Source organism: Pseudomonas sp. B35(2017) (assembly GCF_002113645.1).
GTDB classification, from domain to species: Bacteria; Pseudomonadota; Gammaproteobacteria; order Pseudomonadales; family Pseudomonadaceae; genus Aquipseudomonas; species Aquipseudomonas ekonensis.
Map to the genome: position 1 here is coordinate 173,015 of NZ_NEIZ01000005.1, position 110,215 is coordinate 283,229.

A 110,215-nucleotide genomic window follows, 5' to 3' on the forward strand; every position below is an offset into this window, starting at 1 on the left:
GGCCCTGCAGCGAACCGTTGAGGCCGGCGGTGTAGTCCGGCACCGGCTCATCGATGCTGGTGGAGTCGTTCGGGTCGAACCCGGCCATGCCCTGCAGCAGGATCGCGCAGTCTTCGGCGGTGCGGGCCAGCGGGCCGCCCTGGTCGAGGCTCGACGCGTAGGCGATCATGCCCCAGCGCGAAACGCGGCCGTAGGTCGGCTTCAGGCCGGTCAGGTTGGTGAACGCGGCAGGCTGGCGGATCGAGCCGCCGGTGTCGGTGGCGGTGGCGGCCGGCAGCAGGCGCGCGGCCACGGCGGCGGCGGAACCGCCGGACGAACCGCCCGGCACGTGTTCCAGGTTCCACGGGTTCTTCACCGGGCCGTACCAGCTCGACTCGTTGGCCGAACCCATGGCGAATTCGTCCATGTTGGTCTTGCCCAGGGTCACGGTGCCGGCGGCGGCCAGCTTGGCGACCACGGTGGCGTCGTACGGGGCCTTGAAGTTGTCGAGCATCTTCGAGCCGCAGCTGGTGCGGATGCCCTGGGTGCAGAACAGATCCTTGTGGGCGATCGGCGCGCCGAGCAGGGCGCCGCTCTCACCGTTGGCGCGGCGGGCGTCGGCGGCTTTCGCCTGGCCCAGCGCCAGCTCTTCGGTGAGGCTGATGAAACTGTTGATCTGAGGGTCGAGCTGGGCGATGCGCGCCAGCAGGGCCTTGGTCAGCTCTTCGGAGGAAAACTTCTTGTCGGCCAGACCGCGGGCGATCTCGGCCAGAGTCATGTGATGCATTGCAGGCTCTTTCCCTTTAGTCGATGACTTTCGGAACCAGGTACAGGCCGTTTTCGACCGCTGGTGCGATGGACTGATAGGCCTCGCGGTGATTGCTTTCGGTGACGACGTCGGCGCGCAGGCGCTGGCTGGCTTCCAGCGGGTGGGCCAGCGGCTCGATGCCGTCGGTGTCGACGGCCTGCATTTCGTCGACCAGCCCCAGGATGCTGTTGAGGGCCGAGGTGATGTGCGGAAGATCGGCTTCATTGAGGCCCAGGCAGGCCAGATGAGCGATTTTTTCCACGTCGGAGCGTTCTAGCGCCATCGGGATTCTCCAGTGGAAAACAGGACGGACGGCGTCCCTGTGTTAGATTGTCGGAACACTACCGCACTTCTACGGTCATAAGGCCGCGATTGTGGGGCTTGGTGCGCAGAAAAGCGGCCAATTTAACATATTGGCGCCTTGCCCAAAATCCCTGTCGTTGTTAGAGTTTGCCGCACTTTTTTACCCACGCGTTGCCTAGGGTCCCTTTCCCATGTTCAAGAAACTGCGTGGCATGTTTTCCAGCGATCTTTCCATTGACCTGGGCACTGCCAACACCCTTATTTACGTGCGCGAGCGCGGTATCGTCCTGAACGAGCCATCGGTTGTGGCCATCCGGACACACGGTAACCAGAAAAGTGTCGTGGCTGTCGGCACCGAAGCCAAGCGCATGCTCGGCCGTACGCCGGGCAACATTGCCGCCATTCGTCCGATGAAGGACGGCGTGATCGCCGACTTCAGCGTCTGCGAAAAGATGCTGCAATACTTTATCAACAAGGTTCACGAAAACAGCTTCCTGCAGCCCAGCCCTCGCGTGCTGATCTGCGTTCCGTGCAAGTCCACCCAGGTCGAGCGTCGTGCCATCCGTGAATCGGCCCTCGGCGCCGGTGCCCGCGAAGTGTTCCTGATCGAAGAGCCGATGGCCGCTGCCATCGGTGCCGGCCTGCCGGTCGAAGAGGCCCGCGGCTCGATGGTCGTCGACATCGGCGGCGGCACCACCGAGATCGCGCTGATCTCCCTGAACGGTGTGGTCTACGCCGAATCCGTCCGCGTCGGCGGCGACCGCTTCGACGAAGCGATCATCACCTACGTTCGCCGCAACTACGGCAGCCTGATCGGCGAATCCACCGCCGAGCGCATCAAGCAGGAAATCGGCACCGCCTATCCGGGCGGCGAAGTCCGTGAAGTCGACGTCCGCGGCCGTAACCTGGCCGAAGGCGTTCCACGCGCATTCACCCTGAACTCCAACGAAGTGCTGGAGGCTCTGCAGGAGTCGCTGGCGACCATCGTTCAGGCCGTGAAAAGCGCCCTGGAGCAATCGCCTCCGGAGCTGGCTTCCGACATCGCCGAGCGTGGCCTGGTGCTGACCGGCGGCGGCGCGCTGCTGCGAGACCTGGACAAGCTGCTGGCCCAGGAAACCGGTCTGCCGGTGATCGTCGCCGAAGACCCGCTGACCTGCGTTGCCCGTGGCGGTGGCCGTGCTTTGGAAATGATGGACAAGCACACCATGGATCTGCTCTCCAGCGAATAAGTCGCCGGGCGCAATACGTGGGTGAACGCACAGGCAGCACTTTGCAGTGCTGCCTGTCGGCGTTTATCTTCTGTCAGTTTTCATCCAGGCCGGTTTGAAGCCGTATGAATAAACAGAACATCTGTCCGGAAGGAGCGGCCTATTAAACCGCTTTTCGCCAAGGGCCCCTCATTGGGCGTGCGCCTGCTGGTGCTGGCCGTGCTGTCGGTCGCGCTGATGGTGGTCGATGCCCGCTTCAGTCTGCTCAAGCCTGCGCGCAGCCAGATGTCGCTGGTGCTGATGGACGCCTACTGGATCACCGACCTGCCCGGACGGCTCTGGGACGGTGTCGCCAGCCAGTTCGGCAGCCGCACCGAGCTGATCGCCGACAACGAAAAACTCAAGACCGAGAACCTGCTGCTGCAGGGCCGCCTGCAGAAGCTGGCCGCCCTCACCGAGCAGAACGTGCGCCTGCGCGAGTTGCTGAACTCGTCCGCGCTGGTCAACGAGAAGGTCGAGGTCGCCGAACTGATCGGCATGGACCCGAACCCGTTCACCCACCGCATCATCATCAACAAGGGCGAGCGCGACGGCGTGGTGCTCGGCCAGCCGGTGCTCGACGCCCGCGGCCTGATGGGCCAGGTGGTCGAACTGATGCCGTACACCTCCCGCGTGCTGCTGCTGACCGACTCCACCCATAGCATCCCGGTGCAGGTGAACCGCAACGGCCTGCGGGCCATCGCCAGCGGCACCGGCAACCCGGAACGCCTGGAACTGCGCCACGTGGCCGACACCGCCGACATCAAGGAAGGCGACCTGCTGGTCAGCTCCGGCCTGGGCCAGCGTTTCCCGGCCGGTTACCCGGTGGCGACGGTCAAGGAAGTGATCCACGATTCCGGCCAGCCGTTCGCCATCGTTCGTGCCGTGCCGACCGCCGCCCTGAACCGCAGCCGCTACATGCTGTTGGTGTTCAGCGACAACCGCACCGCCGAAGAGCGCGCGAACGACGCGGCCCAGGCCCAGGAAAACCTCGACGCCCTGGGCGGCGGCCCGGTGATTCCGGCGACCGTGCCCAAGCCGGTCACGGTGCCTGCCGCGACTCCGGCGGCCACGAGCCCGGCCGCTGCGGCCCCTGCTGCCGCGACCCCGGCCAAGCCTGCGGCCGGCAAGCCGCCGGCGTCCGCCCCGGCCGCCGCGAAACCGCCAGCCGCCACCGCCGCCAAGCCACCGGCAGCCCAGCCTGCTGCGCGACCGGCGGCCAAACCGCCGGCCGCTGCGCCAGCCACCACCGGGAGACAGGAATAATGGTCGGGGCTACCGCTTCCCGTAACGGCTGGATGGTCTGGCTGACGTTCTTCATCGGCATGCTGCTCAGCGTGTCGCCGTTGCCGCAGTTCATGGAAATCCTGCGCCCGCTGTGGCTGGCCCTGCTGCTGGCGTTCTGGGCGCTGGCCTTGCCGCAGAAGGTCGGCATGGTCACCGCGTTTTGCCTGGGGTTGGCCGAGGACGTGCTGTACGGCACGCTGCTGGGGCAGAATGCCTTGATCCTGACCCTGATCACGTTCCTGGTGCTGTCGTTGCAGCAGCGCCTGCGGATGTTCCCGATGTGGCAGCAAAGCCTGGTGATCCTGGTGATCTTCGGTCTCGCGCAACTGGTTCAGCTGTGGCTCAGCGCCTTGACCGGCAACCGTCAGCCGACGCTGGCGCTGGTGCTGCCGGCGTTGGTCAGCGCGTTGCTCTGGCCTTGGGTCAGCTTCGCTTTGCGTGGCTTGCGCCGCCGCTACAAAATCAATTGATCTGCCCAGGCATGCGCCCGTGACGGCGCCTTGCCTCGCCAAACGGAAATGGCATGTGCGAGGCAGGGCACCCAACAGGGAGATGTCTTGATGAAGCCGCTTTACCTCGCCTCCGGCTCACCGCGCCGGCGTGAACTGCTCACGCAGATCGGCGTGCCGTTCACCGCCGTCAGCGCGGACATCGACGAAACCCCGTCACCCCATGAAACCCCGTCCGCCTATGTCGAGCGCCTGGCCCGCGGCAAGGCCGAGGCCGGCCGCCGCGCCGTCGGCTCCCGCGACGGGGGCTGCGTGCTGGGGGCCGACACCGCCGTGGTGCTGGACGGCAAAATTCTCGGCAAACCGGTGGACGAAGCCGATGCATGCGCCATGCTGATGATGTTGTCCGGCAGGGAGCATGAAGTGCTGACGGCGATCGCCTTGGTCGAGGACGGCCGCTGCGAGTCGCGGGTGGTGCGCAGCCGGGTGCGTTTCCGCCCGATCGGCCAAGCGGAGGCCGTCGCCTACTGGGCCAGCGGCGAACCCCGGGACAAGGCCGGCGGTTACGGCATCCAGGGCCTCGGCGCGGTGTTCGTGGCGGGCCTGGACGGCAGCTATTCGGCGGTCGTCGGTTTGCCGTTGTGCGAAACCGCAGAACTGCTGGGCCATTTCGGCATACCCTGTTGGCAAACCCTGAACGCGCAGTGAGCGCCGTGCGGATCAAGATGCGGCCATTACCGTGAACACGCCTGAACGAGACCCTGCCATGAGTGAAGAGATCCTGATCAACATCACGCCGATGGAATCGCGCGTGGCGGTGGTCGAAAACGGTGTGCTGCAAGAAGTGCATGTCGAGCGCACGCAAAAACGCGGGATCGTCGGCAACATCTACAAAGGCAAGGTCGTGCGCGTGCTGCCGGGCATGCAGGCGGCGTTCGTCGACATCGGCCTGGACCGCGCCGCGTTCATCCATGCCTCGGAAATCTCCCTGCGCGAAGGGCCGGCGGTGGAGAGCATCGGCGCCCTGGTGCACGAAGGCCAGAGCCTGGTGGTGCAGGTGACCAAGGATCCCATCGGCTCGAAGGGCGCGCGCCTGACCACCCAGCTGTCGATCCCGTCGCGCTACCTGGTCTACATGCCGCGCACCGCCCACGTCGGCATTTCCCTGAAGATCGAGGACGAAGCCGAGCGCGAACGCCTCAAGCAGGTGGTCAGCGACTGCGTGGCCAAGGAAGACATCAAGGAAGCCGGCGGCTTCATCCTGCGCACCGCCGCCGAAGGCGCCGGGGCCGACGAGATCCTGATGGACATCCGTTACCTGCGCAGGCTCTGGGATCAGATCAGCGCCCAGATCAAGACCATCGGCGCGCCGAACGTGATCTACGAGGATCTCGGCCTGGCCCTGCGCACGCTGCGTGACCTGGTCAGCCCGAAGATCGAGAAGATCCGCATCGACTCCCGGGAGACCTTCCAGAAAACCACGCAGTTCGTCGCCGAACTGATGCCGGAGATCGCCGACCGCCTGGAGCATTACCCGGGCGAGCGGCCGATCTTCGACCTGTACGGTGTTGAGGACGAGATCCAGAAGGCCCTGGAGCGTAAGGTGCCGCTCAAGTCCGGCGGCTATCTGGTGGTGGATCCGGCGGAAGCCATGACCACCATCGACGTGAACACCGGGGCTTTCGTCGGCCACCGCAACCTTGAAGAGACCATCTTCAAGACCAACCTCGAAGCCGCCACCGCGATCGCCCGGCAACTGCGCCTGCGCAACCTGGGCGGGATCATCATCATCGACTTCATCGACATGGAAGACGAAGAGCACCAGCGCCAGGTGCTGCGCACCCTGGAGAAACAGCTGGAGCGCGACCACGCCAAGACCAACATCATCGGCATCACCGAACTGGGCCTGGTGCAGATGACCCGCAAGCGCACCCGCGAGAGCCTTGAGCAGGTGCTGTGCGAGCCGTGCAGCAGTTGCCAGGGGCGCGGCAAGCTGAAGACCCCGGAAACCATCTGTTACGAGATTTTCCGTGAGATCCTGCGCGAGGCCCGGGCCTATCAGGCCGAGGGCTACCGCGTGCTGGCGAACCAGAAAGTGGTGGATCGGCTGCTCGACGAAGAGTCCGGCAACGTCGCCGAGCTTGAAGCGTTCATTGGCCGCACCATACGCTTTCAGGTAGAAACCATGTATTCCCAGGAACAATATGACGTGGTGCTGCTCTGATCCCCTGCGTCGCCTTTGTCCTGAAACGGCTGGCCTCAGCTTTTCGCAGTTTTTTTGCCATGGGAGCCAACTGACATGGAGCGTCTGACCCGCATTCTGGCCGCACTCACCCGCTGGGGGTTGGGCCTGTGCGCGCTGGCACTGGTGTTGATGGCGTTGTACGTCAGCCTCGGCCGGGAACTGGCGCCGCTGGTGGCCGAGTACCGCGCCGACGTCGAGCAGAAGGCCGGCGCCGCCCTCGGCATGCCGCTGCAGATCGGCGAGCTTGAAGGTGACTGGAGCGGATTCGCGCCGATCCTGCTGGCCCACGACGTGACGGTCGGCGAGGGCGCCAACACCCTGCGCCTGGACCGGGTGCGTGCGGTGCCGGACCTGTGGGCCAGCCTGTTGGCCCGGGAAGTGCGCATCGCCCACCTCGAACTCAACGGCCTGAAGATCAGCCTCAAGGAAGGCGAAGACGGCCAATGGGCACTGGAAGGGTTGCCGGTCAAGCAGGACCGGCCGCTGGATCCGCAGCAGCTGTTCGACCGCATGCAGATCGTGCAGCAACTGTCCGTGCTCGACAGCCAGGTGACCTTGCAGCCGCTCGATCATGCGCCGCTGACCTTCACCTACGTCGGCCTCAACCTCAAGACCGGCGCCGTCCGCCAGCGGCTGGACGTGCGTCTGACCCTGCCCGACGGCCAGCCGGTGGCCACCAGCCTGCGTACGCGGATCCGCGCCGGCCAGTGGCAGGACAGCGCCGTGGAAGGCTACCTGAGCCTGCCGCAGAGCGACTGGGCCAAATGGCTGCCCGAGCGCCTGACCCAGCAGTGGAACTTCTCCGAGATCAAGGCCGGCGGCGAACTGTGGGTCGACTGGCGCGAAGGCACGCTGCAGAGCGCCGCCCTGCGTCTGAACGCGCCGCAGCTGACCGGCGCCTATGCCGAGCGCAAGCCGATCCGGATCGACAACCTGGCCCTCAACGCTTACTACGAGCGCAACCGCGACGGCGCCACCGTCACCCTCGATTCCCTGGCGATGAACTTCGGCGAGACCCGCTGGGAATCCCGGGTGCAGATCAAGCAGACCGCCGCCAGCGACAAGGCCGAAGAGCTGTGGCACCTGCAGGCCGACCGGATCGACCTGACGCCGATCACGCCGTTGCTCAATGCCTTGGGGCCGTTGCCGCAAGGGTTCGCCACGGTGGTCGAGCGCCTGAAGGTGACCGGCGGACTGCGCAACGTGCTGCTGGATGTGCGCCCCAACGCCACCGACGACTCACGGTTCAGCTTCGCCGCCAACCTCGACCGGGTCGGCTTCGACGCCTACCACGGCGCCCCGGCGGCGCGGAACGTCAGCGGCAGCCTCAGCGGCAACTTGGGCGGCGGCGAGCTGCGGATGGACAGCAAGGACTTTGTCCTGCACCTGGACCCGATCTTCGCCAAGCCGTGGCAGTATATCCAGGCCAATGCCCGCTTGACCTGGAAGCTCGACAAGGAAGGCTTCACCCTGATCGCGCCGTACCTGAAGGTGCTCGGCGAAGAGGGCAAGATCGCCGGCGACTTCCTGATCCGCCTGCATTTCGACCACGACCAGGAAGACTACATGGACTTGCGCGTCGGCCTGGTGGACGGCGACGGACGCTACACCGCCAAGTACCTGCCGCAGGTCCTGAACCCCGCCGTCGACGAATGGCTGCGCACCGCGATCCTCAAGGGTGCGGTGGACCAGGGCTTCTTCCAGTACCAAGGTTCGCTGAACAAGGGCGCGGCCGACGCGGACCGCAGCATCAGCCTGTTCTTCAAGGTGCATGACGCCGAACTCGCGTTCCAGCCGGGCTGGCCCCATGTGAGCAAGGTCAACGGCGACGTGTTCATCGAAGACAGCGGCATCCGGATCGTGGCGCAGAAGGGCCAGTTGCTCGACACCCAGGTCAGCGACGTGTTCGTCAACATACCCCACGCGCCGGAAGGCGAACACAGCCATTTGCTCCTCGACGGCGCGTTCGCCGGCGGACTGGGCGACGGTCTGAAGATCCTTCAGGAAGCGCCGATCGGCACCGCCGAGACCTTCGCGGGATGGGAGGGCGAGGGCGAACTGACCGGCAAGCTGAAGCTGGACGTGCCGCTGGACAAGGGCGATGCGCCGAAGATCCTCGTCGACTTCAAGCCGGCCAACGCGCGGCTGAAGCTGGCCGAGCCCAAGCTTGAGCTGACCCAGCTCAAGGGCGATTTCCGGTTCGACAGCGCCAAGGGCCTGAGCGGGCAGAACATCGCGGCACGGGCGTTCGACAAACCGGTGACCGCGCAGATCTTCGCCGACGGCGGCCCGGGCCGGCTCAAGACCCGCGTGGCCGCCTCCGGACAGGTCGAGGTGAAGAAACTCACCGACTGGCTCGGCGTGACCCAGCCGCTGCCGGTGTCCGGCACGGTTCCCTATCAGTTGCAGGTGAACCTGGACGGCGCCGACAGCCAGTTGATTGTCAGCTCCAGCCTCAAGGGCGTGGCGGTGGATCTGCCGGCGCCGTTCGGCCTGCCGGCCAGCACCGGACGCGACACGGTGTTCCGCATGACCCTGCAAGGGCCGGAGCGGCGCTACTGGGTCAATTACGATCAGTTGGCCAATTTCACCTTCGCGGCGCCGCCGGGCAATTTCGCCGACGGCCGCGGTGAACTGTTCCTCGGCGCGGGCGAGGCGGTGCTGCCCGGCGGCAAGGGCCTGCGGGTGCGCGGCGTGCTGTCGGAGCTGGACGTCAAGCCGTGGCAGGACCTGGTGGACAAGTACGCCGGCAAGGATCCGGGCGGCAGCGCCAGGCAACTGCTGAGCAGCGCCGACTTCAAGGTCGACAGGCTCACGGCGTTCGGCACCACGCTGGATCAGGCGTCGGTGCAGCTCAATCGCAAGGCGGGCGCCTGGGCGCTGGCGCTGGACAGCCGGCAGGCCAAGGGCACGGTCGCGATTCCCGACGCCAACGGCGCGCCGATCGCGGTGAACCTGCAATACGTGCGCCTGCCGGCGCCGGATCCGGCGGTGCAGGCTGACGAGAACGCGCCCGATCCTCTGGCCTCGGTCGATCCGAGCAAGATTCCGGCGCTGGACATCACCGTCAACCAGCTGTTCCAGGGCCAGGACCTGGTGGGCGGCTGGTCGCTCAAAGTGCGGCCGACCGCCAAGGGCATCGCCCTGAGCAACCTGGACCTGGGCCTCAAGGGCATCCTGCTGCAGGGCAGCGGCGGCTGGGAAGGCACGCCGGGCAACACGAACAGTTGGTACAAGGGCCGGATCGGCGGCAAAAACCTCGCCGACGTGCTCAAGGGCTGGGGGTTCGCGCCGAGCGTGACCAGCGAAGAGTTCCACATGGACGTCGACGGCCGCTGGCCGGGTTCGCCGGCGTGGCTGGCGACCAAGCGCTTCTCCGGCACCCTCGATGCGTCGCTGAACAAGGGCCAGTTCGTCGAGGTGGAAGGGGGCGCCCAGGCGCTGCGGGTGTTCGGCCTGCTCAACTTCAACTCCATCGGCCGGCGCCTGCGCCTGGACTTCTCCGACCTGTTCGGCAAAGGCCTGAGCTATGACCGGGTCAAGGGCCTGCTGGTGGCGACCAACGGCGTCTACGTGACCCGCGAACCGATCCTGCTGACCGGGCCGTCGAGCAACATTGAGCTCAACGGCACCCTGGACCTGGTCGGCGACCAGGTGGACGCCCGGCTGCTGGTGACCTTGCCGGTGACCAACAACCTGCCGATCGCGGCGCTGATCGTGGGGGCGCCGGCGGTCGGCGGTGCGCTGTTTCTGATCGACAAGCTGATCGGCGACCGCGTGGCGCGGTTCGCCAGCGTCAAGTACACGGTCAAGGGGCCGTGGAAAGAGCCGAAAATCACCTTCGACAAGCCCTTTTGAACAGCCAGGCCCGGCACCGATGGAGTAGCATGGCCGCAAACCTCTTGCGGAGTGCGCCATGTCTTTAGCGGTGATTCAAATGGTCAGCCAGAGCGATGTGCCGGCCAACCTGCGCGATGCCCGGCGCCTGCTTGAGCAGGCGGCCGAAGCGGGCGCGAAGCTGGCGGTGCTGCCGGAGAACTTCGCCGCCATGGGCCGTCGCGACATCGCCGACATCGGCCGTGCCGAAGCGCTGGGCGAGGGGCCGATCCTGCCGTGGTTGAAACAGACCGCGCGCGACCTCAGGTTATGGATCGTGGCCGGCACGTTGCCGCTGCCACCGGTGGGCCAGCCTGCGGCGAAGTCCCATGCCTGCTCGCTGTTGGTCGATGACCAGGGCGAAATCGTTGCGCGGTACGACAAGCTGCACCTGTTCGATGTCGATGTGGCGGACAATCGCGGCCGTTACCGCGAATCCGATGACTATGCTTATGGCAGCGGCGTGGTGGTGGCGGACACGCCGGTGGGCCGGCTGGGGCTGACGGTGTGCTACGACCTGCGCTTCCCGGAGCTCTACAGCGAACTGCGGGCCGCCGGCGCCGAGCTGATCACCGCGCCGTCGGCCTTCACGGCGGTGACCGGCGCCGCGCACTGGGATGTGCTGATCCGCGCACGGGCCATCGAGACCCAGTGCTATGTGCTGGCGGCGGCCCAGGGCGGGATGCATCCGGGCCCGCGCGAGACTTTCGGCCACGCAGCCATCATCGACCCGTGGGGCCGCGTGCTGGCGCAACAGGACACCGGCGAGGCCGTGCTGCTGGCCGAGCGCGACAGCAGCGAACAGGCGTCCATCCGGGCGCGGATGCCGGTGGCCACTCACCGGCGGTTTTTCTCGCAGGGCGCGCAGCGGCCTGCCTCAGAACACGAATTTAAGGCGTAGAACCTATGAGCGAGTTGTTGTCCTCAGTCAGTGACCACCTGTTGGCGCCCGGCGGCGTGACCATCGAGAGCCTGCAAGGCGTGCTCGGTGACCTGGCCGGCCCCGGCATCGATGCCGCCGACCTGTACTTCCAGGGGCAGATTTCCGAGTCCTGGTCGCTGGAAGACGGCATCGTCAAGGAAGGCAGCTTCAACCTCGACCAGGGCGTCGGCGTACGGGCGCAGTCCGGCGAGAAGACCGGCTTCGCCTACAGCAACGCCATCACCCTGGAAGCGCTGGGCGCGGCGGCCCGTGCGGCCCGCTCGATCTCCCGCGCCGGTCAGGACGGCAAGGTGCAGGCGTTCACCACCCAGGACGTCGCGCAGCTGTACGCGCCGGACAATCCGCTGGAAGTGCTGAGCCGCGCCGAGAAGGTCGACCTGCTCAAGCGCATCGACGTCGCCACCCGCGCCCTCGACCCGCGCATCCAGCAGGTCAGCGTGAGCATGGCCGGCGTCTGGGAGCGGATCCTGGTGGCGTCCACCGACGGCGGGCTGGCGGCGGACGTGCGGCCGCTGGTGCGCTTCAACGTCAGCGTGATCGTCGAGCAGAACGGTCGCCGCGAACGCGGTGGCCATGGCGGCGGCGGGCGTACCGACTACCGCTATTTCCTCGCCGAAGACCGTGCCATGGGCTACGCCCGTGAGGCCCTGCGCCAGGCGCTGGTCAACCTGGAAGCGATTCCGGCGCCGGCCGGCACGTTGCCGGTGGTGTTGGGTTCGGGCTGGTCCGGCGTGCTGCTGCACGAAGCGGTCGGCCATGGCCTGGAAGGCGACTTCAACCGCAAGGGCAGTTCGGCCTACAGCGGCCGGATGGGCGAAATGGTCGCCTCCAAACTCTGCACCATCGTCGATGACGGCACCTTGAGCGGTCGCCGCGGTTCCCTGAGCGTCGACGACGAAGGCACCCCGACCGAGTGCACCACCCTGATCGAGAACGGCGTGCTCAAGGGCTACATGCAGGACAAGCTCAACGCCCGCCTGATGGGCGTGGCCCGTACCGGCAACGGCCGGCGCGAGTCCTACGCGCACCTGCCGATGCCGCGGATGACCAACACCTACATGCTGGGCGGCGAAAGCGATCCGGCGGAAATCATCGCCTCGGTGAAGAAGGGCATCTACTGCGCCAACCTCGGCGGCGGCCAGGTAGACATCACCAGCGGCAAGTTCGTGTTCTCCACCAGCGAGGCGTACCTGATCGAGGACGGCAAGATCACCGCACCGGTCAAGGGCGCCACCCTGATCGGCAACGGCCCGGAGGCCATGAGCCGGGTGTCGATGGTCGGCAACGACCTGGCGCTGGACAGCGGCGTGGGCACCTGCGGCAAGGACGGGCAATCGGTGCCGGTGGGCGTGGGCCAGCCGACGCTGAAGATCGACGCGATCACCGTGGGCGGCACAGGCGCATAAGAAGGGATGGAGCGACGGGTGGCGCCTTGGGCGGCCACCCGGTGACGATGATCAACGCAGGCCGCGTTGGGTCTCGTCCAGCTCTCGGATGTACTTGAAGATTTTACGGCTGGAGGCCGGCGGCTTGTTGCGCGCCACCTCGTGTTGGGCCTGACGGATCAGGGAGCGCAGTTGCTGACGGTCGGTCTCCGGGTATTCGGCGACGAACTTCTCCAGCACCGCGTCGTCACCGCCGATCAGGCGGTCGCGCCAGCGTTCGAGGTTGTGGAAACGCTCGTTGTACTGGCGGGTGGAGGCGTCGAGCTGGTCGAGCAGCACCAGGATGGCGTCGGTGTCCTGGTCGCGCATCAGCTTGCCGATGAACTGCAGGTGCCGTTTGCGTGCGATGTGCGCCACGTGCTTGGGCGCATCGGCCAGGGCCCGGCGCAACGGGTCGGTCAACGGCAGTTTGGCCAGCAAGTCGGGCTTGAGGGTCGTGAGGCGCTCGCCGAGGTCAACCAGAGCATGCAGCTCGCGTTTGACCTGGGATTTGCTTTTTTCTCCCGTATCGAGGGAGTCGTCGTAAGAATCAACCATGGTGGCAGTCCGCAAAGAAACGCCGCCATGATAACCAGTCGGGGGCCGCTTGTCCGGCCCGGTCGCTCGATGGCCCCAGCCGAAAGCAGAATTTGAGTGGAGATGAGCATGAGTGCAGTTGAAAGCGTCGGCCCGCAGGCATTGCCGGCCCTGCAGGAACAGGTCGAGCAGATCATCGCCGAAGCCAAGCGCCAAGGGGCCAGCGCCTGCGAAGTGGCGGTGTCGCTTGAGCAGGGGCTGTCGACGTCGGTGCGTCAGCGCGAAGTCGAGACGGTCGAGTTCAACCGCGACCAGGGCTTCGGCATCACCTTGTATGTCGGCCAGCGCAAAGGTTCGGCCAGCACCTCGGCGACCGGGCCTGACGCGATCCGCGAAACCGTCGCCGCCGCGCTGGCCATCGCCAAGCACACCTCCGAGGACGAAGCCTCCGGCCTGGCCGACGCCGCGCTGATGGCCAGGGACGTCCAGGATTTCGACCTGTTCCACGCCTGGGACATCACCCCCGAGCAGGCCATCGAGAAAGCCTTGATCTGCGAGGCGGCGGCGTTCGACGCCGATGCGCGGATCAGGAACGCCGACGGCACGACGCTGAGCACCCATCAGGGCTGCCGCGTCTACGGCAACAGCCACGGCTTCGTCGGCGGCTACGCCTCGACCCGGCACAGCCTCAGCTGTGTGATGATCGCCGAGGCCGACGGCCAGATGCAGCGCGACTACTGGTATGACGTGAACCGTCAGGGCAGTCTGCTGGCGGATCCGGTGAGCATCGGCCAGCGGGCCGCACAGCGGGCGGCGAGCCGTCTGGGCGCACGTCCCGTGCCGACCTGCGAAGTGCCGGTGCTGTTTTCGGCCGAACTGGCTGGCGGGCTGTTCGGCAGTTTCCTGTCGGCGGTGTCCGGCGGCAGCCTGTACCGCAAGGCGTCGTTCCTTGAAGGCACGCTGGGGCAGCAGCTGTTTCCGGAGTGGCTGACCATCGATGAGCGCCCGCACCTGATGCGCGCCATGGGCAGTGCGGCCTACGATGGCGACGGTCTGGCGACCTACGCCAAGCCGTTCGTCGAAAAGGGTGAGCTGGTGTCGTACATCCTCGGCACCTATTCCGGCCGCAAGCTCGGCATGCCGAGCACCGCCAACGCCGGCGGCGTGCACAACCTGTTCGTCACCCATGGCGACGAGGATCAGGCGGCGCTGCTGCGGCGCATGGGCCGGGGCCTGCTGGTCACCGAACTGATGGGCCACGGCCTGAACATGGTCACCGGCGACTACTCGCGCGGAGCGGCGGGGTACTGGGTCGAGAACGGCGAAATCCAGTTCGCGGTGCAGGAAGTGACCATCGCCGGCAACCTGCGCGACATGTTCAAGCAGATTGTCGCGGTGGGCAACGATCTGGAACTTCGCAGCAATATCCGCACAGGATCGGTGCTGATCGAGCGGATGACCGTCGCGGGCAGCTAAGCTCGACCGTTGCGCAAAAAGGCGCGTCACCCCAGCGGGTGGCGCGCCTTTTTTGTGTCCTGCAATACCGGGTCTCCGGGGAAGCGCCTGCATTGACGCCATCGCCAGCAGGGCTGGCTCCCACCGTTTTTGCCTGAATCAGCAAAATTTGGGCGCTCTTGTTTTGGTTCTCATTATCAACTAATAATAAATCTCATTATCGGATGAGCCAGGAATCATGAGTTCTGCCTTGCACGAGCAGCCTTACCTCGAAAGCTGGCGCTGGATGAGCCGCCAGATCCGCTGTGCGATGGATCCGGACGAGCCGCGCCTGATCGAACATTACCTCGCCGAGGGCCGCTACCTGGCCTGCTGCACGACGACGTCGCCCTGGACGATCGCCGAAACCGCTTTCCGTCTGCTGATGGACACCGCCAACGACATCGCCTTGCCGTGGCATTGGCGCAGCCTGTGCCTCGACCAGGCCTGGCGCCCCCTGCGTGAGATGGAGCGCCTCTCGCTGTGCAAATGCCGGCTCAAGCGCTGGCAAAGCTTCACCTGGCAACTGGCGACCTGCGAGTTGCTTCCCTCGATTCCCCTCATTGAACTAGTCCAAGGATTCACCGATGACCAAGACACGTATTGAGCGCGACAGCATGGGCGAACTGCAGGTGCCGGCGGACGCGCTCTACGGCGCGCAGACCCAGCGGGCGGTGGATAACTTCCCGATCAGCGGCAAGCCGATGCCCACCCAGTTCGTCCGTGCGCTGATCCTGGCCAAGGCCGCCGCCGCCCGGGCCAATGTCGAACTCAACCAGCTCAGCGCCGCTCAAGGCAAGGCCATCAGTGATGCCGCCCAAGGCTTGCTCGAAGGCGACTTCATGCAGCATTTCCCGGTGGATGTCTTCCAGACCGGCTCCGGCACCAGTTCCAACATGAACGCCAACGAAGTGATCGCAACCCTGGCCAGCCGTCTGCTGGGCGAGCCGGTCAACCCGAACGATCACGTCAATTGCGGCCAGAGCAGCAACGACATCATCCCGACCACCATCCACGTCAGCGCCGCCCTGGCCCTGCACGAGCAACTGCTGCCGGCGCTGCTGCACCTGGTGCAGGTGATCGAGCACAAGGCCGTTCAGGTCCATCACCACGTGAAAACCGGCCGCACGCACCTGATGGATGCCATGCCCGTGCGCATGAGTCAGGTGCTCAACGGCTGGGCGCAGCAGCTCAAGGCCAACGTCGGCCATCTGCAGGACCTGTTGCCGAGCCTGCAGTCCCTGGCCCAGGGCGGCACGGCGGTCGGCACCGGGATCAACGCGCATCCGGAGTTCGCCGGGCGTTTCAGCCGTCACCTGAGCCAGCTCACCCACGTGCAGTTCACGCCGGGCAAGGATCTGTTTGCGCTGATCGGCTCGCAGGACACCGCCGTCGCCGTCTCCGGCCAGTTGAAGGCCACCGCCGTGTCGCTGATGAAAATCGCCAACGACCTGCGCTGGATGAACTCGGGCCCCTTGGCCGGCCTGGGTGAGATCGAGCTGGAAGGCTTGCAGCCGGGCTCGTCGATCATGCCCGGCAAGGTCAATCCGGTGATTCCGGAAGCCACCGCCATGGTCGCCGCGCAAGTGATCGGCAATGACGCGGCCATCACCGTCGCCGGCCAGTCGGGCAATTTCGAGCTGAACGTGATGCTGCCGATCATCGCCCAGAACCTGCTCGGCAGCATCGAACTGCTGGCCAACGCCAGTCGGCTGCTGGGCGACAAAGCCATCGCCAGCTTCAAGGTCAACGAGTCGCGCCTCAAGGAAGCGCTCTCGCGCAACCCGATCCTGGTGACCGCGCTCAACCCGATCATCGGTTACCAGAAGGCCGCCGAAATCGCCAAGCAGGCCTACAAGCAGGGCCGCGCGGTGATCGACGTCGCGCTGGAGCACACCGACCTGTCGCGCAGCGAACTGGAAGCGTTGCTAAACCCCGAAAAACTCACCGCCGGCGGCGTGTAAGCGCCGCACCGCTTTGGAGGTTCACCATGGAGCACTGGAAACGCACGATCGAACGGGCCAATCGCTGCTTCATGCTGGGCGAACTGATCGATGCCCGCGAAGCCTACCTGCAAGCCCTGGCCCTGGCTCAGGTGCTGTTCGAGCGCTGGGCGGACGCCGACGAAGCGGTGGCGGCCTGTGTCATCTCGCACCACAACCTGGCGGATCTGCACCTGCGCCTGAACCAGCCGGAGGAGAGCGCCGAATACCTGTGCGCCATCCATCAGCGGCTGCTGCAGGCCATGCAGGACGAACGCCTGCGCCCGGCCCTGCGCGAAGCGGCGCTGCGCCAGAGCAGCAAGACCTATGTCGAGCTGCTCAATTTCATCAGCGAGCACGGCGAATACCCGCGCACCCAGCGCCTACTGCATCCGGACGCCGGCAATGCGCGCCGGCCGTCGGTTTCACATCACCATGGAGTCCATTGAAATGGCTTTTACCCTGCCTGCCTTGCCTTACGCCTACGACGCGCTTGAGCCGCACATCGACGCGCAGACCATGGAGATCCACTACACCAAGCATCACCAGACCTACATCAACAACCTCAACGCCGCCGTCGAGGGCACGGAATACGCCGGGTGGCCGGTGGAACGGCTGGTCGCCAGCGTCCGGCAACTGCCGGAAAGCCTGCGGGCGGCGGTGATCAACCAGGGCGGCGGCCACGCCAACCATTCGCTGTTCTGGGAAGTGATGGTGCCCGACGGCGGCGGTGCGCCGGACGGCGCGCTGGCCGAGGCCATCGACGAGCAACTGGGCGGCCTCGACGCGTTCAAGGAAGCATTCACCAAAGCGGCGTTGACCCGTTTCGGCAGCGGCTGGGCCTGGCTCAGCGTCACCCCGGAGAAAAAACTGCTGGTGGAGAGCAGCGGCAACCAGGACAGCCCGTTGATGAACGGCAACACGCCGATCCTCGGCCTCGACGTCTGGGAACACGCCTACTACCTGCGCTACCAGAACCGCCGGCCGGAATACATCAGTGCGTTCTACAACGTGATCAATTGGCCGGAAGTCGCTGCGCGCTATCAGGCGGCGCTGGCTTGAGTCCCCGATAAAAACCATTCAAGGCTGACTATGGGCACTGGAACACTGGCGATCGGCGGCGGGCGGATGTTCCGTTACGCGTTCGGCTCGCTGCTGCTGTTGGCGGGCATGACCTTGCTGGTCGCCCACGGGCTGGAATGGCTGGATCTTGAGCCGAGACTGTCGCGGGCGTTGAAGGGCGGGGCGGTCTGCGCCCTCGGCACGGCGCTGGGGGCCGTGCCGGTGCTGGTGATCCGGCGCATGCCGCAGGCGCTTAGCGATTCTTTGCTGGGGTTCGGCGCCGGCGTGATGCTGGCGGCGACGGCGTTTTCGCTGATCGTGCCGGGCATCGCCGCCGCCGAGGACCTGGGCATGACGCCGTGGGGCGCCAGCGGCCTGATCTGCCTGGGCATCCTGTCCGGTGCGTTCGGGCTGTACCTGGTGGATCGCCGGGTTTCCGGCGCGACCCCGGAAATGCTCGTCGGCACCGTCGAACACCCGGTGATCCCGCCGCGCATCTGGCTGTTCGTGTTCGCCATCATCGCCCACAACATCCCGGAAGGCATGGCCGTCGGCGTGTCGGCCGGCGGCGGCATGCCGGACGCGGACAGCCTGGCCATGGGCATTGCCTTGCAGGATGTGCCGGAAGGGCTGGTGATCGCCTTGGTGCTGGCCGGGGCGGGGATGTCGCGCATGAAGGCGTTCCTGATCGGTGCCGCCTCAGGGCTGGTGGAGCCGGTGTTTGCGCTGCTGTGCGCGTGGCTGGTCAGCCTTGCGCAGGTGCTGTTGCCGTTGGGGCTGGCGTTGGCCGCAGGGGCGATGCTGCTGGTGGTGACCCACGAAGTGATTCCGGAGTCGCGGCGCAACGGCCATGACAAGCTGGCCAGCCTGGGATTGCTGGTGGGCTTCTGTCTGATGATGGTGATGGATACGGCGTTGGGGTGAATCTCAGGAGGGCGCCTTCGCTCCCTCCTGACGAATACGGTCTCAGCCGCCTTCGTCGAAATAGTTGTTGATCAGCGCCACCAGCGCATCCATGGCTTCTTTCTCTTGATGCCCTTCGGTGCTCAGGTGGATCTTGGTGCCCTTGCCGGCGGCCAGCATCATCATGGCCATGATGCTCTTGCCGTCCACCGTGGTTTCCGGCGTGCGGCCGACCCTGATCGTGCAATCCGGGAACTGGCCGGCGACACCGACGAACTTGGCCGATGCCCGGGCATGCAGACCCAGTTTGTTGATGATTTCGATTTCCAGAGCAGGCATCGCGGTGTGGATCCTTTAGGTGAGGTCGCGGTGGCGGACCTGGACGTTCTTCAGGGTTTTCTGCAGTGCCTGGCCCAGGCGCTCGGTCAGGTAGACGGAGCGGTGGTGCCCGCCGGTGCAGCCGATGGCAATGGTGACGTAGGCGCGGTTGCTGGCGGCAAAGCGTGGCAGCCACTTGAGCAGGTAGGCGTAGATGTCCTGGAACATCTCCTCGACCTCCGGCTGCGCCGCGAGGTATTCGGCCACCGGCTCGTCCAGGCCGGACTGTGCGCGCAGTTCGGGCTTCCAGTACGGATTGGGCAGGCAGCGTACATCGAACACCAGGTCGGCATCCACCGGCATGCCGCGTTTGAAACCGAACGACTCCACCAGGAACGCCGTACCGGGCTCCGGCTGGTTCAGCAGGCGCAGCTTGATGGTGTCACGCAGCTGGTACAGGTTCAGGCTGGTGGTGTTGACCTTAAGGTCCGCCAGGTCGGCGATGGGGCCGAGCAAGGCCGTTTCGTCTTCGATGGCTTCGGCCAGCGAACGGTTGGCGCTGCTCAGCGGGTGGCGCCGGCGGGTTTCCGAGAAGCGCTTGAGCAGGGTTTCCTCGTCGGCGTCCAGGTAGAGGACGTCGCACTGGATATGCCGGCTGCGGACTTCTTCGAGCAGTTCGGGAAAACGCGACAGGTGGCTCGGCAGGTTGCGCGCATCGATGGAGACGGCGACCAGCGGCTGCGACAGTTCGGTATGGATCAACGCACGCTCGGCCAGATCCGGCAGCAGGCCGGCCGGCAGGTTGTCGATGCAGTAGTAGCCGTTGTCCTCCAGGACATCCAGTGCGGTGCTTTTACCCGAGCCGGAACGGCCGCTGACGATGATCAGACGCATGGTTACTGCCCGTTCTGCTCGTTCAGGACAACCTGATACAAGTCTTCGTTGCTGGCGGCGCGACGCAGTTTTTCGCGTACTTCCTTGCGGTCGAGCATGCTGGCGATCTGGCGCAGCAGCTCCAGGTGCGCATCGGTGGCGGCTTCCGGAACCAGCAGGACGAACAGCAGGTCGACCGGGGCGCCGTCGATGGCGTCGAAATCGATGGGGGCTTCAAGGTGCATCAGCGCGCTGATGGGCGACTCGCAACCCTTGAGGCGGCAGTGCGGAATGGCGATGCCGTTGCCGAAGCCGGTGGAACCGAGCTTCTCACGGGCGACCAGTGCCTCGAAGACATCTTGCATCTCCAGATCCGGCACTTCCCGGGCGATCAGGTTGGCAATTTGTTCGAGGGCTTTCTTTTTGCTGCCGCCCGGCACGTTCACGAGGGAACGGCCGGGGGTCAGGATACTTTCAAGTCGGATCATGGAGTGGGGGGTTATCGACCGGTAGCGCCCTGAAGGACTTTCTGGGTCTTTTCCTTATGCGTTTTGAGTTGGCGATCCAGTTTGTCGGTCAGGAGGTCAATGGCTGCGTACATGTCGTCATGTTCGGCATTGGCCACCACTTCCTTACCCGGCACATGCAGCGTGGCTTCGATTTTCTGTTTGAGCTTCTCGACGGTCATGATCACCTGAACGTTGGTGATCTTGTCGAAATGTCCCTCGATCTTCTTGAGCTTGGACTCGACGTACTCGCGCAGAGGGGCGGTCACTTCCAGTTGGTGTCCACTGATGTTGACTTGCATACAGCTTCTCCTTCGTTGCCAGTGCATAAAGCGGCAGGCGGGATAGCCTGCCACTGGAACGCTGTAACGTGGCTTACATCAACCGCTTGCGTTCGCTCGAAGGCGCGATCCCGAGGGATTCGCGGTACTTGGCGACGGTGCGGCGAGCCACCTGAATGCCTTGTGCCTCCAGTAAACCAGCGATCTTGCTGTCGCTCAACGGCTTTTTCTGATTTTCCGCGGCAACCAGTTTCTTGATGATCGCGCGGATCGCCGTGGATGAGCATTCGCCGCCTTCGGAGGTGCTGACGTGGCTGGAGAAAAAGTATTTCAGCTCATAAATGCCCCGGGGGGTATGCATGAACTTTTGCGTGGTCACCCGGGAAATCGTCGACTCGTGCATGCCCACCGCTTCGGCGATGTCGTGCAGCACCAGGGGTTTCATGGCTTCGTCGCCGTACTCCAGGAAGCCGCGCTGATGCTCGACGATCTGGGTCGCCACTTTCATCAGGGTCTCGTTGCGGCTCTGCAGGCTCTTGATGAACCAGCGCGCCTCCTGCAACTGGTTGCGCATGAAAGTGTTGTCGGCGCTGGTGTCGGCGCGGCGCACGAAGCCGGCGTACTGGGCGTTGACCCGCAGGCGCGGCACGGATTCCTGGTTCAGCTCGACCAGCCAGCGTTCGTTGTCCTTGCGCACGATGACGTCCGGCACCACGTACTCGGCCTCGGACGACTCGATCTGCGAGCCCGGACGCGGATTGAGGCTCTGCACCAGCTCGATGACCTGGCGCAGTTCGTCTTCCTTGAGCTTCATGCGCCGCATCAGCTGGCTGTAGTCGCGGCTGCCGAGCAGGTCGATGAAGTCGGTGACCAGGCGCTTGGCCTCTGTCAGCCACGGGGTCTTGGCCGGCAGTTGGCGCAATTGCAGCAGCAGGCATTCGCCGAGGTTGCGGGCACCGATGCCCGCCGGTTCGAACTGCTGGATGCGGTGCAGGACGGCTTCGATCTCGTCGAGCTCGATGTCCAGCTCCGGATCGAACGCGTCGAGGATTTCTTCGAGGGATTCGTCGAGGTAGCCCTGATTGTTGATGCAGTCGATCAGGGTGACGGCGATCAGACGGTCGGTGTCCGACATCGGCGCCAGGTTGAGCTGCCACAGCAGGTGGCTTTGCAGGCTCTCGCCGGCGGAGGTGCGGGTGGTGAAGTCCCACTCGTCGTCATCGTTGCCGGGCAGGCTGCTGGCGCTGGTCTGGTAGACGTCTTCCCAGGCGGTGTCGACCGGCAGTTCGTTGGGGATGCGCTCGCTCCATTCGCCGTCCTCGAGGCTGTCCACCGTCGGCGCCGCCTCTTGGTAGGCCGGTTCCTGGATCTCGGTGTTGGGCTTCTGTTCGGCGTTGTCGGCCATGGGGTCGGAACTGTCGAAGTCGTCGCCGTCTTCCTGGCGTTCGAGCATCGGGTTGGATTCCAGGGCCTCCTGGATCTCCTGCTGCAGGTCCAGGGTCGACAATTGGAGCAGACGGATGGCCTGTTGCAGCTGCGGCGTCATCGTCAGCTGCTGGCCCATTCTCAAGACTAGCGATGGTTTCATGGCAGGGGCTTAACACCTTATTTGCCGGCGCACATGCGCCATCCACTACAGGGCGCCGAAGCGCCAAACTTAAGCAAATTATATGCCTGAAACTGAAGTGTTTGCCTAGAGCGCTGTAACAATTAAAGCGCATAAAACCGCGCTTGAATTGATGCAGCGCAGGGGCGGCAGGGCGGCGACCTCAGCGCTTACAGGCGGAACTCGTGGCCCAGGTACACTTCCTTCACCAGGTCGTTGGCGAGGATGGTGTCCGAGTCGCCTTCGGCGATCAGTTGGCCGTCGTTGACGATGTAGGCCGTTTCGCAGATGTCCAGGGTCTCGCGGACGTTGTGGTCGGTGATCAGCACGCCGATGCCCTTCGCCTTGAGGTGGTGGATGATCTGCTTGATGTCGCCCACCGAGATCGGGTCCACGCCGGCGAACGGTTCGTCGAGGAGGATGAATTTCGGTGCGGTGGCCAGGGCCCGGGCGATCTCCACGCGACGGCGCTCGCCGCCGGACAGGCTCATGCCGAGGTTGTCGCGGATGTGGCTGATGTGGAACTCCTGCAGCAGGCTTTCCAGTTCCTTGCGCCGGCCGGCCTTGTCGAGCTCCTTGCGGGTCTCGAGGATGGCCATGATGTTGTCGGCCACCGACAGTTTGCGGAAGATCGACGCTTCCTGCGGGAGATAGCCGATGCCGGCCTTGGCGCGGCCGTGCATCGGCTGGTGGCTGACGTCCAGGTCGTCGATCAGGACGCGGCCCTGGTCGGCCTGCACCAGGCCGACGATCATGTAGAAGCAGGTGGTCTTGCCGGCGCCGTTGGGGCCGAGCAGGCCCACGATCTGACCGCTGTCGATGGACAGGCTGACGTCGCGCACGACCTGGCGGCTCTTGTAGCTCTTGGCCAGATGCTGGGCTTTCAGGGTTGCCATTACTGGGCCTTCTGTCCGTCGGTTTTCTGTTTCGGCTGGATCACCATGTCGATCCGCGGACGCGACTCGGTCACCTTGTTGCCGGTGGCGCGACCGGCGCTGGCCAGCTTCTTCACCGTGTCGTAGACGATCTTCTCGCCCTGGGTGGTGTTGCCGTCCTTGTCGATGACCTTGGCGCGGTCGATCAGCACGACGCGGTTCTGCTGCGCGTGGTACTGGATGGTCACGCCGTAGCCCTGGACAGGCTTGGTGTCGCCCTGGGTCTGCAGCTGCTCGAAGTAGGCCAGGTTGCCCACCGAGGTCACGACGTCGATGTCGCCGCTGGTGGCGCGGGTGATGGTCACGGTGTTGCCTTTCACGATCATGGAGCCCTGGGTGATGATCACATCGCCCTTGTAGGTCGCCACGCCGTTCTTGTCGTCGATCTGGGCGTCGTCGGCCTGGATGCGGATCGGCTGCTGGCTATCGTTCGGCAGGGCCCAGGCGCTCGCGCTTCCCAGTGCTGCGCCCAGACTGAGCAAAATAGGGAGGGTTTTAACGAGCCTCATACTGTCCTCTTACGTTCGATAGCAGGTGGATCCTGCTGTCTTTCAGGTACGCTTTCATTCCTTTGCCGGTCGATACGCCGCCAGCGCCGTCAATTCTAACGGGTTGCTCGGTCTGCGCATATTGCTGCTGCGGGAACACTGTCATGCGGGTGGTGGTGATCAGGGTGTCGCGGTTCTTCTCGTCGGTGCGCTTGATGCGCACCGAATCGATCAGTTCGACTTCGGTGCCGCCGGGGTTCACTTCGCCGCGTTCGCTGGTGACGTGCCACGGGTATTCGGTGCCGCGGAACATGTTCAGGTCGGGCTTGGTGACCAGGGTGATGTCGGTGGCCTTGACGTGCTCGGCCTTCTGCGACGTCATTTCGTACTGCACCTTGCCGTCTTCCAGGTACTGCAGCGTGTGGGTGTTGGTCGCGTACCAGTCGATCGGGCTTTCCTGGGCCGAGACCGCCGGCTTGTCGAGGAAACGCTCCGGGCTGATGTTCCAGTAGCCGACCGCGCCGAAGATCGCCGCGATGCAGCAGAACAGCAAGATATTGCGAAACTTTTTGCTAAACATGGTCTGGCTCACAGATATGCGGCGTTGGCGGCATCGAGGCGGCCCTGGGCGCGCAGGATCAATTCGCAGAATTCCCGCGCAGCGCCTTCGCCGCCGCGGGCCTGGGTGACGCCATGGGCATGCTCGCGCACGAACGCGGCGGCGTTGGCCACGGCCATGCCGAGCCCGACGCGGCGGATCACCGGCAGGTCGGGCAGGTCGTCGCCCAGGTAGGCGACCTCTTCATAGCTTAGGCCCAGTTGCTCCAGAAGGCCGTCGAGCACCACGAGTTTGTCCTCGCGGCCCTGGAACAGGTGCGGGATGCCCAGGTTCTTGGCCCGGCGCTCGACCACCGGGGTCTTGCGGCCGCTGATGATCGCGGTCTGGACGCCGGCGTTCATCAGCATCTTGATGCCTTGGCCGTCCAGGGTGTTGAAGGTCTTGAATTCGCTGCCGTCTTCGAGGAAGTACAGGCGGCCGTCGGTGAGGACGCCGTCGACGTCGAACACTGCCAGCTTGATCGGTTTGCCGCGTTGCAGCAGGTCGTTGCTCATTTACATGACTCCTGCGCGCAGCAGGTCGGACAGGTTGAAGGCGCCGACCGGGCGATCCTCCGCGTCCACGACCACCAACGCGTTGATTCGGTTGTCTTCCATGATCTTCAGGGCCTCGGCGGCGAGCATCTCGGCGCGGGCGGTCTTACCGTGCACGGTCATCACCTGGTCGATGATGGCGCTGTGCACGTCGATGTTGCGGTCCAGGGTGCGGCGCAGGTCGCCGTCGGTGAAGATCCCGGCCAGCTTGCCGTCGGCCTCGAGGACGGCGGTCATGCCCAGCCCCTTGCGGCTCATTTCCAGCAGGGCATCCTTGAGCAGGGTGCCGCGCTGCACCTGCGGCAGTTCATTGCCGGCGTGCATGACGTTTTCCACCTTCAACAGCAGGCGACGGCCCAGGGCGCCGCCCGGGTGGGAGAACGCGAAGTCTTCGGCGGTGAAGCCGCGGGCCTCCAGCAGCGCCACCGCCAGGGCGTCGCCCATGACCAGCGCGGCGGTGGTCGAGGAGGTCGGCGCCAGGTTCAGCGGGCAGGCTTCGTGCTCCACCTGCACGTTCAGGTTGACTTCGGCGGCCTTGGCCAGCGGCGACTGAGGATTGCCGGTCACGCTGATCAGCTGGATGCCCAGGCGCTTGATCAACGGCAGCAGGGTGACGATCTCGTTGGTCGAGCCGGAGTTGGACAGGGCCAGGATCACGTCTTCGCGGGTGATCATGCCCATGTCGCCGTGGCTGGCTTCGGCCGGATGGACGAAAAAGGCCGGGGTGCCGGTGCTGGCGAGGGTCGCGGCGATCTTGTTGCCGATGTGCCCGGACTTGCCCATGCCGACCACGACCACACGGCCCTTGCTGGCCAGGATCATCTCGCAGGCGCGCACGAAATCGGCGTCGATGTGGGCCATCAGGCCTTGCACGGCCTGCGCTTCGAGGCGGACGGTGCGTTGTGCCGATTGGATCAGGTCGCTGGATTGGCTCATGTCAGAAATCGTATAGCCCGATGAAAAGGCGGCGATTATAGCGGTTCTGTCGAAAAGCCTCACGCAAGTTCGTCGCGCGTTGCCCTTCGCGGCGGCCGAAACCGTGTGGACGGTGAGGGCAGAGCCCTTCGGCGGGCAAAAAGCGGGGTGGTCGAGACCTTGGGCGCTTGCCCATTGCAATGATATAGTTCGCCGCCAGTTCGGCCTGCCCGGGACGCTTGTGCTTTATTCACCAAGCCTGGCGTCCGAGTGAGAGGCTGCATCGCAAGGAGTTTAGATGAGTGCCGATAACGCCTACGCGGTCGAGCTGAAGGGAGTCTCCTTCAAGCGCGGTGCGCGGAGCATTTTCAATAACGTCGATATCCGCATCCCCCGCGGCAAGGTCACCGGCATCATGGGACCTTCCGGGTGCGGCAAGACCACGCTGCTGCGCCTGATGGGCGCCCAGCTGCGCCCGTCCAAGGGCGAGGTGTGGGTCAACGGCCAGAACCTGCCGAAGCTTTCGCGCAGCGATCTGTTCGATGCCCGCAAGCACATGGGCGTGCTGTTCCAGAGCGGCGCGCTGTTCACCGACCTCGACGTGTTCGAGAACGTCGCCTTCCCGCTGCGCGTCCACACCGACCTTCCGGAAGAGATGATCCGCGACATCGTGCTGCTCAAGCTGCAGGCGGTGGGGCTGCGCGGGGCCATCGAGCTGATGCCTGACGAGCTGTCCGGCGGCATGAAGCGCCGGGTCGCCCTGGCGCGCGCAATCGCCCTGGATCCGCAGATCCTGATGTACGACGAGCCTTTCGTCGGCCAGGACCCGATCGCCATGGGCGTGCTGGTGCGCCTGATCCGCCTGCTCAACGACGCGCTCGGCATCACCAGCATCGTGGTTTCCCACGACCTGGCCGAGACCGCGAGTATCGCCGACTACATCTATGTGGTGGGCGACGGGCAGGTGCTGGGGCAGGGCACGCCGAAGGAACTGATGGGCTCGGACGATCCGCGCATCCGTCAATTCATGACCGGCGAACCCGACGGCCCGGTTCCGTACCACTTTCCAGCGCCGGATTACCGCGCCGATCTTCTGGGGAAGCGACGCTGATGCGCAGAATTACATTGATGGAGCGCGTGCGCCGCTTCGGTCAGGCCGGCATCGACACCGTCGCGGTGTTCGGCCGTTCGACCCTGTTCCTGTTTCATGCCCTGCTGGGCCGCGGCGGCATCGGCAGCGGCTTCGGCCTGCTGGTCAAGCAGCTGCATTCGGTCGGCGTGATGTCGCTGGTGATCATCGTGGTCTCCGGCATCTTCATCGGCATGGTGCTGGCGCTGCAGGGGTTCAACATCCTGTCCAGCTACGGTTCGGAGCAGGCGGTGGGGCAGATGGTGGCCCTGACGCTGCTGCGCGAGCTGGGGCCGGTGGTGACCGCGCTGCTGTTCGCCGGGCGCGCCGGTTCGGCGCTGACGGCGGAGATCGGCAACATGAAGTCCACCGAACAGCTCTCAAGCCTTGAGATGATCGGCGTCGACCCGCTCAAGTACATCATCGCCCCGCGTCTGTGGGCCGGTTTCATTTCCCTGCCGGTGCTGGCGATGATCTTCAGCGTGGTGGGCATCTGGGGCGGCTCGTGGGTGGCGGTCGACTGGCTGGGGGTCTATGAAGGTTCCTACTGGTCGAACATGCAGAACAGCGTCAGCTTCGGCGACGACGTGCTCAACGGCATCATCAAGAGCGCGGTCTTCGCCTTCGTCGTGACCTGGATCGCCGTATTTCAAGGCTATGACTGCGAACCCACTTCCGAGGGGATCAGCCGTGCCACCACCAAGACCGTGGTATATGCCTCGCTGGCAGTGCTCGGCCTGGACTTTATTCTGACCGCTTTGATGTTTGGAGATTTCTGATGCAAAACCGCACCCTGGAAATCGGTGTCGGCCTGTTCCTGCTGGCAGGGATCCTGGCTTTGCTGCTGCTTGCGTTGCGGGTCAGCGGCCTGTCTCCGACCTCGTCCACCGATACCTACAAGCTTTATGCCTACTTCGACAACATCGCCGGCCTGACGGTCCGGGCGAAAGTGACCATGGCCGGCGTGACCATCGGCAAGGTCACGGCGATCGACCTGGACCGCGACAGCTTCACCGGCCGGGTGACCCTGCAGGTGGACAAAAGCGTCGACAACCTGCCGACCGACTCCACAGCATCTATCCTGACGGCTGGACTGCTGGGCGAGAAGTACATCGGCATCAGCGTGGGCGGGGAAGACACCCGGCTCAAGGATGGCGGGACCATTCACGACACCCAGTCGTCGCTGGTGCTGGAGGATCTGATCGGTAAATTCCTGCTCAATACCGTTAGCAAAGACGCCAAATGAGGAGCTTTCGAATGATCTCTACCTTGCGACGTGGCCTGTTGGTGTTGCTCGCAGCGCTGCCTCTGGCGGCCAACGCCGTGGCGGCGCCTTCGGCGCATGACCTGGTCCAGGACACCACCAACCGGATGCTGGCCGACCTTGCCGCCAACAAAGAGAAGTACAAGCAGGATCCGGCCGACTTCTATGCCGCGCTCAACAGCATCGTCGGCCCGGTCGTGGACGCCGAAGGCATCTCCAAGAGCATCATGACGGTCAAGTACTCGCGCAAGGCCACGCCGGCGCAGATGAAGACCTTCGAGGAGAACTTCAAGCGCGGCCTGTTCCAGTTCTACGGCAACGCCTTGCTGGAGTACAACAACCAGGGCATCACCGTCGATCCGGCCAAGGACGAATCGGGCGACCGCACCAGCGTCGGCATGACCGTCAAGGGCAGCAACGGCGCGATCTACCCGGTCTCCTACACGCTTGAGAAAATCAACGGCGAGTGGAAGCTGCGCAACGTGATCATCAACGGCATCAACATCGGCAAGCTGTTCCGCGACCAGTTCGCCGACGCCATGCAACGCAACGGCAACGACCTGGACAAGACCATCAACGGCTGGGCCGGCGAAGTGGCCAAGGCCAAGCAGAACGCCGAACAGCAAGAGAAGCCAGCGCAATGACCGAGTCGGCCGTTCGTCTGGACCAGGCCAGTGAGCTGCAGCTCAGCGGCGTGCTGGACTACCGCACCGGCCCCGCGCTGCGCGAGCAGGGCCGGGCGCTGATCAAGTCCTGCACGGCGCCGGCGCTGGTGATCGACTGCTCCGAAGTGGAGAAGTCCAGCAGCGTCGGCCTTTCGTTGCTGCTGTGCTTCATCCGCGATGCGAAGGCCGCCGGCAAGGCGGTCAGCATCCGGGCGATGCCCGAAGACATGCGCGAAATCGCCCAGGTCAGCGAGCTGACCGAGCTGTTGGCGCAACCCTGAACCCGCATCGACGAGAAAGCCCCCCGTCAGAGTCCTGCGCCGCGGGGTTCGCAGGCGCGGGGCTTTTTTGTATGATGTCCGACCCGCGCGCACAGGGCGCCGATTGAGGTTGAGCATGCAGGCCGTAGAAGTGAAGAGCTTCCTTGAAGGAAAGCTGCCAGGAACGCAGGTGGAAGTCGAAGGCGAAGGCTGCAACTTCCAGTTGAACGTGATTAGCGATGAACTGGCGGCATTGAGTCCGGTCAAGCGTCAGCAGAGCATCTATGCCCATTTGAACCCATGGATCGCCGATGGCAGCATCCACGCGGTCACTATGAAATTTTTCAGCAGCGCGGCCTGGGCCGAGCGCACCTGAGCCTTAGGGCGTCGAGATTCTTATGGATAAATTGATTATTACCGGCGGCGCACGCCTTGACGGCGAGATCCGGATCTCCGGGGCGAAGAACTCCGCCCTGCCGATCCTGGCCGCCACCCTGCTGTGCGACGGCCCGGTCACCGTGGGCAACCTGCCGCACCTGCACGACATCACCACCATGATCGAGCTGTTCGGCCGCATGGGCATCGAGCCTGTGATCGACGAAAAGCTGAGCGTGGAAATCGACCCGCGCACCATCAAGACCCTGATCGCCCCGTACGAGCTGGTCAAGACCATGCGTGCGTCGATCCTGGTGCTGGGCCCGATGGTCGCCCGTTTCGGTGAAGCCGAAGTCGCGCTGCCGGGCGGTTGCGCCATCGGTTCGCGTCCGGTCGACCTGCACATCCGCGGCCTGGAGGCCATGGGCGCGGTCATCGACGTCGAAGGCGGCTACATCAAGGCCAAAGCGCCTGAAGGCGGCCTGCGCGGCGCGCACTTCTTCTTCGACACCGTCAGCGTGACCGGCACCGAGAACATCATGATGGCCGCTGCCCTGGCCAAGGGCCGCAGCGTGCTGCAGAACGCCGCCCGCGAACCTGAAGTGGTGGACCTGGCGAACTTCCTGAACGCCATGGGCGCCAAGGTTTCCGGCGCCGGCACCGACACCATCACCATCGATGGCGTCGAGCGCCTGGCCCCGACCTTCTACAAGGTCATGCCTGACCGCATCGAGACCGGCACCTACCTGGTGGCCGCCGCCGTCACCGGCGGGCGCGTGAAGGTCAAGGACACCGATCCGACCATCCTCGAAGCCGTCCTGGAAAAACTGCGCGAGTCCGGCGCCGAGATCACCAGCGGCGAAGACTGGATCGAGCTGAACATGCACGGCAAGCGGCCGAAGGCGGTCAACGTGCGCACTGCGCCGTACCCGGCATTCCCGACCGACATGCAGGCGCAGTTCATCTCGCTCAACGCCATCGCCGAAGGCACAGGCGCCGTGATCGAGACGATCTTCGAAAACCGTTTCATGCACGTGTACGAACTGCACCGCATGGGCGCCAAGATCCAGGTCGAAGGCAACACCGCCATCGTGACCGGCACCGAGATCCTCAAGGGCGCACCGGTCATGGCGACCGACCTGCGGGCCTCGGCCAGCCTGGTGATCTCGGCCCTGGTGGCCGACGGCGACACCCTGATCGACCGCATCTACCACATCGACCGTGGCTACGAGTGCATCGAAGAGAAACTGCAGATGCTGGGCGCCAAGATCCGCCGCGTTCCGGGCTAGTCCTGCATCCGGACACAGGGAGGTGTCCACCGAGTTCGTTTTTGGTCGAGGGCTGCCGTTCCGTTCGGGACAAGCCCTCGATGTGTGTCCGGCGCCGATCGCGTCCGGGCATGAGTACCTTGATAAGGACTGACGCTACCCATGTTGACCATCGCACTGTCCAAGGGCCGCATCCTTGACGACACCCTGCCGCTTCTGGCCGAAGCGGGCATCGTGCCGACCGAGAATCCGGACAAGAGCCGCAAGCTGATCATCCCCACGACCCAGGAAGACGTCCGTCTGCTGATCGTGCGCGCCACCGACGTGCCGACCTATGTCGAGCATGGCGCGGCCGACCTCGGTGTGGCCGGCAAGGACGTGCTGATGGAATACAGCGGCCAGGGCCTGTACGAGCCGCTGGACCTGCAGATCGCCCAATGCAAGCTGATGACCGCCGGCAAGGTCGGCGCCGCCGAACCCAAGGGCCGCCTGCGGGTGGCGACCAAGTTCGTCAACGTCGCCAAGCGCTACTACGCCGAGCAGGGCCGTCAGGTCGACATCATCAAGCTGTACGGCTCGATGGAGCTGGCGCCGCTGATCGGTCTGGCGGACAAGATCATCGACGTGGTCGACACCGGCAACACCCTGCGCGCCAACGGCCTGGAGCCCCAGGAACTGATCGCCACGATCAGCTCGCGCCTGGTGGTCAACAAGGCTTCGATGAAGATGCAACACGCCCGGATCCAGGCGTTGATCGATACCCTGCGCAAGGCAGTGGAATCGCGACACCGCGGCTGATGTACCCGCGCGGCCTCCGGCTGCGCCCGTCTATCCGCCTCATAGCCAGAATCTCAGGTGCCCAAGCGGAACGACTGCTAAGTTAGGGCGCCTGAGTTTTCGCCAATCCTATGAGGCTCTCGCTATGACCGCACCGACTGCAATTCGCCGACTCAACGCTGCTGACCCGGATTTCGCGCATCATCTGGATCATCTGCTGAGCTGGGAAAGCGTGTCCGACGACTCGGTCAATCAGCGGGTGCTGGACATCATCAAGGCCGTGCGCGAGCGCGGCGACGAGGCGCTGGTCGAGTTCACCCGCCAGTTCGACGGCGTGGACGCCGCCTCGATGGCGGACCTGATCCTGCCGCGCGAGCGCCTGGAACTGGCCCTGACCCGCATCACCCCGGTCCAGCGCGAGGCGCTGGAAAAAGCCGCGGCACGGGTGCGCAGCTACCACGAACGGCAGAAGCAGGATTCCTGGAGCTACACCGAGGCCGACGGCACCGTGCTCGGCCAGAAGGTCACGCCGTTGGACCGCGCCGGCCTGTACGTGCCGGGCGGCAAGGCGTCGTACCCGTCGTCGGTGCTGATGAACGCGATCCCGGCCAAGGTGGCCGGCGTCGGCGAAGTGGTCATGGTGGTGCCGACCCCGCGCGGCGAGGTCAATGAGTTGGTGCTGGCCGCCGCGTGCATCGCCGGGGTCGACCGGGTGTTCACCATCGGCGGCGCCCAGGCTGTCGCCGCACTGGCCTACGGCACCCAAAGCGTGCCGCAGGTGGACAAGGTGGTCGGCCCCGGCAACATCTACGTGGCCACCGCCAAGCGTCACGTGTTCGGCCAGGTCGGCATCGACATGATCGCCGGCCCTTCGGAAATCCTCGTGGTGTGCGACGGCCAGACCGATCCGGACTGGATCGCCATGGACCTGTTCTCCCAGGCTGAGCACGACGAAGACGCCCAGGCGATCCTGGTCAGCCCCGATGCACAGTTCCTCGACAAGGTGGCCGCCAGCATCGACAAGCTGCTGCCGACCATGGACCGCGCCGCCATCATCGAGACCTCGATCAACGGCCGCGGTGCGCTGATTCAGGTGCGCGACATGGCCCAGGCCATCGAAGTCGCCAACCGCATCGCGCCGGAGCACCTTGAGCTGTCGGTCGCCGACCCGCAGGCCTGGCTGCCGCAGATCCGCCACGCCGGCGCGATCTTCATGGGCCGCCACACCTCCGAAGCGCTGGGCGACTACTGCGCAGGCCCCAACCACGTTCTGCCGACCTCCGGCACGGCGCGGTTCTCCTCGCCGCTGGGCGTGTACGACTTCCAGAAACGCTCGTCGATCATCTTCTGCTCCGAGGCCGGCGCCTCCGAGCTGGGCAAGACCGCATCGGTGCTGGCCCGTGGCGAATCCCTGAGCGCCCACGCGCGCAGCGCCGAATACCGCATCCTCGATGAACAGCAGGGGAACTGAGACATGAGCAAATTCTGGAGCCCGTTCGTCAAGGATCTGGTGCCTTACGTGCCCGGCGAACAACCGAAGCTGGCCAAACTGGTCAAGCTCAACACCAACGAAAACCCGTACGGCCCGTCGCCCAAGGCGCTGGCCGCGATGCAGACCGAACTCAACGACAACCTGCGCCTGTACCCGGACCCCAACAGCGACCTGCTGAAAAACGCCGTGGCCGACTATTACGGCGTGCAAGCCAACCAGGTGTTCCTCGGCAACGGCTCGGACGAGGTGCTGGCGCACGTCTTCCACGGCTTGCTGCAGCACGACAAGCCGCTGCTGTTCCCGGACATCAGCTACAGCTTCTATCCGGTGTACGCCGGGCTGTACGGCATCGGGTTCGAGGCAGTGCCGCTGGACGCGCAGTTCCAGATCGACCCGGCGGACTACGCCAGGCCCAACGGCGGGATCATCTTCCCCAACCCGAACGCCCCGACCGGCTGCCTGCTGGCGCTGGACGCGGTCGAGCGGATCCTCAAGGCCAATCCGGATTCGGTGGTCGTGGTGGACGAGGCCTACATCGACTTCGGCGGTGAAACGGCCATCAGTCTGGTGGACCGTTATCCGAACCTGCTCGTCACCCAGACCCTCTCCAAGTCACGCTCGCTGGCGGGGCTGCGGGTCGGGCTGGCGGTGGGGCATCCGGAGCTGATCGAGGCGCTGGAGCGGATCAAGAACAGCTTCAACTCCTACCCGCTGGACCGGATGGCGAATGTCGGCGCTGCCGCGGCCTTCGAGGACCGCGAGTACTTCGACAAGACCTGCCGCCTGGTGATCGAGAGCCGGGAATGGGTGACCGCGCAGTTGCAGGCCAAGGGCTTTGAAGTGCTGCCGTCGGCGGCCAACTTCATCTTCGCCCGCCATCCGCAGCACGACGCGGCGGGGCTGGCGGCCAAGCTGCGGGAGCAGGGCGTGATCGTGCGCCACTTCAAGCAGGAGCGGATCGCCCAGTTCCTGCGCATCTCCATCGGCACGCCGGAGCAGAACCAGGCGCTGATCGACGGCCTCGGCGAGCTGTGACAGCCTGCTGACACCGATCAAAAAAAAGGCCGGCACCTCACTGAAGGTGCCGGCCTTTTTTCATCATGCCCTGCGGCGCTTCGGCTGACGCCATCGCCAGCAGGCTGGCTCCCACCGTGTTCTGCGGTGAACACAGCGGCTGGGACCCATCCAGATCCCCTGTGGGAGCCAGCGTGCTGGCGATTGGATGGGTCAGTTCTCTTCCTGTTCCTTGACCGGTGCCGGCGGCGGACGCAGGCCGATTTCCGCGGTCAGCTTCAGTTCCTTGCCGTTGCGCATCACCTGGATCGTGACTTTGTCGGTCGGTTTGATCCGCGCCACCTGGTTCATCGATTTGCGGCCGTCACCGGCCGGTTCGCCGTCGATGCTCAGGATCACGTCGCCCAGTTGCAGGCCGGCCTTCTGCGCCGGGCCGTCGCGGAAGATCCCCGCCACCACGATGCCCGGACGGCCGGACAGGCCGAACGACTCCGCCAGTTCCTGGGTCAGCGGCTGCACCTCGATGCCCAGCCAGCCACGGATGACCTGGCCGTGCTCGATGATCGACTTCATGACCTCCATCGCCAGCTTCACCGGGATCGCGAAGCCGATGCCCTGGGAGCCGCCGGACTTGGAGAAGATCGCCGTGTTGATGCCGGTGAGGTTGCCGTTGGCGTCCACCAGGGCGCCGCCGGAGTTGCCGGGGTTGATGGCCGCGTCGGTCTGGATGAAGTCTTCGTAGTTGTTCAGGCCCAGTTGGTTGCGCCCGGTGGCGCTGATGATGCCCATGGTCACGGTCTGGCCGACGCCGAAGGGGTTGCCGATGGCCAGGGCGACGTCGCCGATGCGGATGTTGTCGGAGCGGCCCACGGTGATCGCCGGCAGGTTCTTCAGGTCGATCTTGAGCACCGCCAGGTCAGTCTCGGGATCGCTGCCGATGACCCGGGCCAGGGTCTCGCGGCCGTCCTTGAGGGCCACGACGATCTGGTCGGCGCCGCTGGTGACGTGGTTGTTGGTCAGGATGAAGCCTTCCGGGCTCATGATCACGCCGGAGCCCAGGCTCGACTCCATGCGCTTCTGCTTGGGCGAGTTGTCGCCGAAGAAGCGGCGGAACTGCGGGTCATCGAACAGCGGATGGGCCGGTTTGGCGATGACTTTGGTGGTGTACAGGTTGACCACCGACGGCGCGGCGATGGTCACGGCGTCGGCGTAGGTCACCGGCCCCTGCTGGATGCTGGTGGTCTGCGGGGCTTGCTGCAGGTTGACGTCGAGGCTCGGGAGCCCGACCCACTGCGGGTAACGCTGGATGATCAACAGAGCGATAAGCACGCCGGCCAACAGCGGCCAGCCGAAAAAACGCAGCGCCTTGAGCATTAAGCACGTCCTGGAAAAGTTGCAGGCGGGGTCGGACCGCCCATAATGTCGCGCATTATACGAGGCCGCGCGCGCCTCTGAACGGATATTTAGGAGTCTTTCATGGCCGTCGCCCTGAGCACCCTGGTCGAGGAAGCCGACCGTTACCTCGGCAGTTCGAAAATCGCCGATTACTGCCCCAACGGCCTGCAGGTCGAGGGCCGGCCGCAGGTGATGCGCATCGTCAGCGGCGTCACCGCCAGCCAGGCGCTGCTCGACGCCGCCGTCGAAGCCGAGGCGGACCTGGTGCTGGTGCACCACGGCTACTTCTGGAAGGGCGAGAACCCCTGCGTCACCGGCATGAAGCAGCGCCGCCTCAAGACCTTGCTCAAGCACGACATCAGCCTGCTGGCCTACCACCTGCCGCTGGACCTGCATCCGGACGTCGGCAACAATGTGCAGTTGGCCCGTCAGCTGGACATCACCGTCGAAGGGCCGCTGGACCCGGACAACCTGAAGGTCGTCGGCCTGGTCGGCTCGCTCAGCGAACCGGCGACGCCGCGTGACTTCGCCCGGCGGGTGCAGGAGGCCATGGGCCGCGAGCCGCTTTTGGTCGAAGGCAATGCGATGATCCGGCGGGTCGGCTGGTGCACCGGCGGCGGCCAGGGCTACATCGACCAGGCCATCGCCGCCGGGGTCGACCTGTTCCTCAGCGGCGAAGCCTCGGAACAGACCTTCCACAGCGCCCGGGAGAACGGCATCAGCTTCATCGCCGCCGGCCACCACGCCACCGAACGCTACGGCGTGCAGGCGCTGGGCGAGTACCTGGCCAGGCGGTTCGCCCTGGAGCACATCTTCATCGATTGCCCGAACCCCATCTGAAACCGGCGGGGAGGCTGCGGGAGCGGGCTGCCTGACATGCCGATGCCGGATGTGCCGCCGTCATCGCCAGCAGGCTGGCTCCCACAATGTCATGCACGGCACGGAACCTGTAGAACCGGCCTGCTGGCGACAGCGTCGCTGAAGGCGTCGTTCAGGCCGAACCGACGGGCATATTCATATGCCCTTTCGATCTAGTTGGCGCCCTGATTAGAAGCAGGGCGCTGTGCTAGGATTCGGCCCTCGAACACGGCCCGCTGGCCGTTCATAAGAAAGCTTTCGTGAGTAGCCATGGTCGACAAACTGACGCATCTGAAACAGCTGGAGGCGGAAAGCATCCACATCATCCGCGAGGTGGCCGCCGAGTTCGACAATCCGGTGATGCTGTACTCCATCGGCAAAGATTCCGCCGTGATGCTGCACCTGGCACGCAAGGCGTTCTTCCCGGGCAAGCTGCCGTTTCCGGTGATGCACGTCGACACCCAATGGAAGTTCCAGGAGATGTACAGGTTCCGCGACCGCATGGTCGAGGAAATGGGCCTGGACCTGATCACCCACGTCAACCCGGAAGGCGTGGCGCAGGGCATCAACCCGTTCACCCACGGCAGCGCCAAGCACACCGACATCATGAAGACCCAGGGCCTCAAGCAGGCGCTGGACAAGCACGGCTTCGACGCGGCCTTCGGCGGCGCCCGCCGCGATGAAGAGAAATCCCGCGCCAAGGAGCGCGTGTACTCGTTCCGCGACAGCAAGCACCGCTGGGATCCGAAGAACCAGCGTCCGGAGCTGTGGAACGTCTACAACGGCAAGGTCAACAAGGGCGAGTCGATCCGTGTCTTCCCGCTGTCGAACTGGACCGAGCTGGACATCTGGCAGTACATCTACCTCGAAGGCATCCCGATCGTGCCGCTGTATTTCGCCGCCGAGCGCGAAGTGATCGAGAAGAACGGCACGCTGATCATGATCGACGACGACCGTATCCTCGAACACCTGAGCGACGAAGAGAAGGCACGCATCGTCAAGAAGAAAGTGCGTTTCCGTACCCTTGGCTGCTACCCGTTGACGGGCGCGGTGGAGTCCGAGGCCGAAAGCCTGACGGACATCATTCAGGAAATGCTGCTGACGCGGACTTCCGAGCGCCAGGGCCGGGTCATCGACCACGATGGCGCAGGCTCGATGGAAGACAAGAAACGTCAGGGCTATTTCTAATTAGGGTCGAACCATGTCGCACCAATCCGATTTGATCAGCGAGGACATCCTCGCCTACCTGGGCCAGCACGAACGCAAAGAGCTGCTGCGCTTTCTGACCTGCGGCAACGTCGATGACGGCAAGAGCACCCTGATCGGGCGCCTGCTGCACGACTCCAAGATGATCTACGAAGATCACCTGGAAGCGATCACCCGCGACTCGAAGAAGGTCGGCACCACCGGTGACGACATCGACCTGGCGCTGCTGGTCGACGGCCTGCAGGCCGAGCGCGAGCAGGGCATCACCATCGATGTCGCCTACCGCTACTTCTCCACCGCCAAGCGCAAGTTCATCATCGCCGACACCCCGGGCCACGAGCAGTACACCCGCAACATGGCCACCGGCGCGTCCACCTGCGACCTGGCGATCATCCTGGTCGACGCCCGCTACGGCGTGCAGACCCAGACCCGCCGCCACAGCTTCATCGCGAACCTGTTGGGCATCAAGCACATCGTCGTTGCCGTCAACAAGATGGACCTGAAGGACTTCGACCAGGGCGTGTTCGAGTCGATCAAGGCCGACTACCTGCAGTTCGCCGAAGGCCTGAAGATGAAGCCGTCGAGCATGCACTTCGTGCCGATGTCCGCGCTCAAGGGCGACAACGTGGTGAACAAGTCCGAGCGTTCGCCGTGGTACACCGGCCAGTCGCTGATGGAAATCCTCGAGACCGTGGAAGTGGCGGGCGACCGCAACTTCACCGACCTGCGTTTCCCGGTGCAGTACGTCAACCGTCCGAACCTGAACTTCCGCGGTTTCGCCGGCACCCTGGCCAGCGGCATCGTGCACAAGGGCGACGAAGTCGTGGTGCTGCCGTCGGGCAAGAGCAGCCGCGTCAAATCCATCGTCACCTTCGAGGGCGAGCTGGAGCACGCAGGTCCAGGCCAGGCCGTGACCTTGACCATGGAAGACGAGATCGACATCTCCCGCGGCGACCTGCTGGTGCATGCCGACAACGTGCCGCCGGTCACCGACAGCTTCGAGGCGATGCTGGTGTGGATGGCCGAAGAGCCGATGCTGCCGGGCAAGAAGTACGACATCAAGCGCGCCACCAGCTACGTGCCGGGCTCGATCGCCAGCATCGTCCACAAGGTGGACGTGAACACGCTGGAGGAAGGTTCGGCGAGCGCGTTGCAGCTCAATGAGATCGGCAAGGTGAAGATCGCCCTCGATGCGCCGATCGCCCTGGACGGCTACGACAGCAACCGCACCACCGGCGCGTTCATCGTCATCGACCGCTTGACCAACGGCACCGTCGGCGCCGGCATGATCGTCGCCCAGCCGGTGAGCCACGGCACCGCCACGCAGCACGGCAAGTTGGCCCATGTAGCGACCGAGGAGCGCGCCCAGCGCTTCGGCCAGCAGCCGGCCACCGTACTGTTCAGCGGCCTTTCCGGCGCGGGCAAGAGCACGCTGGCCTATGCGGTCGAGCGCAAGCTGTTCGACATGGGCCGTGCGGTGTTCGTGCTGGACGGCCAGAACCTGCGCCATGACCTGAACAAGGGCTTGCCGCAGGACCGTGCCGGCCGCACCGAGAATTGGCGCCGAGCCGCCCATGTGGCGCGTCAGTTCAACGAAGCCGGCCTGCTGACCCTGGCCGCGTTCGTCGCGCCGAGCGCCGAAGGGCGCGAGCAGGCGAAGGATCTGATCGGCAAGGAGCGTCTGCTGACGGTCTATGTCCAGGCATCGCCGACCGCCTGCGCCGAGCGTGATCCGCAGGGCCTGTACGCGGCGGGTGGCGACAACATTCCGGGCGAGTCCTTCCCGTATGACGTGCCGCTGGATGCCGACCTGGTGGTCGATACCCAGTCCGTGTCCCTGGAAGAGGGCGTCAAGCTCGTGCTGGATCTGCTGCGCAGCCGCGGCGCGATCTGAGCCTTGGCCTGAAACGCAAAGCCCGCCGATGAGCGATCATCGGCGGGCTTTTCGTTTGGGCTGTCCTGATCTCAAGCTCCTGCGGGGCTCGGACTGACGTCATCGCCAGCAGGCTGGCTCCCACATGGATTGCGTTGGCCGCAGGCGCTGCATTCAACCGAATCCCCTGTGGGAGCCAGCCTGCTGGCGATGGCGCCGGTCAAGGCGCCGCAGGAACGGGACCCATGCATCGCACGGTCAGCGGCGCCCAGGAAACTCGCGGTTCAACTGCTCCAGCAACGCATCCTTGTCCAGCCACATCTGATTGATCCAGCCCTGGAACTGCAGGCGGTATTCGCCGTCCTGGTCGTAGTTGCGGCCGACGAACTGCGGCGGCACCTTCAGTTCCTCGACATGCACCACCACCTCCTTGACTCGGCCGCACAGCAGGTCGGCGAAGCCGGGGCGCCCGCCCGGGTAGTGGAGGGTCACGTTGACGATCGACTCCAGCTGTTCCCCCATCGCATCGAGCACGAAGGCGATGCCGCCGGCCTTGGGCTTGAGCAGGTGCCTGAACGGCGACTGCTGCTGGGCATGCTTGGCGGCGGTGAAGCGCGTGCCTTCGACGAAGTTGAAGATGCCCACCGGGTTGTCGCGGAACTTCGCGCAGGTCTTGCGGGTGGTCTCCAGATCCTTGCCTTTCTTTTCCGGATGCTTTTCCAGGTAGGCCTTGGAGTAACGCTTCATGAACGGAAAGCCCAGCGTCCACCAGGCCAGACCGATCACCGGCACCCAGATCAGCTCTTGCTTGAGAAAGAACTTCAGCGGCTGGATGCGCCGGTTGAACACGTACTGCAGCGCCAGGATGTCGACCCAGCTCTGATGGTTGCTGGTGATCAGGTACGAGTGCCGGTAGTCCAGGCCCTGCAGGCCGCTGACGTGCCAGCGGGTGCGGCAGACCAGGTTCATCCAGCCTTTATTGAGGCTGATCCAGGCTTCATGGGTGTGGCTCATCAGCCAGCGGGTCAGGCGTTGGGTGAAGGCGAACGGCAGCACCTTGAACAGCGCCACCACAAACAGGAACGAGCACAGCAGGATCGTGTTCAGCGCCAACAGCAGCGCGGCGATGACGCCGCGCAAGGGAGCGGGAAGAAAGGCCAGCATCGAGTCAGATATCCAGGGTTCGGTTGGCGGCTTGGATCGCGGTCAGGGCAATGGTGTAGACGATGTCGTCGACCTGGGCGCCGCGCGGCAGGTCGTTGACCGGCTTGCGCAGGCCCTGCAGCATCGGGCCGAGGCTGACGCAGTCGGCGCTGCGCTGCACGGCCTTGTGGGTGGTGTTGCCGGTGTTCAGGTCAGGGAACACGAACACCGTGGCGCGGCCGGCCACCTGGCTGTTCGGCGCCAGTTGCCGGGCCACGGTCTCGTTGGCGGCGGCGTCGTACTGCAACGGGCCGTCGATCAGCAGCGCGCGTTGCTGCTCGTGGGCGAGCAGGGTGGCTTCGCGCACCTTCTCGACTTCCTCGCCGCTGGCCGATTCGCCGCTGGAGTAGCTGATCATCGCCACCCGCGGCGTGATGCCGAAGGCCGCCGCCGAGTCGGCGCTCTGCAGGGCGATCTCGGCCAGTTCCGCCGCGCTCGGGTGCGGGTTCATCACGCAGTCGCCGTACACCAGCACCTCTTCGGGGAACAGCATGAAGAACACCGACGACACCAGGGTGCAGCCCGGCGCGGTCTTGATCAGTTGCAGGGCCGGGCGGATGGTGTTGGCGGTGGTGTTGATGACACCCGACACCAGGCCGTCCACCTCATCCAGCGCCAGCATCATGGTGCCGATGACCACGGTGTCTTCCAGCTGCTGCTCGGCCATCGGCGCGTTGAGGCTTTTGCTCTTGCGCAGGGCCACCATCGGTTCGACGTAGCGTTCGCGGATCAGGTCCGGGTCAAGAATCTCCAGGCCCGGCGGCAGTTCGATGCCTTGGGCGCGGGCCACGGCCTCGACGTCGGCGGGCTTGGCCAGCAGCACGCAACGGGCGATGCCGCGCTCCTGGCAGATCGCGGCGGCCTGTACGGTGAGCGGTTCGCTGCCTTCGGGCAGGACGATGCGCTTGTTGGCCACCTGGGCCCGCTGGATCAGCTGGTAGCGGAACACCGCCGGCGACAGGCGCATCTCCCGCGGGGTGCCGCAGCGCTGGTGCAGCCAGTTGGCGTCGAGGTGGCTGGCGACGAAGTCGGTGATGATCTCGGCGCGCTCGCGGTCGTCGACGGGGATTTCCTTGTTCAGGCCGTTGAGCAGGTTGGCGGTGTCGTAGGAGCCGGTGCTCACTGACAGCACCGGCAGGCCGGCCTGCAAGGCGCCGCGGCACAGCTCCATGATGCGCGGGTCGGGCAGGGTGTCGCTGGTCAGCAGCAGGCCGGCCAGCGGCACGCCGTTGATGGCCGCGAGGCTGACGGCCAGGATGATGTCGTCGCGGTCGCCGGGGGTCACCACCAGCACGCCGGGCTTGAGCAGGTCCACGGTGTTGCGCATGGTGCGCGCGCAGATGATGGTCTTGGTCATGCGCCGGGTTTCGTAGTCGCCGGCGTTGAGCACCTGGGCGCCCATCAGGTCGGCGACGTCGCGGGTGCGCGGGGCGTTGAGCTCGGGCTGGAACGGGATGCAGCCCAGCAGGCGGAAATCGCCGCTGCGCAGCAACGGCGAATGTTCCTTCAGGCGCGCGGCGAAGGCGTCCATGCTCTCGTCGGTCTTGACCTTGTTGAGGATGACGCCGAGGACTTTCGGGTCCTTCGGCCCGCCGAACAGCTGCGCCTGCAGCTCCACCCGGCCGGACAGCTCGGTCAGCACTTCGTTTTCCGGCGCCGAGACCAGGATCACCTCGGCGTCCAGGCTCTTGGCCAGGTGCAGGTTGACCCGTGCGGCGTAGCTGGCGCTGCGGGTCGGCACCATGCCTTCGACGACCAGCACGTCCTTGCCGACGGCGGCCTGCTGATAAAGGGTGATGATCTCTTCCAGCAGCTCGTCGAGCTGACCGTCGCCGAGCATCCGCTCGACATGGGCCAGGCCCAGCGGCTGCGGCGGTTTCAGGCCGTGGGTGCGGGCCACCAGCTCCGTGGAGCGTTCAGGGCCGGTGTCGCCGGGGTGCGGCTGGGCGATCGGCTTGAAGAAGCCGACCTTCAGGCCGGCCCGTTCCAGCGTACGCACCAGCCCGAGGCTGATGGAGGTCAGGCCCACGCCGAAATCGGTGGGCGCGATAAAAAAAGTCTGCATGCGGATTCTCTAAGGGTGCATGGCAATGGCGATCAGCGGCTTTGGGCGATCTGCCTGAATTCAGTCGCCAAGGTTATCGCTAACCGAGCCCTGCGCGCACCAACCGCACGCGAAGGGCCGGCCTATTTTTTCAAGGCGTTGCGCCGGATCCAGCACCCACGCCCGCGACTGCCAGGGCGGCTGGTGGCGCAGGTGCTGGGTATGGCCGCAGGACAGCTCGGCGACCCAGTGGCCGTCCTCGTCCTGGTGGAAGCCGGTGACCGTCGCCGGGGGCGTTTGTTCCCGTCTGTCCGGGTTGTGTTCGCTTTCGGGCAAATCCTTGTTTAGACTTGTCCGTTCTTCATTCTTATGCAAAAGGTCCCGCCTCATGCTGATCGCCGCCAACAAGGCTGTCTCCATCGACTATACCCTGACCAACGACGCTGGTGAGGTCATCGACAGCTCCGCCGGCGGCGCACCGCTGGTTTACCTGCATGGCGCAGGCAACATCATTCCGGGCCTGGAAAAAGCCCTGGAAGGCAAAGGCGCCGGTGACGAACTGAGCGTTTCCGTCGAGCCGGAAGACGCCTACGGCGAATACTCGGCCGAACTGGTCAGCACCCTGAGCGCCAGCATGTTCGAAGGCGTCGACAAGCTGGAAGTCGGCATGCAGTTCCACGCTTCGGCGCCGGACGGTCAGATGCAGATCGTCACCATCCGCGACATCGACGGCGATGACGTCACCGTCGACGGCAACCACCCGCTGGCCGGTCAGCGCCTGAACTTCAAGGTCAAGGTCGTCGCCATCCGTGACGCCAGCCAGGAAGAGATCGCTCATGGCCACGTCCATGGCGAAGGTGGCCATCACCACTGATTTTCTGCGCTAAGCTTTCGAGTACTGGAGAGGCGCCCTGAGGGCGCCTTTTTAGTCTGCGGCTGTCCTTGGCGCGCTGCCAAGCGGCTGTTTCAAGGGGAACACGGGAATCTGGAGTCCGTCATGAGTGCTTTTCACGACCTTAAGTTGACAGCCCTGGATGGCCAGGAGCTACCGCTGGCGCCCTTCAAGGGCCAAGTCGTGCTGGTGGTCAACGTCGCCTCCAAATGCGGGTTGACGCCACAGTACGCGGCATTGGAAAACCTTCATCAGCAGTACAAAGGCAAGGGCTTCAGCGTGTTGGGCCTGCCGTGCAACCAGTTCGCCGGCCAGGAGCCTGGCTCCGAACAGGAGATCCAGGAGTTCTGCAGCCTGAACTACGGGGTCAGTTTCCCGTTGTCGAGCAAGCTTGAGGTCAACGGCCACGAACGGCATCAGCTCTACCGCTTGCTGGCGGGCGAGGGGGCCGAGTTCCCCGGCGACATTACCTGGAACTTCGAGAAGTTCCTGCTGGGCAAGGACGGCCGCGTACTGGCCAGGTTCTCGCCGCGCACGGCGCCGGACGATCCGGCCGTGATCACCGCGATCGAAAAGGCATTGAGCTGAAACACGAAAATCGCAGCCATCGGACTGCGATTTTTTTTGCCTGCCTTTTGACCCTAAATCATTCAGATCAATAATGCTTTCATGTGGGTGGCGTCACGCATATTATCGCCGTCATATGGCCTCGTGCCTGTCGACAACGTTTTCGTGGAGCTTCCCGATGCCCGTCCAAGCCCTGTTCAAACCGTTCCAGTTAGGTGCCCTCGAACTGCCGACCCGCGTGGTCATGGCCCCCATGACCCGCTCGTTCTCGCCGGGCGGCGTGCCGAACAGCAAGGTCATCGAGTACTACCGTCGCCGTGCGGCGGCCGGGGTCGGCCTGATCATCACCGAAGGCACCACCGTGGGCCACCAGGCCTCCAACGGCTATCCGAACGTGCCGCACTTCTATGGCGAGGCGGCGTTGGCCGGCTGGAAAAAGGTCGTGGACGCGGTGCACGCCGAAGGCGGCAAGATCGTTCCGCAGCTGTGGCACGTGGGCAATGTGCGGCGCCTGGGCACCGAGCCGGACGCCAGCGTGCCGGGCTATGGCCCGTCGGAAAAGCTCAAGGACGGCCAGGTCGTGGTGCACGGCATGAGCAAGCAGGACATCCAGGACGTGATCGGCGCCTTCGCCCAGGCCGCCAAGGATGCGCAAAGCATCGGCATGGATGGCGTGGAGATCCACGGCGCCCACGGCTACCTGATCGACCAGTTCTTCTGGGAAGGCAGCAACCAGCGCACCGATGAGTACGGCGGCGACCTGGCCAACCGTTCGCGGTTCGCCATCGAACTGATCCGCGCCGTGCGTGCGGCGGTCGGCGAAGGTTTCCCGATCATCTTCCGTTTCTCCCAGTGGAAGCAGCAGGACTACACCGCGCGCCTGGTGCAGACCCCCGAGGCGCTGGGCGAATTCCTCAAGCCGCTGGCCGACGCCGGCGTGGACATCTTCCACTGCTCGACCCGCCGTTTCTGGGAACCGGAGTTCGAAGGCTCCGAGCTGAACCTGGCCGGCTGGACCCGCCAGCTGACCGGCAAGCCGACCATCACCGTCGGCAGCGTCGGCCTGGACGGCGAGTTCCTGCAGTTCATGGTCAACACCGACAAGGTCGCGCAGCCCGCCAGCCTGGAGAAACTGCTGGAGCGCCTGAACAACGACGAGTTCGATCTGGTGGCGGTGGGGCGTGCGTTGCTGGTGGATCCGGACTGGGCGCAGAAAGTCCGCGAAGGCCGCGAGCAGGAGATTCTGCCGTTCAGCCGCGAGGCGTTGATGACGCTGGTGTAGGCGGCGCCTTCACTGGCGCCATCGCCAGCAGGCTGGCTCCCACGAAGGGCTCGGTGGCCACCGGGCACCCGAGAAGCCTGTGGGAGCGACCTGGCTTCGGGCGGCGATCCGACGAATAGGGCTGCCCGGATCAGGGCAATGTCTGCGCGTTCGGCATCGCCTGCTCCCCTGAGCACGCCCCGCGCAGATGCCCTTCGAACTGCTCGACGATCGTCGCCCAGCCCTGACGGCTGGCATGCTGGCGCGCATTCAGGCGCACGGAGCGCAGGGTTTCCCGCTCTTCCAGCAACCATGCCGCCGCCTCGCAGAACGCTTCCTCGTCGCCCGGCATCGCCAGCACGCCGTTGTAGCCATGGCGGATGTGCTGCGCCGCCGCAGCCTGGTCGTAGGCCACCACGCCCAGACCTGAGGCCAAGGCTTCGAGCACCACGTTGCCGAAGGTTTCGGTGAGGCTGGGGAACAGAAAGATGTCCCCCGACGCATAGTGCGCCGCCAACGCTTCGCCGCGTTGCGAGCCGCAGAAGATCGCCTCGGGCAGCTGCTTTTCCAGGGCGGTGCGCAGCGGACCGTCGCCGACCACGATCAGCTTCGCGCGGCGTTGTGGATAAGTGCTGCGCAGCCGTTCGAAGCTGCGTCCCAGCAAGCCGAGGTTTTTCTCGGCGGCCAGTCTTCCGACGTAAATCACCGCGATGTCCTGCTCGCCCAGACCCCACTGCGCACGCAAGGCGTCCAGGCGTTTGGCCGGGTGGAACAACTGGCTGTCCACCCCCCGCGACAACAGCGCCAGCCGGTCGAAGTGCCGGCGCTCCAGCTCCAGGCGTTGGCTGACGCTGGGCACCAGCGTCAGCGCCGAGCGGTTGTGGAACCAGCGCAGGTAATGGGTCAGCAACCGCGTCAGCAGGCTGAGCCCGTACTGGTGGGTGTACTGCTGGAAATTGGTGTGGAAGCCGCTCACCACCGCGATCCCCAGGCGCCGTGCCGCTCGCAGCGCCGACAGCCCGAGCGGGCCTTCGGTGGCGATGTACAGCACGTCCGGGCGCTGGCGTTTCCAGCGGCGCAGCAGCTTGTGCATCGACGACTGTCCCCATTGCAGCCCGGGATAACCCGGCAACGGCCAGCCCCGGCACAGCAGCACCCCGTCGTCGGCGCTGCGCTGGGGATCGTCGCCCTGGCGCGGGCGCACCAGTTCCACCCGGTGCCCGCGCGCGCGCAGGCCTTCGCACAGGCGACCCAGGGTATTGGCCACCCCGTTGATTTCGGGAGGGTAGGTTTCGCTGATCAGGGTGATGTGCAGAGCTGTCGTCATGGCCCCAGTGTCGGCTGGGGCCATGTCGCGGTTGTGACATCCGGATGATGGATTTGTGACCGGCCGCCGCCCGGGTCAGGCAGGGGTGGCCAGACGCTCGGCGCCGCGCTCGCGCACCCAGAACAGCGTCGCGCCGGCCACGGCCGCCGGCATCATCAGGATGTTCACCAACGGGATCATCAGCGCCAGGTAGACGACCCCGCCGAAGCTCATGCTCTGCCAGCGCTTGTGCCGCAGCCAGGCGAGCATTTCGTTCCAGCCCAGCTTGTGGTTGTCCGCCGGGTAGTCGATGTACTGGATCGCCATCATCCACACCCCGAACAGCAGCCACAGGGGCGCTGCGACGATGTTCACCACCGGAATGAACGAAAGGATGAACAGCCCCACCGCCCGGGGCAGGAAGTAGCCGAGCTTGCGCATCTCCCGGGCCAGGGTGCGCGGCACCATGGCGATCAGTTCGCCCCAGCTGAAGGCCGGGAAGTCGTCGGTGCCGCGCACCACCACTTCGACCTTCTCCGCCAGGAAGCCGTTGAACGGCGCCGCGATGACGTTGGCCAGCATCGTGAAGGTGAAGAACACCATCAAGGCCACCAGCACCACGAACAGGGGCCACAGGATATAGCTGAGAAAGCCCAGCCAGTCGGGCAGCGATGGCATCAGGGCGTCGACCCACAGGCTGAACTGATGGCCGGCCAGGTAGATCAATCCGACGAACAGCACCAGGTTGATCGCCAGCGGCAGCAGCACGAACAGGCGCAGGCCGGGGCTGAGGACCAGCTTCAGGCCTTCGCGCAGGTATTGCGGTCCGGACAGGACAGGGGCGGGCATATCGGGCTCCGAGCAAGGGAAAACGCGCCGACCTTACCGGCTTTGCCCGGCAGGCGAAAGCGCGGCGGCGGGATCGACATTCACTGTAACAAAGACGGCCGGCTCGTCAGCGTGTCCGCATAGAGACCACCTATGAGCTGGATTGTTAAACCGTATTTCCTTAATCTTGCCCCCCTCGATACGCTGCACCCAACTTTTTGCAGGACTGTCGAGCCCATGCCTTCCCCAAGGTTATCCACAGTCCTTTTTTATTCCCGCCGGCAGTCCGGCGTCCGCGCCAGTGGTTCTGGCCGGTCAACAGGAGCAGGTCCATGTCTGAAGTCCGTCATTCGCGAGTGATCATCCTCGGTTCCGGCCCTGCCGGTTACAGCGCTGCGGTGTACGCGGCCCGTGCCAACCTCAAGCCGCTGCTGATCACCGGCATGCAGGCCGGCGGTCAGCTGACCACCACCACCGAAGTGGACAACTGGCCGGGCGACGTCCACGGCCTGACCGGTCCCGTGCTGATGGAGCGCATGCGCGAGCACGCCGAACGCTTCGAGACCGAGATCGTGTTCGACCACATCAACGCCGTGGACTTCGCCTCCAAGCCTTACAGCCTGACCGGTGACAGCGGCACCTACACCTGCGACGCCCTGATCATCGCCACCGGCGCCAGCGCCCGCTACCTGGGCCTGCCGTCGGAAGAGACCTTCATGGGCAAAGGCGTTTCCGCCTGCGCGACCTGCGACGGTTTCTTCTACCGCAACAAGCCGGTGGCCGTGGTCGGCGGCGGCAACACCGCTGTCGAAGAGGCGCTGTACCTGGCCAACATCGCCAGCAAGGTCACCCTGATCCACCGCCGCGACACCTTCCGCGCCGAGAAGATCCTGATCGACAAGCTGCACGCCCGTGTCGCTGAAGGCAAGATCGAGCTGAAACTGAACGCGACCCTGGACGAAGTGCTGGGCGACAACATGGGCGTGACCGGCGCCCGCCTGAAGAACAACGACGGCAGCTTCGACGAAGTGAAGGTCGACGGCGTGTTCATCGCCATCGGCCACACCCCGAACACTTCGCTGTTCGAAGGCCAGCTGGAGCTCAAGGACGGTTACCTGGTGGTGCAGGGCGGCCGTGACGGCAACGCCACCGCGACCAGCGTCGAAGGCGTCTTCGCCGCCGGCGACGTGGCCGACCACGTGTACCGCCAGGCCATCACCTCGGCCGGCGCCGGCTGCATGGCGGCCCTGGACACCGAGCGCTATCTGGACGGTCTGCAGAACGCTGCGCACTAACACCGCAGAAACGAAAAAACCGGCCTTGGCCGGTTTTTTTGTGCCCGCGATTGCTTGGGCGATGCAATCCCGATGTGGCGGATGTTGCTCTGCGGTGGCTTGACTGACGCCATCGCCAGCAGGCTGGCTTCCACAGGGATAGTGTCTTTCGGGACTCAGCGGCGGGTCAGGGGCTGGGCTTCGAACTTCACGCCGGCCAGGCCGTGCTTGATCAGCGCGCGGATGTTGCCGTGGTCGCTGCCTTCCGGAGTCGCGACCACCGAACGGTAGTGCTCGCCGAACGCCAGCAGCGCCTCTTCGTCGCTCAAGCCTTCCAGCAGCGCCAGGCCGAGGGTCTTGCAGGAACCTTCGTTCTGCCCGGCTGCGTTTTCCACGCCGCCGTTGTTGAAGGCCTGCTGGCGATAGTCGTAGCCGGCGTCGATGAACGCCAGGGTGTCGGCGAAGGCGTGTTCGCCGCTCTTGAAGCTGGCGCGCAGGGTGTTCAGGTCACTCATTGGGTTTTCCTTTGGCGAACGCCGCCTGTTGTTCGGCGCTGGCCTCTTGCTGATAGTGGGCTTTCCAGTCGGCGTACGGCATGCCGTAAACCACTTCGCGGGCGTCATCGAGGCTCACCTCGATCTGGCGCTCGTCGGCGGCGGCCTTGTACCACTTGGACAGGCAGTTGCGGCAGAACCCGGCGAGGTTCATCAGGTCGATGTTCTGCACGTCCTTGCGGCTGTCCAGGTGGGCGACCAGCCGGCGGAAGGCGGCGGCTTCGAGTTCGAGGCGTTGTTGCTCGGTCATGATGGGCTCTGTGCAGTCAAATCGTGGCGCGGATGATAAAAGCCTGGCGCCCGATGCGCCAGTTACGCTCAGCGGCTGGCCGCCAGGGTGATCGACACCGATTCGGCGAACCGCAGCGCATGGGGCTTGTCGACCTCGACCTCGGCGTACTGCACCGCCGTGTTGGCCATCACCAGATCGAGCAGCTCCTGGGTCAGGCGTTCGAGCAGGGCGAAGCGGTTGCCTTCCACGTGGGCGATGATGGCCTTGGTGATGGTGCGGTAGTTGAGCGCATGGTCGATGTCGTTGTCGCGCACCGCTTCCTGGGCGGCGTACAGGATGGTCAGGTTGATCAGCACGTCCTGCTTGTTGAGGATCTCGTCCTCGTTGATCCCGATGAAAGTGCGCAGGCGCAGATCCTTGACCCGGATGCGCGCCGTTCCCGGCTGAAGTTGTGGCATTTACGTGCTCCGTCCAATCAATTGCAGGAACTCCTGGCGGGTGTTGCTCGACTCGCGGAAGGCGCCGAGCATGACCGAGGTGTTCATGGTCGAATTCTGTTTTTCGACACCGCGCATCATCATGCACATGTGTCGGGCCTCGATGACCACCGCGACCCCTGCGGCAGCGGTGACCTGTTCGATGGCCTCGGCGATCTGCCGGGTGAGGTTCTCCTGGATCTGCAGGCGGCGGGCGAACATGTCCACCAGCCGTGCGACCTTCGACGGCTCCAGCACCCTGCCTGTCGGAATATAAGCCACATGGGCCTTGCCGATGAAGGGCAGCAGGTGATGTTCGCACAGCGAGTACAGCTCGATGCCGGGCACGATGACCATCTCGTCGGTGTCGGAGGCGACCAGCGCACCGTTGACGATGGCCTCGACGCTTTGCCCGTAGCCGTCGCACAGGTAGCGCATGGCCTTGGCCGCGCGCTCGGGCGTGTCGAGCAGGCCCTCGCGGTCGGGGTCTTCGCCGAGGCCGACGAGGATTTCGCGGTAATGGCCGGACAGGGAAGGCGTCATGGTGATCCTCGCGGGCGCTTATTTGACGTGCCGCCCGCCGTTGACGGTCAGGGTGGTGCCGGTGACGTAGGGGTTGTCGAGCAGGTAGCGCAGGCTCTGGTAGACCACCTCGCTGCCGGGCTCGATGCCCAGCGCGGATTTGGCCAGTGCCTTGGCGCGGTACGCCGCGTCGTCGTCCGGGTTGAACAATAGCAGGGCCGGCGCGATGCCGTTGACCTTGATCGCCGGCGCGTAGCGGGCGGCGAAGGACAGGGTCAGGCTGTCGAGGCCGGCCTTGGTGGCGCAGTAGCCGATGTGCTTGCTGCTGCCTCGGCGGGTCACGTCGTCGCTGATATGGACGATGTCGGCCGGGCCGGACCTGCGCAGCAGTTCCTCGCAGTGCAGGTTGATCAGGTACGGCGCGAGCATGTGCACGCCGAACATCCGCGTGAAGTCCTGGCCCTGGCGGGCGTCGCTTTCCTCCAGCCATTCGGAGGCGTTGTGCACGATGGCCCGCAGGCTGTCGGTGCGGGTCTTCAGGTCAGCGATGAAGCTCAGGATGGAGGCTTCGTCGCAGAAGTCCGCCTGCAGGCCGATGGCGCCCAGGTCGCGCAGCGCCTGCACGCCGGGGCGTTCGGTGCGGTAGGTGAACAGGACGCGGTGGCCGTCTTCGAGCAGGCGCTGCGCGCAATGCAGCCCGACACGCTGGCCGGCGCCGGTGATGAGGATCGGGGCGGAGGTGGAGGTCATGAACGGCTCGCGTCGGGGGGAGAGCAAAAACTATAACAGCGGCGCGGGCGCAGACCTACGCATGGATCGGCAGGAGCGGGCCGGCCCGCCCCTACGCCGGGGGTTACGGGTTCTGGGTGGAGGGGGCGGCGGGGGCACGGCGCGCCGGCGTGCCGCTCAGCCAGTTGGCCAGCAGCCTCGTCGACAGCGGAATGAAGAAATAGACCATCAATGGCGTCAGGCACAGCGTGCTGACGAACACCCGCGGCAGCAGGCTCATGTCGGCGAGCAACGGGCCCAGCACGAAATTGAACAGCAGCGACACCGGAAAGAACGCCAGCCAGATCGCCACCGCTTGCTTCCAGCGTGGCGGCCGTTGTCCGGCGGCGCCGAACCAGCCTTCGATGCCGCTGACCCGGTGCTCCTTCGGATGGGCGAACAGATCGCTGCCGCGGGCCAGCCAAGCGGTGCGCGACGCGGAGTGCTCCCAGGCGTGCAGCGTCTGCTCGTCGGCGAAGCGGAAGATGATCTGGAATTCGTTGTCGTCGGGCGGCGGGGCGAGCACGCCGGAACCCAGGTAGCCAGGAAAGTCGGTGGCCAGTTGTTCGCCTTCGCGCAGCCAGGCGATCAACTCCTGATAACGGCCTTCGGCGACGCGGCGGGCGACCATCAGCGTGACGGGTGAAGCAGACATTTTGTATCTCCGTATTACAGATGCGTCGCTCCGGATAGGGGCAACGCCTGAACGCGGCGCCGGGGTGGTGGGCCGCGTTTTTCGACAAGCAAGGATTATTCCGGATTTCCCCGATAAAACCAGCCACATTCGTCGCCGTTCACGGCTTGAACCGGCACCGGGCATCGGGGGTAGAATGGGATCCAACTTTGCAGCCAACGCCAACAAGGACGTGCGCCCGCCAATGCCTGTCATCAACGAGCTTCGCCTTGCCTCGCAGGCCTCTGCCGCGCTCGAGCGCGAAGAGCTGTTCCCCATACGCGAAGTGGCTCGGCTGACCGGCGTCAACCCGGTCACGTTGCGTGCGTGGGAGCGACGCTACGGCCTGATCCAGCCGACACGCACCGAAAGCGGGCACCGCCTGTACTCCGTGACCGATATCGAGCGCGTGCGCAGCATCGTCGATTGGATCGACCGCGGCGTGTCGGTGAGCAAGGTCGGCAAGATCCTGGCCAGGACCGAGCCGAGAAAGGCGTTGGCGCACATCATTCCCGACGAACTGGTGCAGACCGATTACCTTCAGTGGCAAGAACAGGTGCGCCGGGCGGTCAGCTCGTTCGACGATCAGGAACTGGACCGCGTCTACGGCCAGATCTTCTCTTCCTATGCGTTGCCCGTGGTGTTCCAGGACATCCTGATGCCGCTGTGGCTGCAGATGCTGCAGCGTCAGGACGCGTTCGGGCAGACCAGCGAATGGCTGTTCCTCGATGGCTTCCTGCGCGCCCGGGTGCTGCAGCGTGTCGTCATGCTGCGTGGCTCGCAGCCGCGCAAGGTGATCGTCAGCGCCCTGGCCGGGCAGTGCCGCGAACTCGAACTGCTGGTGGCGGCGCTGTTCCTCAGCGACAGCGATGCGGGGGTTCGGGTGCTGACCACGGGGCAGCCGTTCGACGAACTCACCTTGGTCTGCGAAAAGATCAAGCCTCAGGCGCTGGTGCTGTTCTCCAACCACGCGCCGTCGCCGGAGCTGCCGCGGCGCCTGAACCGTCTGGCCTTGAGCCTGGATTGCCAATTGATGCTGGCCGGTGACGCCGCGGATCTGGCGCAGGACAGCCTGGCAGGGTCGTCCATCGGTTGCCTGGGCAACGAGGGCGCGACCATGCGTCAGCGGATGGTGCAGTTCCTGGCGGGGAACCTGGATACCTGAACCTCAGGTGTGCAGGGCGGGGTGCGACAGACGATGCTGCTGCAGGATGAACTGGCGCAGGCGCTCGGTCTCGTCGGCGTCGCTCTGATTCAGCGCGTAGGCGTAGAAGCCTTGCTCGGTTTCCCGCTCGAAGGTGCCGCGCAGCGAGATCCGCTCATAACCCGACGGGCTGAACCACAGAGCGAAGTGCTTCGGCGGCTTGGTCTTGTTGCGCACTTCGAGCAGGACGCCCTTGTGCGAAACCTCGTGCACCCAGAGCATGCCCGGCTGCCCCTTGGCGTTCTCCAGCGCCACCGGCTCTTCGAGGGCCAGGCGCCACGGACGCACCATGGGGCCGTCCTCGTAGATGCTCGGCACGCCCAGGCGCAGGTGCAGGGCGTGGAACTCATCCTCGACCAGATGCAAAGGGAAGGTCATCTGCTGGTTTTCGAAGTTGGCCTGGATGGTCACCTGCTCATGGGCCGCCAGGCGCGTGAGCAGGTCGCGGATCTGCGAACCGCCGTTGACCATGAGACTCGACGTCGCATCCCGCACGTTCAATTGCGGGTTGTGTTGCATGGTCTGGATGAAATCCAGCTCATCCTGGGTCAGGAGGGCGTCGCGTTGCATGGCTAACTCGAAATAAATAATTACAAAGTCATTGGTGATTGTAGTTAATGACCATTAGTTCGCCGCTTTGTTTGAACCGTTCGTCGCTTTCAGGGCGGCGAGCTCGGCCTCCAGCGCGGCCACCTGGGCCTCCAGCTGGATCACCCGCTGCTGCGCCTTGACCTGAACGGTCACGTCCTTCTGCACGCCGACGAAATACGTCTGCCCGTCTTCGGCGCCCTTGACGGTCGACAGGGACAGCTCGTTGTAGAACGGCGTGCCGTCCTTGCGGTAGTTGCGCAGGATCTCGCGGCACGAACCGCCGTCCCGGAGCGCGTTGCGGATCAGCGTCAGGTTGTCCTGGTCACGGTCGCCGGACTGCAGGAAGCGGCAGTCCTGGTAGAGGATCTCTTCGCTGGTGTAACCGGTCAGGCGTTCGAAGGCCGGGTTCACGTAGATCAGGATGTTGTCCTGTTCACCTTCGCGTTCGGCCACCACGATGCCGTCGTTCGACGCGTTGATCACCATTTGCAGCAGGTTGGCATTGATCATGGTTGAATCCTTTCAGGGTTGTCGACCGCTCGCATTCTAGAAGATCGCCGGGCGCTGTCTACTGGCCATCAGCGCTTGTTGAGAACCAATCGCAGCGTTGTGCGTCCGGCTGTTACTATCGCCGCTCATTTTTCAGTTTCGGGATCAGATTGATGAAAGTCGCCATTCTCTCCGGTTCGGTCTACGGCACCGCCGAAGAAGTCGCCCGCCACGCCCAGAGCCTCATGAAGGCGGCAGGGCTTGAAACCTTCTACAACCCGCGCGCGAACCTGGCCGACCTCCAGGCGTTCGGCCCTGAAGCGTTCCTGGCGGTGACCTCGACCACCGGCATGGGCGAGCTGCCGGACAACCTGCAACCCTTGCATTCGGCGCTGCGCGATCAATTGCCGGCGGCCTGGCGCGGTCTGCCCGGCGCGGTGATCGCCCTGGGCGACGCCAGCTACGGCGAGACTTTCTGCGGCGGCGGCGAGCAGATGCGCGAACTGTTCGCCGAGCTGGGCCTGCGGGAAGTGCAGGACATGCTGCGTCTGGACGCCAGCGAAAGCGTCACCCCGGAAACCGACGCCGAGCCGTGGCTTGAAGGGCTGATCGCCGCACTCAAGGGCTGACCGCCCGCTCGCGCAGCAGCGCCAGCCAGGCCTGCGCCGCTTTCGACAGGTAGGCGCCGCTGCGCCAGATGAACGCGATGTCCCAGCGCAGGGTGTCCGGCGCCCGCAAGGTCAGGCGCACCACGCCCGGGCGCTCCAGGGCGCGGGCCACTACGCTTGGCAGCAGCACCACGCCTTGGCCGGCGGCGACCAGGGCGGCGAGAAAATCCGCCTGGCCGCTGCGTCCGCCTTCCTTCGGGGTGAAGCCCAGTTGCTGGCAGGCCTGAAGCAGGCGGTCGTTGAGCACGAAGCTGCGCTGATACAACAGGAACGGCGTGTCCGCCAGTTCCTCCAGGCCGATGTCTCCCTTGCCGGCCAACGGATGGTCCACCGGCAGCAAGGCATCCAGCGGTTCGTCGCAGAACGGCTGGAAGTCGAACTGCGGATCTTTCGGCAGCAGGCTGCCCCCCAGCTCCAGTTCGCCGCTGAGCACCGCCTGCTCGACATGGCGGCTGCCGCCCTCCAGCAAGTGAATGGCGATGTTCGGATAGCGCCGCCGGTACTCGGCGAACAGCCCGGCGAACAACGCGTCGCTGCCCAGCAGGGGCAGGCCCAGGCGCAGCTCGCCGCGGGCCAGTTGGCTGAGGTCGTCCAGTTCGCTGAGCAACTCGTTGCGCAGGCGCAGCATGCCTTCGGCCCGTTGCAGCACCACGCTGCCGGCGGCGGTCAGGCGCAACTGCGATCCGAGCCGTTCCAGCAGCGCCGTGCCCAGGCTCTGCTCCAGCTGGGCGACTTGCTTGCTCACCGCGGACTGGCTGATGTGCAAGGTCTTGGCGGCCTGGGTGAACCCGCCCTGATGCATCACTTCGACGAAACTGCGCAGCTGTTTGAATTCCATGGCCTGATTCCGAATTGGAATGGCTGTGAGTCTAACAATTCGCTTCGGAGATGGCAGGCCGCTTCGTAAAATGGGCGCCTGCGAGGAGCGAAACCATGATCAAGCGTCTTTCCCGTCTATTGGCCGAACTGGCCGTGCTGCTGGGCCTGTATCTGCTCGGCTGCCGGCTGGCCGCGTGGCTGGCTTGGCCGATTCCCGGCGGGGTGATCGGCATGGCGCTGTTGCTGCTGGCGTTCGCGTCCGGCCGGGTCAAGCCGGCGGCGTTGCAGCTGGGCGCCGGGCTGCTGATGGCCGAGATGCTGCTGTTCTTCATTCCCGCGCTGATGAGCCTGCTGGATCACGGCGCCTTGCTGCGCGACGACGGCTGGCGGATCGCGCTGGTGATCGGCGCCAGCACGTTGATGGTGATGCTGGTGACGGCGTTCACCGTGGAGCTGGCCGTGCGCCTGAGGCCTTCCCATGACGTATGAACCGATGCCGATGTTCTGGCTGGCCTTCACGCTGCTCGCGTACCTGTTCAGCCGTTGGCTGTACCGGCGCACCGGGCGTTATGTGCTGTCGCCGCTGATCCTGGTGCCGGCGCTGCTGCTGGCCCTCGCGGTGCCGTTGCACACCGCCTATGCCGAGTACTCCCGCGACACCCGCTGGCTGATGCAGGTGCTGGGGGCGGTCACCGTCGCGTTCGCGGTGCCGATCTGGCAGCAGCGGCGCCTGTTGGTGCGGCATTGGCCGGCTCTGTTGCTGGGCATGCTGGCCGGCAGCGCGGCGTCGGTCGCGACCTCGTTCGGGCTGGCCCGGGCGCTGGCGCTGGACAGCTCGGTGACGCTGTCGCTGGTGCCGCGCTCGATCACCACGCCGTTCGCCATGCCGTTGGCGCAGGATCTGGGCGGCGTGCCGGAGCTGACGGCGGTGTTCGTGATGTTCACCGGGGTGTTCGGGGCCATGCTGGGTGGCGTGCTGCTCAAGTGGCTGCCGCTGCGCAGCGCCCTGGCGCGCGGTGCGCTGTTCGGGGTCGGCGCCCATGGCGCAGGCGTCAGCCGGGCCCGGGAAGTGGGGGGTGAAGAGGGCTCCGTGGCCGGGCTGGTGATGGTGCTGACCGGGCTGCTCAATCTGTTCGCCGCCCCTTTGCTGGCGTCGGTGCTTTGACATGGATCCAAGGCCCTGGCCTTTCTGACCCGCTCAGTCATCAAGCTGGCTACCAATGCAACTACACGATCTTCGGCGGCTGACTAGACTGCTGTCACGTGCAGAACAATAAGAACGCAGAGGTGCATACAGTGAGCGTAGCCCCCGTCCCGTCGTCCCAGAATGTCAAAGACCAGGTCAGTGCCGCGGAGTGGCAGACCCGGGTCGATCTTGCCGCCTGTTACCGTTTGGTCGCCCTGCATGGCTGGGATGACCTGATCTTCACCCACATCTCCGCCAAGGTGCCCGGCACCGAAGATTTCCTGATCAACCCCTTCGGCCTGATGTTCCATGAGATCACGGCGTCGAGCCTGGTGAAGGTCGACCTGGCCGGCCGCAAACTCATGGACAGCCCCTACGAGATCAATCCCGCCGGCTACACCATCCACAGCGCCGTGCACGAAGTGCGGCACGACGTGGCCTGCGTGCTGCACACCCACACCGCGTCCGGCGTGGCGGTGTCGGCGCAGCGGCAGGGGGTGCTGCCGATCAGCCAGCAGTCGCTGTTCGTGCTGTCCAGCCTGGGCTATCACGCCTACGAGGGCGTGGCGCTGAACCACGAGGAAAAGGCCCGGCTGCAGGCCGACCTGGGCGACAGCAGTTTCCTGATGCTGCACAACCACGGCCTGCTGACCTGCGGCGGCACCATCGCCGATACCTTCCTGATGATGTTCACCTTCCAGCGCGCCTGCGACATCCAGGTGATGGCCCAGGCCGGCGGCGCCGAGCTGATTCCCATCGAACCGCAGATCCTGGCCGGTGCCCGGGCGATGATCGCCGGCGTCACCAAGAGCGCCCAGGGCATGGGCGGCGCGCTGGCCTGGCCGGCGCTGCTGCGCAAACTCGATCAACACGACGCGGGATACCGACTCTGATGCCTCTGACCGAGATTCCGCTGAGCGTCTGGCGCAAGCGCAGCCGCACGTTTGTCTTCCGTGGCCAGGCGATCCGTTACTGGACGTGCGGGCAGGGCGAGCCGCTGCTGCTGATCCATGGCTTTCCGACCGCCAGCTGGGACTGGCATTACCTCTGGCAGCCGCTGGCCCAGCGCTACCGGGTGATCGCCTGCGACATGCTCGGTTTCGGCGATTCGGCCAAACCCCTGAACCACACCTACAGCCTGCTGGAGCAGGCCGACCTGCAACAGGCGCTGCTCGCGCACCTGAAGGTCGAACAGCCGATCCACGTGCTGGCCCACGACTACGGCGACAGCGTCGCCCAGGAATTGCTCGCCCGGCACGGCGACGGCCTGATCGAGGTGGCCAGTTGCGTGTTCCTCAACGGCGGCCTGTTCCCGGAGACCCACCGGCCGGTGCTGATGCAAAAGCTGCTGCTCAGCCCGTTGGGCTGGATGATCGGCCGTGCGTTCAGCCGCGAAGGCCTGGCGAAAAGCTTCCGGCAGATCTTCGGGCCGCAGAGCCGTCCCAGCGAAAGCGAGCTGGATGACTTCTGGAGCCTGATCGAGAGCAACCGCGGGCGGCGGATCATGCACAAGCTGATCGGCTACATCCCCGAGCGACGGCTGCAGCGCGACCGTTGGGTCGCGGCCATGCAGCGCGGCGACATCCCGTTGCGAGTGATCGACGGCGAAACCGATCCGATCTCCGGCGGGCACATGGTCGAGCGCTACCGCCAGCTGATTCCGGACGCGGACGCGGTGCTGTTGCCGGGCATCGGCCATTACCCCCAGACCGAAGCGCCGGCGCTGGTGCTCAAGCACTACCTGGCGTTTCGCGACCACCTCGCGCTGCCGCCCCTCAAGGCCGCGTGCTCCTGAACGCCGCGCAGCGGCGCGCGTGCTGCCGCTCGCTGCGCCGCAACGCAAACGCTCCCGTCTGATCATCCTTGCGCCTTATCGGCCGCCATTCAGCGCCAGCCGTGTTCGTTGTGACCGCAGCGCCTGTGCCTGACACTCGGGCTCTCTGTCCCTCAGGCCTGCTGGAGTCCCTGCCATGAATGAAGCTGTGCGTTTCGAAGACAAAGTCGTGATCGTCACCGGAGCCGGCGGCGGCCTGGGGCGGGCCCACGCGTTGCTGTTCGCCAAGCAGGGCGCCAAGGTGCTGGTCAACGACCTCGGCGGCTCGACCCAGGGCGAGGGCGCCAACGCGTCGGCGGCCGACCGCGTGGTTGCGGAGATCCGCGCGGCCGGCGGCATCGCCGAGGCCAACCACGATTCGGTCACCGACGGCGACAAGCTCGTGCAGAACGCGCTGGATGCGTTCGGCCGCGTCGATGTGGTGGTCAACAACGCCGGGATCCTGCGCGACAAGTCCTTCCACAAGATGGAGGACGCCGATTGGGACCTGGTCTACCGCGTCCATGTCGAAGGCGCCTACAAAGTCACCCGCGCTGCCTGGCCGCACCTGCGCGAGCAGAATTACGGACGGGTGATCTTCACCGCGTCCACCTCCGGCATCTACGGCAACTTCGGCCAGTCCAACTACGGCATGGCCAAGCTAGGCCTGTACGGCCTGACCCGCACCCTGGCCATCGAGGGCCGCAAGAACAACATCCTGGTCAACGCCATCGCCCCCACCGGCGGCACCCGCATGACCGAGGGCCTGATCCCGCCGCAGGTGTTCGACCAGCTCAAGCCCGAACTGGTCAGCCCGCTGGTGGTGTACCTGGCCAGCGAGAACTGCCAGGAGACCGCAGGCCTGTTCGAGGTCGGCGGCGGCTGGATGGGCAAGGTGCGCTGGGAACGCAGCCTGGGCGCCGGGTTCGATCCGAACGCGGGCTTCTCGCCCGAGGATGTCGCGGCGCACTGGCAACAGATCTGCGACTTCGAAGGGGCGGCGCACCCGAAGGACAACATCGAGGCGCTGAAGGAAATGATGGGGAATCTGCAGAAGTATTCGTTGTGATCCAAGCCGGCCACCGGGGTGATCCCTGGTGGCCGTTTGCTGTTGCGCGTACCGGTCGTTCAACATGAATGTTGGCGTTGTCCGGTTCTGCCCCTCCCGCTGACCTGTGCACCCTTCTCAAAAGGCGTCGTCTAGGTTTTCAGCCGTTTTCCTCTTGCATGCCGTTGGCGTCCGGACATTCTGTCCGGCGACGCCACGGCGGAGCCCCTCCCTGAACACAACACCGATTCCTGCTCACGGGTGCTGAGACCGAACGTGTCCGGTGTGGCAGGAGGACTGATCCGCAGACAAAAAAAAGGCCGCTGCATCAGCAGCGGCCAAGGTAAGACGTTGGATCAAGGAGCTACAAATCAACGTCAGTGAACAGCGGGTCGAGGGAGCGCAAGCGTTGCGCACCGTCTGAAAACGGTTGCCGACGGCCAACAGGCCATGGACTTCTTGCTTCAGGCTGTCCGCCTAGAAAGCCCGTTCAGAATAAGGCCACGGGCCTGTGGGAAAAATACCGATTCCGGACATGCACTGTTGCGGGGCATGCAACAGTCCGGTGCACCGCGATGAGCATCATGCCCGGCATTGATCGTAGACCATCCAGCCCGTTCATGATCGGCGAAGAGGCCTGCCCGGCAAGGGCATTCATCCTTTCGGGCGACAGCGTGAATACCTCCTTGGTGCGCTTATCGGGCGCGGCCGCCGGGCAGTAGGGTGGAGCCTCCTGTCACTCACCGGGGAAGACGCATGACAAAAACAACAATGCGCGCCATCTTCACACCGCAGGCGTTGGCCGTTGCGGTGGCCTTGGGATGCTGCGCCCAGGCGCAGGCGGTTTCGTTCAACATCGGGGAAATCGAGGGCACGTTCGACTCGTCGCTGTCGGTCGGTGCGAGCTGGGGCCTGCGCGATGCCGACAAGTCGCTGGTGGGGACGGTCAACGGCGGGACGGGGCAGTCCTCGACCGGGGATGACGGGCGCCTGAACTTCAAGAAAGGCGAAACCTTCTCCAAGATCTTCAAGGGCATCCACGACCTTGAGCTCAAGTACGGCGACACCGGTGTGTTCGTGCGCGGCAAGTACTGGTACGACTTCGAGCTCAAGGACGAGGACCGCGAGTTCAAGCCGATCAGCGACAAGGGCCGCAAGGAGGGCGCCAAGTCCTCGGGCGCCGAGATCCTCGACGCCTTCGTCTACCACAACTATTCCATCGCCGACCTGCCGGGCACCGTGCGCGCCGGCAAGCAGGTGGTGAGCTGGGGCGAGAGCACCTTCATCGGCAACTCGATCAACAGCATCAACCCCATCGACGTGTCGGCGTTCCGCCGCCCTGGTGCGGAGATCAAGGAAGGCCTGATCCCGGTGAACATGCTGTTCGCTTCCCAGGGCCTGACCGACAAGCTCACGGTCGAAGGCTTCTATCAGCTGGAGTGGGATCAGACGGTCCTGGACAACTGCGGCACGTTCTTCGGCGTCGACGTGGCGGCGGACGGCTGCACCACCGGCTACACCGTCGGCAACCCGGCGATCGCGCCGCTGGCGCCGTTGGCGGCGGCGTTCGGGCAGCCGATCCAGGTGACCCGCGAAGGCGTGGTGATTCCCCGGGGCGGCGACCGCGACGCGCGGGACTCGGGGCAGTGGGGCACGGCGTTGCGCTGGCTCGGCGAAGACACCGAGTACGGCCTGTACTTCATGAACTACCACAGCCGCACGCCGACCGTCGGCACCACCACCGCCGGGCTCTCGACCCTGGCGGCGTTGCCGGGGATGGTCGGGATCGCCAACGGCATCGCGCCGGGCGCCGGCTCCGGCCTGGCCCAGAGCGTGATGCTCGGCCGCGGCCAGTACTACCTCGAATACCCGGAAGACATCCGCCTCTATGGCGCGAGCTTTTCCACCACGCTGCCCACCGGCACCGCCTGGACCGGCGAGATCAGCTACCGGCCCAACGCCCCGGTGCAGGTCAACACCAACGACCTGACCCTGGCGATGCTCAACCCCATCGCCGGCGGCGCGGCGTCGCCGCTGGCCACCCGCCCCGGCGCCGACAACAAAGGCTACCGGCGCAAGGAAGTGACCCAGGTGCAGAGCACCCTGACCCACTTCTTCGACCAGGTGCTGGGCGCCGAACGCCTGACCGTGGTCGGCGAGGCGGCGGTGGTGCGGGTCGGCGGGCTGGAGCCGCGCAGCAAGCTGCGTTACGGCCGCGACTCGGTGTACGGCCAGTACGGTTTCGGCGGCGACACCGGCGGCTTCGTCACGTCCACCTCGTGGGGCTACCGGGCCCGGGCGATCCTCGACTACGCCAACGTGATCGGCGGCATCAACCTCAAGCCCAACCTGTCCTGGTCCCACGACGTCGCCGGGTACGGCCCCAACGGGCTGTTCAACGAAGGGGCCAAGGCGGTCAGCGTCGGGGTCGATGCCGACTACCGCAACACCTACACCGCGAGCCTGAGCTACACCGACTTTTTCGGCGGCGACTACAACGTCCTCGAAGACCGTGACTTCGTGGCCCTGAGCTTCGGCGTGAACTTCTGACCTGCCCGAATAAGGATGAATCCGATGCGCAAGATGATTCTGCAGTGCGGCGCCCTGGCCTTGAGCCTCCTGGCGGCCAACGTGATCGCGGCGGTGTCGCCGGAAGAGGCGAACAAGCTCGGCACCAGCCTGACGCCCCTGGGCGCCGAGAAGGCTGGCAACGCCGACGGCTCGATTCCGGCGTGGACCGGCGGCATTCCGAAGAACGCCGGGGCGGTGGACAGCAAAGGGTTTTTGGCCGATCCGTTCGCCGGCGAGAAACCCCTTTTCACCATCACCGCCGCCAACGTCGAGCAGTACAAGGGCAAACTGTCCGACGGCCAGGTGGCAATGTTCAAGCGCTACCCCGAAACCTACAAAATTCCGGTCTACCCGACCCACCGCACCGTCGCCGCGCCGCCGGAGATCTACGAGTCGGCCAAGCGCAGCGCGCTGAACGTGACGACCATCAACGACGGCAACGGCCTGGCCAACTTCACCGGCAACCGCTACTACGCTTTCCCGATCCCCAAGAACGGCGTCGAGGTGCTGTGGAACCACATCACCCGATACCACGGCGGCAACCTGCGGCGGATCATCACCCAGGTGACGCCGCAGACCAACGGCAGCTACACGCCGATCCGCTTCGAGGAAGAGATTGCGGTGCCGCAGTTGATGAAGGATCTGGATCCGGAGAAGGCGGCCAACGTGCTGACCTTCTTCAAGCAGTCGGTGACCGCCCCGGCGCGGCTGGCGGGCAACGTGCTGCTGGTGCACGAGACCCTCGACCAAGTGAAGGAGCCGCGCCTGGCCTGGATCTACAACGCAGGCCAGCGCCGGGTGCGCCGCGCCCCGCAGGTGGCCTACGACGGGCCGGGCACGGCGGCGGACGGCCTGCGCACCTCGGACAACTTCGACATGTTCTCCGGGGCGCCGGACCGCTACGACTGGAAACTGATCGGCAAGAAGGAAATGTACATCCCCTACAACAGCTACAAGCTCGATTCGCCGAGCCTCAAGTACGACGACATCATCAAGGCCGGGCACATCAACCAGGACCTGACCCGCTATGAGCTGCACCGGGTCTGGGAGGTGGTCGGCACGGTCAAGCCGAGCGAGCGGCACATCTACGCCAAGCGCCACATGTACCTGGACGAGGACAGCTGGCAGGTGGCGCTGGTCGACCACTACGACGGTCGCGGCCAACTGTGGCGGGTGGCGGAGGGGCACGCCCAGTACTACTACGATCACCAGGCCCAGGCGTACACCCTCGAAGCGCTCTACGACATCATCGCCGGCCGCTACATCGCCTTGGGCATGAAGAACGAAGAGAAGCACAGTTTCGAGTTCGGCTTCGACGCCAAGGCCGCCGACTACACGCCGTCGGCCCTGCGTTCGGAGGGCGTCCGGTAACGGTCGCGATACACAAGGCGTACAAAAGGCGACCGGGCGGTCGCCTTTTTTATGGGGGCCGATCAGCCGCTTGAATACTTATCAACAAGCGCGCGAGACAGGGCTAGGGTGACGGCACAACGATAAGAAGGCTCGCACGATGACCGCCATGACGCCGTGTCTGGATTCGCCCCGTTTTCTGCCCAGGCTGTCTGCCCATCACCAGTTGCGCAGCCGTCTGAGCGGGCCGCTGCTGGAGACCACGGCACGCATCCGCTTGCTCTGCGCGCCGCCCGGCAGCGGCAAGACGGCGTTGATGACCGAATGCCTCCTGCAGGTGCCGGCGGGCTGCACGGTGCATTGGCTGCCGCTGGCGGGCGCGGCGTTGTCTGTCGAGGGGTTCTGTCGGCGGCTGGCCCAGGCGCTGGGCGCGCAGGGTTCGGACGAGGCTGCGCTCACCGAGGAACTGGCCCGCTGGCGGTCGCCGGCCTGGCTGATGATCGATGACTATTGCCGCCAGCCGGATCCGTTGCTGGACGCCTTGCTCGACCGTTTGCTGGCGGCCAGCGCCCCGACGCTGATCTGGTGGATCGGCACCCGCCGGCGTCCGTCCTGCAATTGGCCGCGCCTGCTGCTCGACGACGCGTTGCATGAGTGCGAGGCGGCGGCGCTGGCGCTCACGCCGCAGGAACTGGCCCCGGTGCTGCGGCACCTGCCGCCGGAGCAGGCGGGGCTGGCGGCCGAGCGCATCGTGCGGCGCACCGGCGGCTGGTGTGCCGGCGTGCGCATGGCGTTGCTGCAGAAGTGCGACTGGTCGCAACGGGAACTGCCGCAGCAGCGTGCCGACACCTTGCTCGATTACCTGCAGCGCGAACTGTTCAGTGGCCTCACCCCCGAGCTGGCCGAAGCCTGGCGGGTGCTGGCGCATTTTCCACGGTTCAATGCCGGGCTCTGCGATCACTTGTTCGGCGCCGGGGAAGGCACGCAGTACCTGAGCGACTTGCAGGCGCTCGGTTGCTTCATCGAACCCTGGCAGGGCTCGGCCGACTGGCTGCAGGTGTTCCCGGCGCTGTCCCGGTTGATCATTGACGAGCACTGGCCCCAGGGGCGTTCGTGGCATCGGCGGGCCTGTCAGTGGTTCGCCGCCGAACAGGACTGGAAGTCGGCCTTCGAACAGGCGTTGCTCGCCGAGGAGTTCGAGGTGGCGGTCAGCCTGTTGCAGCATTTCACCTTCGAGCACCTGTTCGAGGACCGGGCCGTGGTGCTCCTGCTGAGCCTGCACGAGCGCCAGGGCGAGGCGCTGATGCTCGGCTCGCCGCAACTGATCGGTCTGATGACCGCCGCCTTGCTGTTTGCCGGGCGATTCAGCCAGGCGACGGCCTGGATCGGGCATCTGGGGCGCTTCCTTCCCCAACCGTCGGCGGTGCGCCAGCAGCAATTGATCGCCCGCTGGCAGGCGCAGCAAGGGTGGCTGCTGCACTTGCAGGGGCACATGGACGCCGCCCGCGAACATTTCGAGCAAGCGTTGGCGGCGTTGGCGGATGACGCCTGGCCGGCGCGCTTGCTGTGCCTGTCCGGGCAGACGCAACAGGCGCTGCTGTGCGCCGAGATGGATCGGGCGCAGGCGATCAACCGCGAGGCCCTGCGTCTGGCCCGGGCCTGCGGGTCACTGCTGTTCGAGGGCTTGCTTGAGCTCGATCACGCCCAATGGCTGGAGCAGCGCGGCGCGCCGGGACGTGCCGACAGCCTGTTGGCGCAGATGGAGCAATTGTTGAGCGCGCGGGACGAACGTCCGACGCCCTTGCTGGGGCGCATCGCCTTGCGGCGGGGGCGGTTGGCGCTGGGCATGGGGCAGCAGGCGCAGGCCGCCGAATGCTTCCGGCAAGGGCTGGACGATTGCCTGCGCAGCCACGACAAACGCGTGCTGTATGGCTTTCTCGGCCAGGCGCAACTGGCCGCCAACGGTGGGGACTATGCCCAGGCCTTCGAACGATTGCGCGACGCGGAACGGCTGATGCAGCAGCGGCAGATTCCGGACACGGTCTACCGCGGCGCGCTGCTGCAGGTCAGCAGCCATTTCTGGTTGCAGCAGGGGCGGGCGGAGCTGGCGTGCGAAGCCTTGAGCCGGGTGCTCAGGCACTATCGCGGCCCGCAGGCATTGCAGGCTCCGCCGGCGACGCTGGAGCTGATTGCGCGGATCGAGTATTTACTGATCCTCGCCATGGCCAGATCGCTGTCGGCACCGAGCGATGCGGCGGCGCAACTGGAAGGCCTGATGAACCGGGCGCAGGCGCGGGGCATGTGGGCGCTGTTCACCGAGCTGCAGCTGGCGACGGCCGAACTGTTGTGGCTGGAGGGTCGCCCGGCCGACGCGAAAGCGCGGCTGCACGAAGGGATGGACAGCGTGACCAAGTACCAGGGGCAGCAGGCGCTGAGCGAACTGCGCCTGCGCGTACCGGCATTGCTGCAGGCCTGCCACGAAGTGCGGGGTGAGGAAACCGACGCGCTGTCGGATCAGACAGGCACGTTGAGCCAACGGGAGCGGCAAGTCCTGAAGCTGATCGCGCTCGGCCATTCCAATCAACAGATTGCCGATGCGCTGTTCATTTCTCTGCACACCGTCAAGACCCATGCCCGGCGGATCAACGGCAAGTTGGGGGTTCAGCGCAGGACGCAAGCGGTGGCCAAGGCGAAGTCGACGGCGCTATGGCAATGAGCGGGCCAGCCTTTGCGGCGGCGGTGGCCGGATGCTGAAAGGCTGAGTCAACCCTTCAGGCCGTCGCCCTGATAGCCCATCCGCCAGCTCACGGCCCGCGCCGCCGCCAGCAACCGCCGGGCCGCCGGGCCGTTTTCGTCGGCGTGGAACAGCGAGGTCGGGCCGACGATGGTCAGCACGGCGGCGATCTGCCCGACCGCGTTGAACACCGGGGCCGACAGCGCGTCCACACCCGGCATCAGCAAGCCGTGCACGTGGTGCAGGCCCCGTGCGCGGATCTGCTGGCACAGGTCCGCATAAGCCTTCTCATCCGCCAGCGGATGCTCATCGACCGCGGTTTCCCGCTCGCGCAGTTCGTCGGTTTCGCGGTGCGGCAGGTAGGCGCTGAAGACCAGGCCGGTGGATGAACTGAGCAGCGGCAGCACCGAGCCCAGTTGCGTCACCACCGTCACCGCCCGCACCGCCGGCTCGATGTGCACCACGGTTGCGCCCTGGTTGCCCCAGACCGCCAGAAAGCAGGTTTCGTTGAGTTCGTCGCGCAGTTCCGACAGCGGCAGGGCGGCGACCTTGAGCACGTCCATGCTGTTGAGGGCGGCCAGGCCCACGCGCAGCGCCTCGCGGCCCAGCCCGTAGTGGTTGGTGGCGGCATCCTGCTCGGCGAACCCCGAGGCGATCAACGCCTGCAGGTAGCGGTGCACCTTGCTCGCCGGCATCTGCACGTGCTCGGCCAGGCGCGACAGCGAGGTGGCGGGCGACAGTTCGGCCAGCGCCTTGAGGATGTCGGTGCCGACCTCGGCGGAGCGCACTTTCTGTTTGCCGTTGCTGTCGCTGGTTTTTTCCATGGTGGCGCCGTGTCCCGGATCGAATGGGCGTCTTTATAGCTTGACGCTGGATAGCGAGCAAATTACGTTATGCGTAATCGAATTACGACAATAACAACCCCGGCGTGCCAGCACCTCTGATCCAGAGCGACGGGCCATGCCGACTCCCTGTTCAGGAGGCTCCATGAACCTCGATTCAGCCCTGGCGTACCAGTCGGGTTTCGGCAACGAATTCAGCAGCGAAGCGTTGCCGGGTGCTTTGCCCGTCGGCCAGAACTCCCCGCAGAAAGCCCCCTACGGCCTCTACGCCGAACTGTTTTCCGGCACCGCCTTCACCATGGCCCGCAGCGAAGCGCGGCGCACCTGGATGTACCGGATCAACCCGTCGGCCAATCACCCGGCGTTCGCCAAGCTGGAGCGGCAACTGGCCGGCGGCCCGTTGGGTGAGGTCACGCCCAACCGCCTGCGCTGGAACCCGCTGGACATTCCGTCCGCCCCCACCGATTTCATCGACGGCCTGGTGAGCATGGCCGCCAACGCCGGCGCCGAAAAACCGGCCGGCATCAGCATCTACAGCTATGCCGCCAACCGCTCGATGGAGCGGGTGTTCTTCAATGCCGACGGCGAGCTGCTGCTGGTGCCGCAACTGGGGCGCCTGCGCATCGCCACCGAACTGGGCGTGCTTGAGGTCGAGCCGCTGGAGATCGCCGTGCTGCCGCGGGGCCTGAAGTTCCGCGTCGAGCTGCTGGACGCCCAGGCCCGCGGCTACGTCGCCGAGAACCACGGCGCACCGCTGCGCCTGCCGGACCTGGGGCCGATCGGCAGCAACGGCCTGGCCAACCCTCGTGACTTCCTGACCCCGGTCGCGGCCTACGAGAACCTTCGGCAGCCGACCACCCTGGTGCAGAAGTTCCTCGGCCAGCTGTGGGGCGCCGAGCTCGGACACTCGCCGCTGGACGTGGTCGCCTGGCACGGCAACAACGTGCCGTACAAATATGACCTGCGCCGGTTCAACACCATCGGCACGGTCAGTTTCGATCACCCGGATCCGTCGATCTTCACCGTGCTGACCTCGCCGACCAGCGTGCACGGCCTGGCCAACCTCGACTTCGTGATCTTCCCGCCGCGCTGGATGGTGGCCGAGAAGACCTTCCGTCCGCCGTGGTTCCACCGCAACCTGATGAACGAGTTCATGGGCCTGATCCAGGGCGAGTACGACGCCAAGGCCGAAGGCTTCGTGCCCGGCGGCGCGTCCCTGCACAGCTGCATGAGCGCCCACGGCCCGGACGGCGAGACCTGCACCAAGGCCATCAACGCTGACCTCAAGCCTGCGAAGATCGACAACACCATGGCGTTCATGTTCGAGACCAGCCAGGTGCTGCGCCCGAGCCGTTTCGCCCTCGACTGTCCGCAACTGCAATCCAATTACGACGCCTGCTGGGCTACGCTGCCTGTCACGTTCGACCCGACCCGGAGATAACCCATGACTCAGACTTCCATCGCCCGCAGCTGGGTCGCCTCGGCCAACGGCCACGCGGACTTCCCGCTGCAGAACCTGCCGCTGGGCGTGTTCAGCGCCGACGGTTCGGCCCCGCGCAGCGGCGTGGCCATCGGCGACCGCATTTTCGACCTGGAGGCGGCGCTGGACGCCGGCCTGTTCGAAGGCGCCGCCCGCGCGGCGGCCGAAGCCACCCGCGGCGGCCAGTTGAACGCCTTCTTCGCCCTCGGCCGCGAGGCACGGGTCGCCCTGCGCGCACGCCTGCTGGAGCTGTTCAGCGAAGGCAGCGCCCTGCAGGCGAAGATCGAAGCCCCGGGCGCCAAGCTGCTGCCGCTGGCCGCCGACTGCCAGATGCACCTGCCGGCGCGGATCAGCGACTACACCGACTTCTACGTCGGCATCGAGCACGCGCAGAACGTCGGCAAGCTGTTCCGCCCGGACAACCCGCTGCTGCCCAACTACAAGCACGTGCCGATCGGCTACCACGGCCGGGCGTCCACCGTCCGCGCCTCCGGCACCGATGTGCGCCGTCCGAAAGGGCAGACCCTGCCGGCCGGCGCCAGCGAGCCGACCTTCGGCCCTTGCGCCCGCCTGGACTACGAACTTGAGCTGGGCATCTGGATCGGCCAGGGCAACGAGATGGGCGAGCCGATCGCCATCGGCGACGCCGCCGAGCACATCGCCGGTTTCTGCCTGCTCAACGACTGGTCGGCCCGCGACATCCAGGCCTGGGAATATCAGCCGCTGGGGCCGTTCCTGTCCAAGAGCTTCATCACCAGCGTCTCGCCGTGGGTGGTGACCGCCGAAGCGCTGGAGCCGTTCCGCACCGCGCAGCCGGCGCGTCCGCAAGGTGACCCGCAGCCACTGCCGTACCTGCTCGACAATCGGGATCAGGCCGGCGGCGCGTTCGACATCGAACTGGAAGTGCTGCTGCTCACCGAGGCCATGCGCGAGCAGAACCTGCCGGCCCACCGCCTGACCCTGAGCAACACGAAATACATGTACTGGACCGTCGCACAGATGGTCGCCCACCACAGCGTCAACGGCTGCCAGCTGCAGGCCGGCGACCTGTTCGGTTCGGGCACCTTGTCGGGGCCGGAAAGCGGCCAGTTCGGCAGCCTGCTGGAGATCACCGAGGGCGGCAAGAAACCGGTCGAGCTGGCCACCGGCGAAGTGCGCAAGTTCCTTGAGGACGGTGACGAAATCATCCTGCGCGCCCGTTGCGCCCGTGACGGTTTCGCCTCCATCGGCTTCGGCGAGTGCCGGGGCAAAGTGCTGGCGGCACGCTGACAGGAGCGGCTCATGGATCTCTACACTTACTACCGTTCCACCTCGTCGTACCGGGTGCGCATCGCCCTGGCGCTCAAGGGGCTCGACTACCGGGCGCTGCCGGTCAACCTGATCGCGCCGCCGGGGGGCGAGCACCGGCAACCGGCGTACCTGGCGATCAATCCGCAGGGCCGTGTGCCGGCCTTGCGCACCGATGACGGCGAGCTGCTGATCCAGTCGCCGGCGATCATCGAGTACCTGGAGGAACGTTATCCACAGGTGCCGCTGCTGCCGGAAAACCTTGCCGCCCGCGCCCACGTGCGCGGCGTGGCGTCGGTGATCGGCTGCGACGTGCATCCGCTGCACAACGTCAGCGTGCTCAACCGGCTGCGTCAGTCGGGTCACGACGAATCCCAGGTGACGGAGTGGATCGGCCACTGGATCGGCCAGGGGCTGGCGACGGTGGAGCAACTGATCGGCGACGAAGGCTTCTGCTTCGGCGAATGGCCGTGCCTGGCTGACGTGTACCTGATCCCGCAGCTGTACGCCGCCGAGCGCTTCAACGTCGCGCTCGACGCTTACCCGCGCATCCGCCGGGTGGCGGCGTTGGCCGCTGCGCATCCGGCGTTCGTCAAGGCCCATCCGGCGAACCAGCCGGACACCCCTTGAGGCCTGGCGCCGCTCAGCCGTAGGCGCCGATCTGCTGGCAATCGCGACCTGTCGGATTCATCCGGGATGACTGACATGCCGCCATCGCCAGCAGGCTGGCTCCCACAAGTAACACCGGTTCTGTCGCAGCAAACAACCATAAGAACAAAACAGGTACCTTGCGATGCACAACCAGATTGCCAGCTTCCGGGCGGCGCTCGACGCCCGTCCTGTGTCCCGTTTCCAGTGGTCGCTCCTGATCCTGCTCGCCTTGCTGCTGGTCACCGACGGCTACGACGCCCAGGTGCTCGGCTATGTGGTGCCGGCGCTCGCCCAGGACTGGGGGCTTGAGAAAGCCGCGTTCGGCCCGGTGTTCAGCGCCAACCTGCTCGGCCTCACCCTGGGGTCGCTGGCCGTGACGCCTTTGGCCGACCGCTTCGGCGTGCGGCGGATCCTGCTGGCCTGCGTGCTGATCTACGCCAGCCTGACTGTGCTGATGGTGTTCGCCGATTCCCTGGACACCCTGATGGTCGCGCGCTTCATCTGCGGGATCGGCATGGGCGGGGCGATGCCCAGCGCCATGGCGCTGATGTCCGAATATTCACCGCCGCGCCTGCGCACCTTGATGGTGACACTGGCCGCCTGCGGTTTTTCGTTCGGCGGCGCGGCGGGCGGGTTCGTCGCCGCCGGCTTCATCGACCGCTTCGGCTGGCAGGCGGTGTTCCTCGCCGGGGGCGTGACGCCATTGCTGCTGTTCCCGTTCCTGTGGTGGCTGTTGCCCGAATCGCTGCCGCGGCTGCTGCGCGATGCGCCGCCTTACGCACGCCTGCGCAAGGTCACTGCGCGGATGCTCCCGGACTGGCAGCCGCCGGTGGCGTCCGTTGAACAGAACGAGCGCGAGCAGGGCAGCAAGCTGACCGTGGTCGAGCTGTTCCGCAACGGCTATGCACGGCCGACGCTGCTGATCTGGTCGACCTTTTTCGTCAGTCTGATCCTGCTGTATTTCATGATCAGCTGGCTGCCGTCGCTGCTGCTGGAAAGCGGGCTGGCGCTCAAGGAGGCGAACCTGGTGACGTCGATGTTCCTGTTCGCCGGCACCGTGGGGGCGATCTGCATGGCCTGGTTCGCCGACCGCCTCAAGCGCAAGGTGCGCCTGCTGTCCGGCGTGCTGGCCGGGGCGGCGTTGTGCACGGTGCTGCTGGGGCTCAACCACGACAATCCCCGCTATCTGGTGGCGTTCGTCTTTGCGGCCGGGTTCTGCATCATCGGCGGGCAACTGACGCTCAACGCCTTCGCCAGCAACTTCTACCCGGCGCACGTGCGCGCCACCGGCACCGGCTGGGCGCTGGGGGTCGGGCGCTTCGGTTCGATCCTAGGACCGCTGTTCGGCAGCCTGCTGTTGGCGATGCACATTCCGGTGCAGCAGATTTTCTTCTTCTGTGCGGTGCCGGCGGTGATCGCCGCACTGCTGATCATCCAGGTGCGCTCGCCCGCCGAGCCCACCCGATCAGATGTGGGAGCCCGCCTGCTGGCGAAGAACGATAACGCGGTTTGACTGACAGTCCGCGGCGCCTGGAATCGCCAGCAGGCTGGCTCCCACAAAGGCTTGCGCCTATAGGGTTCAGTGGACGATGGCGTTGGGCGGCAGGTGGCCCAGGCGTTCGGTCAGGCGCAGCCGCTGGATCGGGTCGTCGCTGAGCAGCAGCGCACGCTCCAGGTCGAAGCGCTCGGCGTTGGGGCAGTCGAGGCGCTGGTACAGGCTGGCGCGGGCCAAGTAGTCGGCGGCGTTGGCGTTGCCCAGTTCGAGCACGCGTTCGGCGTCGATCAGGGCGGCGATGAAGTCGTCGTGGGTCAGGTGCAGCTGGCGCAGGTTGCGCGACAGACGCTGCAGCATCTGCAGCGGCTCGGCGGTCTGCAGGTGCTCGGCGTTCAGTTTCATCTCAGGCCCGTACTGGCGGTGCAGCAGGTCGCGGCAATCGTTGGGGTAGAGCCGACGTCCGCCGCAGGGGTCGAGCAAATGGTCGGCGCCAGGCACCCGCAGCAGGAAGTGCCCGGGAAAGTTGACGCCGGCCAACGGGATGCCCAGCCCGCGGGCCAGCTCCAGGGCGATCAACGCCAGGGCCAGCGGCTGGCCGCGACGGGTCTGCAGCACCTTGTGCAGCAACGCCGCCTGGGGGCGCAGCGGCGAGAAGTCGTCCTGGGCGAACCCCAGGTCGTTCATCCGCCGCAGCAGCGGCTGCGCCAGTTCGCCGGCCGGCAGCATCGGCAGGCCGGCGCCGACCTTTTGCTGCAGCTCCCTGAAGTCCCGCAGCAGTGCTTGGGGATCGACGCCGTTGTCGTGTTCGGCCGCGATCCACAGCGCGGCTTCGAACAGCGCGGGCGGCGAACGGTACAGGCAGTCGAAGAAACGTTGGCGCGGGTTCATCACAATCTCCGTCGGATGCCTCGTTGTAGCCCCGTCCTCGCCATTCGTCCAGTGCGCCGCCGCTCTGGCGCCGGGTTATGCCGCGAAGCATCGGCGCACGCCTGCGCTTATTCCGGCGCGCTTCAGCAATTTTCAGGCGCAAGCCTATACTGGCGACTACCGCAAGTGATTCGGGAGCCCGTCGATGTTCGCTCTCATGCAAAGCACTCGCCTGGAATCGCTGCACCTCAGCGTCGACCCGCAATCCGGGTTGAAGGCGGTGATTGCCATCCACAACAGCCGCCTGGGGCCTGCCTTGGGCGGGTGCCGTTACTTGGCCTACCCCAACGACGAGTCCGCGGTCGAGGACGCCGTGCGCCTGGCCCGGGGCATGAGTTACAAGGCCGCCCTGGCCGGCCTGGCCCAGGGCGGGGGCGTGGCCGTCATCGTGCGGCCGGCCCATGTGGAAAACCGCGCCGCGCTGTTCGAGGCCTTCGGCCGCTGCATCGATCAGTTGGACGGCCGCTACATCACTGCCATCGACAGCGGCACGTCGGTGGCGGACATGGACTGCATCGCCCAGCACACCCAGCACGTCACCAGCACCACGTCCGCCGGCGACCCGGCGCCCCATGCCGCGATGGGCGTGTTCACCGGCATCCGCGCCACGGCCATGGCGCGGCTGGGCAGCGACAACCTCGAAGGCCTGCGTGTGGCGATCCAGGGGCTGGGCAATGTCGGCTTCGCCCTGGCCGAGCAACTGCACGCCGCCGGTGCGGAGCTGCTGGTCAGCGACATCGACCACGGCAAGGTGCAGTTGGCGATGGAGCAGCTCAACGCCCATCCGATCGCCAACGACGCGCTGCTCAGCACCCCGTGCGACATCCTCGCGCCGTGCGGCCTGGGCGGCGTGCTCAACAGCCACACCGTGCCGCAGCTGCGCTGTTCGGCGGTGGCGGGCTCGGCGAACAACCAGTTGTCGCACCTGGACATGGCCGACCAGCTGGAGCGGCGGGGCATCCTGTACGCGCCCGACTACGTGATCAACGCCGGCGGGCTGATCTACGTCTCGCTCAAGCACCGGGGCGAGGAGTTGCCCACCATCACCGCGCACCTGTCGAAGATCAGTTCGCGGCTGACCGAAGTGTTCGCCCACGCCCAGGCGGAAAAGCGCTCCCCGGCGCGGGTGGCCGACGAACTGGCGGAAAGGGTGCTCTACCGTTGAAGCTTGGGTTTGCCCGGACATGAAAAGGCCCCCGGACCGTTCGGTCCGGGGGCCTTGTTCAATTCGGGCTGCGGTTACTTGGCGGCCTTCGCTGCCTTGACCGGCTTGGCCGGCGTCTCCACCGGTTCGGCCGCTTCGCTCGGTTCGGCCTCCGGGGCTTTCCCGGCGGGCGCCGCCGGCGCGTTGATCAGTTCCGACAGCGCATCGGGCTGGCTCTTGAACGCCTTGGCGAACACGTCGCGGTTCTTCGCCATGTAGATCCCGACTTCTTCCACTTGCTGCTCGTTCAACGACGGAACGGCCTTCTGCAACACTTCGGACAGCAGTTCCGCCAGTTCGAGCATCTTGTCATGACGGTCAGCTTCGGCTTTATCCATGAACAAGCGCTCCAGGTCTCGGCTGCTGCGGTATACCACTTCGACGGCCATTCACCACCTCACATGCCTTCACGTTGGTTGTACTGTATCTATATACAGCGAAAAGGATAGGCGAATCCCTTCGCTTTGGGTAGTGGCTTTTCAATGTAGACCGGATCCGGTGATTTTCCCGGGCGCAAACGCAACGACCCGCCGTGGGCGGGTCGTCGGGCAGGAAGGGGCCGGGTCAGAACTTGCCGCTGGCGTACCCTCCGTCGATGGGCATGATCACGCCGGTGACGTAGGACGACTGGTCGCTGAGCAGCCAGAGCACCGCGTTCGCCACTTCGTCGGCGGTGCCGAAGCGCTTCATGGAGGTGACGTTGATCTTGCGCTGGGTGTTCTCCGGCGCGGCCTGCAGGCGGGCCTCGCTGTTCATGCCGCCGAGGATCGGGCCGGGGGCCACCGCGTTGACGCGGATGCACCCGCCATCCGCCAGCCGGGCGTTTTCGATGGACGCCACCTGCGTCATGCCGTTGATCGCCTGCTTGCTGGCGACATAGGCCACCTGGCCGCCGATCGGCACCACGCCGGCGCAGGACGACGTATTGACGATGGAGCCCCGGCCCTGGTCGAGCATCAGCCGCAGTTCATGGCGCAGGCTGTGGTAGGTGCCGTTGACGTTGATGCTCATCACTTTCGCCCAGTCGTCCGGGCACGACTCCGCCACGGCGCCGTAGCGGGCCGTCACGCCGGCGTTGTTGAAGGCGCAGTCGAGCCGGCCGTAGAGGGTGCGGATGCGCCCGAAGGCCTGTTCGACCTGCGCCGGGTCGGCGACGTCGCACGGGATGAAGCGGCAACGCTCGCCCAGCCGGTCCGCCACCTGCGCCCCCTTTTCCTCGTCCCGGCCGAACACGATCACTTCGGCGCCGGCCTTGATCAGGCGTTCGCTGACGGCTTCGCCGATCCCGCTGGTTCCGCCTGTCACCAGGCACACTTTTGCTGTGAAGTCGTACATGGTCACGTCCTTATGCCAACGAAGGCCTCAAGTATTTGGGGTTCACGCAGCAATACACCCGGTCCAGGCGCGGATTGCTCTTGTCGCTGAAGCACTGGCTGTCCCAGCGGCATTTGTGGATCTCGGCCGCACGGCCCTGCAGGGTCTTGTTGATCAGGTCGTTGTCGGCGAACAGCGCGCGGGACATCCCCACCCAGTCGCACACGCCTTCGCCCAGCAGGCGTTCGGCCTTGTCCAGGCCGTCGGTGAACCCGGCGTAGCCCACCGGCACCGTCGACACGGCCCTGATCGCCTTGACCCCGGCCTGCAGGTAGTCGTCCATGGCCGAGGAGTGATGGATCAACTGGCCGAAGGTCGCGCCGATGCACATCGAGCATTCCAGCGCCGCCACGCCGGCCTGGCAGAGGGCCTGGACGGTTTCCTTGATGTCCGGGTATTGCAGGCCCTCGTCACCCAACTGGTCGTCGATGCCCAGCCGGATGGTGACGATCAACTTGCCCTGGGTGCGCTCGCGGATGGCGCGGACCACGTCGAGCAGCAGGCGCGCGCGGTTTTCCTGGCTGCCGCCGTAGCGGTCCGTGCGCTTGTTGGTGTGGGGCGACAGGAAGCTGCTCAGCAGGTAGCCGTTGGACGCCTGCAACTGCACCAATTGCGCACCGTTGATCCAGGCCAGCCAGGCCGAGTGGGCGAACTGCTCGATCACCTGGGCGATGTCCGCTTCGTCCATGACCCGCACCCGGTAATCCGGATCGAGCTTGGACACCCGCGGACAAGGCACGCCGCTGGGCGTCAGCACGGGCACCCCGGTGTTGGTCGTGGTGCCCTGGCCGCCGTAGTGCTGGAGCTGGACGCCCACCGGAGTGCCGACGCGTTCGGCCATCTCGAACATGGCCTTGAGCGATTCGCCCTGGTGCGGCTCGAACAGGGCCAGGCCGGTGCTTTGCAGGCGCGACTGGGGCGACACCGTGGCGTTGCACAGGAACGCCATCGAGCAGCCGCCCTCCATGATGCCCTGGTAGAACTCGACCATGGCGGGCGTCACGCAGCCGCTGCGGTCGGCCAGGTCCACGCCCATCGAGGCGAAGAACAGCCGGTTGCGCAGCGTCAGCCCGCCCTTCAGGTGCAGCGGTTCGAGCACGTTGGGGTAGTGGACGGTCATGGCTCTGTCCTCTGCTCGGGCATCGCCGACGTCGGGTTCAGGTTCATCCACAGCGGTTGCCCGAACTCGGCGGGCGCCACGGTTTCCTCATGGGAGAAGTAGGTGAACTGCTTGAGCACCTCCCGCCACTTGAACCGCAGCTGGGAATCCAGCTCCGCCAGCTGCAGCCGCAGCAGTCCGTCCGTCGAGGCCGCGTGGGCCCTGACGGTCTGCACCGGCAGGCAGACCATGCCTTCGTTTTCCAGGTACAGGTACGCATGGCCCTGTGCGGGAGCGTCGATCGGGCTGTCGCTGCGCACTTGCAGGCCGCCCATCGACAGCAGCTCCAGGCGCCCGGTCAGGTGGCGGCCGGACTCCAGGCGCACCAGCACTTCCTGGCGGATGCCCTTGAGCGGCCGGAACCACAGGGACGGGTCGATTTGGATGTTCCGCATGCGCTTGAACACGGGCATCTTGATGACTTCGCCGTGGAGCCGGATGTCGGCCACCAGTTCGCCGCGCTGGTAGAACCGCGCGCGCTTGTCGACCTTGCGCGCCCGGGCCGGCGCGAGCCCGTCGTAGTCGCCCACCAGCACGTCGACCTGGAAGGACGATTCGGTGTAGCGGGGGAAGCTGGATATCAGGTCGACGATGGAGATCGACACCTCGCCCCGGGCATAGCCGCTGTGCTCGTAGAAGTGCGCGTACATGGCCTGCCGGGCGACTTCGATCAGCATCAGGCCGGGCACGTGCTCGTGGTGCTTGCGGTAGAAGAAGTAGTTGGCGGTGTCGTTGAACAGGGTGAAGCACTGCAAGCCTTGCTGCGGACAGCCGTCCAGCTGCTTGAGCACGTCATGCACCCGCCGCTTCTGGCCGACGTCCAGCGGCGCCTCGCAGCCCGGCAACTGCGCCAGTTTGGCTTCGGTGCTTTCCGGTATCCAGACGCCCGTCAGGATCAGGTGGTCGGTGGCCTTCTCGTAATGGAGCAGCAGCTCCGGGAGTTCCGCCGACAGGCCGGCCTGCTCCAGCTCGTCCAGGCCGACCACCGTCGGCAGCGAGCGCAGCACCAGCCGGTCGCTGTCGGCGCGGTACGCCAGGTCCACGGCCTCGCTCTGCGCCGGCCCCAGGTTCGCCCGTGCGACGATCCCGGCATCCAGCCAGGCCGGCAGCAGGTGGCGGGCGTCGTATATCAGCACGTCGTCATCGTGGCCCTTGTGCACGATGTCCTTTGCGACTTTCCTTTCCATGTCGATCATGATCATCCCTCAGTGTTGAACGTAGGTTTTCGGCAGTTGCTATCCATGTCGCAAGTTCGATCCACACCGACAGGAACCGTTGGGCTCGTTACAGCGGCTTGCTGGGTTTCTTGTTGACTCGGGGCCTCACTGCACCGTGATGCAGCAGGCGCCCAGGATCCGGTTGTCGACCGCCCGGGGCGGCGCCAGCCATTTGAAGTCGATGCCGCCGCGCCGCAGCAGGCGCCCGACGGCAAGCGGGGACACCGACACCAATTGGGAAACGCCGCAGGTGCGGGCGTAGTCCAAGGTGGCCATGAACAGGCCCACGGTGTTCTCGTCGGACATCATCTGTTCGTCCCGGCCGGTCTGGGTGTCCAGGTCCAGGGAGGTGAAGCGCGACAGCTCCCAGATGTCGTCCCGGCTCGGTGCGGGCACATCGTCCAGCAACGAGGTGAACACCTCGCTCAGCAGGTACGGCTGGGTGGTGGGCAACAGGCGGGCACAGCCCTTGATGTTGCCGTCCTCCTCTTCGGCGACGATGTAGTGGGTGCCGCTGTGGTCGAACTGGTCGAACTCGAAGTCGGCGGGCGTCGACAAGTCCCAGCCGAGCCGTTCCACAAACACCTGATACCGATAGTGCGCCAGGCGCTGACGCCCGGCGGGCGTCAATTGGTCGTAACGTCCGGACAAGTAATCCATCACAGTTTCCTTTTAGTGATTGGGCTGGAGTTAATTAGAAGGCACAGCGAGTTCACGAACTACCTGTCACCCTTGACAGCTATCGCAATATTTTGAAATATGTTATGGGCGCCGGCACGAAGCCGCTTGCAATAAGTATGAGAAAGGAATCTCTATGTCGCACTGGCAGGCTGAACTGTTGGAAAAGGCTATGTCCGCCACGGATGTCGAAGTATTGTTCGACAATCTAACCAGCGTGGCCCGACAGTTGGAATTCGATTATCTGGCGTATGGTTCCAGAAGACTTTTCCCGATCACCAAACCCCGTCTTTTTCTCGTCAACAACTATTCGCCCGCCTGGCAGGCTGCCTATTCGGACAATCGTTACCTGGAGATCGACCCGTACGTCATCCGCGCGCTCAGAAGCGTGAAGCCGGTGCTGTGGGACGCCGAACTCAAGGCCCGGGCGCCGGATTTCTGGCAGGAGGCGCACAGCCACGGGCTCTCGGAAGGGTGGGGGCAAACGCTGCTCAACAGCGAGGCCCAGGGGCTGGTGACATTCGCCCGGGGCAGCCAGCCGATCAGCGCGCTAGAGCTTCAGACCAAGCAGGCCGAGCTGTCCTGGCTGGCGCAGATCACCCACCTGGGCCTCACCCGGCTGCAGCTTTTGGGCGCCGAATCGGTGCAGCCGGTGCCCATCGAACTGTCGCAGCGGGAGAAGGAAATCCTGCAGTGGACCGCCGACGGCAAGTCGTCGGACGACGTGTCCATCATCCTCGGCATCTCCAAGCGAACGGTCAATTTCCACATCAACCACTGCCTCAAGAAGCTGGGTTGCCAGAACAAGATCGCGGCGGCGGTCAAGGCCTCGCTCATGGGATTGTTATGGAACTAATGTTAAGTGCCGCACAGTTTTATGGCAGCGCCGATAGTGTGATCTTCCCTCTGCGTCATATCGGTGCATGGCGAAACTAAGTATTGGACGCTTGATCAGTTTTTTATTGAATAAACTTATGCCGTAATCGTATTGGCTGTCGGATGTCATGTAACCGTAAGCCGGATGAAGTTACAGCTTCACAATTAATCAGGCCCGTTTCTCTGTAAATATTTGTAATGGAAACCGGTGTTGCGCCGAACGCCGGTTCAAGTTCGCTGCACATGTTTGCCGTGCGCGGCGCAATGTTCGGCCCTCCCGTTTGCTTCTTCCCGCCACGCCTTTCGCTTCGGCGTGGCCCGGTGCGACCAAACGCCACGGCGCGGGTTTGCCCGCAGCTCGCCATGATGCGTGGCCCTGTTTCTGCATGGCTGGGGCCGCGTGCAGAAAAACCGTCATGTCGACCCCGCATCATCCGCTCGTACCGGGCTAAGGAACCTTCACCGTGAAAATCAACTGGGCCGAAAAACTGCGGCAGAACGTGCATCAACTGGCCGAGTCCCTGGGCAACCTGTTCGTCGAGACGTTCCACTACCTGGCGCTGTTCGCCATCGGCGCGGTGACCGCCTGGGCGGCGGTGATGGAGTTTCTGACGATGGTCGAAGAGGGGCACATCAAGATCGACGACATCCTGCTGCTGTTCATCTACCTGGAACTGGGGGCGATGGTCGGGATTTACTTCAAGACCAACCACATGCCGGTGCGTTTCCTGATCTACGTGGCGATCACCGCGCTGACCCGGTTGCTGATCTCCAACGTCTCGCACCACAACCCGCCGGACATGGGCATCATCTACCTGTGCGGCGGGATCCTGCTGCTGGCGTTCTCGATCCTGGTGGTGCGCTACGCCTCTTCGCAGTTCCCGTCGGTGAAGATCGAGCACCCGCACCGCAAGACCGGCGCGGGTTCCGGCGAACATCCGGAAGTCGAGAAGGGCGAGCTCTAAAGCCGGCTCGCCGGCCGCGCCGGGCCATTGCTGCGGGGCGGCGGCGCAGGCAGGGCGTCGCCGTGGGTCATCGCTTCGAGGATGGCAAGGGCGCTGTGGCCCTGCTCGATGGCGATGCCGAACTGAATGCTCTGCACCAGACGCGCGAGGCGTTTGGGGTCGTTGCGCTGCTCGGCGCTGATCATGCGCTTGGCCGCGACCCGGCCGTTTTTGGAGAGGGTCAGCATGATGCTGCCGTCCAGGCCCTGAATGCTCAGGTTGATCTGATAGTCCGGCGCGAAGGCATCGGTAATGATCTGAAAAGGATTGTCCATGATGCGTCACCGCCTGATTGAACGTGCAGTTGTTGACCGGCCGGGGTCGGGTTGGTTCGCCCGGCCAGACCGTCGGCCCGTCGCTCGCTTGCGTTTGCAAAGTCCGTTTGCAGCGCAAGGGCGGTAGCAAGGGACATGCCGGAACGCGTGCCGAACGCGGTTTGCGGGCAAAAAGAAGGCGAGCCCGGGGCTCGCCTTCTTTTTGGGTGGCCCGTTTCAGGGCAGGAACGAAAAGATGATCGCCGACAGTGCAATCAGGCCGACCAGCACCACGAACACGTTCGAGGCCTGGCCCGAGTACGGGCGCAAGGCCGGCACGCGGCGGATGGCGTACATCGGCATCAGGAACAGCAGGCAGGCGATCACCGGCCCCCCGAGGGTTTCGATCATTCCCAGGATGCTCGGGTTGAACGTCGCCACGGCCCAGCAGCTGAGGATCATGAACAGTGCGGTCGCGCGGTTCAGCCAACCGGCCGACACCGCCCGGCCGCGTCCGCGCAGGCTCTTGACGATCATGCCCTGGAAGCCTTCGCTGGCGCCGATGTAGTGGCCGAGGAAGGACTTGGTGATCGCCACCAGCGCAATCAGCGGCGCGGCGTAAGCGATGACCGGGGTCTGGAAGTGGTTGGCCAGGTACGACAGGATCGAGATGTTCTGCGCCTTGGCCGCCGCCAGGTCCGCCGGCGACAGCGCCAGCACGCAGCTGAAGCAGAAGAACATCACCGTCACCACCATCATGCCGTGGGCCATGGCCAGGATGCCGCTGCTCTTGCGTTCGGCCTGGGCGCCGTAGCGCTGCTTCTGGTCGAGGGCGAAGGCGGAAATGATCGGCGAGTGGTTGAACGAGAACACCATCACCGGGATCGCCAGCCACAGGGTCTTGAGGAACACCGACATCGGCATGGCGTCCTGGGCGCTGGCGAAGAACGCGCCGTTCCAGTTCGGGATCAGGCTCAGGCCCAGCAGCAGCAACGCGGCGACGAACGGATAGACCAGCACGCTCATGGCCTTGACGATCACGCCCTGGCCGCAGCGCACGATGGCCATCAGGCCCAGGATCAACGCCAGCGACAGCACCGCGCGCGGTGGCGGGGCGATGTGCAGCTGGTGTTCGAGGAAGCTGCTCAGGGTGTTGGTCAGCGCCACGCTGTACACCAGCAGGATCGGGAAGATCGCGAAGAAGTACAGAAGGGTGATCAGTTTGCCGGCCCCGGTGCCGAAGTGTTCTTCCACCACTTCGGTGATGTCGCCGGAGCGTCCCGACAGCACGAAGCGGGTCAGGCCGCGGTGGGCGAAGAACGTCATCGGGAAGGCCAGCAACGCCAGGATCAGCATCGGCCAGAAACCGCCGACGCCGGCGTTGATCGGCAGGAACAGCGTGCCGGCGCCGATCGCCGTGCCGTACAGGCCCAGCATCCAGGTGGTGTCGGCCTTGCTCCAGCCCTGGCGGGTGGCGTCGTTGTCGCGGGTAAGGTCTGCGGAGGGGTTTTCGGCAGCGGGTGTACGTACATCGGTCATCGTTTTTGCCTCGTTATTATTCTTGCTCGGGCTCACGGTTGGCCGGCCGCGCGAGGCGGCCGGCCGGGGCGGTCAGGAAAGGCGCGTCAGCACTCCACCCAGCTCACGGCCAGGCCGCCCCGTGAAGTCTCTTTGTATTTGTCATGCATGTCGGCGCCGGTGTCGCGCATGGTGCGGATCACCCGGTCGAGGGAAATGAAGTGTTTGCCGTCGCCGCGCAGGGCCATCTGCGTGGCGTTGATCGCCTTCACGGCGGCGATGGCGTTGCGCTCGATGCACGGCACCTGCACCAGGCCGCCGACCGGGTCGCAGGTCAGGCCGAGGTTGTGCTCCAGGCCGATTTCGGCGGCGTTCTCCAGTTGCTCCGGGGTGGCGCCGAGCACTTCGGCCAGGCCTGCGGCGGCCATGGCGCAGGCCGAGCCCACTTCGCCCTGGCAGCCGACTTCGGCGCCGGAGATCGAAGCGTTTTTCTTGCACAGGATGCCGACGGCGGCGGCCCCCAGGAAGAACGCGACCACGTCGTCGTCCGACGCCTGCGGATTGAATTTCATGAAATAGTGCAGGACCGCGGGAATGATCCCCGCCGCGCCGTTGGTGGGCGCGGTGACCATGCGCCCGCCGGCGGCGTTCTCTTCGTTGACGGCGAGGGCGAACAGGTTGACCCATTCCATCGCCGACAGCGTCGAGCTGATCACGTTGGGCTTGCCGATCTCCAGCAGGCTGCGGTGCAGTTTCGCCGCGCGGCGGGGCACGTTCAGGCCGCCGGGCAGCACGCCTTCGTGGCTCAGCCCTTGCTCGACGCATTCGCGCATCACCGACCAGATGTGCAGCAGGCCCTGGCGGATCTCGGCGTCGCTGCGCCAGGCCCGTTCGTTGGCCATCATCAGCTCGGACACCCGCAGGTTGTGCTGCTTGCACAGGGCCAGCAGTTCGACGGCGCTGGAAAAGTCGTAGGGCAGGGTCACCTCGCCGGCCGCCGCCGCGCCGGACTTGACTTCGGCTGCTTCGACGATGAAACCGCCGCCCACCGAATAGTACGTTTGGCTGAACAGCTCGCCCGTCGCGGCAAAGGCTGTCAGCGACATGGCGTTGGGGTGGTAGGGCAGGCTCTCGTCCAGCAGCAGGAGATCGTGTTGCCAGTTGAAGGCGATCGACCGTTGGCCGGCGAGGGGCAGTTGGCCGGTCTCGCGCAGCCGCTGGATGCGCGGTTCGATGGTGGTCGGGTCGATGCTGTCCGGCCATTCGCCCATCAGGCCCATGACGCTGGCGCGGTCGGTGGCGTGGCCGACGCCGGTGGCGGACAGCGAGCCGTAGAGGCGCACTTCCACACGCTCGACATCGTTGAGCAGACGGCGGTCGGTCAGGGCCTGGACGAAGGTCGCGGCGGCGCGCATCGGGCCGACGGTATGGGAACTGGACGGACCGATGCCGACTTTGAACAGATCGAAAACACTGATAGCCATGCTAAACCCTTACAAGCAATGGAGTAGGAATCGCTGCCATTTTTTGTAGGACAAGCGCAATGTCGGCGATACTGCCTACCTAGGTTCAACGTGACCAACGAAACTTCCTAAGAAAGCCTTTAGCAGGACTAAACCATGAGTCGTCAATTGCATGCCCAGACTTACGTCTGGCTGCAGGTGTTTTCCTGTGCCGCCCGGCACCTGTCGTTCACCCGTTGCGCCGAGGAACTGCACATCACCCCGGGGGCGGTGAGCCAGCAGATCCGCCAACTGGAGGAACGCCTGGGACTGCGCCTGTTCCATCGCCGGGCCCGGGGCGTGGAGCTCAGCGCCGAGGGCCAGCGGCTGGCGATGACGGTCAACGAGGCCTACGGCAGCATCGACGCGGAGCTGCGGCGGCTCGATGCGGGCATGATCAGCGGGATCCTGCGGGTGCGCTCGATTCCTTCGTTCCTCAGCAAATGGCTGACGCCGCGCCTGCCGCGCCTGCAGCAGCGATACCCGGACATCCAGCTGCGGCTGGTGGCGGAGGACAGCAGCGTGCCGCTGCACGAGGGGGATTTCGACCTGGCCATCGACCTGAACGACGGCAGCTATCCGGGGCTGTTGTCCACAGCCCTGCTCGACGAGCAGATCTTTCCGGTGTGCGCGCCGGGCCTGCTGCGCGGGCGGCCGCCGCTGCACGGTCCGGCGGACCTGGTGCATTTTCCGCTGCTGCACGACATCACCGCCTGGCGCGGCAGCTACGAATACGCGGAATGGGAGTTCTACCTCGACGCGATCGGCTTCGAGGGCGCCGATGTGAGGCGGGGGCATACGTTCAACCGCAACCACCTGACCATCGAGGCGGCCATCGCCGGTATGGGGGTGGCCATCGCCCGGCGCACCTTGCTCAACGACGAGCTGGAGCGGGGCACGCTGATCGTGCCGTTCGGCCAGTCGGTGCCCAACCACAAACGTTATGTGCTGCTCTACGCGCCGGGGGCGCTGAGCCATCCGGGCGTGCGTGCGGTGCATGACTGGCTGGTGGAGGAGGCGGGCATTTTCCGGGGTCTGCACCCGTTGAGCGACGGGAGTTTGTGACCGGATTTTTCAGCAAGGCGGGTCGAGGCAATTCCCGACCATACCAGTGCTTTTGCCCGTTGTCCGGCTTTTTTTGCGTACGGATATTTATCTTTTTCAGGGGGTTGAAATGTTCGGCGCACGGGCCGATTGTTGTCATCAAGAGGTCACGGAAATCCTGTTCCGGGCCTCTTGAGAGCAAGCTGAAATAAGGGATGAACTATGCAAATCCAAGTCAACAGCGACAACCATGTTCAAAGCAGCAAGCGACTGGAGGAGTGGGTACGTACAACCATTGAGAGCACGCTCGAACGTTATGAGGAAGACCTGACCCGCGTCGAAGTCCATCTGGGCGACGAGAACGGCGACAAGCCCGGTCCCCATGACATGCGCTGCCAACTGGAAGCGCGGCCAAAAGGCCATCAACCGATTTCCGTGACCCACAAAGCCGATACGCTGGAACAGGCGATCGAAGGGGCCAGCACCAAACTGGAACATGCACTGGAGCACCTGTACGGCAAGCTGCGGGCCAAACGCGCCAATGTGGTGAGGCTCGAACGCGGCACCCATGCCGACCGGCTGCTGGAGGAAGAATTCCTGGAGAACGAACAGGCAGCGATCAACGGCTGATCCGCTGATTCACCTATCCACCCAACGAAAACGGGCCTGCGATTGCAGGCCCGTTTTTTTTGCCCTGTCTGTCAGGGCAAACGGCTGCCTGGCCATGAACCGTGGCGAGGGCGTTTGCTGCGGCTGGGAAGCGCAGCAGCCCCGATCCCGTCCATGTGCAATCACCCTGTCGGACGACTGAAGTCCGCCACACGGAAATCGACCTCCTTTGCACATGAGAATATTTATCATTAATATTGCTCGCCATTGATCCGGCCTTTCGGTCGGACGTTTTCGTTTCAGGGTCGAAACATGAAAGGCAAATTCGCCGCACTTCCCATGTCCTATCGTCTGGCCGTCACCTCCAGGGTGTTGGCGGCGGTGTTGGGCGGCTATCTGGTCGCGGCGCTGGCCAGCGTCACGCTGACGTTGTGGCTGCCGCTGGAGCGCGGCGAAGCCGTGGTGACCGGCATGACCGTCTCGTTCCTCGTCTACCTGGTGGCCGTGCTCTGGTGCTTCGCCTGCCGCACGGCGTGGTCGGCATGGGTCGGGCTGCTGGCGCCGAGCGTGATCCTGGCGACCGTCACCGGCGTGGCCCGGGGCCTGGGCTAGGTATGAAGGAAGGTTTCCGGCAGTCGATGGCCTGGCTGCACACTTGGAGCGGCCTGGTGTTCGGCTGGCTGCTGTTCGCGATTTTCCTGACCGGCACCCTGGCCTACTTCAAGGACGAGACCAGCCGCTGGATGCAGCCGGAAATCCCCGTGCGCGCGCTCAACGCCGAGGCGAGCCTGACCCAGGCCCAGCACTACCTGCAACGCCACGCCGCCGACGCCTCGCGCTGGGTGATCGATCTGCCCGACGCCCGGGATCCCGGCCTGACTGTGCGCTGGCAACAGGCGCCGGCGGCTCCCGGCGAGCGCGGCCGTTTCACCCGGGCGACCCTGGACGCGCAGACCGGTGCCGCCGTGCAGCCCCGGGAGAGCGCGGGCGGCGAGTTCTTCTACCGTTTCCACTTTCAGCTGCAGATGCCCTATCCCTGGGGCCGCTGGCTGGCGACCGCCGCAGCCATGGTGATGTTCATCGCCCTGATCACCGGCATCGTCACCCACAAGAAAATCTTCAAGGACTTCTTCACCTTCCGCCCGCGCAAGGGCCAGCGCTCGTGGCTCGACGGCCATAACGCGGTGGGCGTGCTGGTGCTGCCGTTCCATCTGATGATCACCTACAGCAGCCTGGTGATCTTCATGTCGATGGTGATGCCGGCCAGCATCCTGGCCAGCTACGGCAAGGATGTCAGCGCGTTTTACCAACAGGTGTTTCCGCAGGTGCCGCTCCCCGAACACGCCGGCCAGCCGGCCACGCTGCCAGCGCTGGCGCCGCTGCTGGCCCGGGCCGGCGAATATTGGCCGGGCGGGCAGGTGGCGCGGGTGACGGTGGACAACCCCGGCGATGCGAACGCCGCCGTGGTGATGACGCGCTCCAGCGGCGACCGCGTGGTGTATGACTACGGGCGTGAGCTGAGCTTCAACGGCGTCACCGGGCAACTGCTCGGCCAGACGCCGGAGCAGTCGCTGCCGATGGCGGTCGCCGGCGGCTTCTACGGCCTGCACATGGGCCGGTTCGCCGGGGCGCCGCTGCGCTGGCTGTACTTTTTCTGCGGACTGGCGGGCACGGCGATGATCGGCACCGGGCTGATGATCTGGTTCGGCAAGCGCCAGCTCCAGCATGCCAAGAAGGGCACGGCGCCGTTCGGGCTGCGGCTGGTGGAGGTGCTGAACATCGCCGGCATGGCCGGTCTGGTGACGGCGGTGGCGGCGTTCTTCTGGGCCAACCGGGCGTTGCCGCTGGATCTGCCCGCCAGGGCCGGCTGGGAAGTGAATGCCTTCTTCATCGTCTGGGGTTTGAGTGTGGCGCATGCGGCGCTGCGTTGCGGGCGACAGGCCTGGGTCGAGCAATTGAGCGCGGCCGCCGTGCTGTTCGCCGCGCTGCCGCTGCTCGATTGGGGCACCGCCGGCCGTTACCAGATTGCCGCGCTGGAGCAGGGCGACTGGACGCTGGTCGGGTTCGACCTCACCTGCCTGGTCGCCGGCCTGTTCCTGGCCTGGGCCGCCAGGAAAACGCAACGCGGCGGGCTCGCCGCGAAGGCCGGCAGGCCCCGTCGCGAGACGGTGCGCCCGGCCGTCCTCGAACCGGGGGCGCACTGAATGCTGGCGACGTTCCTGCTGTGCTACGGCGGCTTCACGGCCCTGTGCCTGTCGATGGCGCGTCACCATGACGATCTGCTCGGCCGCAAACCGTCCTTGCGCCGCCGCCGGGGCCTGAAGCTGGCCGGCTGGGGGCTGCTGGGCCTGTCGCTCTGGTCGGCGGTGGCCGGCAAGGGCTGGGGCTTCGGCCTGGTGGACTGGTTTGCCGTGCTGATGGCCAGTGGGTTGGCGCTGGTGTTTCTTCTGCCCTATCGCCCGCGCCTGGCGTTGGCGCTGGCCGCCTTCGGCCTGCTCGCCAGCCCGGCCGCCGTCTGGGGTCTGAGCTGAGATGCTGGTCAGCCTGCCGCCGGAATCCCGCGACGATGAGCCGCGCGGGGCGCGTGCGCATTTTCTTCAGGTGTTCCTGTCCCAGCGTTCGCAGATGGAAGCGCTGGTGAACCGGCGCGTCGGCTGCCGGGCCACGGCGGCAGACCTGGTGCAGGATCTGTTTCTGCGTTTCTGGCGCCGGCCCCTGGTGCAGGTCGAGGAGTTGAGCACCTACCTGCTGCGTTGCGCCGGCAACATCGCCATCGACCATCTGCGCAGCGAAGGCGCGCGGCTGCGGCACAGCGAAGGCTGGCGGCCGGAAGAGGCGACCGGCAGCGAGCCCCAGGCGGCGCTGGAGGCGGGCAACGACCTGCGCCATGTCGAGGCGGCGTTGCGCGCCTTGCCCGAGCGCACCCGGCAGATCTTCTTGCTCAACCGCATCCACGGGCGCAAGTACGCCGAGATCGCCAAAGCCATGGGCCTGTCCCAAAGCGCCGTGGAAAAACATATGATGCGCGCCCTCGAGGCCTGCAAGGCCAGCCTGCGCGAACCCGCGCCACGCACGCCAGGGAATGCACCGTGAACCCCAACGACCGCGTCACGCCGACGCCCGAGCAGGAACAGACGGCCCTTGCCTGGCTGAGCCTGTTGCACGACCGCCCCAGCACCGGCGACCCACTCACGTTCAGCCAGTGGCTGCGCGCCGACCCCGCCCACGCCGAGGCCTATGCCCGGGCGCAGGTGGTCTGGGAAATTAGCGAAGGGCCGGCGCGTACGCTGGCCGATGAGGAGGCGCTGGCGCTGCAGGGCTATCTCGACGCCATGGACCGCCCGCGCCGTGCGCCGCTGCGGCGTTGGGCCCCCGCGCTGGCGCTGGCCGCGTGCCTGGTGCTGATGATCGGCCTGGGCAGCGGTTGGCAGCCGCAGCGTTGGGTCGATGACCTGGGCGCGGATTATGTCTCGGCCCCCGGTGAGATCCGCACGGTGACGCTGGCCGACCAATCGCAAGTGACCCTGGACGCCGACAGCGCCATCGCCGTGGATTTCAGCCAGGGCGAACGGCATGTGCAGCTGCGCCGGGGCGCCGGGTTTTTCAGCGTGACCCACACCGGCGAGCCGTTCGTGGTCGACGCCGAAAAAGGCCAGGCGCGGGTGCTCGGCACCCAGTTCGAAGTGCGCCTGCAACCCCATGGCGCGCAGGTCACGGTGCTGTCCGGGCGGGTCGGCGTGACGGCAGACGGGGAGGCGCCGCAGCAGATCCTCACCGCCGGCCAGCAAACGGCCTACGCCAACGGCACCGCCCAGCCCTTGCGGGCGGTGGACAGCGAAGCGCAATTGGCCTGGCGTCAGGGTTGGCTCAACTACTACAAGGCGAGTCTGGCTGACGTGGTGCAGGATCTGCGGCGCTACTACCCCGGACGGATCCTGCTGCTCAACGACGGGCTGGCGGCGCGCAAGGTCAGCGGCAGCTTTCCCGGCAAGGATCCGCAGGCGGTGCTCGATTCCCTGCAAGGGGTGCTGGGGTTCGAGCAGCACCGGATCTTGGGGCAACTGATCATCCTGCGCTGAGGCCGCCGGCCTCATCGCTTGCAGGCAAGCTCCTACAGGTTCAGCGGTGTACCTGGATTTTGCGGGCGCCGGGAAAACCTGTGGGAGCTGGCTTGCCAGCGATGAGGCCGGTAATGCCCGCATCTCTGTTGCCTGATCCACCGCCATCGCTGGCAAGCCAGCTCCCACAAGTATCTCGGGTGTTCACAAGATCTATGCACACCACCAAAAACGGTGGGAGCCAGCCTGCTGGCGATGGCGGCAGCACGGCCAACACCTTCTCAGAAAATATTTTCAAGAAACCGGTGAGGTAATTCCGGGCAGCAACCGTGTAGTGACAGAAACTGCGAGTCATTCGCATCCGTTGCGGTTCTACACAGGTCATGAGCAATGAAGTCCAGGGCAAAGTCGGGTTCGGTCAAACAGTGGTTCAGCGTGTCTGCATTGAGTCTTTCGGCATTGGCCTTGCTGCCTTCGGGTGTGGCGCTGGCCGCCGAGGCCGTCGGCAGCCAAGCGCAGCCGTTGTTCAGTTTCAACCTGGCGGCCAAGCCGCTGCCCCAGGCCTTGAGCGACTTCAGCCGCCTCACCGGGCAGAGCGTGGTCTACACCGATGAGGCGCCCTACGGCCTCACCGCGCCGGCGGTCAACGGCCGGATGAGCGCCGAACAGGCCCTGCAACGCCTGCTCAGCGGCTCCGGCATGACCTTGCGCCGCACCGACAGCCACACCCTGGCGCTGGAGCCTGCGCCCACCGAAGGCGCACTGAACCTCGGCGCCACCACCATCACCTCGGTGGCGGCCCAGCCGATGAGCTACCAGCCGCCGGCCACCAGCTCGGTGATGCGCTCGTCCGCGTCGCTGCAGGAGATTCCCCAGACCGTCAACGTGATCCCGGCCCAGGTCATCCGCGACCAGGCGCCGCGCAACCTCGACGACGCGCTGGCCAACGTCAGCGGCATCACCCAGGGCAATACCCTGGGCAGCACCCAGGATTCGGTGATGACCCGTGGCTTCGGCGACAACCGCAACGGCTCGATCATGCGCGACGGCATGCCGCTGGTGCAGGGGCGCGGCATGAACGCCACGGTGGACCGGGTCGAAGTGCTCAAGGGGCCGGCCTCGCTGCTGTACGGGATTCAGGATCCGGGCGGGGTGGTCAACCTGGTCAGCAAGAAACCGGAGCTGACGCCGTACAACGCCCTGACCCTGCGCGGCTCCACCTACGGCGACGGCAAGAACGGCAGCGGCGGCGGCTTCGACAGCACCGGCGCGCTGGGCGAGTCGGGCCTGGCCTACCGCATGGTGCTGGACCATGAGGACGAAGACTACTGGCGCAACTTCGGCACCCACCGCGAAACCCTCATCGCGCCGTCGCTGGCCTGGTTCGGCGAGCGCACCAAGCTGCTGTTCGCCTACGAGCACCGGGAATTCCTCACCCCGTTCGACCGCGGCACGCTGATCGACCCGCGCACCAACCACCCGCTGGACATCTCGCGCAACGAGCGTCTGGACGAGCCGTTCAACAACATGGAAGGCCGCTCCGACCTCTACCACTTCGAGGCCGACCACGAGCTCAACGACGACTGGAAAGCCCACTTCGGCTACAGCTGGAACCGCGAGACCTACGACGCCAGCCAAGTGCGCGTGACCGCCATCGACACCAGGAAAGGCACGCTGACCCGCAGCATGGACGGCACCCAGAACGCGATCAGCACCGACCGCTTCGCCACCGCCAGCCTCGAAGGCAAGGTCAACGTGCTGGGCCTGCAGCACGACCTGGTGTTCGGCGTCGACGACGAGTACCGCAAGATCTACCGCGAAGACCTGATCCGCCAGAAAAGCCGGAGCACCTTCAGCTACGTCGACCCGGTGTACGGCCGCGAGGTCGCGGGCACCACCGTCAGCCCGGCGGACTCGGCCCAGACCGACCTGCTGCGCAGCGATTCGGCGTTCGTGCAGGACTCGATCCACCTCGACGACCAGTGGATCCTGGTGGCCGGCGGGCGCTTCCAGACCTACGACCAGTACGCCGGCAAAGGCGTGCCGTTCAAGGCCAACACCGACAGCAACGGCCAGAAATGGGTGCCGCGCGCCGGGCTGGTGTACCGCTACACCGACGCGCTGTCGTTCTACGGCAGCTACACCGAATCGTTCAAGCCCAACTCGACCATCGCCCCGCTGAGCGGCAGCAGCACCGTGCTCGACGGCAGCATCGCGCCGGAACAGGCCAAGTCCTGGGAGCTGGGCGCGCGCCTTGACATGCCGGGCCGCATCACCGGCAACGTCGCGCTGTTCGACATCAAGAAGCGCAACGTGCTGGTGGCCAACGCCGAAGGCCCGACCACGATCTACAGCGCCGCCGGCGAAGTGCGCTCCCGGGGGCTGGAAGTGGACCTGACCGGTCAGCTGAACGACCGCTGGAGCCTGATCGGCAGCTATGCCTACACCGACGCCGAGGTCACCAAGGACCCGGACTACCAAGGCAACCGCCTGCAGAATGTGGCGAAGAACACAGGGTCGCTGTCGGCGGTGTACGACTTCGGCAGCGTGATCGGCGGCGACCAGCTGCGGGTCGGCGCCGGGGCGCGGTACGTCGGCGAGCGGGCGGGCAACGCGGTGAACGACTTCGAACTGCCGAGCTACACCGTGGCCGATGCCTTCGCCACCTACGACACGCAACTGGACGGGCAGAAGGTCAAGTTCCAGCTCAACGTGAAGAACCTGTTCGACCGCACCTACTACACCTCGGCGGCGAGCCGGTTCTTTGTGTCGATGGGGGATTCGCGGCAGATCTCGCTGTCGAGCACCCTGGAGTTCTGATCCGCGACCGCGTCATCGTTCATCGCGAGCAGGCTCGCTCCCACAGGGATCGGCTGGGCAGGGATGCCTTCGCAGGGGACTGGCTGGACACACGTGTCTGTGACCGCCGCGGTCCAATGTGGGAGCGAGCCTGCTCGCGATGAGGCTCGCTCAGGCAACGGCCCTCCACCGCCTAACGCAAGAACGCCTGACGGTACTCACCCGGCGTTGCGCCGATCACCTGGCGGAACCGGTTGGTGAAGTGGCTGGCGCTGGCGAAACCGCACGCCAGCGCGATCTCGCCCAGCGGCAACCCTGTCCCCCGCAGCAGTTCCCGTGCCCGGCCCAGGCGCCGCGCCAGCACGTACTGGTGCGGCGGCAGGCCGAAGCTGGTGCGGAACATCCGCGCAAAGTGGTATTCGGACAAGGCGCACAGCCCCGCCAGTTGCCCGAGGCTGATGGGGTCGCCCAGGTGGTTGTCGATGAAGCCCACCAGCATCCGGCGCTGATGCGGCGCCAGCCCGCCTTTGAGGCGCAGCCCCGAACGCACGCCGACCTGGCTGAGCAAGGTGTGGCTGATCAGTTCGTGGGCCAGGCTGCTGGTCAGCAGGCGCTCGCCGGGCTCGTCCCAGTCGAGGGTGAGCAATTGCCGAAAGCGCAAGGCTTGCTGCGGATCGTCCAGGAAGGTCTGCTCGCGCAGTTGCATCTCCCGTGGCTCGCGGTCGAGCAGGGTGACGCAACCCAACGCGAACTGCTCGGCGCTGAAATACAGGTGGGCCAGGCGGATGTCGCCGTTGATCACCCAGCCGGACTCGTGGTCGGCGGGCAGGATGCACAGCTTGTCCGGTGCGCCCTTGTTGCCGGGCTGGCCGCGGCGGAAGGTGCCGGTGCCGCCGGCGATGTAGCAGGACAGGGTGTGGTGGCTGGGCGCCTCGTATTCCTGGGCGTCGTGGTGATTGCTCCACAGCGCGGCGGACAAGCCGTCCCCGAGCTCGGCGCTGTGCTCCAGGCGAGCGTTCGGCGAGCGGCTGAGGGCTTTGAAGACTTGCAGGGTATCGAGTGCGGCCATGTTCGGTTCTCTCCAACGCCTTGCATCCTACTCCGTGGCGCCGGCGCTGCCAGCCCGTCGCCGGACAAAAGCGCAAGTTTATGCAAGCGCCGGTCAAGGGCGGGGCGGACACTGAACGCCCACCGAGGAGAGTCCGCCATGAACCTTTCGCTGTACCTGCTCACCGTGCTGATCTGGGGCACCACCTGGATTGCCTTGAAATGGCAATTGGGCGTGGTGGCGATCCCGGTGTCGATCGTCTATCGCTTCGGCCTGGCGGCGCTGGTGCTGTTTGCCCTGCTGCTGCTCAGCCGCCGCCTTCAACCGATGAACCGGCGCGGGCATCTGATCTGCGTGGCGCAGGGCCTGTGCCTGTTCTGCGTCAACTTCATGTGCTTTTTGACGGCCAGCCAATGGATCCCCAGCGGCCTGGTCGCCGTGGTGTTCTCCACCGCGACCCTGTGGAACGCCCTCAACGCCCGGGTGTTCTTCGGCCAGCGGATCGCCCGCAACGTGCTGATGGGCGGCGGGCTCGGCCTGCTCGGGCTGGGGCTGCTGTTCTGGCCGGAACTGGCCGGCCACCACGCCAGCCCGCAGACCTTGCTCGGCCTGGGGCTGGCCCTGTGCGGCACCTTGTGCTTCTCGGCGGGCAACATGCTGTCGAGCCTGCAGCAGAAGGCCGGCCTCAAGCCGCTGACCACCAACGCCTGGGGCATGGCCTATGGCGCGGCGATGCTGTCGCTGTGGTGTCTGGTCAAGGGCATCCCGTTCGACATGGAGTGGACGCCGCGCTACATCGGCGCGCTGCTGTACCTGGTGATCCCGGGCTCGGTGATCGGCTTCACCGCTTACCTGACGCTGGTCGGCCGCATGGGCCCGGAACGCGCCGCCTATTGCACGGTGCTGTTCCCGGTGGTGGCGCTGAACGTCTCGGCGTTTGCCGAAGGCTACCAGTGGACGGCGCCGGCGCTGGCCGGCCTGGTGCTGGTGATGCTGGGCAACGTGCTGGTGTTTCGCAAACCCAAGCCTGTGAGTGTCGGGTTCGCCAAGCCTGCGCATTGAAACAGCCGCTTCAACTGTCGACTTTCAATACCAGATAGATCAACGCCGGTATCAGAAAGTCGACAATGCTTTGCGCCCACATCATGGCGTTCCAATCATTGGACTGATCCATGTCGAACCACTCGTTGCCAACTACCTGAAGGCAAAAGTAATAAACGAACAGTGCCACGAGGAAACCGAGCACGGCGTATTTCTTGGCTTCGTGAAACTGTTCCGGCGAGGCGTTCAACTGTCGGAAAAGTTGATAGCAGCCCAGCAGGCAGGACGACGTGAATATGGTCTCCAGCGTCATGATCATCCAGTAGATCCGGTGGTGCATCATGTCCGAGGTGATGGCCCGGTAGGTCAGGTGGCTGCCGGTGGTGTCCATGCTGAGGATATGGCCGAGGAAAATGTAGTTGGACTGGTAGTCGGTCAAGTTGCTGAAGACGATCAGCACGCCAAAGGCACCGACCATGAAGACAATGGCAACTTTGCTTCTTCTGATAATTTGCGAGGTTGTAAGGGTTCCCACTTTTTTATTCTCCGTTCATTGTGCCTTTCATAAGTAAGGCTGATGGGCGGAAGTCTATCGGGGCGCAAATCGCAAAGGGGAAGGAGTGATTTTCAAGTTGTGTGGGTCATTGTTCGGTTCAAATCGATAGTTGCCCATCCGATGAGCCGGTGATGCCAGGGCGTGACGCTTGCGCGCAGGCCCTGGCGGCGGCCGTCAGCCTTTCCAGACCTGCGGATTCACCAGATCCTGCGGCCGTTCGCCCATAAGCGCACTGCGCAGGTTGGCCAGCGCACGGTTGGCCATCGCCTCGCGGGTTTCGTGGGTGGCCGAGCCGATGTGCGGCAGTGTCACGGCGTTTTTCAGCTGGAACAGCGGGGATTCGGCCAGCGGTTCCTTTTCGTAGACGTCCAGCCCTGCGCCGCGGATGCGGTTGTTCTGCAGCGCCTCGATCAGCGCCGGCTCGTCCACCACCGGGCCTCGGGAAATGTTGACCAGGATCGCGCCCGGCTTCATCAGCGCCAGTTCGCGGTGGCTGATCAAGTGGCGGGTCTGGTCGCTGAGCGGCACCACCAGGCAGACGAAATCGGCTTCGGCGAGCAGTTGATCCAGGCGGCGGAACTGCGCGCCCAGCTCTTGTTCCAGCGCGGTCTTGCGGCTGTTGCCGCTGTAGAGGATCGGCATGTTGAAGCCCAGGCGTGCGCGCCGGGCCACGGCGGCGCCGATGTTGCCCATGCCGACGATGCCCAGGGTCTTGCCGTGCACGTCGCAGCCGAACAGCGGGGCGCCGACGCTGGCCTGCCACTGGCCGGCCTTGGTCCAGGCGTCGAGTTCGGCGACGCGGCGGGCGCTGGCCATGATCAGGGCGAAGGCCAGGTCGGCGGTGCTTTCGGTGAGCACGTCCGGGGTGTTGGTGAGCATGATCCCGCGTTCGTTGAAGTAGGCCAGGTCATAGTTGTCGTAGCCGACCGACACGCTGGAGACCACTTCGAGCTTCGCCGCGTTTTCCAGTTGGGCCTTGCCGAGCTTGCGGCCGACGCCGATCAGGCCGTGGGCGTGGGGCAGGGCTTCGTTGAACTGGGCGGCGATGTCGCCGTTCTTCGGGTTGGGCACGATGACGTCGAAGTCCTGTTGCAGGCGTTCGATCATGGGCGGGGTGATGCGGCTGAAGGCCAGGACGGTTTTTTTCATTGCTTCGGGCTCGGCGGGGCGGGATTGCTGAGCACGCTAACATTTCTGTTTTGGGTTGTCTTGGAGGGCTCTGGGGGTTGGGCGTTTGGGGTTTTGGGTTTGGGTGAATATCCGTTTCTGCGGGTGTTGCCGCTGGCGGTTCCGCCCTTACGGCGGGTCACTTTTGGCAAACGCCCGGAATGCCGGCCCAGCCCAAAGTAACCAAAAACGCTGGCCCCGGCGTTCGGCCCCTCGCTGAGGCTCGGGGTTCCTTCGCTCCGGGATTCATCCGGGGGCATCGGCTACGGTTTGCTTCGCTGCACCTCCTTCCGATGTGTTTGGCTGCGCCAAACGGCGCTGCGCGCCCACCCCCGGATGAACCCCTCCGCTCAGCCTTCCGAAGGGGCCGGCAGATCAAGATCAAAAGCGAGGCGAGCTGACACTCGGCCTTTTGAGAGGCGCGTGATGGCGGCCTGACAGCCGACCTGTTTCTGACTGCCCGACACAATTCCCTGTGGGAGCTGCGGTGCGACGACTCGACTTGCCAGCGATGGGGCCGGCACTGCCGACATCTGTGGTGACTGACCCACCGCCATCGCCGGCAAGCCGGCTCCCACAGGTTTTTGTGGTGTGCCTGGATTTTGTGGGCACCGGGATGCTTGTGGGAGCCAGCCTGCTGGCGATGGCGGCCTGACAGCCGACCAATCCCTCCCAGCTCACCTCAATCCCTGTGGGAGCTGGCTTGCCAGCGATGGGGCCGGCACTGCCGACATCTGTGGTGACTGACCCACCGCCATCGCCGGCAAGCCGGCTCCCACAGGTTTTTGTGGTGTGCCTGGATTTTGTGGGCACCGGGATATTTGTGGGAGCTGCGGTGCGACAATTCGACTTGCCAGCGATGGCGGCCTGACAGCCGTCCAATTCCTCCCAGACCACCTCAATCCCCTGTGGGAGCCAGCCTGCTGGCGATGACGGCCTGGCAACCAACCAATCTCTGCCTGATGTGCACAACCCGCTCCCACAAGGGTGAATCAACTGTGCCCCGGCTGAACCTTCACATTGTCCAGCACCCGGTTCACCGACAGCCCCGCCAGCATGATCACCTGCTGGATCGCCAGGATCGTGTCGCGCTGCGCCGTGCCCAGTTGCTCGGCCAGTTGGCTGGTCAGGGTGCCCGCCGAGGCCAGGGAGGCGCTGGCGTGCACCAGCAGGCTTTCGTCGTCCATGGCCGGGTCGACCATGAACATCCGGCCCGGACGGCGGGCGGAAGGCTGGGTGGGGTTGAGGTAGTGGTCGAGCGCACGTTCGGCGGCATCGTGGAGTTTTCGCGAATCAGTGGATTCGTAAGGGGAGGTGCTGTCGGCGGCAGGTGGGTTCGGTGTGGGTTTGAACATGGTGAAGCTCCATTCGGGATGTGGAGTCCGCCACGCACCGCGACCAAGCAGTGGGTGGCGAACCGTACGCGGGTTGGTCGACCAGGGAATGGAAACCCGGCAGGGCCGTTAGCCCTCCCACGCACAGCTCGCCATTAAGCAGGCTGAAAAGCGCGCCATTCTAAACCCGGACGACCAAGCCCGGTCACTGAATCTGTCAGCGACCCCCAAAGCCTATCCAGCGCATTTCCGACCGACAACCGTCAAAACCTGTCGGAAACATCCGCCAAAACCACCCCGTCTGTAGGACGTCGAACTCAGTTCGCCAGCCGCACGCCGCCTAGGCTGCCGCTCATTTCATAGGCCACCAGTTCCGCCTGGTGCGCCGAGAGGATTTCCGGCAGCGAGCCGCGCAGGTACTCGACCCAGGTCTTGATCTTCGCGTCCAGGTACTGGCGCGACGGGTAGATGGCGTACAGGTTCAGCTCCTGGGAGCGGTAGTTGGGCATCACCCGCACCAGTGAGCCGTTGCGCAGCGCTTCGATGGCGGCGTACACCGGCAGCACGCCGATGCCCATGCCGCTGATGATCGCGGTCTTCATCGCGTCGGCCGAGTTCACCAGGAACGGCGAGCTGTTGATGGTCACCATCTCCTGGCCTTCCGGGCCGTCGAAGGCCCATTTCTCCAGGGGGATGACCGGGCTCACCAGGCGCAGGCAGGCGTGGTTGAGCAGGTCGCTGGGCTTCTGCGGGCAGCCGTTGGCTTTCACGTAGGCGGGCGAGGCGCAGACGATGCTGTAGGTGATGCCCAGGCGCTGGGAGACGAAGCCGGAGTCCGGCAGTTCGCTGGCCAGCACCAGGGACACGTCGTAGCCCTCGTCGAGCAGGTCCGGCACGCGGTTGGCCAGGGTCAGGTCGAAGGTCACGTCCGGGTGGGTCTTGCGGTAGCGGGCGATGGCGTCGATGACGAAGTGCTGGCCGATGCCGGTCATGGTGTGGACCTTGAGCTGCCCGGCCGGGCGCGAGTGGGCGTCGCTGGCCTCGGCTTCCGCCTCTTCCACGTAGGCCAGGATCTGCTCGCAGCGCAGCAGGTAGCGCTTGCCGGCCTCGGTCAGGGCGATGCGCCGGGTGGTGCGGTTGAGCAGGCGGGTTTGCAGGTGGGCCTCAAGGTTGGAGACCGCGCGCGAGACGTTGGCCGTGGTGGTGTCGAGCTGCACGGCGGCGGCGGTGAAACTGCCGGCCTCGGCCACGCAACTGAAGGCACGCATGTTTTGCAATGTGTCCATGGGGTGCTCTCAAGGGAGATGGCAAATTGTGACATGAAGTTTCAAAGGCGAGACCCCCGACTTAGGGATTATCTCGTTAACGGTAACAAAGATTCACAGGAATCCCAGCTTATCGCGGTCCGGGCGCCCTCATAGAATTGCGCCGAAGTGGGAATGGGGCGTGCTTGCGCATGCGCCAGGTCAACGGATCCGGCGCTCGGGTGTGCTACCGCACCGGCAGGCGACCGCTCCGTCGCCGCTCCCACAGGTTCCCCGCTTTTCCCCTCTTTCAGGAAGTCGCAGCAGTGCCGCGTCGCATCAACAGAGCGCTTTTGCCGCTCAGTGTTCTGGCTTTTACCCTGGGTCTTGGCGGCTGCATCGGAACCGGCGGGATCGCCCCGCAGGGCAAGGCGCTGGAGGCCAACGCACTGGCCACCGACGACGCCATCGCCCACGCCGCCCGTGACGCAAACTGGCCCGCCGCGCAATGGTGGCAAGCCTTCGGCGACCCGCAACTGAACCGCTGGATCGACCTCGCCGTGCAAGGCAGCCCGAGCCTGGCCATGGCCGCCGCGCGGGTGCGCCAGGCCAAGGCCATGGCCGGTGCGGCCGAAGCCGCCGAGTCGCTGCAGGTCAACGGCCAGTCCACGCTCAAGCGCCATAACTGGCCGACCGATCCGTTCTACGGCCCGGGCGATTTGGCCAACACCACCACCTGGGACAACAACGCCGCGCTGGGCTTCAGCTACGACCTGGACCTCTGGGGCCGCGACCGCAACAGCACGGAACGGGCGGTGGACTTGGCGCACATGACGGCGGCCGAGGCGCAGCAGGCCCGGCTCGAACTGCAGAACAACCTGGTGCTGGCCTACATCGAGCTGTCGCTGCACTACGCCCAGCGCGACATCGTCGCCGCGACGCTGGCCCAGCAACAGCAGATTCTGGACTTGGCGCAAAAACGCCTGAACGGCGGGATCGGCACCCATTTCGAAGTCAGCCAGGCCGAAACGCCGTTGCCGGAAACCCACCGGCAACTGGATGCGCTGGACGAAGCCATCGCCCTGAGCCGCAACCAGATCGCCGCGCTGGCCGGCAAGGGGCCGGGGGAGGGCGCGCAGTTGCGGCGGCCGACCCTGTCCCTGGGCACGGCGCTGAAGCTGCCGTCGGCGCTGCCCGCCGAACTGCTCGGCCAGCGTCCGGACGTGGTCGCCAGCCGCTGGCAGGTGGCGGCGCAGGCCCGGGGCATCGACGTGGCGCACGCCGGGTTCTATCCCAACGTCGACCTGGTCGGCAGCCTCGGCTACATGGCCACCGGCGGCGGGGCGCTGGAGTTCCTGACCGGCAAGAAGCTCAACTACACCGTGGGGCCGGCGATCTCGCTGCCGATCTTCGACGGCGGGCGGCTGCGGGCGGAACTGGGTGAGGCGTCCGCCGGCTACGACATCGCCGTGGCGCACTACAACCAGACCCTGGTCAACGCGCTGAAGAACCTCTCCGACCAGTTGATCCGCCGTGAGTCGATGGACAAGCAGCAGACCTTCGCCGCCGAGTCCGTGGCCGCCGCGCAGAAGACCTACGACATCGCGATGGTCGCCTATCGGCGGGGGCTCACCGACTACCTCAACGTGCTCAACGCCCAGACCCTGCTGTTCAAGCAGCAACAGGTGCAGCAGCAGGTGCAGGCGGCGCGCCTGAGCGCCCATGCGCAATTGGTGACGGCGTTGGGCGGCGGGCTCGGTGCGGGCAACGATGTGCCGACGGCTGCGCAGACCCAGGCCCCGAAAACCCCGGCGCTGCTGCGGTGAACACACCTCGGTGCGGGAGCGGGCTTGCCCGTGAAGGCGGTGGATCAGGCGACCTCACTGTTGAACGTGACGCCGTCTTCGCTGGCAAGCCAGCGCCCACAGGTTCTGAGTCCAGACTGATTTCTTGAGCGTATTCGAATGACTCCCATGCCCGCCCCCCTGCGCTGGCTGCACTCCCTGGAATGGCGCCGGGGCTTCTTCGACTGGGCACGCAGCGACGGCGTGACCTGGGTCTACATCTTCAAGGTGCTGATTGCCGCGTTCCTCACCCTGTGGCTGGCGATGCGCCTGGAACTGCCGCAGCCGCGCACGGCGATGATCACCGTGTTCATCGTCATGCAGCCGCAGAGCGGCCAGGTGTTCGCCAAGAGTTTCTACCGGTTCCTCGGCACGTTGGCCGGGTCGGCGATGATGGTCACGCTGATCGCGCTGTTCGCCCAGAACACCGAACTGTTCCTGGGTTCGCTGGCGATCTGGGTCGGCATCTGCTCGGCCGGCGCCGCCCGTTGCCGCAACTTCCGCGCCTACGGTTTCGTGCTGGCCGGGTACACGGCGGCGATGGTCGGCCTGCCGGCGCTGGCGCACCCGGACGGCGCGTTCATGGCGGCGGTGTGGCGGGTGCTGGAAATCTCCCTGGGGATTCTCTGCTCCACCCTGGTCAGCGCCGCGATCCTGCCGCAGACCGCCAGCGCCGCCATGCGCAACGCGCTGTACCAGCGCTTCGGCGTGTTCGCCCTGTTCGTCACCGACGGCCTGCGCGGGCGCAGCAAGCCTGAGTCGTTCGAGGCCAGCAACGTGCGCTTCATCGCCGAGGCCGTGGGCCTGGAAGGCCTGCGCAGCGTGACCGTGTTCGAAGACCCGCACATGCGCCGGCGCAACGGCCGGCTGAGCCGCCTGAACAGCGAATTCATGGGCATCACCACCCGCTTCAACGCCTTGCATCAGTTGCTTGAGCGCTTGCGCGGCAACGGCGAGGAACACGTCGTGGCGGCGATCAGGCCGGGCCTGCAGGACCTGGCCGAAGTGCTCGACGGCTTCAGCGGCAGGTCCCTGACCAGCCCTGATGCGGCGCGTCTGGTGACGGCGCTCGCGACCTACAAGGAAGGCTTGCCGACACGGGTGCGCAGCCTGCGGACGGCGTTCCAGGAGACCGGCCCGAGCGAGGCCGAACTGCTGGATTTCCACACCGCGTACGAATTGCTCTACCGCTTCGTCGACGACCTGCACAGTTATGCACAGACCCACGCGTCCCTGGCCGACCACCGCCACGAACGCGAGCGCTGGGACGAGCCGTTCACCCCGCAGACCAGTTGGTGGGCGGCGGCCGCTTCGGGGATCCGCGCCTCGTTCATCCTGATCGTGCTGGGCAGCTACTGGGTGGCCACCGCGTGGCCGAGCGGCGCGACCATGACCCTGATCGCCGCCGCCACCGTGGGCTTGTCCGCTGCCACGCCGAACCCCAAGCGCATGGCGTTCCAGATGGCCTGCGGCACGTTCCTCGGGGCGCTGATCGGCTTCGTCGAGATGTTCTTCATTTTCCCGTGGATCGACGGTTTCCCGCTCTTGTGCGTGATGCTGGCCCCGGTGATCGTGCTCGGCTCGTTCCTGGCGTCGCGCCCGCAGTACGCCGGGGTCGGCCTCGGGCTGCTGATCTTTTTCAGCACCGGTTCGGTGCCGGACAACCTGACCATCTACAACCCGTACACCTTCATCAACGACTACATCGCCATGGTCATGGGCATGCTGGTGTGCGCCGCTGCCGGGGCGATCATCCTGCCGCCCAACAGCCGTTGGCTGTGGAAGCGCCTGGAGCAGGACCTGCGCGGCCAAGTGGTGTACGCGATCAGCGGCAAGCTCAAGGGCCTGGCCTCGGGCTTCGAAAGCCGCACCCGCGATCTGATGCACCAGGCCTACGGCCTGGCGACCGGCCAGCCGCTGGTGCAGAAAAAACTGCTGCGCTGGATGTTCGTGGTGCTGGAGGTCGGCCACGCGATCATCGAGCTGCGCAAGGAGCAGGCGATCCTGCCGGTGCACCCGGCGTACGCCGAGTCCCAGCCGTGGCGCCAGTCGATCCGCGTGATGGGTCGGGCGCTGGTGCGGCTGTTTCTGCAACCCAACGCCAGCAACCTGGAGCGGGCGCTGGTGGCGGTCGATCACGCGATTGGCCGTGTCGCCGCCACCGACGAGCCGTTCGCGCCGCACTTCGACACCTCGGCGCTGCGCCGGGTGAAAAGCTACCTGCACTTCATCCGCACTTCCTTGCTCGACCCGCAATCACCGCTCGCCGCCTACGCGGCCGCCAAGCCCGAAGGACTTGCCCATGCCCCGTGAAATCGCCTTCCACGGCGTGTACATGCCGACCATGACCCTGATGTTCTTCGTCGCCGCGGCACTGGCCTGGGCGCTGGACCGCTTCCTGTCGGGGTTCGACCTGTACCGCTTCTTCTGGCACCCGGCGCTGCTGCGCCTGAGCCTGTTCACTTGTCTGTTCGGCGCGATGGCGCTGACCGTCTACCGCTGACTCTCCAACTCTGAAGAAGGTCTTGATGAAAAAGTTTTTCAGCCTGCTCGCGACCCTGCTGGTGCTGGCTCTGGCGCTGTGGATCGGCCGCACCTTGTGGGAGCACTACATGAACACCCCGTGGACCCGCGACGGCCGGGTGCGGGCGGACATCATCAACGTCGCCGCCGACGTCACGGGCGAGGTGGTCGATGTGCCGGTGCGCGACAACCAGTTGGTGAAGAAGGGCGACCTGCTGATGCAGATCGACCCCGAGCACTACCGGTTGGCGGTCAAGCAGGCGCAGGCCCTGGTGGCCTCGCGCAAGGCGACGTGGGAGATGCGCAAGGTCAACGCCCACCGCCGCGCCGACCTGGACAACCTGGTGATCTCCAAGGAAAACCGCGACGACGCCAGCAACATCGCCGACTCGGCCCTGGCCGACTACCAGCACGCCCAGGCGCAGCTGGAGGCCGCCGAGCTCAACCTCAAGCGCACCGAAGTGCGGGCGGCGGTGGACGGCTACGTGACCAACCTCAACGTTCACCGCGGCGACTACGCACGCATCGGCGAAGCGAAGATGGCCGTGGTCGACATGAACTCGTTCTGGGTCTACGGCTTCTTCGAAGAGACCAAGCTGCCCCACGTGCGCGTGGGCGACCGGGCCGACATGCAACTGATGAGCGGTGAAGTCCTCAAGGGCCATGTGGAGAGCATTTCCCGCGGCATCTACGACCGCGACAACCCGGAAAGCCGCGAGCTCATCGCCGACGTCAACCCGACGTTCAACTGGGTGCGCCTGGCCCAAAGGGTGCCGGTGCGGATTCACATCGACGAGGTGCCGGAAGGGGTGCTGCTGGCGGCGGGCATTACCTGCACGGTGGTCGTCCAAAGCCAGGACTGACAGTGACCGAGTCGCGGGAAAAGATGTTTTTTCGCGACTTTTTTGTTTGTGGTCTTCTTAGTGTTTTAGTTGTTTGTCTTGTGGTTGGTTATTGCATTGTAAGTTTCTGTTGAGTGTCGGCATTTTGTTTTTTTGAAGTGTTAGTGTTGTCGGGTCATCTGTCGATGGCACTGTACTGGTTTGAATTGCCATGCTTATGTTTTAAGTTTTGGCAGTCATTAAGTTTTAAAAAGGGATGTTTCAAGAAATGGAATTCATTGATATCAGAATGGATAACTTCGTCAGCCATGTTGCGCCTGGCGAACCGGTCACCCTCGGCTTCAGTCTCCTGACGGATGGCACTGCGCCGCCTGTGGGCTCGCGCCTTGAGTTTCGGGCCTACAACGGTGCCAAGTTGCTCCACGCGTCAATGCCTGTCACCGGGGCGCAGATGAGATACATCGAATCATTGCAGTACAGCATCGTGACCATTACCGAAGAGCAAGCCGAAGGGTGGAACCCTCGGCGAACGTTGACGTTTTCGATGCCGCCGAATATGGACCCTTCGCAAGCCATTGAGATGTTTGGCATCAATTATTATCAGCCCAGCTATCAGGCCGGCTATTGCCCGGTGTTAGTGCAAACAGGAGGGCCAAGGGATATTTCAATCCGTCAGGCGTTGAAAGCAAAGTGGCAGGATCAGCCTTCGGGTGGTTGGGTGTATAGCTACGACGTGATCGTCAAGGCAAACGCTCAGTCGATTGCCAAGTGGAAGTTTTCAAGCGCGGGACTGCCCACAGGAGTGAAAATTTTCGCCAACCCTTGGCTTGATGTCATTCATGACGGCACTGAAGGCGTCATCGAATTGGTGACGCCGCCGGACGATCAATACCTGCTGTTGCCGGGCAAGGAGCTTTCCGTGTCGATCCAGCTTCTTTATCCGCAGGCTTCGGGGGCGCAACCGGCGTTCGAAACCTTGCCCAATCTGATGGCTTTCCCCAACTGATGCTGCTGGCCTGACGCAACGGCATGGCCTGAGCCCGCGCATTGCGGGCTCAGGCTTTTGAGTCAGAGCACGCCGCGCAACCCGAACCGCTTCATCAGCGTCGATTCCAGCAGACCCTTGGGCAGCCAGGTCGCCAGCAACGGCAACGCCCGGCTGCCGTTGCCGATGCGGATCAGCCGGGGCGGCTTGGCCTGCTGCACGGCCTTGAGCAGTTCGGCGGCGAAGTCCCGGGCCGGGGTCGGCTTGTCCTGGGATGCCTTGGCCCGCGCCCGGATCCCTTCGCGCAGCGGAAACCACGGCGACTGTTCGGTGATCAGTTGCTCGGCCTCATGCCCGGCGTTCTTGGCGAAGCTGGATTCGATGGCGCCCGGCTGAACCTCCATCACCCGCACGCCGAACGGCGCCAGCTCCATGCGCAGCGCGTCGCTCAGGGCGTGCACCGCTGCTTTCGAGGCGCAGTAGGCGCCGGCGAACGGCGTGACCAGCACACCCGACACGCTGCCGACGTTCACCACCAGCCCCTTGGCCCGGCGCAGCACCGGGAACAGTGCGCGGGTGACGCCGACGATGGAGAACACGTTGGTCTCGAACTGGCGCTGCATGGCCGCCACGCCGCCGTCGAGCAGCGGGCCCATGGCGCCGTAGCCGGCGTTGTTGATCAGCACGTCGAGGCCGCCGCGCTCGTGGTTGAGCCGCTCGCTCAACTGCTCCAGCGCCGCGCCGTCGTTGACGTCCAGCTGCACGGCGGTGAAGCCGGCGGCGCTCAGCGCGGCGACGTCCTCGGCCTTGCGCGCGCTGGCCCAGACGTCATAGCCGGCGGCCTTGAAGGCGTCGGCGAGGGCGCGGCCGATGCCGCTGGAACAACCGGTGATCAGTGCAACGGGCATGGCGCATTCCTTATGCAGAGGTGAAGGAGGCAGACGTGAAGGGGATCAGTCGGAGAAACTACCCTGCAACCGCTCGGCGCGAAACTCCAGGGTCTGCGGGCGGTAGCCGGGACGCAGCGGCGGCAGCGGCAGGCAGTCTTCCCAGTTGCCGCCGGGCTGCAGTTCGCCGGGGCCGCGGTAGCGCGGGGCGGTGTACTGGTTGTCGGCCAGGTTGACCGTGTCGCCCGGCGCATACGCGGCGATGCGCCAACGCAGCTCGGTCAGCGGCACGTCGTTGCCGTTGTTCATCTTGAGCTGCAACGGACGGTCGGCGGGACACTGTTCGGGGGCATAGGCGATGCGCAGCTCCAGGCGCGCCAGTTGCTTGACCTCGCGGTTGTCCAGCCACACCACCCACATCGCCACCAGCCCCAGGCCGACGGCCGCCGCCGCCGACACCGGCAAGGCCTTGGCGGGATAGCGCAGCAGCAGGATCAGCCAGGTGATGACCAGCAGGACGCCGATGAACATGTCGCGCAACCTCGCAGGGATGGAAGGCCATCCTACCTAAGCGTAGAGGGGGTTGGCGATTGGCAAGTGGTGTGCGGCGCCAGGTCCGGCCCCTTCGCGGGCAGGCCAAGGAGGCGGCATTCGGCCGAGATTCCCGGTGGGAGCCAGCCTGCTGGCGATGGCGCCGGTCAAGGCTGCGCAGGACCTGACCAGGAACGTTTCTCCGGGCATCGACCCGACGAAGAGGCTGGAACGACACCCCTTTCGGATCGACAACGGGAGCGCCACCGGTCGGGACTGTAATTTCTGACAGTGGCCGTCGCGGCGGAGCCGGTGTTGGATAGCGTACACGGCCGGTACCGGAGGACGTATGGGACGCTATCTTATCTGTTGGGCCTGTCTGCTGCTGGCAGCCTGCCAGTCCTCGACGCTCGACGGACTGTCTTCCGACCCTCGCTCGGCTTTCCAGAAGCAGGGCGAGGCCGTGGCAACGGCGCTGGCCGACCGGTACGCCGACACCCGAAAGGATTGCGGCAGCGCCTCGAAACCGGCGTTCCTGTGCGCCGGCATTCTGTTCCGGGGCACGATCCATTCCACCCAATACCACTTCTGGAACCCCAGCCCGATTGCCGTGGAGAAGGGGGGGCTGTCGTTTTCGTACCTGCGGCGCGACTCGCAGTACCGGCAGATCGATTCCACCTACGACCACGGTTTCGTTTTCCACCCGATCCTGGATACGCCGGTCGGCAAGCGTCACATCGAAGTGCTTTGCGTGTTTCCCATCGACGGCGCCACGTTCGACCGCGAAAACCCCGGCTGCGGTGCCCACCGCGCCTACCCGCAGCAGAGCCGGCGCTGCCAGTCGCAGGGCATCACCACCGCCGAGCAATGGATGGCCCACACGGTGCGGCCCGGCGTCGCGCAGGGCCACTACCAGTGCAGTTTCGATGTGCGCGACCAAATGAACGACGCGGCGGCGGACGCGTTCTACCAGGCCTTGCGCGTGATGACCCTGCACCAGGATGTGGCCTTCCACAGCCGCAACGAGCTGATGCTGGCGACCTGGCCGCAGGACATCCCCGGGGAGTTGCCGATCCAGGCGCTGTACTACACCGGCGGCGGCTTGACGTCGGCTCAGTACGACCAGCAGGACTTCTATGACCGCAGCGGACTGAGGCTGCCGATCATCCGCATCGAGCTGCCGCAGACGCCGGCGCACCAGGCGCGGTTCGTGTTCGATCCCGCCGATCAGGTGTTCGATCCGCAGAGCAAGGTCTTGCGGGTCGCTTCACTCACCGCCTCGCCTCAGGCCGATGCCTTCACCTTCGCGGCGGACAGCGGGTTTCCCCGCACCGGCTTCAGCGGTGCGCGCTACAGGCTGAACATGGCCGGCGGGACGCCCCCGTTCGCGTTCAGCAGCGCCGAGCCGGGCCGGGCCGAGATCGGCGCCGGCACCGGCGAGGTCACGCTCAGGGGGCATGGCCCGGTGACGTTCACCATCAAGGATGCCGGGGGCCAGAGCGTGCAGTACACGCAGCCCCAGGCGACGCTCTGGTTCACCGCGTTGGCATGCCATATGGATTGGGCTTCGGCGGAGCGCTATGCGAACGGTCACGGCGTGGCGCTGCCCAGGCCGCCGGAACTCAACGGTGGCTACCTGCTGCGGTATCCGGGGGCGCTGTACCCGGAATGGGGCGACTTGGTGCGCGGGTACGGTTGGCCGACCGGGGCGTTCGACGCCGCCCACAACTACGACCGTTCGATCCCCGAGTACTGGACGGCTCAGGCTGCCTCGGCGGGAGACTACGCCACGGCGGCGGTCACCCTGGGCTACGCCCATCGGCGGCCTGCGGCCTGGCGGCTCTGTTCGGTGGCGGTGTCACGCAGCCCTTGAGCCCGAGGGGGGGCAGACGAAAAGCCCCCGCCTGGCCTGCCGCGGATAGGGGACGCAGCAGGTCGGACGGGGGCTTTTTGTCACAGGAAGGTCACTGTGCGATGGTCTTCACCGACACGCCGCGCTCGACCGGGGTGGAGCGGCCGTAGATGTCTTCGAAGCGTTCGATGTCGTCCTCGCCCAGGTACGAGCCCGATTGCACTTCGATGATCTCCAGCGGGATCTTGCCCGGGTTGCGCAGGCGGTGCACCGAGGCGATCGGGATGTAGGTGGACTGGTTCTCGGTGAGCAGGAACACGTTCTCGTCGCAGGTGACTTCGGCGGTGCCGCTGACCACGATCCAGTGCTCGGCGCGGTGGTGGTGCATCTGCAGCGACAGGCACGCGCCCGGCTTGACCGAGATGTGCTTGACCTGGAACCGGCCGCCCATGTCCACCGAGTCGTAGGAACCCCACGGACGGTAGACCTCGCAGTGGTTCTGGGTCTCGCTGCGGCCCTGTTCGTTGAGGGTGTTGACCATCTGCTTGACGCCTTGGACCTTGTCCTTGTGGGCGATCATCATGGCGTCCTTGGTTTCCACCACGACGATGTTCTCCAGGCCGATCACCGACACCAGCTTGCCGTTGCCGTGGATCATGCAGTTCTTGCTGTCCTGGATCACCACGTCGCCCTTGCTGACGTTGCCGTTGGCGTCCTTCTCGTTGACCTCCCACAGCGACGACCAGCAGCCGACGTCGCTCCAGCCGGCGGTCAGCGGCACCACGCAGGCGCGCTGGGTCTTTTCCATCACCGAGTAGTCGATGGAGTTGTCCGGGCAGCAGGCGAAGGTGGCTTCGTCGAAGGTGATGGTGTCCGGATCCTGGACGCTGCGCTCCAGGGTCAGCAGGCAGGTGTCGTAGATGTCCGGGTCGTGCTTTTTCAGCTCTTCGAGGAAGCGGCTGGCGCGGAACAGGAACATGCCGCTGTTCCAGTAGTAGCCGCCGGACTCGACGTATTCGGTGGCGCGCTTGACGTCGGGCTTCTCCACGAATTGCGAGACGCGGCTGACGCCTTCGGGCAGCAGCGAATCGCTGACCGACTTGATGTAGCCGTAGCCGGTCTCCGGTTTGGTGGCCGGCACGCCGAACAGCACCATCTCACCGTTTTCCGCCGCCACCGTGGCCAGGGCCAGGGCGCGCTGCAGGGCTTTGCGGTCTTCCAGCACGTGGTCGGCGGGCAGCACCAGCATCAGCTCGTCGCGGCCCTCGTTGACCAGCATCATCGCGGTCAGCGCCACCGCCGGCGCGGTGTTGCGGCCGAACGGCTCCATCAGGATGCGCTGGGCCTCCAGGCTGCGGTTGGCCAACTGCTCGTTGACGATGAAGCGGTGCTCCTTGTTGCAGACCACGATGGGGGTGTCCATGCCGTCGAACACCAGGCGCTCGACGGTCTGCTGGAACAGGGTGTGTTCGCCGGTCAGGGCGAGGAACTGCTTGGGGAACTGCTTGCGCGAAAGCGGCCAGAGACGGGAACCGCTACCACCTGACAAGATCACCGGAATCATAATGTTTACTCCATAAAATCAATTGGGTTAGAGCCACGAACCTGCGTCGTTTCACTCTTGTTGTTGTCTCGTGTCCGAATGCCCGCCTCGGTTCCTGTGGGAGCTGGCTCGCCAGCGATCGCATCACCTCGGTGTATCTGCGCAACCGAGTTGTCCGCATCGCCGGCAAGCCGGCTCCCACAGGGATTCGGGTCAGTTCGGGAAATGTGTCAGCGGGTCGACACCGGGCGCTTCACCCACACCGGCGACAGGCTGCTGCCCGTGCCGGTGACGTACAGCACCGCCGCTTCGCCGCGCTCCAGGGCGACCGGCTTCACGTCGCCGACCTTCTTGTCGCCTTCGTACAGCGCCAAGCTGACCTTCACCGGGTTGATCTCGCGTTCGCCGCGGCCCTTGGCGGCCACGTTCGGCACCACCTCGGTCTTGCCGTCGGCGGTTTTGAGGGTCAGCGGCTTGTCGCTGAGGTTCTGCACGCGCACCAGGGATTTCTGCTTGTTCTTGAACGGCGGCTCTTCGATCAGTTGCGGCGCACCGGAGGCGTTGTTGACCAGGGTGTA

At 65.3% G+C, this 110,215-nt stretch carries 111 protein-coding genes and 1 pseudogene (2 of these 112 cut by a window edge); 64 read left to right on the plus strand and 48 right to left on the minus strand.

The annotated features are described in order from the left end of the window. Positions 1–766: the 5' portion of an Asp-tRNA(Asn)/Glu-tRNA(Gln) amidotransferase subunit GatA gene (gatA, locus tag CAG41_RS11925; RefSeq protein ID WP_085578562.1), read on the minus strand. The gene continues 686 nt to the left of window position 1, outside the view; the window shows 766 of its 1,452 coding nt (coding positions 1–766); it begins with the start codon at positions 764–766; its stop codon lies off the left edge, out of view. Positions 767–782: 16 nt separating this feature from the next. Then, positions 783–1,070: an Asp-tRNA(Asn)/Glu-tRNA(Gln) amidotransferase subunit GatC gene (gatC, locus tag CAG41_RS11930; protein WP_020297123.1), complete on the minus strand. Its 288-nt coding sequence runs from the start codon at positions 1,068–1,070 to the stop codon at positions 783–785. 211 nt (positions 1,071–1,281) lie between these two features. Between gatC and mreB the strand changes: the two genes are divergently transcribed. The 8 genes from mreB to tldD all read left to right on the plus strand — a co-directional run bounded on the left by mreB (position 1,282) and on the right by tldD (position 12,543). Then, positions 1,282–2,319, plus strand: a complete 1,038-nt coding sequence (gene mreB, locus CAG41_RS11935; protein WP_002555108.1) for a rod shape-determining protein MreB — start codon at positions 1,282–1,284, stop codon at positions 2,317–2,319. 141 nt (positions 2,320–2,460) lie between these two features. Continuing rightward, positions 2,461–3,603, plus strand: a complete 1,143-nt coding sequence (gene mreC, locus CAG41_RS11940) for a rod shape-determining protein MreC (protein WP_085578564.1) — start codon at positions 2,461–2,463, stop codon at positions 3,601–3,603. Further along, on the plus strand, positions 3,603–4,094 hold the full coding sequence (mreD, locus tag CAG41_RS11945; protein WP_085578566.1) for a rod shape-determining protein MreD: 492 nt from the start codon (positions 3,603–3,605) through the stop codon (positions 4,092–4,094). Before mreC ends, mreD begins: the two co-directional genes overlap by 1 nt. 90 nt (positions 4,095–4,184) lie before the next feature. Next, complete coding sequence (locus CAG41_RS11950) at positions 4,185–4,781, plus strand: nucleoside triphosphate pyrophosphatase (RefSeq protein WP_085578568.1); 597 nt, start codon at positions 4,185–4,187, stop codon at positions 4,779–4,781. A gap of 58 nt (positions 4,782–4,839) precedes the next feature. After that, entirely contained in the window at positions 4,840–6,297 is a 1,458-nt protein-coding gene (gene rng / locus CAG41_RS11955) for a ribonuclease G (protein WP_085578570.1), read from the plus strand. A gap of 75 nt (positions 6,298–6,372) precedes the next feature. Then, complete coding sequence (locus tag CAG41_RS11960; protein WP_085707039.1) at positions 6,373–10,176, plus strand: YhdP family protein; 3,804 nt, start codon at positions 6,373–6,375, stop codon at positions 10,174–10,176. A gap of 58 nt (positions 10,177–10,234) precedes the next feature. Beyond that, complete coding sequence (locus tag CAG41_RS11965) at positions 10,235–11,095, plus strand: carbon-nitrogen hydrolase family protein (protein ID WP_085578574.1); 861 nt, start codon at positions 10,235–10,237, stop codon at positions 11,093–11,095. Between the two features lie 5 nt (positions 11,096–11,100). Further along, complete coding sequence (gene tldD, locus CAG41_RS11970; RefSeq protein ID WP_085631702.1) at positions 11,101–12,543, plus strand: metalloprotease TldD; 1,443 nt, start codon at positions 11,101–11,103, stop codon at positions 12,541–12,543. Between the two features lie 51 nt (positions 12,544–12,594). Here tldD and yjgA read toward each other — a convergent pair whose 3' ends face one another. Then, the gene (yjgA, locus tag CAG41_RS11975) at positions 12,595–13,119 is read right to left on the minus strand and encodes a ribosome biogenesis factor YjgA (RefSeq protein ID WP_085578578.1); all 525 of its coding nucleotides are present in this window, start codon (positions 13,117–13,119) and stop codon (positions 12,595–12,597) included. 108 nt (positions 13,120–13,227) lie between these two features. Here yjgA and pmbA point away from each other — a divergent pair, with 108 nt between their 5' ends. From pmbA to CAG41_RS12005, 6 genes are all read left to right on the plus strand, one after another. Then, a complete protein-coding gene (gene pmbA / locus CAG41_RS11980; RefSeq protein WP_085694953.1) occupies positions 13,228–14,574 on the plus strand; it encodes a metalloprotease PmbA in 1,347 nt (448 codons plus the stop codon). 217 nt (positions 14,575–14,791) lie between these two features. Further along, the gene (locus CAG41_RS11985; RefSeq protein ID WP_085578580.1) at positions 14,792–15,199 is read left to right on the plus strand and encodes a FagA protein; all 408 of its coding nucleotides are present in this window, start codon (positions 14,792–14,794) and stop codon (positions 15,197–15,199) included. Then, positions 15,180–16,556, plus strand: a complete 1,377-nt coding sequence (locus tag CAG41_RS11990) for an aspartate ammonia-lyase (protein WP_085578582.1) — start codon at positions 15,180–15,182, stop codon at positions 16,554–16,556. The genes CAG41_RS11985 and CAG41_RS11990 overlap by 20 nt, the downstream gene beginning before the upstream one ends. 26 nt (positions 16,557–16,582) lie before the next feature. Beyond that, complete coding sequence (locus tag CAG41_RS11995) at positions 16,583–17,023, plus strand: hypothetical protein (RefSeq protein WP_085578584.1); 441 nt, start codon at positions 16,583–16,585, stop codon at positions 17,021–17,023. Position 17,024: 1 nt separating this feature from the next. Continuing rightward, complete coding sequence (locus CAG41_RS12000) at positions 17,025–17,636, plus strand: superoxide dismutase (RefSeq protein WP_085631698.1); 612 nt, start codon at positions 17,025–17,027, stop codon at positions 17,634–17,636. Positions 17,637–17,666: 30 nt separating this feature from the next. After that, positions 17,667–18,560: a ZIP family metal transporter gene (locus CAG41_RS12005; protein ID WP_085707040.1), complete on the plus strand. Its 894-nt coding sequence runs from the start codon at positions 17,667–17,669 to the stop codon at positions 18,558–18,560. Between the two features lie 42 nt (positions 18,561–18,602). On the opposite strand, the gene CAG41_RS12010 is transcribed toward CAG41_RS12005, so the two are convergent. The 10 genes from CAG41_RS12010 to CAG41_RS12055 all read right to left on the minus strand — a co-directional run bounded on the left by CAG41_RS12010 (position 18,603) and on the right by CAG41_RS12055 (position 25,634). Then, positions 18,603–18,878, minus strand: a complete 276-nt coding sequence (locus CAG41_RS12010; RefSeq protein ID WP_085578591.1) for an HPr family phosphocarrier protein — start codon at positions 18,876–18,878, stop codon at positions 18,603–18,605. A 15-nt stretch (positions 18,879–18,893) separates the two neighbouring features. Continuing rightward, positions 18,894–19,751 (minus strand): RNase adapter RapZ, encoded by an 858-nt coding sequence (rapZ, locus tag CAG41_RS12015; protein WP_085578593.1) that lies wholly within the window; start codon positions 19,749–19,751, stop codon positions 18,894–18,896. Between the two features lie 2 nt (positions 19,752–19,753). Beyond that, complete coding sequence (ptsN, locus tag CAG41_RS12020; RefSeq protein ID WP_085631694.1) at positions 19,754–20,218, minus strand: PTS IIA-like nitrogen regulatory protein PtsN; 465 nt, start codon at positions 20,216–20,218, stop codon at positions 19,754–19,756. 11 nt (positions 20,219–20,229) lie between these two features. Beyond that, positions 20,230–20,538, minus strand: coding sequence for a ribosome hibernation-promoting factor, HPF/YfiA family (gene hpf, locus CAG41_RS12025; RefSeq protein WP_085578597.1), 309 nt, complete (start codon positions 20,536–20,538; stop codon positions 20,230–20,232). Positions 20,539–20,611: 73 nt separating this feature from the next. Next, a complete protein-coding gene (locus CAG41_RS12030; RefSeq protein ID WP_085578599.1) occupies positions 20,612–22,105 on the minus strand; it encodes an RNA polymerase factor sigma-54 in 1,494 nt (497 codons plus the stop codon). A gap of 188 nt (positions 22,106–22,293) precedes the next feature. Next, entirely contained in the window at positions 22,294–23,019 is a 726-nt protein-coding gene (gene lptB / locus CAG41_RS12035; RefSeq protein ID WP_085578601.1) for an LPS export ABC transporter ATP-binding protein, read from the minus strand. Continuing rightward, entirely contained in the window at positions 23,019–23,567 is a 549-nt protein-coding gene (gene lptA, locus CAG41_RS12040) for a lipopolysaccharide transport periplasmic protein LptA (protein WP_085578603.1), read from the minus strand. The genes lptB and lptA overlap by 1 nt, the downstream gene beginning before the upstream one ends. Further along, positions 23,554–24,126 carry an LPS export ABC transporter periplasmic protein LptC gene (gene lptC, locus CAG41_RS12045; RefSeq protein WP_085578605.1) on the minus strand — a complete coding sequence of 191 codons (573 nt, stop codon included), beginning with the start codon at positions 24,124–24,126 and terminating at the stop codon, positions 23,554–23,556. Before lptC ends, lptA begins: the two co-directional genes overlap by 14 nt. 8 nt (positions 24,127–24,134) lie before the next feature. Beyond that, positions 24,135–24,659 (minus strand): HAD family hydrolase, encoded by a 525-nt coding sequence (locus tag CAG41_RS12050; RefSeq protein WP_085578607.1) that lies wholly within the window; start codon positions 24,657–24,659, stop codon positions 24,135–24,137. Beyond that, entirely contained in the window at positions 24,660–25,634 is a 975-nt protein-coding gene (locus CAG41_RS12055) for a KpsF/GutQ family sugar-phosphate isomerase (protein ID WP_085631690.1), read from the minus strand. A 277-nt stretch (positions 25,635–25,911) separates the two neighbouring features. Between CAG41_RS12055 and CAG41_RS12060 the strand changes: the two genes are divergently transcribed. The 10 genes from CAG41_RS12060 to hisC all read left to right on the plus strand — a co-directional run bounded on the left by CAG41_RS12060 (position 25,912) and on the right by hisC (position 33,878). After that, positions 25,912–26,724 carry an ATP-binding cassette domain-containing protein gene (locus CAG41_RS12060; protein WP_085578611.1) on the plus strand — a complete coding sequence of 271 codons (813 nt, stop codon included), beginning with the start codon at positions 25,912–25,914 and terminating at the stop codon, positions 26,722–26,724. Then, positions 26,724–27,521, plus strand: coding sequence for a lipid asymmetry maintenance ABC transporter permease subunit MlaE (gene mlaE / locus CAG41_RS12065; RefSeq protein WP_085578613.1), 798 nt, complete (start codon positions 26,724–26,726; stop codon positions 27,519–27,521). The genes CAG41_RS12060 and mlaE overlap by 1 nt, the downstream gene beginning before the upstream one ends. Then, positions 27,521–27,988, plus strand: a complete 468-nt coding sequence (mlaD, locus tag CAG41_RS12070) for an outer membrane lipid asymmetry maintenance protein MlaD (RefSeq protein WP_085578615.1) — start codon at positions 27,521–27,523, stop codon at positions 27,986–27,988. Before mlaE ends, mlaD begins: the two co-directional genes overlap by 1 nt. A gap of 11 nt (positions 27,989–27,999) precedes the next feature. Next, positions 28,000–28,650: a phospholipid-binding protein MlaC gene (locus tag CAG41_RS12075; protein WP_085631688.1), complete on the plus strand. Its 651-nt coding sequence runs from the start codon at positions 28,000–28,002 to the stop codon at positions 28,648–28,650. Next, the gene (locus tag CAG41_RS12080; RefSeq protein ID WP_085578619.1) at positions 28,647–28,952 is read left to right on the plus strand and encodes a lipid asymmetry maintenance protein MlaB; all 306 of its coding nucleotides are present in this window, start codon (positions 28,647–28,649) and stop codon (positions 28,950–28,952) included. The genes CAG41_RS12075 and CAG41_RS12080 overlap by 4 nt, the downstream gene beginning before the upstream one ends. 115 nt (positions 28,953–29,067) lie before the next feature. Next, on the plus strand, positions 29,068–29,307 hold the full coding sequence (locus CAG41_RS12085; RefSeq protein ID WP_007953556.1) for a BolA family protein: 240 nt from the start codon (positions 29,068–29,070) through the stop codon (positions 29,305–29,307). A gap of 22 nt (positions 29,308–29,329) precedes the next feature. Beyond that, positions 29,330–30,595 (plus strand): UDP-N-acetylglucosamine 1-carboxyvinyltransferase, encoded by a 1,266-nt coding sequence (gene murA / locus CAG41_RS12090; protein ID WP_085578621.1) that lies wholly within the window; start codon positions 29,330–29,332, stop codon positions 30,593–30,595. 141 nt (positions 30,596–30,736) lie between these two features. Then, positions 30,737–31,372, plus strand: coding sequence for an ATP phosphoribosyltransferase (hisG, locus tag CAG41_RS12095; protein ID WP_085578623.1), 636 nt, complete (start codon positions 30,737–30,739; stop codon positions 31,370–31,372). Positions 31,373–31,496: 124 nt separating this feature from the next. Then, positions 31,497–32,822 (plus strand): histidinol dehydrogenase, encoded by a 1,326-nt coding sequence (gene hisD / locus CAG41_RS12100; protein WP_085638423.1) that lies wholly within the window; start codon positions 31,497–31,499, stop codon positions 32,820–32,822. A 3-nt stretch (positions 32,823–32,825) separates the two neighbouring features. After that, positions 32,826–33,878: a histidinol-phosphate transaminase gene (gene hisC / locus CAG41_RS12105; protein ID WP_085694952.1), complete on the plus strand. Its 1,053-nt coding sequence runs from the start codon at positions 32,826–32,828 to the stop codon at positions 33,876–33,878. 192 nt (positions 33,879–34,070) lie between these two features. Here the strand turns inward: hisC and algW are convergent, their stop codons facing one another. Continuing rightward, positions 34,071–35,231 (minus strand): Do family serine endopeptidase AlgW, encoded by a 1,161-nt coding sequence (gene algW / locus CAG41_RS12110; protein WP_085578629.1) that lies wholly within the window; start codon positions 35,229–35,231, stop codon positions 34,071–34,073. Between the two features lie 102 nt (positions 35,232–35,333). Here algW and CAG41_RS12115 point away from each other — a divergent pair, with 102 nt between their 5' ends. The 3 genes from CAG41_RS12115 to cysN all read left to right on the plus strand — a co-directional run bounded on the left by CAG41_RS12115 (position 35,334) and on the right by cysN (position 39,210). Then, positions 35,334–36,092 carry a Nif3-like dinuclear metal center hexameric protein gene (locus CAG41_RS12115; RefSeq protein WP_085631684.1) on the plus strand — a complete coding sequence of 253 codons (759 nt, stop codon included), beginning with the start codon at positions 35,334–35,336 and terminating at the stop codon, positions 36,090–36,092. 288 nt (positions 36,093–36,380) lie between these two features. Continuing rightward, complete coding sequence (cysD, locus tag CAG41_RS12120) at positions 36,381–37,298, plus strand: sulfate adenylyltransferase subunit CysD (RefSeq protein WP_085578633.1); 918 nt, start codon at positions 36,381–36,383, stop codon at positions 37,296–37,298. A gap of 13 nt (positions 37,299–37,311) precedes the next feature. Then, a complete protein-coding gene (cysN, locus tag CAG41_RS12125) occupies positions 37,312–39,210 on the plus strand; it encodes a sulfate adenylyltransferase subunit CysN (RefSeq protein WP_085578635.1) in 1,899 nt (632 codons plus the stop codon). 237 nt (positions 39,211–39,447) lie between these two features. Here cysN and CAG41_RS12130 read toward each other — a convergent pair whose 3' ends face one another. From CAG41_RS12130 to CAG41_RS12140, 3 genes are read right to left on the minus strand one after another with little or no spacing between them, the layout of a single operon-like run. Continuing rightward, a complete protein-coding gene (locus tag CAG41_RS12130; RefSeq protein WP_085631682.1) occupies positions 39,448–40,353 on the minus strand; it encodes an acyltransferase in 906 nt (301 codons plus the stop codon). Positions 40,354–40,357: 4 nt separating this feature from the next. Then, positions 40,358–42,457: a phosphate acetyltransferase gene (gene pta, locus CAG41_RS12135; RefSeq protein WP_085578638.1), complete on the minus strand. Its 2,100-nt coding sequence runs from the start codon at positions 42,455–42,457 to the stop codon at positions 40,358–40,360. 60 nt (positions 42,458–42,517) lie between these two features. Further along, a complete protein-coding gene (locus CAG41_RS12140; protein WP_085631680.1) occupies positions 42,518–42,826 on the minus strand; it encodes a DUF3565 domain-containing protein in 309 nt (102 codons plus the stop codon). Between CAG41_RS12140 and CAG41_RS12145 the strand changes: the two genes are divergently transcribed. The 3 genes from CAG41_RS12145 (at position 42,825) to CAG41_RS12155 (ending at position 45,177) form a co-directional block, all read left to right on the plus strand. Next, entirely contained in the window at positions 42,825–43,310 is a 486-nt protein-coding gene (locus CAG41_RS12145) for a peptidylprolyl isomerase (RefSeq protein ID WP_085638429.1), read from the plus strand. The genes CAG41_RS12140 and CAG41_RS12145 overlap by 2 nt on opposite strands. A 123-nt stretch (positions 43,311–43,433) precedes the next feature. Further along, entirely contained in the window at positions 43,434–43,916 is a 483-nt protein-coding gene (locus tag CAG41_RS12150) for a glutathione peroxidase (protein ID WP_085578642.1), read from the plus strand. A 157-nt stretch (positions 43,917–44,073) separates the two neighbouring features. Beyond that, positions 44,074–45,177, plus strand: coding sequence for an NADH:flavin oxidoreductase (locus CAG41_RS12155; protein ID WP_085638432.1), 1,104 nt, complete (start codon positions 44,074–44,076; stop codon positions 45,175–45,177). 130 nt (positions 45,178–45,307) lie between these two features. Here CAG41_RS12155 and CAG41_RS12160 read toward each other — a convergent pair whose 3' ends face one another. After that, on the minus strand, positions 45,308–46,507 hold the full coding sequence (locus CAG41_RS12160; protein WP_085707041.1) for a glycosyltransferase family 1 protein: 1,200 nt from the start codon (positions 46,505–46,507) through the stop codon (positions 45,308–45,310). Between the two features lie 51 nt (positions 46,508–46,558). After that, on the minus strand, positions 46,559–47,311 hold the full coding sequence (gene cysZ, locus CAG41_RS12165; RefSeq protein ID WP_085631674.1) for a sulfate transporter CysZ: 753 nt from the start codon (positions 47,309–47,311) through the stop codon (positions 46,559–46,561). A 311-nt stretch (positions 47,312–47,622) separates the two neighbouring features. Between cysZ and trxB the strand changes: the two genes are divergently transcribed. Next, positions 47,623–48,585, plus strand: a complete 963-nt coding sequence (gene trxB / locus CAG41_RS12175) for a thioredoxin-disulfide reductase (RefSeq protein ID WP_085578650.1) — start codon at positions 47,623–47,625, stop codon at positions 48,583–48,585. 155 nt (positions 48,586–48,740) lie between these two features. Here trxB and CAG41_RS12180 read toward each other — a convergent pair whose 3' ends face one another. From CAG41_RS12180 to CAG41_RS12205, 6 genes are all read right to left on the minus strand, one after another. Beyond that, on the minus strand, positions 48,741–49,079 hold the full coding sequence (locus CAG41_RS12180; protein ID WP_085578652.1) for a HopJ type III effector protein: 339 nt from the start codon (positions 49,077–49,079) through the stop codon (positions 48,741–48,743). Further along, positions 49,072–49,368 (minus strand): DUF1244 domain-containing protein, encoded by a 297-nt coding sequence (locus CAG41_RS12185; RefSeq protein ID WP_085578654.1) that lies wholly within the window; start codon positions 49,366–49,368, stop codon positions 49,072–49,074. The genes CAG41_RS12180 and CAG41_RS12185 overlap by 8 nt, the downstream gene beginning before the upstream one ends. 68 nt (positions 49,369–49,436) lie before the next feature. Further along, entirely contained in the window at positions 49,437–49,808 is a 372-nt protein-coding gene (folX, locus tag CAG41_RS12190; protein ID WP_085578656.1) for a dihydroneopterin triphosphate 2'-epimerase, read from the minus strand. After that, complete coding sequence (gene folE / locus CAG41_RS12195) at positions 49,809–50,369, minus strand: GTP cyclohydrolase I FolE (RefSeq protein ID WP_085578658.1); 561 nt, start codon at positions 50,367–50,369, stop codon at positions 49,809–49,811. It abuts the gene before it with no gap. Positions 50,370–50,387: 18 nt separating this feature from the next. Beyond that, the gene (gene folM, locus CAG41_RS12200; protein ID WP_085631672.1) at positions 50,388–51,098 is read right to left on the minus strand and encodes a dihydromonapterin reductase; all 711 of its coding nucleotides are present in this window, start codon (positions 51,096–51,098) and stop codon (positions 50,388–50,390) included. Positions 51,099–51,201: 103 nt separating this feature from the next. Then, positions 51,202–51,771, minus strand: a complete 570-nt coding sequence (locus CAG41_RS12205) for an antibiotic biosynthesis monooxygenase (RefSeq protein WP_085578662.1) — start codon at positions 51,769–51,771, stop codon at positions 51,202–51,204. Positions 51,772–51,994: 223 nt separating this feature from the next. Between CAG41_RS12205 and CAG41_RS12210 the strand changes: the two genes are divergently transcribed. Then, entirely contained in the window at positions 51,995–52,954 is a 960-nt protein-coding gene (locus CAG41_RS12210; protein ID WP_085578664.1) for a MerR family transcriptional regulator, read from the plus strand. 3 nt (positions 52,955–52,957) lie between these two features. Here the strand turns inward: CAG41_RS12210 and CAG41_RS12215 are convergent, their stop codons facing one another. Further along, the gene (locus CAG41_RS12215; RefSeq protein WP_085578666.1) at positions 52,958–53,563 is read right to left on the minus strand and encodes a hypothetical protein; all 606 of its coding nucleotides are present in this window, start codon (positions 53,561–53,563) and stop codon (positions 52,958–52,960) included. Positions 53,564–53,617: 54 nt separating this feature from the next. Further along, positions 53,618–54,094 (minus strand): PAS domain-containing protein, encoded by a 477-nt coding sequence (locus tag CAG41_RS12220; RefSeq protein WP_085578668.1) that lies wholly within the window; start codon positions 54,092–54,094, stop codon positions 53,618–53,620. Between the two features lie 152 nt (positions 54,095–54,246). Here CAG41_RS12220 and CAG41_RS12225 point away from each other — a divergent pair, with 152 nt between their 5' ends. Continuing rightward, a complete protein-coding gene (locus CAG41_RS12225; RefSeq protein ID WP_085707042.1) occupies positions 54,247–54,702 on the plus strand; it encodes a flavodoxin in 456 nt (151 codons plus the stop codon). Here the strand turns inward: CAG41_RS12225 and CAG41_RS12230 are convergent. Then, positions 54,692–55,579 (minus strand): LysR family transcriptional regulator, encoded by an 888-nt coding sequence (locus tag CAG41_RS12230; protein ID WP_085631670.1) that lies wholly within the window; start codon positions 55,577–55,579, stop codon positions 54,692–54,694. The two genes, CAG41_RS12225 and CAG41_RS12230, sit on opposite strands and share 11 nt — an antisense overlap. A gap of 95 nt (positions 55,580–55,674) precedes the next feature. Here CAG41_RS12230 and CAG41_RS12235 point away from each other — a divergent pair, with 95 nt between their 5' ends. From CAG41_RS12235 to CAG41_RS12270, 9 genes are all read left to right on the plus strand, one after another. After that, positions 55,675–56,049 (plus strand): CidA/LrgA family protein, encoded by a 375-nt coding sequence (locus CAG41_RS12235; protein WP_085631668.1) that lies wholly within the window; start codon positions 55,675–55,677, stop codon positions 56,047–56,049. Next, the gene (locus tag CAG41_RS12240) at positions 56,039–56,725 is read left to right on the plus strand and encodes an LrgB family protein (RefSeq protein ID WP_085707043.1); all 687 of its coding nucleotides are present in this window, start codon (positions 56,039–56,041) and stop codon (positions 56,723–56,725) included. The genes CAG41_RS12235 and CAG41_RS12240 overlap by 11 nt, the downstream gene beginning before the upstream one ends. 131 nt (positions 56,726–56,856) lie before the next feature. Further along, complete coding sequence (locus tag CAG41_RS12245; protein WP_085578678.1) at positions 56,857–57,639, plus strand: class II aldolase/adducin family protein; 783 nt, start codon at positions 56,857–56,859, stop codon at positions 57,637–57,639. Further along, a complete protein-coding gene (locus CAG41_RS12250; RefSeq protein ID WP_085707044.1) occupies positions 57,639–58,541 on the plus strand; it encodes an alpha/beta fold hydrolase in 903 nt (300 codons plus the stop codon). Before CAG41_RS12245 ends, CAG41_RS12250 begins: the two co-directional genes overlap by 1 nt. A gap of 175 nt (positions 58,542–58,716) precedes the next feature. Next, positions 58,717–59,628, plus strand: coding sequence for an SDR family oxidoreductase (locus CAG41_RS12255; RefSeq protein ID WP_085578682.1), 912 nt, complete (start codon positions 58,717–58,719; stop codon positions 59,626–59,628). 554 nt (positions 59,629–60,182) lie between these two features. Further along, the gene (locus CAG41_RS28580; protein WP_170929984.1) at positions 60,183–60,329 is read left to right on the plus strand and encodes a hypothetical protein; all 147 of its coding nucleotides are present in this window, start codon (positions 60,183–60,185) and stop codon (positions 60,327–60,329) included. A 34-nt stretch (positions 60,330–60,363) separates the two neighbouring features. Then, positions 60,364–62,157 (plus strand): DUF1302 domain-containing protein, encoded by a 1,794-nt coding sequence (locus tag CAG41_RS12260; protein WP_085631664.1) that lies wholly within the window; start codon positions 60,364–60,366, stop codon positions 62,155–62,157. 24 nt (positions 62,158–62,181) lie between these two features. After that, a complete protein-coding gene (locus tag CAG41_RS12265) occupies positions 62,182–63,549 on the plus strand; it encodes a DUF1329 domain-containing protein (protein ID WP_085695179.1) in 1,368 nt (455 codons plus the stop codon). A gap of 139 nt (positions 63,550–63,688) precedes the next feature. Further along, on the plus strand, positions 63,689–66,244 hold the full coding sequence (locus CAG41_RS12270) for a LuxR C-terminal-related transcriptional regulator (protein ID WP_085707045.1): 2,556 nt from the start codon (positions 63,689–63,691) through the stop codon (positions 66,242–66,244). Positions 66,245–66,291: 47 nt separating this feature from the next. On the opposite strand, the gene CAG41_RS12275 is transcribed toward CAG41_RS12270, so the two are convergent. Continuing rightward, on the minus strand, positions 66,292–67,086 hold the full coding sequence (locus CAG41_RS12275) for an IclR family transcriptional regulator (protein ID WP_085578690.1): 795 nt from the start codon (positions 67,084–67,086) through the stop codon (positions 66,292–66,294). A gap of 163 nt (positions 67,087–67,249) precedes the next feature. On the opposite strand from CAG41_RS12275, the gene hmgA reads away from it, so the two are divergent. The 4 genes from hmgA to CAG41_RS12295 all read left to right on the plus strand — a co-directional run bounded on the left by hmgA (position 67,250) and on the right by CAG41_RS12295 (position 72,035). After that, positions 67,250–68,545 carry a homogentisate 1,2-dioxygenase gene (gene hmgA, locus CAG41_RS12280; RefSeq protein ID WP_085578692.1) on the plus strand — a complete coding sequence of 432 codons (1,296 nt, stop codon included), beginning with the start codon at positions 67,250–67,252 and terminating at the stop codon, positions 68,543–68,545. A 3-nt stretch (positions 68,546–68,548) separates the two neighbouring features. Further along, the gene (gene fahA / locus CAG41_RS12285; protein ID WP_085578694.1) at positions 68,549–69,853 is read left to right on the plus strand and encodes a fumarylacetoacetase; all 1,305 of its coding nucleotides are present in this window, start codon (positions 68,549–68,551) and stop codon (positions 69,851–69,853) included. A 12-nt stretch (positions 69,854–69,865) separates the two neighbouring features. Continuing rightward, on the plus strand, positions 69,866–70,501 hold the full coding sequence (maiA, locus tag CAG41_RS12290; protein ID WP_085578696.1) for a maleylacetoacetate isomerase: 636 nt from the start codon (positions 69,866–69,868) through the stop codon (positions 70,499–70,501). A gap of 163 nt (positions 70,502–70,664) precedes the next feature. After that, on the plus strand, positions 70,665–72,035 hold the full coding sequence (locus CAG41_RS12295; protein ID WP_085578698.1) for an aromatic acid/H+ symport family MFS transporter: 1,371 nt from the start codon (positions 70,665–70,667) through the stop codon (positions 72,033–72,035). Between the two features lie 66 nt (positions 72,036–72,101). Here the strand turns inward: CAG41_RS12295 and CAG41_RS12300 are convergent, their stop codons facing one another. After that, positions 72,102–72,905 (minus strand): SirB1 family protein, encoded by an 804-nt coding sequence (locus tag CAG41_RS12300; RefSeq protein WP_085578700.1) that lies wholly within the window; start codon positions 72,903–72,905, stop codon positions 72,102–72,104. A 184-nt stretch (positions 72,906–73,089) separates the two neighbouring features. Between CAG41_RS12300 and CAG41_RS12305 the strand changes: the two genes are divergently transcribed. Next, complete coding sequence (locus tag CAG41_RS12305; RefSeq protein WP_085578702.1) at positions 73,090–74,109, plus strand: Glu/Leu/Phe/Val dehydrogenase dimerization domain-containing protein; 1,020 nt, start codon at positions 73,090–73,092, stop codon at positions 74,107–74,109. A 170-nt stretch (positions 74,110–74,279) separates the two neighbouring features. On the opposite strand, the pseudogene CAG41_RS12310 reads toward CAG41_RS12305, so the two are convergent. From CAG41_RS12310 to CAG41_RS12330, 5 genes and pseudogenes are all read right to left on the minus strand, one after another. After that, a pseudogene (locus tag CAG41_RS12310) lies at positions 74,280–74,537 on the minus strand (YebG family protein); the annotation flags it as partial. A 175-nt stretch (positions 74,538–74,712) separates the two neighbouring features. Beyond that, positions 74,713–75,483: an SDR family NAD(P)-dependent oxidoreductase gene (locus CAG41_RS12315; protein WP_085578706.1), complete on the minus strand. Its 771-nt coding sequence runs from the start codon at positions 75,481–75,483 to the stop codon at positions 74,713–74,715. Positions 75,484–75,493: 10 nt separating this feature from the next. After that, positions 75,494–76,642: an NADH:flavin oxidoreductase gene (locus tag CAG41_RS12320; protein ID WP_085707046.1), complete on the minus strand. Its 1,149-nt coding sequence runs from the start codon at positions 76,640–76,642 to the stop codon at positions 75,494–75,496. After that, positions 76,639–77,877 carry an AfsA-related hotdog domain-containing protein gene (locus CAG41_RS12325; RefSeq protein ID WP_085578896.1) on the minus strand — a complete coding sequence of 413 codons (1,239 nt, stop codon included), beginning with the start codon at positions 77,875–77,877 and terminating at the stop codon, positions 76,639–76,641. The genes CAG41_RS12320 and CAG41_RS12325 overlap by 4 nt, the downstream gene beginning before the upstream one ends. Positions 77,878–78,003: 126 nt before the next feature. Beyond that, entirely contained in the window at positions 78,004–78,558 is a 555-nt protein-coding gene (locus CAG41_RS12330; protein WP_085578710.1) for an acyl-homoserine-lactone synthase, read from the minus strand. Between the two features lie 190 nt (positions 78,559–78,748). On the opposite strand from CAG41_RS12330, the gene CAG41_RS12335 reads away from it, so the two are divergent. Together CAG41_RS12335 and CAG41_RS12340 are read left to right on the plus strand one after the other, a co-directional pair. Further along, positions 78,749–79,432: an autoinducer binding domain-containing protein gene (locus tag CAG41_RS12335; protein ID WP_256575505.1), complete on the plus strand. Its 684-nt coding sequence runs from the start codon at positions 78,749–78,751 to the stop codon at positions 79,430–79,432. A gap of 484 nt (positions 79,433–79,916) precedes the next feature. Further along, on the plus strand, positions 79,917–80,417 hold the full coding sequence (locus CAG41_RS12340) for a phosphate-starvation-inducible protein PsiE (RefSeq protein WP_085578714.1): 501 nt from the start codon (positions 79,917–79,919) through the stop codon (positions 80,415–80,417). Here CAG41_RS12340 and CAG41_RS12345 read toward each other — a convergent pair. The 3 genes from CAG41_RS12345 to CAG41_RS12355 form a co-directional block, all read right to left on the minus strand. After that, positions 80,414–80,731, minus strand: a complete 318-nt coding sequence (locus CAG41_RS12345) for a DUF3509 domain-containing protein (RefSeq protein WP_085578717.1) — start codon at positions 80,729–80,731, stop codon at positions 80,414–80,416. The two genes, CAG41_RS12340 and CAG41_RS12345, sit on opposite strands and share 4 nt — an antisense overlap. A 216-nt stretch (positions 80,732–80,947) precedes the next feature. Next, on the minus strand, positions 80,948–82,249 hold the full coding sequence (locus tag CAG41_RS12350; protein WP_085638474.1) for an HAAAP family serine/threonine permease: 1,302 nt from the start codon (positions 82,247–82,249) through the stop codon (positions 80,948–80,950). Between the two features lie 86 nt (positions 82,250–82,335). Beyond that, entirely contained in the window at positions 82,336–83,712 is a 1,377-nt protein-coding gene (locus CAG41_RS12355; RefSeq protein ID WP_085707047.1) for an L-serine ammonia-lyase, read from the minus strand. A 135-nt stretch (positions 83,713–83,847) separates the two neighbouring features. Here CAG41_RS12355 and CAG41_RS12360 point away from each other — a divergent pair, with 135 nt between their 5' ends. The 7 genes from CAG41_RS12360 (at position 83,848) to CAG41_RS12390 (ending at position 89,462) form a co-directional block, all read left to right on the plus strand. After that, positions 83,848–84,795 carry a LysR substrate-binding domain-containing protein gene (locus tag CAG41_RS12360; RefSeq protein WP_085578723.1) on the plus strand — a complete coding sequence of 316 codons (948 nt, stop codon included), beginning with the start codon at positions 83,848–83,850 and terminating at the stop codon, positions 84,793–84,795. Positions 84,796–84,996: 201 nt separating this feature from the next. Further along, positions 84,997–85,404, plus strand: a complete 408-nt coding sequence (locus tag CAG41_RS12365) for an HPF/RaiA family ribosome-associated protein (RefSeq protein ID WP_085578725.1) — start codon at positions 84,997–84,999, stop codon at positions 85,402–85,404. 291 nt (positions 85,405–85,695) lie between these two features. Further along, the gene (locus CAG41_RS12370; protein ID WP_085707048.1) at positions 85,696–85,995 is read left to right on the plus strand and encodes a DUF3649 domain-containing protein; all 300 of its coding nucleotides are present in this window, start codon (positions 85,696–85,698) and stop codon (positions 85,993–85,995) included. 2 nt (positions 85,996–85,997) lie between these two features. Further along, a complete protein-coding gene (locus CAG41_RS12375) occupies positions 85,998–87,587 on the plus strand; it encodes a PepSY domain-containing protein (protein ID WP_085707049.1) in 1,590 nt (529 codons plus the stop codon). Beyond that, positions 87,588–87,914 carry a DUF3325 domain-containing protein gene (locus tag CAG41_RS12380; RefSeq protein ID WP_085578731.1) on the plus strand — a complete coding sequence of 109 codons (327 nt, stop codon included), beginning with the start codon at positions 87,588–87,590 and terminating at the stop codon, positions 87,912–87,914. It abuts the gene before it with no gap. A 1-nt stretch (position 87,915) separates the two neighbouring features. Next, a complete protein-coding gene (locus tag CAG41_RS12385) occupies positions 87,916–88,476 on the plus strand; it encodes an RNA polymerase sigma factor (protein WP_085695170.1) in 561 nt (186 codons plus the stop codon). Then, entirely contained in the window at positions 88,473–89,462 is a 990-nt protein-coding gene (locus tag CAG41_RS12390; RefSeq protein WP_085707050.1) for a FecR family protein, read from the plus strand. Before CAG41_RS12385 ends, CAG41_RS12390 begins: the two co-directional genes overlap by 4 nt. 40 nt (positions 89,463–89,502) lie before the next feature. Here CAG41_RS12390 and CAG41_RS28300 read toward each other — a convergent pair whose 3' ends face one another. Continuing rightward, entirely contained in the window at positions 89,503–89,796 is a 294-nt protein-coding gene (locus CAG41_RS28300; RefSeq protein WP_139834969.1) for a hypothetical protein, read from the minus strand. Between the two features lie 35 nt (positions 89,797–89,831). Here CAG41_RS28300 and CAG41_RS12395 point away from each other — a divergent pair, with 35 nt between their 5' ends. After that, positions 89,832–92,261: a TonB-dependent receptor gene (locus tag CAG41_RS12395; RefSeq protein ID WP_085631641.1), complete on the plus strand. Its 2,430-nt coding sequence runs from the start codon at positions 89,832–89,834 to the stop codon at positions 92,259–92,261. Positions 92,262–92,433: 172 nt separating this feature from the next. Here CAG41_RS12395 and CAG41_RS12400 read toward each other — a convergent pair whose 3' ends face one another. Continuing rightward, entirely contained in the window at positions 92,434–93,309 is an 876-nt protein-coding gene (locus CAG41_RS12400; protein ID WP_085707051.1) for an AraC family transcriptional regulator, read from the minus strand. A gap of 138 nt (positions 93,310–93,447) precedes the next feature. Here CAG41_RS12400 and CAG41_RS12405 point away from each other — a divergent pair, with 138 nt between their 5' ends. Then, complete coding sequence (locus tag CAG41_RS12405; RefSeq protein ID WP_085707052.1) at positions 93,448–94,350, plus strand: DMT family transporter; 903 nt, start codon at positions 93,448–93,450, stop codon at positions 94,348–94,350. A 10-nt stretch (positions 94,351–94,360) separates the two neighbouring features. Here CAG41_RS12405 and CAG41_RS12410 read toward each other — a convergent pair whose 3' ends face one another. From CAG41_RS12410 to CAG41_RS12425, 4 genes are all read right to left on the minus strand, one after another. Then, positions 94,361–94,864, minus strand: coding sequence for a DUF2165 domain-containing protein (locus CAG41_RS12410; RefSeq protein ID WP_085578743.1), 504 nt, complete (start codon positions 94,862–94,864; stop codon positions 94,361–94,363). Between the two features lie 195 nt (positions 94,865–95,059). Next, on the minus strand, positions 95,060–96,034 hold the full coding sequence (locus CAG41_RS12415) for a D-glycerate dehydrogenase (protein WP_085707053.1): 975 nt from the start codon (positions 96,032–96,034) through the stop codon (positions 95,060–95,062). Between the two features lie 1,010 nt (positions 96,035–97,044). Further along, positions 97,045–97,407 (minus strand): DUF6124 family protein, encoded by a 363-nt coding sequence (locus CAG41_RS12420; RefSeq protein ID WP_085578747.1) that lies wholly within the window; start codon positions 97,405–97,407, stop codon positions 97,045–97,047. A gap of 296 nt (positions 97,408–97,703) precedes the next feature. Beyond that, entirely contained in the window at positions 97,704–98,672 is a 969-nt protein-coding gene (locus CAG41_RS12425) for a LysR family transcriptional regulator (RefSeq protein WP_085631637.1), read from the minus strand. 284 nt (positions 98,673–98,956) lie between these two features. Between CAG41_RS12425 and CAG41_RS12430 the strand changes: the two genes are divergently transcribed. The 5 genes from CAG41_RS12430 (at position 98,957) to CAG41_RS12450 (ending at position 104,845) form a co-directional block, all read left to right on the plus strand. Beyond that, on the plus strand, positions 98,957–100,456 hold the full coding sequence (locus tag CAG41_RS12430) for an efflux transporter outer membrane subunit (RefSeq protein ID WP_085707054.1): 1,500 nt from the start codon (positions 98,957–98,959) through the stop codon (positions 100,454–100,456). A gap of 138 nt (positions 100,457–100,594) precedes the next feature. Next, the gene (locus tag CAG41_RS12435; protein WP_085707055.1) at positions 100,595–102,787 is read left to right on the plus strand and encodes an FUSC family protein; all 2,193 of its coding nucleotides are present in this window, start codon (positions 100,595–100,597) and stop codon (positions 102,785–102,787) included. Then, positions 102,777–102,977 carry a DUF1656 domain-containing protein gene (locus CAG41_RS12440; RefSeq protein ID WP_003221811.1) on the plus strand — a complete coding sequence of 67 codons (201 nt, stop codon included), beginning with the start codon at positions 102,777–102,779 and terminating at the stop codon, positions 102,975–102,977. Before CAG41_RS12435 ends, CAG41_RS12440 begins: the two co-directional genes overlap by 11 nt. 25 nt (positions 102,978–103,002) lie before the next feature. Next, positions 103,003–103,860, plus strand: coding sequence for an HlyD family secretion protein (locus CAG41_RS12445; RefSeq protein ID WP_085707056.1), 858 nt, complete (start codon positions 103,003–103,005; stop codon positions 103,858–103,860). 247 nt (positions 103,861–104,107) lie between these two features. Further along, positions 104,108–104,845 carry a hypothetical protein gene (locus CAG41_RS12450; protein WP_085707057.1) on the plus strand — a complete coding sequence of 246 codons (738 nt, stop codon included), beginning with the start codon at positions 104,108–104,110 and terminating at the stop codon, positions 104,843–104,845. 62 nt (positions 104,846–104,907) lie between these two features. On the opposite strand, the gene CAG41_RS12455 is transcribed toward CAG41_RS12450, so the two are convergent. Then, positions 104,908–105,732: an SDR family oxidoreductase gene (locus CAG41_RS12455; RefSeq protein ID WP_085707058.1), complete on the minus strand. Its 825-nt coding sequence runs from the start codon at positions 105,730–105,732 to the stop codon at positions 104,908–104,910. A 45-nt stretch (positions 105,733–105,777) separates the two neighbouring features. Continuing rightward, positions 105,778–106,242: a multidrug transporter gene (locus CAG41_RS12460; protein WP_085578759.1), complete on the minus strand. Its 465-nt coding sequence runs from the start codon at positions 106,240–106,242 to the stop codon at positions 105,778–105,780. Positions 106,243–106,591: 349 nt separating this feature from the next. Between CAG41_RS12460 and CAG41_RS28305 the strand changes: the two genes are divergently transcribed. Further along, on the plus strand, positions 106,592–108,115 hold the full coding sequence (locus CAG41_RS28305) for a hypothetical protein (RefSeq protein WP_139831350.1): 1,524 nt from the start codon (positions 106,592–106,594) through the stop codon (positions 108,113–108,115). 91 nt (positions 108,116–108,206) lie between these two features. Here CAG41_RS28305 and CAG41_RS12470 read toward each other — a convergent pair whose 3' ends face one another. Both CAG41_RS12470 and CAG41_RS12475 read right to left on the minus strand, forming a co-directional pair. After that, positions 108,207–109,658 (minus strand): mannose-1-phosphate guanylyltransferase/mannose-6-phosphate isomerase, encoded by a 1,452-nt coding sequence (locus CAG41_RS12470; protein WP_085707059.1) that lies wholly within the window; start codon positions 109,656–109,658, stop codon positions 108,207–108,209. A gap of 209 nt (positions 109,659–109,867) precedes the next feature. Next, a protein-coding gene (locus CAG41_RS12475) for an alginate O-acetyltransferase AlgF (protein ID WP_085578763.1) crosses the window boundary here: on the minus strand, positions 109,868–110,215 show its 3' portion. Its footprint extends 309 nt past the window's final position; 348 of the gene's 657 nt are visible here — the last part of the coding sequence; the start codon falls outside the window, past its right edge; it ends in the stop codon at positions 109,868–109,870.

What these genes read in the sequence shown, in the direction of transcription:
- CAG41_RS12160 (WP_085707041.1), bottom strand. Translation starts at nt 46,507, where the DNA reads ATGGCCCCAGCCGACACTGGGGCCATGACGACAGCTCTGCACATCACC.
- CAG41_RS12360 (WP_085578723.1), top strand. Translation starts at nt 83,848, where the DNA reads ATGAGTCGTCAATTGCATGCCCAGACTTACGTCTGGCTGCAGGTGTTT.
- algW (WP_085578629.1), bottom strand. Translation starts at nt 35,231, where the DNA reads ATGCTCAAGGCGCTGCGTTTTTTCGGCTGGCCGCTGTTGGCCGGCGTG.
- CAG41_RS12235 (WP_085631668.1), top strand. Translation starts at nt 55,675, where the DNA reads ATGATCAAGCGTCTTTCCCGTCTATTGGCCGAACTGGCCGTGCTGCTG.
- CAG41_RS12315 (WP_085578706.1), bottom strand. Translation starts at nt 75,483, where the DNA reads ATGTACGACTTCACAGCAAAAGTGTGCCTGGTGACAGGCGGAACCAGC.
- CAG41_RS12365 (WP_085578725.1), top strand. Translation starts at nt 84,997, where the DNA reads ATGCAAATCCAAGTCAACAGCGACAACCATGTTCAAAGCAGCAAGCGA.
- CAG41_RS12140 (WP_085631680.1), bottom strand. Translation starts at nt 42,826, where the DNA reads ATGAGGCGGGACCTTTTGCATAAGAATGAAGAACGGACAAGTCTAAAC.
- cysZ (WP_085631674.1), bottom strand. Translation starts at nt 47,311, where the DNA reads ATGCCCGCCCCTGTCCTGTCCGGACCGCAATACCTGCGCGAAGGCCTG.
- CAG41_RS12395 (WP_085631641.1), top strand. Translation starts at nt 89,832, where the DNA reads ATGAAGTCCAGGGCAAAGTCGGGTTCGGTCAAACAGTGGTTCAGCGTG.
- cysN (WP_085578635.1), top strand. Translation starts at nt 37,312, where the DNA reads ATGTCGCACCAATCCGATTTGATCAGCGAGGACATCCTCGCCTACCTG.
- rng (WP_085578570.1), top strand. Translation starts at nt 4,840, where the DNA reads ATGAGTGAAGAGATCCTGATCAACATCACGCCGATGGAATCGCGCGTG.
- fahA (WP_085578694.1), top strand. Translation starts at nt 68,549, where the DNA reads ATGACTCAGACTTCCATCGCCCGCAGCTGGGTCGCCTCGGCCAACGGC.
- CAG41_RS12155 (WP_085638432.1), top strand. Translation starts at nt 44,074, where the DNA reads ATGCCCGTCCAAGCCCTGTTCAAACCGTTCCAGTTAGGTGCCCTCGAA.
- CAG41_RS28305 (WP_139831350.1), top strand. Translation starts at nt 106,592, where the DNA reads ATGGGACGCTATCTTATCTGTTGGGCCTGTCTGCTGCTGGCAGCCTGC.
- CAG41_RS12145 (WP_085638429.1), top strand. Translation starts at nt 42,825, where the DNA reads ATGCTGATCGCCGCCAACAAGGCTGTCTCCATCGACTATACCCTGACC.
- CAG41_RS12255 (WP_085578682.1), top strand. Translation starts at nt 58,717, where the DNA reads ATGAATGAAGCTGTGCGTTTCGAAGACAAAGTCGTGATCGTCACCGGA.
- CAG41_RS12240 (WP_085707043.1), top strand. Translation starts at nt 56,039, where the DNA reads ATGACGTATGAACCGATGCCGATGTTCTGGCTGGCCTTCACGCTGCTC.
- CAG41_RS12320 (WP_085707046.1), bottom strand. Translation starts at nt 76,642, where the DNA reads ATGACCGTCCACTACCCCAACGTGCTCGAACCGCTGCACCTGAAGGGC.
- CAG41_RS12150 (WP_085578642.1), top strand. Translation starts at nt 43,434, where the DNA reads ATGAGTGCTTTTCACGACCTTAAGTTGACAGCCCTGGATGGCCAGGAG.
- CAG41_RS12330 (WP_085578710.1), bottom strand. Translation starts at nt 78,558, where the DNA reads ATGGATTACTTGTCCGGACGTTACGACCAATTGACGCCCGCCGGGCGT.
- rapZ (WP_085578593.1), bottom strand. Translation starts at nt 19,751, where the DNA reads ATGCGTCTGATCATCGTCAGCGGCCGTTCCGGCTCGGGTAAAAGCACC.
- CAG41_RS12375 (WP_085707049.1), top strand. Translation starts at nt 85,998, where the DNA reads ATGAAGGAAGGTTTCCGGCAGTCGATGGCCTGGCTGCACACTTGGAGC.
- CAG41_RS12185 (WP_085578654.1), bottom strand. Translation starts at nt 49,368, where the DNA reads ATGACCGAGCAACAACGCCTCGAACTCGAAGCCGCCGCCTTCCGCCGG.
- tldD (WP_085631702.1), top strand. Translation starts at nt 11,101, where the DNA reads ATGAGCGAGTTGTTGTCCTCAGTCAGTGACCACCTGTTGGCGCCCGGC.
- CAG41_RS12420 (WP_085578747.1), bottom strand. Translation starts at nt 97,407, where the DNA reads ATGTTCAAACCCACACCGAACCCACCTGCCGCCGACAGCACCTCCCCT.
- mreD (WP_085578566.1), top strand. Translation starts at nt 3,603, where the DNA reads ATGGTCGGGGCTACCGCTTCCCGTAACGGCTGGATGGTCTGGCTGACG.
- CAG41_RS12055 (WP_085631690.1), bottom strand. Translation starts at nt 25,634, where the DNA reads ATGAGCCAATCCAGCGACCTGATCCAATCGGCACAACGCACCGTCCGC.
- CAG41_RS11990 (WP_085578582.1), top strand. Translation starts at nt 15,180, where the DNA reads ATGACCAAGACACGTATTGAGCGCGACAGCATGGGCGAACTGCAGGTG.
- CAG41_RS12250 (WP_085707044.1), top strand. Translation starts at nt 57,639, where the DNA reads ATGCCTCTGACCGAGATTCCGCTGAGCGTCTGGCGCAAGCGCAGCCGC.
- CAG41_RS28580 (WP_170929984.1), top strand. Translation starts at nt 60,183, where the DNA reads ATGAGCATCATGCCCGGCATTGATCGTAGACCATCCAGCCCGTTCATG.
- CAG41_RS12210 (WP_085578664.1), top strand. Translation starts at nt 51,995, where the DNA reads ATGCCTGTCATCAACGAGCTTCGCCTTGCCTCGCAGGCCTCTGCCGCG.
- CAG41_RS12260 (WP_085631664.1), top strand. Translation starts at nt 60,364, where the DNA reads ATGACAAAAACAACAATGCGCGCCATCTTCACACCGCAGGCGTTGGCC.
- CAG41_RS12085 (WP_007953556.1), top strand. Translation starts at nt 29,068, where the DNA reads ATGCAGGCCGTAGAAGTGAAGAGCTTCCTTGAAGGAAAGCTGCCAGGA.
- CAG41_RS12400 (WP_085707051.1), bottom strand. Translation starts at nt 93,309, where the DNA reads ATGGCCGCACTCGATACCCTGCAAGTCTTCAAAGCCCTCAGCCGCTCG.
- CAG41_RS12440 (WP_003221811.1), top strand. Translation starts at nt 102,777, where the DNA reads ATGCCCCGTGAAATCGCCTTCCACGGCGTGTACATGCCGACCATGACC.
- CAG41_RS12445 (WP_085707056.1), top strand. Translation starts at nt 103,003, where the DNA reads ATGAAAAAGTTTTTCAGCCTGCTCGCGACCCTGCTGGTGCTGGCTCTG.
- murA (WP_085578621.1), top strand. Translation starts at nt 29,330, where the DNA reads ATGGATAAATTGATTATTACCGGCGGCGCACGCCTTGACGGCGAGATC.
- hmgA (WP_085578692.1), top strand. Translation starts at nt 67,250, where the DNA reads ATGAACCTCGATTCAGCCCTGGCGTACCAGTCGGGTTTCGGCAACGAA.
- folM (WP_085631672.1), bottom strand. Translation starts at nt 51,098, where the DNA reads ATGACCTCCACCTCCGCCCCGATCCTCATCACCGGCGCCGGCCAGCGT.
- CAG41_RS11995 (WP_085578584.1), top strand. Translation starts at nt 16,583, where the DNA reads ATGGAGCACTGGAAACGCACGATCGAACGGGCCAATCGCTGCTTCATG.
- CAG41_RS28300 (WP_139834969.1), bottom strand. Translation starts at nt 89,796, where the DNA reads ATGACTCGCAGTTTCTGTCACTACACGGTTGCTGCCCGGAATTACCTC.
- yjgA (WP_085578578.1), bottom strand. Translation starts at nt 13,119, where the DNA reads ATGGTTGATTCTTACGACGACTCCCTCGATACGGGAGAAAAAAGCAAA.
- maiA (WP_085578696.1), top strand. Translation starts at nt 69,866, where the DNA reads ATGGATCTCTACACTTACTACCGTTCCACCTCGTCGTACCGGGTGCGC.
- CAG41_RS12030 (WP_085578599.1), bottom strand. Translation starts at nt 22,105, where the DNA reads ATGAAACCATCGCTAGTCTTGAGAATGGGCCAGCAGCTGACGATGACG.
- hisG (WP_085578623.1), top strand. Translation starts at nt 30,737, where the DNA reads ATGTTGACCATCGCACTGTCCAAGGGCCGCATCCTTGACGACACCCTG.
- CAG41_RS12385 (WP_085695170.1), top strand. Translation starts at nt 87,916, where the DNA reads ATGCTGGTCAGCCTGCCGCCGGAATCCCGCGACGATGAGCCGCGCGGG.
- CAG41_RS12220 (WP_085578668.1), bottom strand. Translation starts at nt 54,094, where the DNA reads ATGATCAATGCCAACCTGCTGCAAATGGTGATCAACGCGTCGAACGAC.
- CAG41_RS12225 (WP_085707042.1), top strand. Translation starts at nt 54,247, where the DNA reads ATGAAAGTCGCCATTCTCTCCGGTTCGGTCTACGGCACCGCCGAAGAA.
- CAG41_RS12060 (WP_085578611.1), top strand. Translation starts at nt 25,912, where the DNA reads ATGAGTGCCGATAACGCCTACGCGGTCGAGCTGAAGGGAGTCTCCTTC.
- mlaE (WP_085578613.1), top strand. Translation starts at nt 26,724, where the DNA reads ATGCGCAGAATTACATTGATGGAGCGCGTGCGCCGCTTCGGTCAGGCC.
- ptsN (WP_085631694.1), bottom strand. Translation starts at nt 20,218, where the DNA reads ATGATCCGACTTGAAAGTATCCTGACCCCCGGCCGTTCCCTCGTGAAC.
- mreB (WP_002555108.1), top strand. Translation starts at nt 1,282, where the DNA reads ATGTTCAAGAAACTGCGTGGCATGTTTTCCAGCGATCTTTCCATTGAC.
- CAG41_RS12270 (WP_085707045.1), top strand. Translation starts at nt 63,689, where the DNA reads ATGACCGCCATGACGCCGTGTCTGGATTCGCCCCGTTTTCTGCCCAGG.
- CAG41_RS12180 (WP_085578652.1), bottom strand. Translation starts at nt 49,079, where the DNA reads ATGAGTGACCTGAACACCCTGCGCGCCAGCTTCAAGAGCGGCGAACAC.
- CAG41_RS12380 (WP_085578731.1), top strand. Translation starts at nt 87,588, where the DNA reads ATGCTGGCGACGTTCCTGCTGTGCTACGGCGGCTTCACGGCCCTGTGC.
- CAG41_RS12405 (WP_085707052.1), top strand. Translation starts at nt 93,448, where the DNA reads ATGAACCTTTCGCTGTACCTGCTCACCGTGCTGATCTGGGGCACCACC.
- CAG41_RS12415 (WP_085707053.1), bottom strand. Translation starts at nt 96,034, where the DNA reads ATGAAAAAAACCGTCCTGGCCTTCAGCCGCATCACCCCGCCCATGATC.
- CAG41_RS11960 (WP_085707039.1), top strand. Translation starts at nt 6,373, where the DNA reads ATGGAGCGTCTGACCCGCATTCTGGCCGCACTCACCCGCTGGGGGTTG.
- CAG41_RS11950 (WP_085578568.1), top strand. Translation starts at nt 4,185, where the DNA reads ATGAAGCCGCTTTACCTCGCCTCCGGCTCACCGCGCCGGCGTGAACTG.
- CAG41_RS12455 (WP_085707058.1), bottom strand. Translation starts at nt 105,732, where the DNA reads ATGCCCGTTGCACTGATCACCGGTTGTTCCAGCGGCATCGGCCGCGCC.
- CAG41_RS12335 (WP_256575505.1), top strand. Translation starts at nt 78,749, where the DNA reads ATGTCCGCCACGGATGTCGAAGTATTGTTCGACAATCTAACCAGCGTG.
- CAG41_RS12075 (WP_085631688.1), top strand. Translation starts at nt 28,000, where the DNA reads ATGATCTCTACCTTGCGACGTGGCCTGTTGGTGTTGCTCGCAGCGCTG.
- lptA (WP_085578603.1), bottom strand. Translation starts at nt 23,567, where the DNA reads ATGAGGCTCGTTAAAACCCTCCCTATTTTGCTCAGTCTGGGCGCAGCA.
- CAG41_RS12300 (WP_085578700.1), bottom strand. Translation starts at nt 72,905, where the DNA reads ATGAACCCGCGCCAACGTTTCTTCGACTGCCTGTACCGTTCGCCGCCC.
- CAG41_RS12370 (WP_085707048.1), top strand. Translation starts at nt 85,696, where the DNA reads ATGAAAGGCAAATTCGCCGCACTTCCCATGTCCTATCGTCTGGCCGTC.
- CAG41_RS12460 (WP_085578759.1), bottom strand. Translation starts at nt 106,242, where the DNA reads ATGTTCATCGGCGTCCTGCTGGTCATCACCTGGCTGATCCTGCTGCTG.
- CAG41_RS12265 (WP_085695179.1), top strand. Translation starts at nt 62,182, where the DNA reads ATGCGCAAGATGATTCTGCAGTGCGGCGCCCTGGCCTTGAGCCTCCTG.
- CAG41_RS12295 (WP_085578698.1), top strand. Translation starts at nt 70,665, where the DNA reads ATGCACAACCAGATTGCCAGCTTCCGGGCGGCGCTCGACGCCCGTCCT.
- CAG41_RS12345 (WP_085578717.1), bottom strand. Translation starts at nt 80,731, where the DNA reads ATGGACAATCCTTTTCAGATCATTACCGATGCCTTCGCGCCGGACTAT.
- CAG41_RS12215 (WP_085578666.1), bottom strand. Translation starts at nt 53,563, where the DNA reads ATGCAACGCGACGCCCTCCTGACCCAGGATGAGCTGGATTTCATCCAG.
- CAG41_RS12275 (WP_085578690.1), bottom strand. Translation starts at nt 67,086, where the DNA reads ATGGAAAAAACCAGCGACAGCAACGGCAAACAGAAAGTGCGCTCCGCC.
- folE (WP_085578658.1), bottom strand. Translation starts at nt 50,369, where the DNA reads ATGACGCCTTCCCTGTCCGGCCATTACCGCGAAATCCTCGTCGGCCTC.
- lptB (WP_085578601.1), bottom strand. Translation starts at nt 23,019, where the DNA reads ATGGCAACCCTGAAAGCCCAGCATCTGGCCAAGAGCTACAAGAGCCGC.
- pmbA (WP_085694953.1), top strand. Translation starts at nt 13,228, where the DNA reads ATGAGTGCAGTTGAAAGCGTCGGCCCGCAGGCATTGCCGGCCCTGCAG.
- mlaD (WP_085578615.1), top strand. Translation starts at nt 27,521, where the DNA reads ATGCAAAACCGCACCCTGGAAATCGGTGTCGGCCTGTTCCTGCTGGCA.
- CAG41_RS12435 (WP_085707055.1), top strand. Translation starts at nt 100,595, where the DNA reads ATGACTCCCATGCCCGCCCCCCTGCGCTGGCTGCACTCCCTGGAATGG.
- CAG41_RS12115 (WP_085631684.1), top strand. Translation starts at nt 35,334, where the DNA reads ATGGCCGTCGCCCTGAGCACCCTGGTCGAGGAAGCCGACCGTTACCTC.
- CAG41_RS12350 (WP_085638474.1), bottom strand. Translation starts at nt 82,249, where the DNA reads ATGACCGATGTACGTACACCCGCTGCCGAAAACCCCTCCGCAGACCTT.
- CAG41_RS12470 (WP_085707059.1), bottom strand. Translation starts at nt 109,658, where the DNA reads ATGATTCCGGTGATCTTGTCAGGTGGTAGCGGTTCCCGTCTCTGGCCG.
- CAG41_RS12010 (WP_085578591.1), bottom strand. Translation starts at nt 18,878, where the DNA reads ATGCCTGCTCTGGAAATCGAAATCATCAACAAACTGGGTCTGCATGCC.
- trxB (WP_085578650.1), top strand. Translation starts at nt 47,623, where the DNA reads ATGTCTGAAGTCCGTCATTCGCGAGTGATCATCCTCGGTTCCGGCCCT.
- CAG41_RS12230 (WP_085631670.1), bottom strand. Translation starts at nt 55,579, where the DNA reads ATGGAATTCAAACAGCTGCGCAGTTTCGTCGAAGTGATGCATCAGGGC.
- CAG41_RS12425 (WP_085631637.1), bottom strand. Translation starts at nt 98,672, where the DNA reads ATGGACACATTGCAAAACATGCGTGCCTTCAGTTGCGTGGCCGAGGCC.
- CAG41_RS12000 (WP_085631698.1), top strand. Translation starts at nt 17,025, where the DNA reads ATGGCTTTTACCCTGCCTGCCTTGCCTTACGCCTACGACGCGCTTGAG.
- hisC (WP_085694952.1), top strand. Translation starts at nt 32,826, where the DNA reads ATGAGCAAATTCTGGAGCCCGTTCGTCAAGGATCTGGTGCCTTACGTG.
- lptC (WP_085578605.1), bottom strand. Translation starts at nt 24,126, where the DNA reads ATGTTTAGCAAAAAGTTTCGCAATATCTTGCTGTTCTGCTGCATCGCG.
- pta (WP_085578638.1), bottom strand. Translation starts at nt 42,457, where the DNA reads ATGCAGACTTTTTTTATCGCGCCCACCGATTTCGGCGTGGGCCTGACC.
- CAG41_RS12355 (WP_085707047.1), bottom strand. Translation starts at nt 83,712, where the DNA reads ATGGCTATCAGTGTTTTCGATCTGTTCAAAGTCGGCATCGGTCCGTCC.
- CAG41_RS12450 (WP_085707057.1), top strand. Translation starts at nt 104,108, where the DNA reads ATGGAATTCATTGATATCAGAATGGATAACTTCGTCAGCCATGTTGCG.
- hpf (WP_085578597.1), bottom strand. Translation starts at nt 20,538, where the DNA reads ATGCAAGTCAACATCAGTGGACACCAACTGGAAGTGACCGCCCCTCTG.
- hisD (WP_085638423.1), top strand. Translation starts at nt 31,497, where the DNA reads ATGACCGCACCGACTGCAATTCGCCGACTCAACGCTGCTGACCCGGAT.
- CAG41_RS12305 (WP_085578702.1), top strand. Translation starts at nt 73,090, where the DNA reads ATGTTCGCTCTCATGCAAAGCACTCGCCTGGAATCGCTGCACCTCAGC.
- CAG41_RS12130 (WP_085631682.1), bottom strand. Translation starts at nt 40,353, where the DNA reads ATGCTGGCCTTTCTTCCCGCTCCCTTGCGCGGCGTCATCGCCGCGCTG.
- CAG41_RS11985 (WP_085578580.1), top strand. Translation starts at nt 14,792, where the DNA reads ATGAGTTCTGCCTTGCACGAGCAGCCTTACCTCGAAAGCTGGCGCTGG.
- CAG41_RS11965 (WP_085578574.1), top strand. Translation starts at nt 10,235, where the DNA reads ATGTCTTTAGCGGTGATTCAAATGGTCAGCCAGAGCGATGTGCCGGCC.
- CAG41_RS12080 (WP_085578619.1), top strand. Translation starts at nt 28,647, where the DNA reads ATGACCGAGTCGGCCGTTCGTCTGGACCAGGCCAGTGAGCTGCAGCTC.
- cysD (WP_085578633.1), top strand. Translation starts at nt 36,381, where the DNA reads ATGGTCGACAAACTGACGCATCTGAAACAGCTGGAGGCGGAAAGCATC.
- folX (WP_085578656.1), bottom strand. Translation starts at nt 49,808, where the DNA reads ATGCCACAACTTCAGCCGGGAACGGCGCGCATCCGGGTCAAGGATCTG.
- CAG41_RS12205 (WP_085578662.1), bottom strand. Translation starts at nt 51,771, where the DNA reads ATGTCTGCTTCACCCGTCACGCTGATGGTCGCCCGCCGCGTCGCCGAA.
- CAG41_RS12325 (WP_085578896.1), bottom strand. Translation starts at nt 77,877, where the DNA reads ATGATCGACATGGAAAGGAAAGTCGCAAAGGACATCGTGCACAAGGGC.
- gatC (WP_020297123.1), bottom strand. Translation starts at nt 1,070, where the DNA reads ATGGCGCTAGAACGCTCCGACGTGGAAAAAATCGCTCATCTGGCCTGC.
- CAG41_RS12005 (WP_085707040.1), top strand. Translation starts at nt 17,667, where the DNA reads ATGGGCACTGGAACACTGGCGATCGGCGGCGGGCGGATGTTCCGTTAC.
- CAG41_RS12050 (WP_085578607.1), bottom strand. Translation starts at nt 24,659, where the DNA reads ATGAGCAACGACCTGCTGCAACGCGGCAAACCGATCAAGCTGGCAGTG.